Consider the following 115,092-nt stretch of genomic DNA (forward strand, 5'->3'; position numbering starts at 1 on the left):
TAACCGGTTCCGCGTTTGTTGGCGCTTATATGAGTGGTCCAACGAAACGTTACTACAAAGACTTAACCCGTCTGAGTAAAGCATTAGCAGTCAGCGCTGATTTTGCCATGTTAACGTTGGGCGGTGACCTGAAACGCAAAGAAACGATTTCTGCGCGCTTAGGTGATGGACTGGCATACTTGTTTATGGCCTCTGCAGCATTGAAAAAATACGAGGATGATGGGCGTCAAGCGGCAGACTTGGATTATGTTCATTACGCGGTTCAGCATTGTATGCACCACGCGGCAACGTCTTTGAATGAGGCATACCGTAACTTCCCAGCGCGCTGGGCAGGACGCACATTGAAAGCCTTGTTATTCCCAATTGGCAATCATTTCGAGAAACCGTCGGATGAGATTGGGATGAAGATTGCTAAATCCATGATGGTACCGGGCGCGCATCGTGACCGTTTAACTCAGCTCTGTTATATCGGCCCTAAAGACGATGACAAAATCGGACTGATGGAAAATGCCTTTATTGCTATGTATGACATCCAAGACTTAGAAAAGAAATTGTTCAAAGGCGTTAAGGAAGGAAAAGTGGCGAAGAAAGGGCTGCTTGAAGAACGTCTAACACAAGCCTTAGCGGCGGATGTATTAACGCAAGACGAAGTGGATAAGATTAAAGCGGCCGATGCACTGCGCTACAAAGCGATTCAGGTGGACCACTTTAGTCATGATTTGAGTGAGGTGCGCACCCACAGCGTTGCTAAACCCAAGCTAAACAGCGTGGCATAGTAATGAGCTGATAGTGGATTTCTATCCTCTTAAGGCTCCCACAAACATGTGGGAATTAAAATCAAGAAGGGCGCTTTAGCGCTCTTCTTTTGGTTGGAAGCAGGGTCATGTTTTACGCTAAAGTGCTCCAACCACTTACCAAATTAAACAGATTTAACAGAAAAAAGATGCGGTTTGCCTTTGAACCTTTTATCCTACAAGGGATTTTTTGAGGAACTTAATATGATCATCAAACCCCGAATTCGTGGATTTATCTGTACTACTACTCACCCAGTAGGTTGTGAAGCTAACGTAAAAGAACAAATTGCTTATACCAAAGCACAAGGCCCAATTGCGAATGCACCTAAGCGTGTATTGGTTGTGGGTTCTTCAAGTGGTTATGGCCTTTCTTCTCGTATCGCTGCGGCATTTGGTGGTAGTGCGTCAACAATCGGCGTATTTTTCGAGAAACCAGCGACAGAGCGCAAGCCTGGTACGGCGGGTTATTACAACTCGGCAGCATTTGAAAAATTAGCAAAAGAAGAAGGCTTGTATGCGAAAAGCATTAACGGTGATGCCTTCTCTCATGAAGCTAAACAGAAAGTCATTGATTTGATCAAAGAAGACCTTGGTCAGATCGATATGGTGGTTTACTCACTGGCGTCTCCAGTACGTAAATTACCAGACACAGGTGAAGTGATTCGTTCATCGCTAAAACCAATTGGCGAAACGTACACGTCAACGGCGGTTGATACCAACTCTGATACTATTATCGAAGCAAGCATTGAGCCTGCGACAGAAGAAGAAATCGCCGACACGGTAACCGTGATGGGCGGCGAAGATTGGGAACTGTGGGTTAACGCACTTTCTGATGCTGGCGTTCTTGCTGACGGTTGTAAAACCGTGGCTTACTCATACATTGGTACTGAATTGACATGGCCAATCTACTGGGAAGGCGCACTTGGCAAAGCTAAGATGGACTTAGACCGAGCGGCTTCTGAGCTTAACGCTAAACTTGCGGAAACGGGTGGCAGTGCAAACGTAGCGGTACTTAAATCCGTTGTTACACAAGCAAGCTCAGCGATTCCTGTTATGCCACTGTACATTGCGATGGTATTCAAGAAGATGCGTGAAGCTGGCGTTCATGAAGGTTGTATGGAGCAAATCCACCGCATGTTCTCACAACGTCTTTATAAAGAAGATGGCAGCGCGGCAGAAGTCGATGACAAAAACCGTCTTCGTCTTGATGACTGGGAATTGCGTGACGATATTCAACAACACTGTGCAAACCTATGGCCACAGATTACAACAGAGAACCTAAAAGAACTCACGGATTACGTTGAGTACAAAGAAGAGTTCCTGAAGTTATTTGGCTTTGGTATTGAAGGTGTTGACTACGAAGCGGATATCTCTCCACTCGTTGAATTTGACGTTATCGACCTATAAGCACCATCGATGCCTATACCCTAGTCGGGTGTGAGTTTTTTTGGTAAAAAAGACAAGAAGGAAGCCTAGGCTTCCTTCTTTTGTATGCGTCATACTCTTCTACTTCTACTTCTACTTCTACTTCTGTTGTAAATAGCTCTGTTTCGAACAAGGAAATATTCAGCTACCAAAGATCTTGCTATTCCTCATGGACCTTTACGTCAGTCATTCTATTGCCATTTGCGAGTTGAATAATGGCCGTCGCTTCTGAGCTTAGGTTGTTGTCGACCTGATGCAAATGGTCGATTTCAATGACTTCACTTCCAAGGAGAAGATGGCCATCGCGATAGACGTTGGCATGACCGTTTTTGTTGAGTCTGACGTAATAATCGAGTGTGTCCATACTAGCCACCTTTCTGCTTATGAAACTGCTAATGAATCGTTGAATTACAGTACGTAAATCTATCCTAGAAACAAGATATCTAAACGTCGTGATAGTTCCAAACGTGATAATTTAATAGTAGGAAATTATGCGGCTAAATCAACACTGTTCACCTAACCGCTATATAGAAATTAACGAGGTTGATATCTGCTGTATCAGCGATACCGGTATAAACAAACGGTCAGGAGTTGATGATAGTGCCACATTCAACGTGAATTGGATGAAAGTGCGATGTGTCACAAAATTCGATTGTCATTTAAGACTCATTAGTTACAATGTCGCATTGCGTTAGAGAGTGCATCTGTATTTGCATTTAATAACCCAAAACTTTTACCAAATCGTGGCAGTTTTACCTCGAGTAACTTTTTACCTCGAGTAATACTGTTAACCATTAATGCAAGTCTTGCTTGGTGTGCAAGACCACTGTAATAGGATACTACATGCCTGTAATTACTCTTCCTGACGGCAGTCAGCGTCAATTTGATAACCCTGTTTCTACTCTCGATGTTGCCCTTTCTATCGGTCCTGGTCTTGCGAAAGCAACCATCGCTGGTCGTGTAGATGGTGAGCGTGTCGATGCCTGCGATCTTATTGAGAACGATGCAAGCCTAGAAATCATCACAGCGAAAGACCCAGACGGTCTTGAAATCGTTCGTCACTCATGTGCTCACTTATTGGGTCACGCGATTAAGCAGCTGTACCCAGAAGCAAAAATGGCGATTGGTCCTACGATAGACAATGGCTTTTATTACGATATCGATCTAGAAGAATCTCTAACACAAGATGATATAGAGAAGATCGAAAAACGCATGAAAGAGCTGGCGAAAACCAAGTATCAAGTTGTTAAGAAAAAGGTAAGTTGGCAGGAAGCTCGCGATACGTTTGAAAGTCGCAGTGAACCTTACAAGATTGAAATCTTGGATGAGAACGTTGCTAAAGACGACCGTCCAGGCCTATACCACCACGAAGAATACATTGATATGTGTCGTGGTCCTCATGTGCCAAACATGAGCTTCTGTCAGCACTTTAAACTGCTGAACGTAGCGGGTGCATACTGGCGTGGTAACAGTGACAACAAGATGCTTCAGCGTATCTATGGTACTGCCTTCCACGACAAGAAAGCACTCAAAGAACACATGACGCGCTTAGAAGAAGCTGCGAAGCGTGATCACCGTAAAATTGGTAAGCACTTGGATCTTTTCCATATGCAGCAAGAAGCGCCGGGTATGGTCTTCTGGCACCACAACGGTTGGTCTATCTTCCGTGATCTAGAAGTGTTTATCCGTCAAAAACTGACAGAGTACGATTACCAAGAAGTGAAGGGCCCATTAATGATGGACCGCGTGCTTTGGGAACGCTCTGGTCACTGGGATAAGTACGCAGAAGCGATGTTCACGACGTCTTCAGAGAACCGTGAATACGCGATTAAGCCAATGAACTGTCCTGGTCACGTACAGATCTTTAACCAAGGTCTTAAATCGTACCGCGATTTGCCACTACGTATGGCTGAATTTGGTTCTTGTCACCGTAACGAGCCATCAGGCGCGTTGCACGGCATTATGCGTGTTCGTGGCTTTACTCAAGATGATGCTCACGTGTTCTGTACTGAACAACAAGTGCAGGATGAAGTGAAATCTTGTATTGAGATGGTCTACGATACGTACCAAACTTTTGGTTTTGAAAACATCGTAGTAAAACTGTCTACACGCCCTGAAAAACGTGTGGGTTCTGACGAAATGTGGGACCGTGCCGAGTCTGATCTTGAGCTTGCGCTTAAGTCGATGGACATCGCATACGAGATTCAAGAAGGCGAGGGTGCATTTTATGGGCCTAAGATTGAATTTACTTTGCATGATTGTTTGGACCGAGCTTGGCAATGTGGTACAGTGCAGCTCGATTTTGCATTACCAGAGCGTCTAGGTGCCACTTACGTGGGTGAAGATAACGAGCGTCACACGCCAGTTATGATTCACCGAGCGATTTTAGGTTCACTAGAGCGTTTTATTGGCATTCTAATTGAAGAATATGCAGGCTTCTTCCCAACATGGTTAGCTCCTGAGCAAGCTATTGTTATGGGAATTACAGACAAACAGTCTGAATATGTTCAAGAAATTACGAAAAAACTGCAAAAAAGTGGAATTAGAGCCAAAGCGGACTTGAGAAATGAGAAGATTGGCTTTAAAATCCGCGAACATACTTTGAAACGTGTACCGTATATGCTCGTTTGTGGCGACCAAGAAATGGAAGCTGGAGAGATTGCAGTACGTACTCGTAAGGGCAACGATTTAGGCAAGTTTAAAGTGGATGACTTTATCTCATACATCCAAGCCGAAATCGCAAGCCGTAAGCTCAATCTGGAGGAATAACCTATTAAAGGCGGAAGACGTGGCCAACAACCGGCCAAACAAAACCAGCACCGTTTAAACGGTGAGATTCGTGGCGTACGTGAAGTTCGTCTAACAGGTGCAGATGGTGAACCTGTTGGTGTCGTATTGATCCAAGAAGCGCTAGATGCAGCTTTAGAAGCTGGTATGGATCTCGTAGAGATCAGCCCTAACGCCGAGCCACCAGTCTGTCGTGTGATGGACTATGGTAAGTTCCTCTTTGAAAAGAGCAAATCTGCTAAAGAGCAGAAGAAAAAGCAAAAGCAGGTCCAGATCAAGGAAATAAAATTCCGTCCTGGAACTGATATTGGAGACTATCAGGTAAAACTACGCAACCTGACGCGTTTCCTAGAAGACGGCAACAAAGTGAAGGTAACAATTCGCTTCCGTGGCCGAGAAATGGCACACCAAGAGATCGGTGTCGACGTTCTTCATCGTTTGAAAGAAGATACAGTGGAAATTGCTGTTGTTGAATCTTTCCCGACGAGAATCGAAGGCCGCCAGATGATCATGGTGTTAGCCCCTAAGAAGAAGTAATTAGCGGCTTGCAAGTAATTTAACCTTGTCGCCCCTCAGTTTAGAGGGAACGCGGCAGGGTTTCATTCGCCCTGATTACTATGTTTATTAACTCAACAATGCGGAGTTCTTCATCCATGCCAAAGATGAAATCCAACAAAGGTGCAGCTAAGCGTTTCAAGAAAACAGCTGGTGGCATCAAATTTAAGCACGCTGGTAAACGTCACATTCTGACTAAGCGTACTACTAAGAACAAGCGTCAGCTTCGTCCAAATGCAATCCTTCCAAAGTGTGAAGTGGCTGCAGTTGCTCGTATGCTTCCATACGCATAATTCTTTTTAGTTTATTAATCGTTTAGTTTAGGAGAGACATAATGCCTCGCGTAAAACGTGGTGTACAAGCTCGTGCACGTCATAAGAAAGTTCTAAAACAAGCTAAAGGTTACTACGGAGCACGTTCACGTGTTTACCGCGTAGCTTTCCAAGCTGTTACAAAAGCAGGTCAATACGCATACCGTGACCGTCGCAACAAGAAACGTCAATTCCGTCAACTTTGGATTGCACGTATCAACGCGGCTTCTCGTCAAAATGGTCTATCTTACAGCCGTTTCATCAACGGTCTTAAGAAAGCATCTATCGAGATCGATCGTAAGATCCTTGCTGATATCGCTGTATTCGACAAAGCTGCATTTGCAGTTCTAGTTGAAAAAGCGAAAGCTGCACTTTAATTAGTTAGCAGTCTAGATCTTTTATAAAGGAGAGCATTTGCTCTCCTTTTTTATTGCCTATAACAAATGAGAAAGGGGGCTCTTTACCCCGTTCGCTCCGCGATTCACCACATGCGTATAGATTTGCGTTGTTTTGATATCGGTATGACCAAGCTGCTCCTGAACCGTTCGAATATCCGCACCACTTTCAAGCAAGTGAGTCGCAAAAGAGTGCCGTAGGGTGTGGCAACTCACTGGTTTACTGATGCCCGCTTTAGAAACCGCTTGTTTAAGCGCCTTTTGAATACTTGTCTCATTAATATGATGCCGCCGACGTTCCTTTGATACTGGATCGATGGCAAGCCTTATTGAAGGAAACAAAAACTGCCAATTCAGTTCTTTGTTTGAGTTAGGATATTTAGTGGCGAGCGCATTGGGTAATGATACACCTGCGTAGTCGTGTTGCTTGGTATCTTGCCGCCAACATCGTTCGACATTTTGCTGCTGCAGTTTGATAGCAGGGTACAACTCTCTCGCCAATGTCACGATACGATTCTTATTTCCTTTCGCTCGCCATACTCGCAGTGCGCCATATTCAAAATCTATGTCCTGATATCGAAGTCGTAAGCACTCCATTAAACGTAATCCAGAGCCATACATTAGCTGTGTCGGCAGTAAATACACCGGCGCGATATTTTCTAGCACACTGACCACCTCTTTTGTGGTTAGCACCGTAGGCAGTTTCTTGGAGCGATTTGATTTCTTGAATCGCATGTTAACGTCAATTGGCGCATTGATAATGTGTTTGTATAAAAACACTAACGCATTTAGGGCAACGGCCTGGCTACGAGCTGCTAAGTTTCGAGACGTCACTAGGTAGGAGAGAAACGCTTCTACATCTTTGCTCGTGAGTTCACGAGGGTGCTTTTTATCGTGATAAACAATGTATTGCACTATCCAGGTTAAATACGCATCGATCGTCCGTTCCGAATAATGCCTTGAGCGCATAAAGTCACGAATGTAACTCATAAATGGTGATTTCATAGTCATGTCTAGTACTGTTTTTATATACAGTATCGCAGTCTGGGCTTGATATTCGTTTTTAGACGGAATAATTCAGTCTTTTGTGATGAGCAACAAGTTTAATAGTACTTAGCTAACTGATTTTCAAACAATAATGCTCTAACATAGGCAGATTCTATGATAATAGAAGGCGGTAGCGTGCGGCAAGGTACGGAATTAGTCCGTCTATAAAGTGTTATGCAAATAAGGAGTAGTCTTTGGACATTGATTTAATACTAAAATTTGTAGCACCAATCATCACAGCGATTATTGGTATCGTGACGAAAAACTATCTAGATGCAAAGCCTAAACTAATTACTTATATGGTCAGTGCATCTGCTATTCCATTAAAAGATGACGCGAATTCAAGTGTCCACGTTCATAGTATAGTTGTTCGTAATGTAGGCAAAAAATCTGCGAATAACGTTAGAATTGGGCATGCAAATCTACCGAAGAGTTATCTTGTATCTCCACCACTAAACCACAAAGTTGAAAATGACATCCATGGCTGCAGTGAGCTGATAATTCCAACGCTAGTTCCCAATGAGCAAGTAACTATCCAATATCTGTACTATCCACCATTAACTTGGCAACAGATTAATACGTATACTAAATCCGACGAAATCCAAGCAGACTATGTAAATGTGATACCGAGCCCTGAAATTTCAAAGTTGCAACAGTTCTTTATGCTGTTATTTATGTTTATTGGTGCCTCTTCTGTACTATATTGGGCCATCAGCATGTTCATACAATTTGCATAACAAACTGCTTAAGCCGACCTCAAACGCGTGGCATTTTTGCTTTGCAAAGTATATGCCACGGTTTTCGGCAGCTTAGCAGGGCATTATGTTTATAGAGGAAACTATGGAACAGCAGGAATTAGCAGTAATATTAGAAATGATTGCGAAATCTCAGCCGAATCAATGGATTCCTGTGATTTCTGCTCTTGGAGGGGCATTAGTTGGTGGTTTGGTTACGTTTTTCCCCACAAAGTTTCTTGAAGAGCGCAGGTCTAAACAATTTTCAGAGCAAGTGAAAAACTCGATAATTTCGGAGATCTCGGTATTAATACGAGTTATAGAGAATCGGGATTATCTTGAGTCCATTAAAGAGGCTGTAGAGTATCTAAAGAAAAACCCTAATGGTAATTACACTCTATTCGCCGATATTCCTGCTCATTACTCCCATATATATCAAGAGCAGTGTAGACACATTGGAGTGCTGGAGCGAGAAGTAGCGCGAGATATAATAAACTTTTACCAACTGATAGATGCGGTTGTTCAAGATATCAAACCAAATGGAACATTTTCAAACCACCCTAGCCTAGATGGCTATGAAGAGTCCCTAGCCATGTTTCAACTGGCAATGCAAATTGGCAAGAGCTTAGAAAAACGGTAGAAAATACACATAACAAATTGCTCAAGTCGACAGCTAACGCTTGGCATTTTTGGTTTGGTTTAGTCCAGTGATTAAGGTGGCTTTGCTTGAGTGTCGTGGTCGTTAACTGCAACTTAGCAAGGCGTTAGCTTACACTATTAAATGAGGATGTATTATTGATAGAATTGCTTTCGTTGTTGTACTTCCTAGTATCAGGTTCAGCTCTCCTTGGGTATATAAATAGGCGAAAAGAAATATACAAGACGAATTATCAAGTCTATGGGCTAGAACTATATACGGGCTTTACGATAACTTATTATTTTTATCTATATTTTTTGTCAGAGTTTACGAGTGTTGATGGTAGTCCCAAGTTTATAATTGCACCTGCAATATTTACTTTAGTTGTTGTTAGCTACTATTGGACTTTTTTCAAAAAAGAAAGAGATAAGTTAGTCGACTCATTTCCCTTTAAACTGCTATTTGCTCTAGCGGTGGTCCTGTGCAACGCTGCTAGTATATACGCATCTTCTAATGTAATTGAGGTACTCACAAGAACGACTTCTACGGATCTTCAACCATACGTCGATATAGCAAGGTGGGTATATTTTGTTCTAGCTCTTCTACTAATAGTGCAATTCGTGTTGGCCCTATCATTTATCGCATTTGTTTTGTTGCCGTTTATATATAAGGAAGCGAATAATGTTCTAAGCTCGCTATTATTTGTTGTCATATCATCAATATATGTATTGAATCTGGTTAGTTTCAGTATACTTGGAAACTACTCGTTTGATGACAGATTAATAGCCGAAGTCCTACATAGAGCATTTCATAATAACCTAAGTGTAGGTGGCAGAGAAATATGTACTGGAATCGATGCTAATACTAAGTTGGCTTTAATTGGTGACCATCAGGCACTGATAGCAAAAAAAACTGACGTTGGTGTTATTTTTGAAAAGGTTGAATGTGTCCAGTAAGCTAACAAATGCTTCAAGTGGACTCGTAACGCTTGGCGATTTTGGAGCAAGAGGCGGCTTAAGTGTTTACGGGGGGCAATTCAAGTTTGGTGGTGCGTCACGCGCCACTTAAGCAGGCGTTATATCAACTTTTTGAATTCTGGAGATCGTGTGGTAACAACAAGTAGCAATCATAAATATACTCAGTTGAAGTGGATGTATTCTGCACTTAGTGGCCTTTGTGCAGCATATTTTTTGGCTTTATTTAGTGGTTCATCTTCTATCGACGATTCCATATTTCTTCAATTATCGACGCTATTCTTTGCTATCTGTTTACCCACATTTGCGACTTTTGCTTTTGCACATGTTTTCATGTCGGAACTTAATGCAAGCGTGGAAGATTACGATGAGGCGTTAAAAGAAGATTGGGTCAAGAGGGTTACGCTTGGAGGTTTTTGCTGTTTAGTACTCGCATTTACTTGTTTAATTGGGCACTTCTCGGTAAACGCAATGTTAGGCTTTATTTTTGTATCAGCTCTTTGCTTTTATTGTTTTAGTGAGTTTGTGCGTAAGCTAACGTTGATTGTGAATCGGTAGCATTGATATAACAAATTACTCAAGTGGACGCGTAACGTTCGGCGGTTTTGGTTTGAAGTTACGGGAACTTGGTAAAGTTAGATGTAAGCGCCACTTAGTAAGGCGTTAGGTTACCTAATATGTAACTAAGTTTGAGTTGTCTCACAAATTGTATGCACCTGTATTAGCTCATTATTTTTTACATTATGATATTCTGATTTCAGTAATTCAATATCCATAAAATAAGGAAGTTTAAATGAGAAAATTGATTCTCACGATAATCTTAGGTTTTAGTCTCGTAGGTTGTGGTGGTAATGCTGATGGTACTTATGTCGCAATGACTAAAGGCGGTTTTCTAAAACCTTCATTGCCTGTCGTACTAACAATCAAAGGTGATAAGGCTGAGATGAATGTCGCTGACATGGAAAAACTCTCTATGAGTGCTGAATTTAGCGGCGATATATTGTCTTTACACAATGGTAACCCAAAAGATAGTTTGAAATTTCATGTTACTAATGATGGTCAAACACTTCAGTGCAATATATGTGAACAGGTAGGCATGCCTAAAATGTGGGAAAAACAATCATAACCTAACAAAACGTTTAAGACAGATTCCCAACGAATGGCATTTTTCATTCCATCGTTGGGTTTTGTGTTTAAGGTGGTATGGTTAGGTTTAGAGGCTGCGTTGCTCACTACTTAACGGCTACATGGATTCCCCCGGTTGTCAAACATCCGCTAAACTTATGTTGATGGGTTTTGGACTGCCGCTCTACATTCGGCCTACTTATCGACGATTCGCATACGTCGTGGCCCTGATGACTTTGCGCGACTGCGGTGCCTTATTCGTTAGATGACATCTAGTGTGTCCGCCGCATTAACAGGCTCTCCGCAAGTGGTCTTAACCTATCTCCATCATTAGCGTCTGCAATGACCCGGTGGGTTTAACTCTTTATGCTGCTTAGGTTTCTACTTAAGCGGCATAGTTTTCATATTCTGTTTGATTGTGTAAAAGCGACCATATAATTCGCGCATTCTTCGCGGCAAGTGCCACTATCGCTCGGTTCATACCTCTTCGTTCCAGAACGCCTCGACACCACTGACTTAACTTATCTTGCTTGTCACCAAGGTTGGTAATCACGGTCCTTGCGCCGTGGACTAATAGTGTTCGCAAATATTTATCACCGTGTTTGGTTATTCGGCCTAACCGAGGTTTACCTCCTGTGGAATATTGCTTTGGTACTAGTCCTAGCCAAGCTGAAAAATCACGGCTTTTATCAAATTGAGAACCATTGCCTATCGAAGCTAATATCGCAGTAGCGGTTTGCGGTCCAATGCCTCGAACTTTCATCACTCGTTGAACATTAGCGCTGACCTTAGCAAAACAATCAAAGACTTGTTCAGTATCGGCGATACGTTGATTCAATTCACCAACGTGGAAAGCATCGGCTATTACTGTTCTAGCAAGGTGTGGAAGTTCATTTTCTGCGTCTTCGAGCATTAAGGGAACCTGTTTCATCAATGAAGAGCGACCAACGGGAATGATCAACCCGAACTCAGAAAGCAGGGCGCGCATGCGATTCATAAGTGCGGTGCGTTCACGAACCCAATGCTCTTTCATTCTATGTACCGATAAGATAGCTTGTTGCTCGGGGGATTTTACGGGTACAAAGCGAGTAGATGGACGCTGAACAGCTTCGCATATGGCAACAGCATCATTAAGGTCGTTCTTTCCTTTAGTTCGATAAGGAATTACGTATTTAACGGCCATAATACGGGCGTCATGACCCAGTTTATTGAGTGTTCTTGCCCAATAATGTGCACCACCACACGCTTCAACCCCTATACGCATGAGTGGCATATTTGCTATTGTAGTCAGTAGTTTAGAGCGAGTTACTGACTTATGAAGTATGACTTTACCATTTTTGTCTACGGCATGAAGACTAAAGTGGTTTTTAGCTAGGTCGATACCGCAGAAATAAGAATAATCAGACATGGTGCCTCCGGTGCATTTAAGTACCACATAAGTGTGGCAGATCCTCGGTAGGGGGAATCCATGTCATTCGCTAAGCTTCTTTCGGATTTACAGTAAAGGTTAGTATGAAGTACGAAGAGTTAGAAATTCTTGCGCAAGCTATTATAGATTCAAATGATAAACTAATTTACCTAAACTTGTTGATCATATTGGTTGGGATCGTTGCTGTATATTTTGTGGCTATGTTTAAAAAGTCTGGTGAACTGACGGCTCTAAAATTGGCATTTGATGATATTAGAACACAGAATGAAATTATCACTACAGATACAGAAGAAATTAAGCGTCAAATGGAAAAAGGTACAATAGAGTATCAAATCAGGTTGTCCAAGTACCACGAAAGGAAAATTGAATCATTAGATCTAGTGTATAAAGCGTTAGTCTCTATTTACAGGAGTGGGTCAATTATTCTCCTAAAAAATGAAGAACAGCGATTTGAAGCATTTTATACAACAGTACATGATTTTAGAGATACGTTCGAATCCAATAAAATTTGGCTTGACCCAAAAATATGTGAAAGTATAGAACAATTTGCTATTACTATTGACTGTCAAGTTAGGCGATATGAAGGGGCGGTCAATGTAGCCAAACTACCTGGTTTGAGTGAAGCTCATCAAAATAGAAAGTTTGATAAACATCAAGACTTCTATGACTTCTGTGTAAGTGAGTCGAACAACTTAAAAGATCAGCTAGAAAGTGTCTTAAGGGCTTATATATCACCAGAAAGCGAAGCTTAAGATGATTAAAAGGACACACACCAAAAGTATGAAATTAGTTTGATTTTGCCCAATTCGCCGACTCACCAACAATCTCATTAAAAGAGAACTGCTAAGTTATTTAAAACCTTCATAGCGGACCTTATTTTGACAACAGCCAGAAAACTATTAAAAGGACACACACCAAAAGTAAGGTTTCGTGCAGGATAGCTTAGCGTTAGCACACAGATTGAGATTTTCATACAAGGAAGGTTTATATGTCTGATAATGGAACAGAGTTACACTGCAGTAAGTGTAATCAAAAGACAAAGCATCGAAGACTAAGTAGTTCAGAGATTGAAGTCCAAAAAGCCGAAAAAAACAATCCAAAGAATAGAATTCTTCATTTTGTGTTTGGCGTCTTACTTAGTCAAAATAGCTCTAAATCAAACATCTCTTACTTCAAGTGTACTGTTTGTGATTCAGAGTACAGCGATAATGAAAGTATGCCTCATGGCTGCGGTTAAACTCATCGTGCTACTTTGTGCTAACAAACGACTATGGTGTCAATGATTAAGTTTTGGCTGTGTTTTTGATTAAAAGGACACACACCAAAAGTATGAAATTAGTTTGATTTTGCCCAATTCGCCGACTCACCAACAATCCCATTAAAAGAGAACTGCTAAGTTATTTAAAACCTTCATAGCGGATCTCATTTTGACAACAGCCAGAAAACAGCTTATTTCCGTGGATGCAACTTCGTATTACCACTGCGTCTCACGTTGTGTGAGGCGCAGTTTTTTGTGCGGCAATGACCCGCTCACCAACACGAGCTACGAACATCGAAGAGAGTGGATAGAGCGAAAAATTCACGCTCTGACAAAGGTATACTGCATCGATGTTTGCGCCTACGCCATCATGAGTAATCACTATCACCTAGTGCTTCATATCAATAAATACAAAGCGTTAGCATTATCACCGAATGAAGTGGTCGAGCATTGGGGGCGTGCGCATAAATTACCCGTACTCATAGAGCGTTGGCACAATAAGCAACTCACCAATCAAGCAGAGGAAGACAAGTGTCTTGAGCTCATTGAAGTATGGCGAGAAAGGCTGTGGAGCTTAAGTTGGTTCATGAAAGAGCTCAATTACGACATAGCGTGTAGAGCGAATCGAGAAGATAACTGTACAGGACACTTTTGGGAAAGCCGCTTCAAAAGCCAAGCGTTGCTTGATGACAAAGCCCTTGCTGCCGCAATGGCGTATGTCGACTTGAATCCCATTCGAGCTGGTATTGCCGCAACCCCTGAAACATCAGAGTTTACCTCGATAAAAGCCAGAATCGATGCGCTGGGTAAAAATTTAGCAACAGCCCCATGTTTACACCCTTTTATCGGCAATCCGACGAATGAAATGCTAGATGGGATTCCGTTTCGGCTCATCGACTACATTGAGTTAGTAGACTGGACTGCACGTCTATTTCTCGAAGGCAAAGCCAGCATGGATGCCAATCAACCTGCTATTTTGGCGCGTTTAAATTTCACTCAGAAGAGTTGGCTAATGGTATGTACTGGATTAGAAAAAACACGCTCGACAGCGGTTGGTTGTCACGTTCATACAGTTCAAGCTAAGACTGCCTTAAAAAAGAAAAAGATGCACATCTATCAACTAGAGTAAGCACCACTTTCACCGCCGCACCTGCCCATAGGCCAGTGAAAATTCTGGCTACTGTCGTTCGTCCAATTCATAAACGTAAGTAACGCCTTTTAAGAAACAAGACAGCTGCACCAAAATAAATTGAAGAAAGCAAAAGTATGGAGTTAATTGACGCTTTGAACACGGGAGTGCTTTAGATTTCTTTTTAGGTGTGTGTCCATTATAAGGTTGTACTCACAGTTTAAGGCGGCGTCATATTTATTAATCAAATTATGAGGTCGCTCGAAATGTAAATTTTTCAAGTTTGGTACTGTACCTCTAATTTGAAGGGGGGCATATGTGCTATCAAGAAAAGTTGGAACGAACTGATAATCAATTAAAGTCGCTGGGGCTTTCATGTAACACAGATAAGACCATACTTTATCGCTTTTTGCGGAAACAAGGTTTTAAGCTCAAACCTGTATATTACGAGTCGTTTTTTAAAAACGTGGTGTTGAAGTTTACAGAGTTTTTCATTATATATTTCTCAATAACGTATTTGTTTAGTCTTGCTCAAGATGGGGTAAGCGTTATGGTTACATTGGCTAACGCCCTTGGAGTCAGCTCCGTCTTCGCTATTACAATGAGCATTTATTACCTACTTGTGGCTAAGAAAAGTCTGCTTACGGATTGGGAAAGACTATAGAAACCATAAACATAACAAGCGCTTCAAGTTGGTTCGTAACGCTTGGCAGTTTTAGTGTTAATGTTGGCTGTGTGATTACGGTTTAAAATTTGGCTTCAGTGGTGCGTTAGTCACAACTCAAGCAGGCGTTATGAGCCACTACATCGAGGAGAGATAGATGTTAGATAAGGTTAGGGATATCCTAGAACTTAACGATATTCTATTTGATGGTCAAAAAGACGTAATTTACTGTAAGTTTCGTAGCGCTGGTTCTAATGTGAAAATCACGTACGATACATCTAGCAACAGCTATCGGGCATCTGGTAACGAATTTATTCAGACCATCACCGCAGCCTTTTCTTTTGCTTTCGCTTTTGCTGTACCGCATATTGTTGTTGGCGTTGAATGGAATTGGGTAATATCTGCACTATCAATCTTTACGGGCACAACTGCTATCACACAGTTAATTTTCACTCAGTTCAAACTATTAGATCTAAAGCAGCAATTAAGACAGTCTGGCATTTACTTGAGTTGAGCTCTTAACAAATTGTTCAACTGGATTCCAAAACGCTTGGCATTTTTGTAATGGTCAGTATTTGTGGTTAAGGTGGTCATAAATAGTTTGGTGGCAGCATTTACTCACTAATTAACCAGGTGTTAGCCCTACAGGGACAATATGGATATTTACCCAGAAATAGAATTATCTGAACAACAGCATAAAGGTATTGAAGCTCTTAGAAATGACTCGTTCCCTGAGCACAAAGTGCCGCGTTCTTACTTCAAACAGCTACCTCACATGCGTGCTTTAGAGTACGTAGACGACGACCTCATTGGATACTTAGGTATAGATTACAGAGTAATTTCTGTTGGAGGCTCTGCGATTAAAGTTTTAGGAGTAATTGATTTTTGTGTGTCGTCAAACTGTCGAGGCAAAGGCGTCGGGAGCTCAATGCTAAATGAACTTGCAGTATATGCTTCAACCAAAGATGTAGATTTCATAGTTTTAGTCTCAGAATTGGATTTGTTTTACACATCTAACGGTTTCGCTTGTAGCGAATCAAACCATTCTTGGCTCAGGCTTCACGACCATAAAAACTATGGTGTAGCAGAAGAAATGGTAGAAGAGTTCTATTTTAAGGCTGTAGGGACAAAAACGTGGCCTACTGGTGACGTTGATTGGTTGGGTTACATGTTCTAATTGAGAATCGGGCTAACAATTTGTTCAAGCAGACAGCTAACAGCCGGCGATTTTGGTTTGGTTGAGTTTAGTGATTACGGTTGCTTTGTTTGGGTATGGTGGAAGTTAGCTACTTCTTAACAAGGTGTTATGCATAATAGCCTCTTCCTTGAGGCTATTTTCACTCTATAGAGCTCGAATCATAGTGATTTCGTCACCAGAAATGCCGAGGGATTCAAGGAATTTTTGGTGTTCATTAGGCTCTAGTTCTTCAAACTTGTGATGCCACTTGACCATATCGGTTTCAGTGAATCCGGCGGCAACCATGATTTCGACCCAGCGTTCTTTATTCACAATATTTTCCTCTAATAGACTTGGTTCTTGAAGCAACACGACCACAGCCTTTTGTTGTGCTCGTAGATTTTGGATTTCTCTTTCCAGTTCATTGAAATGGTCTTTCAATATCTTGGCTTGAGACTCCCCATTACGGTCTAATAACGAGCGAATACTGGAAACTGATAACCCGTACGAACGATAGGAGGTAATTGCGTCTAATCGTTCAATCTCTTTCTCACCATACCAACGGTAACCGTTCTCAGAGCGGTAAGCCGGTATCAGTAGTTCTTCTTTTTCGTAGTACAGAATAGTGGTACGAGAAACTCCGAACTGTTTTGCAATTTGGGTGACAGTTAGCATATTTGCTCCATTGTTTGACCGAATGTGCATCTTGAACCCTAGCCTTATAGATGGGTCAATAGTTTAATTGTACATTCCTCTGATGTGCACGATATGCATAACAATAAATTTATGATTAAAAGGACACACACCAAAAGTATGAAATTAGTTCGATTTTGTCCAATTCGCCGCCTCACCAACAATTGAGCGCTTGTTTGGTCGTTCATAAGCCCCATTTAATGCGGCGTAAACTTTACTCACGCGAGGTAGTACGATGATAAAAATTAGAGAGTATGTTGAAGCCGATGCTCAGGCACTTTGGGATATACATTTTTACACTATTCGCAATATAAACCTTCGTGATTACAGCCAAGCACAAGTTGAGGCTTGGGCTCCTGAACGTATAGAGTGGTCTATCTGGACGAATAGAATGAATGGTTTGAATCCATTTGTAGCTGAAATTGACGGTATCGTTGTAGGTTATACAGATCTTCAACCTGATGGTTTAATTGACCACTTCTTTTGCCATCATAAGTATCAAGGTATGGGTGTTGGAAAGACATTGATGAATCACGTTCTCGGTGTTGGTAGAGAGCGGGGTATTTCTCGTTTTTACTCAGAAGTTAGTATTACAGCTAAACCATTTTATGAGCACTTTGGGTTTAAAGTGGTTCAGGCTCAAGAAATGGAAGTTCGTGGGCAAAAGCTAAGAAATTTCGTAATGGAAAAGTACAGCTAACAAACGACTATGGCGTCAATAACGAATTTTTAACTGATTTTTCATTTGTAGTCGTACGCTGAATCTGGTCACCTAGTTAGCGGTAATATCATCACCTCATAAGTTTGCAGTTACAGTGAACTCATGCCTAATTGGCCCAAATCAAATTATATGGCCTAGATATTGGTTACAGTTATTGGCTGAGGATCTTTATTTGAGTTCTAGCGCGTCAATGAATGGAGTCGTTTGTGTATGGATCGTTGTGGGAAATGTAAGCAGTTCACAAGAACAAAAGAGAATAGCAAGGATTTATGTGGAGCGTGGGACCAACCAACCACCGCCAATAGGGCTGCCTGTGAGTTTTTTATTCCTTTAAATTTGAATCTATTTACAGGTGATAAAACACAGCATGAACTTTAAATTTCAAGTATAAAAACAGGTTAAGTTAACCGCCAATGCGTGAGGTTGTCAGCTCGTGTAATTGGTGCGTTACTCTGCAACTTTATTAGGTTCTAAGTGTTAGGAGTGAATCGCTAAAAGGGACGCATGAAACAAGAAAATTGTGTAGGAATTAGAGTCGCTGAGCTATCTGAACTGCTGCAGGTTTATTCGCTAATATCATCAAACGATGAATGGACGAGGTTCAATGGCCCTTATTATTCATACCAACATCCAACTTTGGCTGAATTTAAGAAATCGACCTTTGCCAAGCTGCTCAATGGATCGGAGATGCAGTTAATCACTTTTAATGGCAAACCGGTCGGAACAGTAAATTGCTACTGGGAATGCGAGGCGACTCGTTGGCTAGAGGCTGGTGTTGTCCTTTATGACTCAGGCTCTTGGGGGCATGGTATTGCCGCGAAAGCCGTTCCACTTTGGGTTAGTCATTTGTTTGATGTTTATGACGTTGAACGTGTTGGCATGACAACTTGGTCAGGTAATCCCAGAATGATAGCGCTTGCACGTAAGTTAGGCTTTCAGCAAGAAGCACGTTTGCGAAAGGTTCGTTATTATCAGGGGGAGTATTACGATTCGGTTAAATTTGGGGTGTTGCGTGATGAGTGGGTACATCGCAGCTAACAATCGGCATTTGTGGCTGAGTGTAGTGATTACAGTTGCTTTATTTGGGTAGGGTGGTTGCGTTGCTGACTACTACATTGGGCGTTATGAGATTAAATGAGTCTAGGTGTAATGATTGAAATTGAAAAACTAAATGAGTCTCACGTTGAAAGAGTCAAACAGGTGAAGTTGGCTGACGAACAGGTCAAATTTGCAGGTACAGCAGAAGAATTCCTTTCTGACAATAGTGAGTCAAATCATCGATACGTTATCAAAAGTAATGGAGATGTCGTTGGTTTTTTCAAAATAATGCTGAGTTTCTCTTTGGGATTAGACTATTCTTTTTGTCCAAAAAATTCGTTGGTATTAGGCATTTTTGCCATCGGTGTAAATCATCAAGGAAAAGGAATTGGAACAAGAGCTATACAAGCATTATTGCCATATCTAAAGATAAATTATCCAGAATCTGAGTTAGTTTATCTAACTGTGAATTGCAAGAATCCGACCGCTAAAAGGTGTTATCACAAAAGTAATTTTGTTGATACTGGTGAGCTATACCTTGGCGGTGAAGCTGGACCTCAACATATCATGTACTCAAAAATCGCATAGCACGGGCTTCAAATGGAGCAAAAATACTTGGTTGTTTCGATATTTCCACCATTGTAGTCAACTATTTTTGACCGCTTAAGCGAGTGTTAACTACTATTAGATTTCACACTTTAAAAGGTTGGGGGTTCTATGAAAGGTTCAGGTAAATGCTTATGCGGCGCTGTTAAGCTGGAAGTTGAGTATGCTAGCAACGAATTAGCGGCTTGCCACTGTAGTATGTGTAGGAATTGGTCTGGTGGCCCAATGCTAGCGATTGATTGCGCTGATTCAGTTGAAATATCAGGTGAGGAAAATGTTGTTAGATATCAGTCATCAGAATGGGCGGAGAGAGGTTTCTGCGGAAAATGTGGGACACACCTGTTTTACTTTTTAGTGCCAAATAACCAATATCATCTTCCTGTTGGGCTATTGATATCGAATGATAGCTACAAGTTAACCCACCAAATATTCATTGACGAAAAGCCTGAATATTATGAGTTCAAGAATGAAACTCAAAATATGACAGGCGCAGAAGTTTTTGCCCACTTTGAAAGTGGAGAATAAGCCGTTAACAAGTGCTCAAACAGACTCGTACAGTTTGCTTGCGCTTGGCGCATTTTATCAAACTGTACTTACCCGATTAGCAAAGCATTGTGTGCATTTGCTCGTAATAATCATCTGGAACACTCAATTAGATAATCACTCGCATGCATAATGCACAAATGATGCTAAGAGATTTTGGAGTTAGGATGGATCGGGTTGTTGAGTTGTCGTATAACACAGCGAAATGGAAAACGGTGGCTGCCTTTGTTGGTACTTATTCTGTTACTTATTTAGGGATGACGCTGCTATCGCCTGATTATATTGAATTATGGCCTCATGCTCTCATGCTCTCATGTTTTTCTGTGTCCTTTTAGGTTTCTTGGCATTATCGATGTTTAAACGAAATCCTTTAATCCTAAGAGATGGAGATATTTATCTTAAGGGGATAAAAGCGGAACTTAATCTAAAGCAATCTTTGCTAGGCTACCAATACATTCAGGTTACCGCTCTTACGGAAAGAGGCTACCACAGAATCAAAGTTTTTAAGCACCATGTCGTTGCTGATGATTGGTTGTACTTGTCAGGACAATGCACATAAAAGCGTTTCTAGTCGATTCGTACCGCTTGGTTTATTTTAAATGAGTCACACGCTTTGCGAGACCCTCGTTGTCACTAGGATGACGGTCTAATACATTTGCTACGCGATGGTTATTCTTTTACTCTAACTTTCGGAAAATAGGTCACTATATTGTTTGTTGCGACGCATTAATTGGGCCTTATACGTGAAGGGGGAAATATGAGAAATCAGGGAAAACTGTTCTTCTTTTGTGGCAAAATGGGTGCAGGTAAGTCGACGAAATCTAGTGCTGTAGCCGCAGAAAACAATGCGGTTCTAATTTCTGAAGACGACTGGTTATCGGCGCACTATCCTAACCAAATTCAAACCTTTAATGACTACATTAGGGTTTCAAACCTCATTAAGCCTTTCGTAAAAAGTCATGTCCAAAATCTACTGAGCACTGGGACCAACGTGGTGATGGACTTTCCTGCGAATACTGTCAATCAGAGATCTTGGTTTATATCGTTATGCTTGGAAGTTAATAGTGAGCACGAGCTTTGGTATTTAGATTTAAGTGATGAAGAATGTTTATCCCAAATAGCTAAACGTCGGGTTGAACAACCGGAAAGGGCACACTTCGATACTGAAGCCGTTTTCCATCATGTCACTGAGTATTTTGAAGTCCCAACAGACAATGAAAACTTGAGTCTGGTACATGTGGCGAGAAAAGAAAAACAAATGCGGTAAGTACGCGTTATACCGTAATCAGTTGCTCGCTATTTCATAGCCTACGGTAAACATTACCTCGCTTGCGTTTTCAAGCGGCTACAAGTTGGATGGCAGCGTTGATCACTACTTCATGCTACGTTATGTTACCGATGGAATTTGCCGTATATACAGGATAAATATGGTGTTACTTAGAGAAATGCGCCAAGAGGAGTATCCGGCTTATTGTCAGTATTTCATAGACGATTACAGCCAAGAGATAGCGAAAAACTATGGACATTCTTTAGACGTTTCAATTGAATTAGCTAAGAAAGATTTGCACCGCTGCTTTCCCAATGGACTTGAAGGTAATGGCCATTCATTACTCTGTATTGATGCCAAAATCGATGGGGAGTTTACGCTTGTGGGTTACCTCTGGCACTCAATAAACACCGATGATAAATCGACTTTTATCTATGATTTCTTTGTTTCGAGTGAGTATCGAGGTTACGGTTTTGGTACACAATCCATCTCAGTTTTGGAAGGTCAGCTACGAGCTATTGGTATCAATCAAATAAAGCTGAGGGTTGCGTATCATAATGAACGTGCGCTTAAATTATATAAAGAGGTTGGTTTTGAGATTACGGGCTTCAATATGTCCAAGAAAGTCAGTGGGTAGCCTGAGCACACTAAGCCACTTGGGTGATATAGTGGATGTGATCGTTATCCGAGAAAACAATACACTACGTTATAGTTGTTGAGGAAATATGGATATACAGCCGATCACCACTGCAGAGGTTTTACCAATCAGGCACCGAGTCCTTTGGCCCAATAAGTCACCTTCATTTTGTGAAGTAGAAGGCGATGAATACGCTACCCATTATGGTGCGTTTATTGATGGGAAACTCGTTTGTGTCGCCTCCGTCTATCGCAACGCTGATGAGGCGAGACTGCGAAAATTTGCCACGTTGCCTGAATATCAAGGTCAAGGCATTGGAACCAAGGTTATAGAGCGATTAGTTTGCGATTTAAAGCTCGCCACAGTGCGTTACTTTTGGTGTGATGCTCGCACTTCAGCCATTTCATTCTATCAACACTTTGGGCTGTGCATTGAAGGCGATGAATTTCAAAAATCAGGTGTTTCGTATTTTAAAATGTCTGTGTCGTGGGGGTAAAAACCACACATCTAAAACGTGAACATGCTCAGTCACTCGTTTGATCGGTGGTAGCATTACTCATTACTTGACGTGGTGTTATTTTTTTTAAAATAATCCGTTATTTCGTACTGAATTTTTTAGGCTAAAAATGAAACCTACACAAAAACAAGATGAGCAAATATCAGGTATGGTCTTCTCAAAGATTTACCCACTTTATGTGGCTAAAGTGCAAAAGAAAGGCCGCACTACAGAGGAACTTAACGAGGTAATTCGTTGGCTTACTGGTTATAGTGATACCGAACTCAACGCTCACATTGAAGGCTCCGCCACATTCGGAACGTTCTTTTCTGAGGCCACCGTTAATCCAAATTCGAAGTTAATTACTGGCAAGATTTGTGGTTATAAAGTCGAAGAGATTGAAAACCCTATTACGCAACAAGCGAGATACCTTGATAAATTGGTGGATGAGCTTGCTAAAGGGCATAAACTGGAAAAAGTACTACGTGGTCAGTAAAAGAAAAGGAGTGAGAGGGGGTTTGGTCGCTAGCGACCACTTGTCTTAACGCTGTGTTTTAGTCGCCGTAATAATAAGGGTATTCAATAAAGCGCGACCAAGCAAAGGGAGTTCATACATTGGAAATGGATATATTCGTCGTTGACGCATTTACAGATCAACAGTTTAAAGGTAATTCAGCAGCTGTCATACCAGTTAAAACTTGGCCGTCTGATGACTTAATGCAAAGTATTGCGGCAGAAAATAACCTATCAGAGACTGCTTACATCAAAAGTGTGGGTACCAATAGGTACGAAATTCGTTGGTTTTCACCACTGACTGAAATTGATTTTTGTGGTCACGCTACGCTGGCATCGGCCCATGTGCTGTTTAACGAATTCAGTGTTAAACACGACATTGAGTTTATCACCCAAAAAGTGGGCACCTTAACCGTCATTCTTAATGATAACAATGAAATAGAAATGACGTTCCCCAATCAGAATCCACAGGCCGTTGAATCTATACCAAAACAATTGTTGGCTGGTCTTTCTGTGAAGCCCCTTGAGGTTTTAAAAAACAGACAAGCGTACTTTGCCGTATTTCCTAATGAAAGAGACGTTTTAGACGTCACTTATGTATCAGAGCAGCTGAAGCAATTAGCACCTTTAGATATTGTCGTGACGGCTAGACCTCACGAGTATGATTTTGTCTCTCGTTACTTTTGGCCAGCAAATGGTGGTGAAGAAGACCCTGTTACTGGCTCGATTCATTCAGGGTTAGCACCGTATTGGGCAGGCAAATTAGGTAAATCGGACTTACTGGCTTACCAAGCATCCCAAAGGGGCGGTATCCTTAAATGTCGTGTTTCAGAACGAACGGTTGTTGTTTCTGGAAAAGGTGTTTTATATCTCAAAGGTGTGATTAACGTCTAGCGGAAGCCTTTATTCGTTCAGCATGTAAACCCAACGTATTTACGTTTATTAAGGTGTTAACTTAACGCGCCAATGAGAGATTTTATGCAAAAATTGATAGAACAATACACAGGTGTTGATGAAGATGGTCGGTTAACGCGGCAGCTCATTACGAAGATGGAGTTTGATACGACAATGCGAGCATTGGACGACTATCTTTCTCCTGGGATAAAAATTCTAGAACAAGGTGCCGCAACTGGGCGGTATTCTCTCAACTTTGCAAAAATGGGCTGTGACACCACAGCAGTAGAGCTTGTGCCTGAGCAAGTTGATATTTTGAAGCGCAAAGCGGCAGAAAAAGGTTTAGCTCTATCCGTCTACGAAGGAAACGCTTGCAGCGTTCCTTTCGTTGAGACTAGCTCACAAGATGTCTGCGTTATCCTCGGTCCTCTTTATCATTTACAAACCCAAGCGGAGCGAGATTTAGCGATTTCCGAAGCATATCGGGTGTTAAAGACCGATGGGATAATAGCGGTAGCGTATATCTCGCGTTATTTTGTCGCGGGTATGTTTGCCCAACAATCGCCTGAATTAATCACACCCGAAGTATTAAGTACGCTATTAGAATCTGGTCTCGTTCCCAGTCAATTAGCCGATGGTTTTTTTAATGTTGGTTATTTTGCTACACCAGCAGAAATCGAAGATTTGATCGCTGAAGGTGGCTTCGCGAAACTTCGCCATCTCTCTACCGATGGATTTGGACGTTACATTTCGTCCGGTATAAATAATTTCACTTCAGAACAATATGAAACTTGGCTACGCTACCACTTAAAAACGTGTGATGAGCCATCACTGCTGGGGTCAAGCAATCATGGTTTGGTGATAGCCAGAAAAACCCGTTAACTCTCTAATTCAAGGTATTCAGTAATGCGTGAGTCGTTGAGACGCAAAATAATCGAAACATGCCAGAAAAAGCTGGATCAAAAAGGTGACAATGTAGGCGTTTCGTTTTATGCCTTCTTTGCAAATAAAAACGATGACCCTGAGTTGCTGATGGAAGCGGCGACTTGGTGGATCCAGGACAATAAGCTCGACCATTTCGAGAAAGCTTTGAAGGTTAAGGAAATGGTTGAATCTGGACAGTAGTACAGCGTTGAGCGTAGCAGGGTAGGTATCGGACGTTGGCATTATAGCTATATTGCCGAAGTTTCTACGGTTGGCTACAGCATCAAGGGAAGCGGTATTAATTTCACAATATACGGCACTGAAAGAAGTAGGGATGTATGAATTTTGAAGATTTATCAGAACAAGATATTTTAGCGATTGCGAATCCTATCATGGATAACTTAATGGCGGCTTCCACTGATATTGATCATGACAAGCATATTCAAGACTTTACTGATCGAATGAAGCAAATAGTGACTAAAGTTTACTTCCAAGATATTTGTGAAAAATACCAGTCTGAAAAAGGGTATTTTTCACAACGGGAAGTCGTTGCGCTGTTCAAGCGCCAAGACTCTGCCGCCATTGTTTGGAAGCAATCATTTACTAAAGTTAGCGGTGATTTTGTTGCGGAAATGGTTTTGGTTGAAGTGAATGGCAAGTACCTTTGCGATCACGTGATGGTGTTTTAGCTGAGTTAGTTGTCGGCTTTATATCGATTAACCAACAATATATGGATTAACCAATAATCGAAGTCGACAGTGTACTCGACTTCGATTCACGCGCTACCACAGTGACGATAATTTAAATAACAGGCTACAGTTTTAAGCTTTAGCCTTATAAGTAACGATCCTTAAGGATGCCACACATGATGGCAAGCTCTAAGTCGTTGGTGTTGTCTAGGCGCTTAAACTCTTTATTTTGTCCCGCCTTCATACCGACTTTCCACCACCCCCCTTTTTTATCAACATTGTTGTCGTCAATGATGCGAAGGTTAAGAATATTCTTCGTGCCAGTGTTATATTTTCCTGCGAGGTGACAAGCCGTGACTTGAGCGAATTCTTTGCCCACTTCCTCAGCCTTACGATCTTTTGCTGATACGTTCGTTGTTGCGAGTATCGTCACGATTAATAGCATTAATTTCTTCATTGTTATTATGTCCACATATGTTTTGGGCTTTTCCACCGGCTGGTGGGTTTTCTTTTGGTTTTGTTTTATGTGCCGATTACATAGGCACGGTAACACCAGTAAAGTTAAACAAATCATGGTGTTGGGTTTCGCAATTATTGATATTGCCTTCGTTAGTAAACAAGATCTGCGAACGCAACGGCTCTAATACCGTTCCGAGCATCCATTTCCCTTGTTGAAATGTACGTCTTTAATATCATGTCGAAATATTGGGCGCTTTTGCCTGGCTTAATATTGTTAATTTCGATGAAAACGACACCACCAAAAGAGCATGACACCTCAATGTTTTGCTCTGGTATTGGGTACTGGTTCGTTTTCTGAATCTCTGCATCAATTAAGACGCTTACCTCATAAACTTCACGTCCAAGAAGTCGCACGGCCATGCCTACATCGTTTGTTCTTTCCCGTTGCAGGAACCTTGCAATCGAATGATCTGAGATGATTAAACCGGTAACGCCAAACGAGATGCCTCCATTACAATATTGGAACCGGCCAAGTTTGAGCCGGTCGTTATCTACAACGACACTGTATGCAGACATCGCGTTGGAAATGATCGTAGGGGGTTTGACTGTATTGCCGATCACCCGTTGCATGTAAGTGAAGTGGTTCATCAACTTACTCAGTGTTTTTTTAGTTGGTGTTTTAAGCTCATGGTTAGTCAGGCCTAGAGACTTAGGTCTTCGGCTAATTCGATCTGAGTTCTTTCGCTTAAACCCTTTCACCAAAGCCAACGCGTGTGAGTGGTCGATTATCCTTGCGTCACTGCCGCTAAACAAAAAAGGTGTCGCAAGTGACATCGGACTTTGCCTTGTAGTGAAACGTGATGGAATGAAGGTGGAATTGGTTGTAGCGAATACGTTGCTGGCTTGAACATCGAAGCCATGCGTAATACCCGGTGCAACCGCGAACATTGTCTTGAAGCATATCGACCACTTCTTCCAATGATTCGACGCGAACTTTGTTTTCTAGGGCTTGTGGTCGAGAACCTGGACGACGGCCACGAACTTTGGCCAGTACGTACATGCCTGATTTGTCACGAAAGGATGAATACTTGACCTCCGTGCCGTGATAAAGACCGGTGGCGGTAAGGTCAATAACTTCCAAGCTTTCGTCAGTAAGTCTGACTTTTGATGTGATCATGCTTTCTAACCTATTAACGTTTGGTTGCCTTGCATACAACCAATCTTTCTAAGAATCGATTTAATCCCGCTGTTAAGCTTGATAATTCGAACGATGTTTTTACAGAGTGCATTATACTTAAAGTGCACCGCTCTTTAATGTGGATGTTAATATTAATCTGGGTATGGTTGCAACCTATTTTGAAGGGCGGTGCACTTTAAGTTTATTAAGTTCATGTAATTATTAATGAAATAATTATGGGTTAACGGATGGTAGGCTGATGAGCTGTAGATGTAGATGTAGATGTAGATGTAGATGTAGATGTATGACGGTGTTTGATTGAGTATAAGGATAACAAACTAATAACGCTGGCGGCTTATTCGTTAAGTGGTGTTCATTATTAACCTTGTTAATCGTAGGTTTTGATCGCTAAAGAGGCTAGGGGTATTCATGTTGGCAGACAAGAAGGGGAGAAAACCGTCTCATTATTAAGTATGTAAAGCCCCATCGGTTTCATCTAAGTGTGCGACTGCATAGCCAATAGCGGTGTACGTTGTTGTTAGTCGGCGTTCTTCATCGTCGCACTGAATTCTATCTGCGATATCTATGATGCCTTGTCGTGATGGGACGATAGGACCAATTGCGCGAATAGCGCCTCTAAATAATGTATTGCTGTTGATTGCGTAAATCCAAGAATCATAAAATGCTTCGCAGGAGCTAAAATTCAGCGGTTCTATAATGAGGTGTATAATCATTGGCGCAAGCTCTTTGGCCATGTGTTCACGTCTTGGAAAGTGGGCGTTGACTCCTGAACGCGAGATAGATAACCGCTTTGCAATATTGCCAAGTGTTGCGGATTCAAAGCCATCTTCGATCGTGATATCGAGGGCAACATTGACAATACGTTGTCTTGTCTGTGCTGCTTGTTCAGCTGTAGCTTTAGCCATCGAATATCTCTCATTGATTCTATTGAATTGACTGGATTTTAGCGATTAACCTGGTACTTACAAGAGGTAGCTGCGAATAAATCGCTTTAATTGTCTCAAAATAAACATCATTAGTGCCGCAATGTTGAATGTTGTGCTTCCAAATTTCTGTTGTCGTCTCATTTTGGGGTTGTCGATGGGGATGCCTTTGTCTTAGCCAATAATAAAAGCGAGACCTCAACTCGGGGTCGATAGTTGGCTATCAGTGAATGGTTGTACAATAAGGGTGAGAAGACGGTTGATTTTTTATATTAAAGGAAGGTGATGTTGAAAGGTTTATTATCGTTCTAGAAGCAGTAACTATGGTTATTGTAATTGCGAGCTAACTCTCTTTTCTGTGTGTAATTCTATGGTTATCTTTATTTGGATTTACAAGATGGCGTAGAGGCTAAAATGAGCGTTAGAATTTGCAAAGCATGTGGGAATACGACCGAACATAAAGAGTTAATTAAACAAAAGCCATCCAAATATGGCAAAAGTAACAAAGAACAATTTAAGGCTTTCCTTGAGGGTTTTCTCGGTGGAGTCGCAAGTCCGGCTGGTGCTTCTTTAGATCTTATCGACCGATATATCGTTTGTACACAATGCGGACATAAAACGTTAGAAAATCATGGTGAAGAATTCCAATAAACTCATCATTTGATATTAACGACAATAATAGATAACACGCTTAAGCACGTGTATGGGCATGGAGGCACGATGAATATTGGTATTTATATTTATGACGACGCTGAGGTTCTTGATTTTTCTGGCCCTTTCGAGGTGTTTAGCACAGCAAAACGAATGGATGCAGCGCACTGGAATGTGTTTTTGGTGTCTGAGACTTTAGAGCCAGTCTCGGCGCGTGGTGGTTTTAATATCCTGCCTCACTATTCCATCCATAATCATCCGGCTATTGACCTATTAATAGTGGTTGGCGGTGTACATACTGAAGAGATGAAAAAGCCACACATACTAAGCTGGTTGAGCACCGTCGATAAGCGGGCAGAGCGTGTGGTTTCCGTGTGTACGGGGGCGTTTTTACTGGCCAATGCTGGGTTGCTCAATGGCCTAAGTGTCACGACGCATTGGGAAGACATCCCGGATTTAAAACAAGCTTTTCCTGAACTGCTTGTTATTGATGACAAACGCTGGGTGACGTCTGGGAAGTACACGACCTCAGGTGGTATTTCGGCAGGTATTGATATGAGTTTATATTTGGTCTCGGAACTGCGGAGTCAGGATTTTGCGGAGCGGGTGGCGCGTCAAATGGATTACCACTGGCAACCGTGTCAATCATGACCATTCACACACCTGTTATGTCTTGTGCTGTTCCGAGTCTGATTTGAGGGTCGACGTCAGATACTGTGCTTTAGGGTTGTATTACACCCTTGGTTAAGCGACGATTCTGTCATCAAAAAATTGTCGAAATAGGGAATAAAATGAAGCAAAACATTGTCCACATTGCGCTTGTCGTCAAAGACTACGACGAGGCGATAGATTTCTATGTCAACAAACTAAAATTTGAACTGATTGAGGATACGTATCAACCAGAACAAGGCAAGCGTTGGGTTGTGGTGGCGCCGCCAAATTCCAAGGGTGTCACGTTATTGCTCGCTAAGGCCTCTAAACCTGAACAGCACGACTTTATTGGCAATCAAGCGGGTGGACGGGTATTTATTTTCTTAAATACTGATGATTTTTGGCGCGACTATGAACATATGAAGTCCATTGGCATTAACTTCGTCCGCGAGCCAAAGGAGCAAGATTACGGCACTGTGGCGGTGTTTGAGGATTTGTATGGAAACCTTTGGGACCTCCTTCAGCTAAACCCTGAGCATCCAATGGCTAAAAGGTAGCTATTCCATATGGACCGGATCGTAATGAGGTTTCATGTTTTAAGGAGTTAACGTTGTTCGATTTGCTCAAGAAGGTCATTGTGATCAACTTCGTTGCGGCATTGACGGTTTTTCTACTGGATCAGTATGTGCCTTTTTTCTATACAACAAAGGTTATCGACTTTCTGTTTTTTGTTGTGATTGTAATCTGGGTGTTGGCAAAGTTGATGTGGGAAGGGGGGAGAGGGATTAAAACCGTTCGGGTAGACGATTCACAAACGGATAAAGTGTATAAGATGGTGAAAGACCATGACTTTGACCAAGAATTTCAAAGGCATGAACGCCAAAACTATCAAACAGGTTTAGTGTTTTTTATCGCTGGGTTACCAGCTTTCATCACATGCATATTTCTGCAATTTCTATAGGTTTGCAAGCGAATATTCGGGTGTCGGACGCCGCCGTATTATCCAAATTCTTTAATATGGGTGTTGACGATAAGACTCTTTCAATGCCTTGTGGTGTCTTAGTTTCGGCTATTTTGGTAGTGGTCAACTTATGCTCTTTATTAAGAGCGTGAGGCGAAGACAATAGCAACGCAGACAATTGGCAACTTTTAATGCAAGTTCGATAGACCTATAATGATCTTGAATTTTTATCCAGCTTAAGTATTTATGAACAACAATCGAGAAATCATCGCAATGTTGCGTGAGCGCGTGCCATCGTTTGAGTGTACGCCCGGCTGTCACGACTGTTGCGGACCTGTGACGACATCGTCAGAAGAAATGTCTCGCTTACCACGTAAAACCGACGCAGAGCATGATGAAGCACTAAACAACTTCGACTGTGTACACTTGGGACCTAAAGGATGCACTGTATATGATGAGCGCCCTTTGATCTGCAGACTGTTTGGCACCACGCCGAATATGCCGTGTCCAAACGGCTGTCGACCAGAAGAAATGATTGACTCAAAAACTGAGCGTCAAATCCATCACTTCATCAAAAATACTCGTCAAGTACTGGTATAAGGCAGCGGTTAACTGTATTGGGATGACGTTACAAGACAAGTGACAGAGGCCATACAGGATGATTTCAGCGATCGTTGGCTCCAGTTAGGCGTTAAAGGTTAGGTAGTACATGCGTAAAAATGATAAGAAAATCGACAATCGACTGAGAGTGATGTTGACGGAAATTTGTGAGACGGAGCTTGATCGCACTAATGGATTTGCGTGGTTAACGCACACCGCTAATTACTCCAACTTTCCTAGTAGTTTAAAGATTACTTGTGTCTTTGATACGAATGATGAGTTATCTCAGTTTACTTCTAGTCAGAGTGCGAGCGCGTTGACCTCGTTAATTCAAAAAAGATGTGAGGCGTTGGGGATTCAGTTTAGACGTGCCTCTGAGCATATTATTTATGATTCAGAAGAGCGCTGTAATTCTCAACACCAAGGTAACTGGTCAAAGCGATTGAAGAGTCTGTGACATCAGTAGGTATGGTATCAGGCCCCTTGCTTTAGTTTGCTTGGGCATCGTTGATAGACTAGGTTTATGAATGTTAGGTTTGGGTGCTAGGTGCTAGTTAACGGCCAAGACTTAAAACTTGGATGTATGCTGCTGTACTGATTTAATGATGAGGTTAGCCATTTACGTTTGCTTCAGGATATTTAAGGATGAATAAATGAAAAAAATTGTGATGTTACTACTAACCACCGTTTTTCTTAGCGGTTGCGCAGGCGTCGCAACGGTGGGGGCAATTGTGTATTACAAAAGCCAAAATCATGAAGTCGCTTCGGTTGATATTCAAGCTCCAGCAGACAAGGTGTATCAAGTCGCGATTGATACGGTCAGTAACAATCCGGCGGTCTCTATTGTTCAACAAGATGACACAATGCGAATGCTTGATTTACGTCAAAGCGAGAACAGCGGAAGCTTAAAGGTTGCTGCAGTGAGTGCAACGTTGTCGAAGTTAACGATCACCTCTGATATAACGGAAACGGATGGGACGAATCCTTTATCTGGCGTATTGAAAATCTGTGAAGAGTTACAGGTGAAGTGTGAACTAAGCGAGTAGTATTAACGCTGCCTTTGAGAGCTATTGAGGATGACTCACTAAGGCCTAGTGTAGTGTGGTCAATGGAGTGGTTTTGACTGTGCCTATTTAGGGAAGTAATGAGCAACGTTATTCAGCTTATCAAGCAAGATGCCTTGAGGTCTAAAGCACTACACTGTGTTTTTCAGCTTAACCTTCCACAGTGTTATCTATCAGCCGGTTTTGTGAGAAATTTGGTCTGGGACCATTTACACTCAAAACAGCATCCGACAGTATTGAATGACGTTGATGTCATCTATTTCGATCCTAATGAACATACCGCCAACAGATATCAAGCGGCTAACAAACATCAAGAGTATGAAGAGCAACTTCGTTGCATGATGCCAGAGCTCAATTGGCAGGTGAGAAACCAAGCGTTAATGCATGTACGCAATGGTGACATGCCTTATCTCAGTACGGTTGATGCTATGAGTTATTGGCCAGAAAAAGAAACTGCCGTTGGGATCAGGCAGGTTGGGGCGAATAAGTATGAATGTATCTCAGCATTTGGGTTTGATTCACTGTTTAATCTTCAAATAACGCCTAACCCTAAGCGATCAAGAGACGTTTTTGAACAGCGCATCCATACCAAAAACTGGCTAACGATTTGGCCAATGTTACGAGTGGTGGGCGGGCCTGCTGTATCTCATCAGGAAATCTAATCTTTTTTGGGCTTGTTTTGGATTGCCTAAATCAACGACTTCAATCATCTCACACTCGTCACGAACCATTTCATCGATTAAACTCGGATAATGCCGGCAATCTTCGGGTCGATCTAAATAGATACTGCATAGGTACTTGTCTGGCTCTTGAGGAGACGGTTTAGCCGCAACACTGAGGAAAGGACAACGATCCAGTTTCTGGCCAGATTCAGGATCAAACCATATCTCGTTGTTTTTCACGTATTCGAAGATATCGGGATTAAACAATTCCCATAGGTCGATCTCATCTTGATTAGCTGCTAAGTCACCGCCGCCGTATTTGATGCAACATTTACCGCATTGATTACATTCTTTCATCGTTGGCCAATTAGTTGGATGAGCGCTTTTTCATTGTAGCATTGATGTTGCTTGGGCCGTTGATTAGGTTTGTGAGCTTAAAACCATGGGCACCTTGAAAAGGCGGCAAACTCAATGTTTGGACCGTGTGTTCAGGTTGTTTGCTCAATACCGCATCCTCAGAGTGGATTTCTGGCGTGAGACCTTGAGCATTGGGCGTATATTGTCTAAGATACGGCACTTTTGTTTTCTATAGGTCACCAATATGAACGATTCTAAATCTCAACCAACTCTACCGGATCGCTTAGCAGGTAATCCTCGCAGCCCTCACCATGTGGCAGAAATCTTCGAATATGCGATTGGTATTCGACTTAACGGCAAAGAGCGTTTTGATGTAGAAGAGTACTGCATCAGTGAAGGTTGGGTAAAAATCCCTTCACCGAAAGCGCTTGATCGTTGGGGTCAGCCAATGTTAATTACGCTAAAAGGCACAGTAGAAGCTTTTTATAAGTAACGCGTATTGATGAAACAACGCTAGCTTGTCAGTGAACCGTCGCTATCAGGTTAGCGTTATTACGTTGTCATCATGGTCTTCTTGTCCATTGTCTTTTAGCTCTACCTATCTATCTCTCTTTATATATCTATTTCTAACTATCGCTCTATACCCCCGCGGTTAGTGTGCCTCCTCGAAACTTTAAAAGCCTACGTCAAAAGCCATTTTTACCTTGAAGATAAATGTTTACCTCGAAGATAAATGTTTCCCTCGACTATAATTGTCTCTCTCGGCGATAAATATTTACCGCCAAGATAAGTATTTACGGCCAAGAAAAATGCTCACGGCTAAGGTGAACGTTCGCACCTAGGTGATGGTTAACGTCCTAGTTTGATTGCCGCATTTTAAAGAACAGTGTAGCCTTTGCTCTTTGATAATTAATGGATTTACTGGCGACAAGGGTTTATATGCAAGTACATAAATACGACGCCGTAGAATGGCTATCCACGCTCCCCGATACAAGTGTTGATCTCCTCATCACCGACCCACCGTATGAGTCATTGGAAAAGCACCGTAAGATAGGGACAACGACTCGGTTAAAAGTCAGTAAGTCGTCGAGCAATCAGTGGTTTGAGATCTTTGAGAATGAACGCTTTGAGAGTTTACTTGCGCAGATCTATCGCGTTCTTAAGAAAAACGCCCACTTTTACTTATTCTGCGACCAGGAAACCATGTTCCTAATCAAGCCACTGGCCGAGCAAGCGGGGTTTAAATTTTGGAAGCCGATTATTTGGGATAAAGTGAGTATCGGTATGGGGTATCACTATCGTGCTCGCCATGAGTACATTCTTTTCTTTGAAAAAGGGAAACGAAAGCTTAACGACCTCGGTATCCCAGATATTCTGACCCATAAGCGTGTATATCGGGGTTACCCAACCGAAAAGCCAGTCCCTTTGATGGAGACGCTCATCTCTCAAAGTTCGAATGAAAACGAGTTGGTGGTGGATCCCTTTTTTGGCTCAGGGGCGACGCTTATTGCCGCTAACAATCTAAAGCGAAAGGCATATGGGAATGATATTTCCGACTCGGCTCATGCGCATTTTCTTAACCGAGTCGCAATGCAAAATGCTTAGTCATAGGACAAGGGTGAAGTAATGATTCAATGGCCGTGCCTATTAAAACTCGAGGGCGATGATGAGCTGATTTATCTCGCTTCTGAGCCACATTTTTTTATGGAGAGTCGCGATCTTATTTGGAGCGATGATGATGTGGTTGTCGATTCAGTGGGAGCGTGTTTCACGTTGTGCGCATCAAGTTCTGACTCTAGCCCAGATTCTGTTGCGCTTCAAAAGTGCAATCAAACAGTATCGTTGGAAGAGGTGACCCAGCTCATTCAGGCTCATGAGTTTTGTCTTGCAGAGATGTGTCTAACAAAAATTCAGTTTCCATCGATTTTTGCTGCTATCACCTCATTGTCATTTGAGCGCTAAAGCAATAAGAAAGCTCACCGTGCCAGTGGACTCAAAGGCGAGCTCTCTTTTACATTAAATGTGCAGGTACATTAGAAGTGTAGGGTTAGCATTTCAATGAGTTCGTGCTCAGTAGATGGCACCTTAGAGAGTTCAACGCCACAGGATGCGCCACCTTTCAGCATATAAGCTTGAGTGGTGCAATGGTCGTAGTGAAACCACTTTCCGTTGACGCATACATCCGTGTAACATCTGGTGTCTTTTTTTAATTCCATTTTATCTACCTCTCAAGCCTTTGGTTAACATTAACTTAACGTAAAAGCGACATAAGTAAACATGATGTAGATCAATCTAGGTGGTTTTATTCCCCATAAGTAGTATGGGATTATGGTCAAAAATGAGAGCTGAGTCGTCTTATGAGTGTACGCTGGTGATGATATGGCTTAGCAGCCCGTACGTATTGTTAACCCTAGTGCGTATTTTTAATCCGAGCGGGTGTTGTTAATCGCCAGTCCGCTGATGCCCATCGCGTTAATTCGCTATTTAAGGTGCATAGTATATTCATGGCTGCAAATTATGCTCGTGGTTACAAATTAGACAGAGGGAATAAATGAACAACATGATTGATAAATTAGCTTGGGTGTATATTCAAGATGGAAAATTACTAACGGTTCGCTCAAAAGGTAAACATTTGTTTTATCTACCTGGTGGTAAACGTGAACAAGGAGAAACGGACGAGCAAGCCCTGATTCGCGAAATCCAAGAAGAACTCTCGGTGGAATTAACCCCGCAATCGTTAAATTATGCTGGGACGTTTAGTGCCCAAGCGGATGGGAAAGCGAAGGGGGTAACAGTGCAGCTGACCTGTTATTACTCTGACTTTACTGGCGCATTGCAGCCGGCAATGGAAATTGAAGAGTTTCGATATGTTGATATAACGGATAAAGCCATTTGTTCACTGGCGACCATGGTTACGTTGGAGTGGTTGGTCACGAAAGGTCTGATACCAAAAGAACGGCCATAGTCTCTCATTGCCGTCGACAGCGTAGTCGACGGCGATTTTCGCAAGTCCGGTACGTAAAGATTACATCGCCTTGCGTTAACTTTTCGTACTAAAACTATTTAATTTGATCGACAGAGTACTCGAGTTTAGAGAACTCAGCGTGACTCTCTCCATTAGAAAACTGGTTGTAAACCCCAGCTTTATAATAGCTTAGTAGGTGCTTCCAGTATGATATGTCATGGTCTACTTGTTGTTTACCATCAACGTTAATAACGAGTTTTTGATTACCAACGATTACATCAAATGCGGTGTCATTTTCCTCGCTTGCGATCCCTAAATCATAATGCTTGTAAGCATTTTGTGGTTTGCATGCGTCTTTGCCAATGTTGTCGGCGCCTCTCTCTCCCTTACAAATCAGACTATTTGCTTTGATGATGGCCCAGTAATGCCCCATGACACCATTTGCATCTTGTTTCCAAACGACTCGGAGTAGTGGGTGGGGAATACCACCGTCGCCATTGTCATTCATACCTTTGTTGTGTACTTGCAAATACGTGATTTCATTTTGTGTAATATCAGAATCTTTCATCGACTCTTGTGGAGCAACAGGTTTGAAGCTAGCGCTTAGGCGATAAAATGTGTTTGGCAGATCACTGCGAAAATTTTCATGAACTCTAAGCTCTGCTCGGCGATGATCACCAAACATTTTAAATACGAACGCTTCACTTTCTTTATCAACGTAGAAATATTGATTAACTATGTTCGAAAAGTTGCTGTCTTCTGCGACTTGAATCTGATTGCCTTTTTTACCATGAGGCTCGGATATTTGTAATTTAGATACGGCTAGGATTGATTGAAATTGCGAGTACTCGGCAGGGATGCCTCGATTTTCTGATGCATCATTCATGTCTAGCTGCGCGTAAGCATTCCCCGCGATACAAATAGAGCCGATAAGGCCGAGTGTCGTTGATTTCTTAATGGTCATTTCAGTTGTACCCTTGTGTTTTTTCGAGAGTATATGTCAATTGCCATACAATAAGTCAATAATAATATAATCAAGACAAAGCTGATATTTAGCTTGGCTCACAGTCTGACAGTAACCAACATTCTTGCATGAATTATGACTTACCTATTTGCTGGTTTTATGCTTTTCAGAATAGACGAATAAAAATACAAATTAATGTGAACAATAACGAAAGGAGGATCGTAAAAGTAGGGTAGATAGCCATCAAGATGATATATAACTTTGTTTGTGAGGTCTATAAAGTAATGAACAATAAGATTAATCCCAAGAAATTATTGCATAGTAAATGGACTGCATTGAACCCAATCAACCGAGAAAAGCACTTTATGGTGACTGAATTAGAAGTTGAAGAAGGGGTCGTGGTGCACTGCGCCATCGAAGCGGTGATGACGAAAAGGTTAGCTTCGATTGATTGGCGAGAATTGAAAGACAAGGACTCTTGGATGTTGGGTTGGAAGTAAACAGTATGCTGGATTGGGTATGAACAAAATGCTGGGCTTGTATTAGTGATTAATGCGGAACGGTTCGGTTACGGGTCATACTAGTATTGATATATTGGGGAAAGAGGGATAAAGATGAACATTTTTGTTCTAGACGAAAACGTCAGCCGGTGTGCTCGCTATCATTGCGATCAGCATGTCATTAAAATGATTTTAGAAAGTGTACAAATCCTATGTACTGCTTTAAATAAGAAAGGCTTTGAGACGCCGTACAAGTCGACTCACGTTAAACATCCCAGTGTACTGTGGGTTGAGGCTTCTTATGACAACTTCTTGTGGTTGAAATCACTGACCGTTGCACTGAATGATGAGTATCGATTCCGGTACAATAAAGATGTGGACCATAAGTCGATGAGTGTGTTGAGCCAAATATCGGCATTCTCTTTCCCTGCTGTTGGGTTAACCCCTTTTCCTCAAGCGATGCCTGATGCTTACAAGGTGATTGATGATCCCGTACAAGCGTATCGTAATTTTTATTTGGGTGATAAGGCGAGATTTGCAAAGTGGACAAAACGTACGCCACCTCAATGGTTTCTAGGGGAGTGAATATATGCGAATTTGTCGGAGGACAATAACGTTTGTTTGGTTCCAGTAAAGTCTGATAATTTACAGTAAAGATTTATCGGTTTAGCGCTGTATCAAGTTAAGCGGGCAGGTGATCCAGACTATTTTTTTCCCTTTCGATGTTGCTTACCGCTCTTCAAACCATCCAAATTAGGTCGTCATCCTTGTGCAAACGAGGATCTTAATCAGCGTGTGACTGACTTAAATACAAATGAATGACACCAAAATTGGTTCACAATACGACCAGCCCTGATTAATGATGCGCTTGCCGACAGATAACTTGCCCTAACCATTGAATCGTCGGGCCAGTTGTTTGATTAGTAAACCTGCACGCCTACAGTAATCGTTGATTTTAATCTTGTTACCCGCCAATAAGGTTGCGTTATAAGTCTGTCAATTTGGTTGCTTGTTACTACTTACAAGTAACAACAACGTTAGAATCATTGAAAATACATCTGCTCTAGGAGTGACTAACCAAACCTTGCTAGTGTATTGCTGTTGGGTCATTTCGAAATTGCCGTGGGCTTATTCCAGTTTTTGCTTTGAACAGTTTTGAGAAATTTTGTGGGTACTCAAACCCCAACTCATAGGCTATGTGAGTAATGCTGTCGCTGGTATCTAAAATCTGGCTCTTTGCTCGCTCTATTAAAAATAGGTGTATATGCTCTAAAGCTGTCTTTCCGGTTTCTTTTTTTAGTAGATCACTTAAGTAATAAGGGGACAAACCAATCTCTTTACCACAGTACTGAACGGTTGGAATACCTTGCTCAAAAGGCTTATCTCCTTGGTAATATGAATCTAAGAACTGATTAAATCGCCTCATGTAATCGTGATTAAAATCCCCACGCACGATGAATTGGCGATCATAAAATCTTGAACAATATTTCAACAGCAACTCTATGCTAGAGCATATTAACGATTGGGTATGCTTATCCATATTCATTTCAGTTTCATTACCGATACTAGAAGCAATATCAGTGACCATCACACGCTCACGCTCAGATAGATGCAACGCTTCATTATTTTGATATTCGAAGAAGGTAAATTGTGACATTTTACTGCCAAGGTCTGACCTTTTAATCAGTTGAGGATGAAAAGCAATAGTCCAACCTAAGGAGTCTTCTACCGGCTTCGTTGCTTCTATAGTCACTTCCTGCCCTGGAGCAAAAAAGGTCATCGTCCCAATATCAAAGTCATAGGTTGTATGACCATAGCCAACCGTGCAATGAGCAGAATCTTTTAAAGAAATCAGATAGAGATCAAAACAGATTTTGACGGTATCTGTAATTCCTTGCTTAACTTGGGATGGATGGAAAAAGCTCACCTGCGGGTGAGCGGGTGCATCCAGCCCTAATGCAGCATGCAGCTCCGAAATAGTAGTGATATGCAGTGTATTGGTCATTTTTCTACTCTCTAATATTTATCTAATCGAGCTATAGGGCGATAGTTTTCATCGTCTTTTCCAATTCGGCGTAATAAGGGTTCCAAGTTAGACGAGCATGAATACGGTCAGCTTCTTTGTAACCCCATGCTGAAAACCAAGTTTGCTCACCTTGAGTGCACGCTTCTACATCAGAAGTGCTCATACTATTTTCGCAGATTATCTTCTCCCCATACTGTCCATAGTAGCTGTTATCGGGGGCAAATAAAGGGCTCATGTGAGAAGCAGTACTAATTCTAAGGTCATCTCTTTGCATCGAGTAATTTTCTACTTTAGCTGGCAGAGTAAAGTCTCGGTTCTGGCCATACCAAACCAGTTTACTTTTAGAGTGAGTAAAATGACGGTCAAAGTATTTATTTAGAGCATTCGCATCAATCACACTATCAGCCTCTGATATGACTAACAAAACGGGAATATCCAGTTTTTGATCAGCGACTTTTTCGCGGAACACCTTAGCACTTTCTGAGTAGGCTAATGCACTGACAAGAAGGCCAGAGTTATACTTGGCAAGGTTACTCTCCTCAGTGAACCAACCTTCAGTAAAGATTGCTGCTAACGGGGTTAATTTTTCTAGTATTGGTGTTGTCGTTTTAAACCCTGGCGAAAATAACATTAAGCCATTAACGCCCTGTTTTTCTAATGCATGAATAGAAACTAAGTTACCACCCGTGGAGAAACCTCCAAGCCAAACTTCTTCGTATTGTTGTTTTAACTGCTGGGCATAATGATCAATCAATATTTGCCAATCTTGATATTTCACCATTTCCATGTGTCTAGGGTTACTGCCGTGACCTGGCAATAACACAACTTGCACATAGAACCCTTGCTCAGCGAGAGAATCTGAAATATCAGTGAAACTAAAAGGCGAGTCACCAAGACCATGTGCAAGCAAGATCGCTTTATTCGAGTTTGGATCACCCTTTGTGTAAGGTGCGTTCATCGCTAGCTCAGTTGTTTGTTGCTCATGCTCAGTGATAAAAGTTCTATTTTCCTTTAACCACTCTGTTGTCGTTTCCACATATTGGTCAAAAGTCGGCTGCAAGTAGTTGTAGTACTGCTTTGATTCATACAGTGGCTCACGGGAGATATCGTGGCTGGAACAGCCACCGATAATCATGAATAAAGTCGCTAAAAGTAAAGTCAATGAAGACTTAATGATTTTCATCGCTAGGTGATCCTCTGTTGTTCCTAGTTACAACGCATAAAGGAATTCTAAGTGAAACGACCAATCAAAACTTATTCATATCCCAACAAGTTATGAGTCTTGAAATCGCAGGAAAATCACTAAAGCTTTGATTAAATGGAACTTACAAGCCAGTTATAACAATTGTGGAAATGTATAAGTTTATGAAAGGGTGACAGGCTACACTTTGGACATATTTACAGCAGCCTTAAGTATTAGGTTGATACTGAGGGGCTAAATAATGAAGAAGTACATCTTATCCATAGGAGTCTGCATGGTTTCCGCATCAGTTTCATTAGCTAACGACATGAATCAAGAGTTACATCAACTAGAAGATACGGTTCAAGATGTTGAAGGTAATATCTACCGTACTGTCATCATTGGCGATCAAACCTGGCTAGCAGAAGGTCTTAGGAGTACCACATTTCAAGACGGTTCTGCTGTAGGAACCGGGGTTATCCCTAAAGATGAACCAGATAACTTATTGAAATATGGCAGGCTGTACGATTGGCATGATGTTTCTGATCAGCGAAACCTGTGCCCTGTTGGTTGGCGTGTAGCAACCGATGATGATTGGAAGCAATTAGAGCGTAATATAGGCATGTCCGAAGAAGAAATTAACCAAGATGGTTGGCGTGGCGGTAAGCAAAACCTTGGTGTTCAACTCAAAGAATCCCAAAACGATGGCCTATTTAAGAAGTTTGACCCATCAATCGTAAATAAACACCGATTTTTTGCTCGACCTGCCGGAGTGAAGTGGAATGGGTTCTACATCACTCAAGGTGCTTACACTGAATTTTGGACAGCGAGCGCTTCAACTGACCAAAAAGCCATTATTCGAACCCTTGCTTACTCTTGGTGGAATGCACATAAAGGCGAAATCCGCCGAGCTACAAGTACCAAGGATTACATGTTTTCCGTTCGGTGCGTAAAGATATAAGGATAGTTTTCAAAACACATTAACGATTAATTCATGGCCTTGCGCCATTTTGACACTTTTAATTTTTGGTAAATACTATGAGCTATTCTTCCGTTTTAATAACAGGTGCAAACTCCGGACTTGGATTTGAAGCCGCACGACAATTGGCCGAAAAAGCCGGCATTTCGAGAATAATATTAGCATGCCGTGATAAAAGTCGTGCTGAAGAGGCGCTTCGCCAATTAGAAGACTCAACAGGTAAGAAGATTTTTGAGATCTTAATTGTTGATGTTGGAAACGTTGAGTCATGTCGTCAAGCTGCTGACAGCCTTGATACCCCAGTAGATGCAATCATCTTAAACGCTGGAGGTGGTGGAGGAACGATGCCAACTCAGCTCACTAAAGATGGTGTGATGTTTATTTTTGCGATCAATGTTTTAGGACATGTCCATTTTACTAATCACCTGATTAGAAACAATAAACTCTCCTCTGGTGGATCAGTTATGTACGTAGCAAGCTTTGCTGCGAGAGGAGCGCCTGAAGTCGGTGCTAGTCGACCACCCATTAAAGAAGGTTCGATTGAAGAGTGGACAAGCGTGATCAACGGTGAAAAGTTTGCTGAAAACAAAACCTATACGGATATTTATGGCGCTGTGAAACTCATGGGAGCATTATGGACAATGAGTATGGCACGGGAGCATACAGATAAAAGGTTTATTACTGTTGACCCTGGCATGGCACGTGGTACTTCTGGTACGGCGTCACTACCTTGGCATCAAAGATGGATCATGGATTCAGCAATGTGGGTTATGCAGAAGCTTGGTAAGGCACACACTGTGGATGTGGGAGCTAAACGTTACGTTGATGTGCTGTTAAACAGCGATGAATTTAAGACAGGTGCTTGGTGGGGAAGTAAGAAAGGGTTGACAGGTCCACTGGCGAATCAGGTAGACCACTGGCCTGAAATTATAGGTAGCCAATCAGCACAAGACAACGCGAATACCGTCATCAATCAGTTTTTAAAAGAGTAGTGTCATTGTTTTCTTTGGTGTTGACCATGGCGTGAACACCGAAAGTATAAGGCCGAATAAAATCATTTGAATAGCGATCAACTTGATAGAGATTTTTTTGGCCGACATAGCACTATTAATGAGATAAATGAGTTGGTTCTGCTATTTGCCACTTATTAGTTTTTCTATATTAAAGAGACTTGAACATGATTTCTCGGGCTTGAAGCGTAAACCATGATGGGGCAAAGGCGAGTTACAACGCTCGCCAATACGTCTCTGGACAGAACGAGATTAATATTTTGCTGGCAGAGATAAGTGCTTAATTTGAATCACCTATACAAAGTTGTCATTTCGTTTGGGCTGTAGTGTCTAATGAAAGACCGCATAACAATAAATCCGTCGCTTCCACAGCATGCTGATTAATTTGCTCAGCGCTGAAAGTTGATAATCCTAGTAGTGCAGCTGATCGTGGTGCGAGTAACATTCCAATCCACAAGTGAATTTTGGAATCTGGTTGTGGTAAATCATACCGTTCAACAAAAAACTCTCGCAACACACGGTTAGTATTATCCGCCCCTGTCTTCATGAATATATCCACTACTTCAGGAGCTTGAGTCGACTCTGAGATTAATAGTCGCTGGGTGGCAATATGCTCTTTTGATAAATGAAATGTCATAAACTCTTTAGCGAACGCTATCAAAGCATCACGGCTATTTTCTAGGGATAAATGTTGTAGATATTTGTCACTAAAGTTCTCACCAATTTTCTCTAATGTTGCTTGAAACAACTCAAACTTAGATGGGTAGTAACGATAGAGAGTTTGCTTGGTCAATTTCGCCTCGGCCGCAATGGTATCCATGCTAGCAGCGGTATAGCCCTCTGATAAAAAATTCACTTTTGCAGCAACTAATATGGCTTGTTTCTTCTTTTCTCTGTTTTGTTCAATTTTGCTCATTATCTACTCCAAATAATAAAAGCATACTTGCGGGTATGATTTATGTTGACACTCTACCACTATAAAATCATACTATCGAGTATGATTTTATAGTGGTGTACATTTATGAGTCCCAAAACACACTCTTTTTTTCAAGCAAATAATAGTCGAACGGCGGGTTTTACGATTGCAGTGCTCGGCGCTGTATTGATGAGTATTGATCCAATATTTATCCGGTTTTCTGGGGTAAGTGGTTACGACACGGCTTTTCTGTTTGGTCTATTCAGTGCGATATCAATGTCTATTCTACTGAAAGTAAAAGATAAGAGAGGTATTAAACAAGCCGTCAAACAAAGTGGATGGCCATTACTTGTTTCAAGCTTTTTAATGTTAGGTAGTGCTACAGGGTTAGTATTGAGCGTTAAAACCACGTCAATCACTAATACGTTCGTCATTCTTAGTGCATCGCCCGCTATTGCCGCCATTTTAAGTTGGCTATTGCTTCGGGAAAAGACCAATCGTTCAACCATTATCGCAATTATTGCCGTAATGATTGGTATTGGCATTGTGGTCTCGGGTTCATTGGGCTCAGGTCACTTAATCGGAGACCTGCTAGCCATGTTTTCTGTTGTCTGCCTTTCCCTCATGTTTACTTTATTGCGTAAGTATCAAGATGTCAGCAGATTAGCGAGTGTTGCTTTGGGAAGCCTCTTGCTAGCCATTGCCATGTCATTTCTTGCTGAACCAAGCAGTTACAGTGCGAGTACATGGTTGGTCATGGCTGCAATGGGGTTGTTTACCGCGCCATTAGGCAGAGTCATGTCTATGGTGGCTACCCGGTATATCACCGCCGCCGAGGTATCAATGACATTGATGTTAGAAACGGTACTAGCACCAGTGTGGGCGTTCTTAATCTTCGCTGAGACCCCCGCTTTGACAAGCTTGGTAGGTGGCGCTGTTATTCTTGTGGCCATTATCAGCTATACATTTATCACCATCAACAATGAAAATAATTAGGAGTATTTATGACACCGACACTGATCACCATTGGCAACATTCGAACGCCTTATACTTCGATTGATGAGTGCCCGCATAACATTCAATTTGACGGCCCAACTTGCCAAATAGTGCTATCTGACAATTACAAACAGGGGTTAAATGGGTTGGCAGTAGGAGAGTATATTCTTGTGCTTTATTGGTTAGAGGGCGCGCAGCGTGATTTACTGGTTCAAGCTGGAAAAAAAGGCATTAATAAAGGTACCTTTTCGCTGCGAACTCCCCATCGGCCTAATCCGATAGGTGCCGCCGTGCTGCCAATAGAGTCGATTCAAAATGGCATCATTACTGTGAAAGGGCTCGATTGTTTAGACAATACAGCTCTGATTGATATTAAACCTGCAATCTACAGAGAAAACGTAAACTGACTCGTTTGTGGACAGAGACCTTTTAGCTTATCGCTCTTCAAGCCACCTCAATTAGGCCGTCATCTTCGTGCCGACGAGGAGCGTCCAAAGCGTGTGTTTCACTTAAACAGAAATGAATCGCACCGGGGTAGGTTCCCCACGCGCTGATGAAGATCCCCTTTTCCAAGGAGATGACGGGTATTGTAATTTGTGGACACAGGGCTTTTCGCTTATCGCTCTTCAAACCATCTTTATTAGGCTGGCATCCTCGTACAGAAGAGGATCTGCTTAAAGCGTGTGATTCATTTAAATAGAAATGAATCGCACCGGAGTAGGTTCCCCACGCGCTGATGAAGATCCCCTTTTTCAAGGGGATGACGGGTATTGTAATTTGTGGACACAGGGCTTTTAGGTTATCGCTCTTCAAACTAGATCTATTAGGCAGTCATCCTCTTACAGAAGAGGATCTGCCTAAAGCATGTGATTCACTTAAATAGAAATGAATCGCACCGGAGTAGGTTCCCCACGCGCTGATGAAGATCCCCCTTTTTCAAGGGGATGACGGATATTGTAATTTGTGGGCACAGGGCTTTTAGCTTATCATTCTTCAAACCATCTCAATTAGGCCGTCATCCTCGTGCCGATGAGGATCGCCCAAAGCGTGTGATTCACTTAAATAGAAATGAGTTACACCGGAATAGGTTCACCACGTGCTGATGAAGATCCCCTTTTTCAAGGGGATGACGGGTATTGTAATTTGTGGACACAGGGCTTTTAGGTTATCGCTCTTCAAACCATCTTCTTAGGCTTGGTATTCTTGATACACCTAAACATGATCAAGTCTTAGTATTGTCAATGCTGGCTTAAAACGGCATGAAAAATCTACATGTCTGATCGAACTATTCTGTCCTATGATTGGATTGGCGGTTGTAATTATAATCGCAGAGCATTGGTGAATGACCTCTGTTCCCCATTTCGCACTATTTATTGATGATTTATATCGCTACTATTAAAGGCAAGAATGAAGGACATACGTACTTCATGGTTGAATGTTAGTTAGCATAAGACGGGACATAATGAATCTAACCGAGTCGCTGCTCAGCGACATTAAGATGTGCACGACGTGCTCGGCATCATTGCCATTGGGACCGAGGCCGGTTGTTCAAATGGCGAGTGAATCAAGAATTCTTGTAGCAGGGCAGGCACCAGGTAAACGCGTTCATGAAACCGGTGTTCCATTTAATGACCCAAGTGGTGATCGGTTGAGAGAGTGGATGGGGGTGTCAAAAGAGACATTCTATGATCCAAAACAGATGGCTATTGTTCCTATGGGTTTTTGTTACCCCGGAACGGGTAAATCAGGCGATCTCCCACCGAGACCCGAATGTGCTTTAAAGTGGCGAGATCAGGTTTTAGCATCATTACCTAACATTCAGCTAACCCTTGTTATTGGGCAATATGCGATGGCCTTTCACCTTCCCAAGCAAAGTAATACTTTAACTGAGAACGTTCAGCGCTGGGAGGAATATGGACCACATATTATCCCGCTACCTCATCCAAGTCCGAGAAATAATCGCTGGTTAAAGCGTAACCCTTGGTTTGAAGAAACCGTAGTACCCATGTTGAAAAAACGCGTATCTCAAGTGCTTTCTAACTCGTAGCAAATACTAATGTTGTGCTTGTATGCTTGAGAAAAACTGGTGACAGGCTGTTAGGTTCTCGACGATATTGGATGTGCTGGTGGTATACCTGTGCCAATACAGGTTCCCTGTGACATCTATTTTAACTCGCTGAAGTTAAAACAGACTGGCTTTAATACCACCCATAAAAAAACCGCCGTCGGCGGTTTTTTTATGGGTGCAGCGTATTATGCGCAGCACTTTTTATACTTTTTGCCGCTGCCACAAAGACAAGGGTCATTCCGATTTGGCGTTTTTTCAAACGTCGTTGTCTTTGGCTTATTAAGTAGCGTTTCAAGTTCAATGATGTTTTCGTCTTGAGAGGCATCAACCGTAATATTTGCGATGATTTTGTGCTCTGCGAGTTGAGCCTCAATTTCATCTTTGCGTTCTGCTGAGGTAACCACGAGTGAAATTGGAGCTTCTTCTGTGCCTGCTTTCACGTCACGGTTTACGTTGTAACCTGACATTACGTGGCTTTGTCTTGCGTCTATGCGACCTTTAAAAAACATTTTTGACATTGGAGACTCACTTACAAGTGGTGGGGTGACATCGTTAGGGCGGCGATTATACCGAACTATTGCGATTGATAAAGCACTATCGCGAATGATAAAACACATCGCGAATGATAAAGCACTAAACGCACTAAATTTTTAGAGCCTGTTGTTAATCAAGGCAGAGCGACGTGACATGCGCACTTTTAGCGGGCTTTGTTAATGGTGGTTAAGATGATAAAGATAGTTTATATGCGTATCTTGAAACATAAAGAAAGTGATTTAATAACCAGTTACGTTATCTCAATAACGGTGAACATCATCGTTGTAGCGACAATAGGTAGAAAGGTTCAATGTTCGAATCGTAAAGTTTAGGTTATTATGCAGCATCATCATTGATTGCAGAATACTATGAGTATTGAAATACAGAATATCACCGACGAACCAGAAGTGACGTGCTCAAATTGTCATGCTTGTTGCTGTCGTTTAGAAGTGATGATAATTACTGACACCGGCGTTCCTGAAGAGCACATTGCTTATGATAAATGGGGTGGGGAAACCATGCTCCGTTTAGACGATGGATGGTGTTCAGCACTAGATCGCGAAACCTATATGTGCACTATCTATGAAGTTCGACCATGGATATGTAGAGAGTTTGAAATGGCCTCTTACGAATGTAAGGTTGAGCGAGCAGAACAGATGTAACCAAGCTTATATCATGTTGATATGAAGTGAATGAGTACGATCGGCACTCATTCACTTTTCTACTTTTTGGCTAACCTGTTTCAGTGATTCGCAGTGAATACGCGAATAAACTCGTCGCTTCAGCTGACCTTCTCTATTATTAACGTTCGTTTGATGAAGACACCTTATTGTTAGCATGAGGCGCTTACACAAACGCGTTAGAGTACCGCTCTCATAGAAGGCGTTAATCACGCCCATCATACCTTTTAAATTACCCCGTCTCGTCTCTCTAGACTCGCGAGTTCATTAGATGTCACTCTTATAACGACTGTATAATTCTGAAAGTGTTTTCGGTTTCTGATTCGCTGAGTAGTGGTGGTCTTGGTATTCAGTCATGATCGCTCGTCTATGTGCTTCCGCAGATTTCACAAAGTTAGGGTCAGCCATCGCTTGTTTACGCAGTTCATTGATACGCTCTAGTCTTTCTTGCAACATAACAACACCTCATTAAATACTGTATACAATACCAGTATATGTCGATGCTGTATAAATATCCAGTTGTGCGGTGTTGGTGGTGTCTTTATTTCAAGAACGATGACAATTTTAGGCTAGGGTTTTGCACGTATTTGATTGTCATACTGAGGTTATGAGGTCATTAATCGTCAGTGTTGGGCGTGTTTTCTGTCAAATTTTGCCCATGAATGTGAGGATTTATGTGATGAACATCAAATTAACACTATCAATTTATTGGTCATATAATAATCACTTGCCTTGTTTTTTACAAAAATGACTCGATTTATAATTTTTGACCTTCTGACTTAGCAACCTATCTTTATGGGGTTCGCCATTTTATTCACTACATTTAACGTACTGATTATTTGGTATTTTAGCTTCGTTAGATTGAGGAAGACGTTTGATGTCCGGTGCTAAAACTAGTGAGCTTTAGTATTGGCAATTATGATGATCATAATGGGAATCATTTCTTTAAGGGTAAATTGTAACAATTTGTAGCACAATGGCCTTGCATGTATAGTCTCCGGCCAATTGATAAACGATGTTCGTAGCAACATGACAGATGGAGAGCTATAACAATGATCACAAATGATGCAGTAATAATGGGGATGCTTGCCTTAATATTGGGTGGCGTTTTCATTACTGAAAACAGCAATAATCCGTTTTGGAAAAAATTCTACACTTTTGTCCCAGGCCTATTGCTGTGCTATTTCATCCCGTCGTTGCTTAATACCACTGGTTTGATCGATGGTTCAAGTTCTAACCTCTATTTTGTAGCCAGTCGTTACCTGCTGCCAGGTGCATTGGTTCTATTGATTGTGTCGGCTGACCTCAGAAAAATATTCGGTCTCGGTTCGAAGGCAATCATTATGTTTTTGACAGGGACACTCGGTATTATTATCGGCGGTCCAATTGCACTACTTATTATTAACGCGATTAGCCCTGACTTAGTGGCCGGTGATGTATGGCGAGGCCTGACTACGGTTGCCGGTTCGTGGATTGGCGGCGGTGCAAACCAAGCGGCGATGAAAGAAGTCTTCGAAGTCGACGATAAGCTGTTTTCTGCAATGATTACGGTTGATGTTATCTGCGCTAATATCTGGATGGCAATTTTGCTCATCATGGCGGGCCGTCAAAAGAAAGTCGATGCATGGTTGAAAGCCGATACCACTTCTATTGATGAACTCAAAGAAACCGTTGCGCATTATGAGAAAGAGAATGCACGACCGATTACGACAACCGATATGATGAAAGTCGTGGCGATTGCGTTTGGTCTAACGGGTTTGGCTCACTTCTTTGCTGACTTAATTGCACCTTGGATTGAAATCAATGCACCAGAATTAGCGAAATACAGCTTAACATCTGGCTTCTTCTGGTTGATCGTTCTAGTGACAACCTTTGCGTTGATTGCCTCGACCTTTAAAGGTGCTCGCACATTGGAGCACGCCGGTGCTTCTAAAATTGGTTCAGCGTTTATTTACATTCTAGTCGCGACGATTGGTATGCAGATGGATGTGACGGCAATATTGGATAACCCTGGTTACTTCTTTATCGGTATCACTTGGCTAACGATTCATGCTGTGCTGATGATTGTTGTAGCGAAAATGATACGTGCGCCGTTGTTCTTCATGGCAGTGGGTAGTCAAGCCAACGTTGGTGGTGCAGCTTCTGCTCCTGTCGTCGCGGCTGCTTTCCATCCAGCACTTGCACCTGTCGGTATTTTGATGGCTGTACTTGGCTATGCTCTTGGAACGTATGGCGCGTATATTTGCGGCATCATTATGCAAGCAGCAGTCAGCGTAGTGGGATAACTATTTTCTACACTTTGATGTGAAGTAATACTCAGCTTTGCGTGATTTTAAAGGGCAATACCATTGGTATTGCCCTTTTATGATCGTGAAACTAGTGTTTTAGGTCTCAACGAAAAGTGGCAGAATCAATGAGCAATTTGTGATTGATAGTCGTTTGAAGGTTGATTAATTATTCAATTGAGAGAGAATACTTAGCTTATTGCTAGCGCTACCGGTATCCAATTAACCTGTATTGAGTTAACCCGTACTAGATTGCCATGCTCATCAGGATTTATTCACAAGCAGGGAGGCTTATGAAACCGCAAGTTTTACCTAATAACCCTAATTTTTCTTCAGGACCATGTGCTAAACGACCTGGCTATGATATTACTCAGCTTAACTTAGCAACGTTAGGGCGCTCGCATCGCTCCTCAGTTGGCAAGCAGGCGCTTGCCAAATCCATCCAGAAAACCAAATCTGTCCTTGGTATCCCTGATGATTATCGAGTAGGAATTGTCCCAGCTTCCGATACGGGGGCGATGGAAATGGTGATGTGGTCGATGTTAGGTCAAAGGCCAGTCGATGTCTTTCATTGGGAATCGTTTGGGTCAGGTTGGCTCAATGATATTGTAAAACAGCTTAAGCTAACGGACGTTAATTCATACTCCGCCGACTATGGCTTGCTCCCAGATCTATCGCAAGCTAAGGCTGAAAACGATGTGTTGTTTACTTGGAATGGCACGACCTCTGGCGTAAAAGTCCCTAATGGTGATTGGATCTGCGACACTCGCACAGGGCTAACCATATGTGATGCGACTTCCGCTGTATTTGCGATGGACATGCCTTGGGACAAATTAGATGTCACCACGTTTAGTTGGCAAAAAGTGCTTGGAGGCGAGGGCGCTCACGGTGTCATTGTATTGAGCCCTAACGCGGTACAAAGACTTGAGTCATATCAGCCTTCATGGCCGCTACCAAAAATTTTCAGGATGACGCAGGGTGGGAAATTAATTGAGGGTTTATTTAACGGTGCCACCATTAATACACCGTCAATGCTTTGTGTTGCTGACTATCTGGATGCATTAGAGTGGGTCGCCAAAATAGGCGGTGTCGAAGCCACGATTGAGAAATCACAAGCAAACCTTACCGTACTAGCGAACTTTGTTGAGACGCGGCCTTGGATTCATTTCTTGGCAAAGGAATCATCCCAGCGTTCTAATACCAGTGTTTGTTTTACCATTGATGCCAGTGAGGCGCAGACAAAAGCTCTGATAAGTTTATTGGATGCTGAAGGCGCAGCTTACGACGTTGGTGCTTATAAAGATGCACCCGCTGGGCTAAGAATTTGGGCAGGTGCCACCGTTGAGTCTGCGGATTTAGAAGCTTTGCTACCTTGGTTAGATTGGGCTTACCAACAAGTGACTCAAGATAGCTAGCTTAAATAAGTGGGTTGATAGGGATAGGTGACTATCATTAAAAGAGGCCAATCAGTAGATTGGCCTCTTTTGCGTCTAATCAAATAGAACCGTATTTGAGTTGTTTGATGTTTAGCTTAAATTGGATCTCATTATCAAACTACCAATGAACAGGGTTTACTTACTTGTTAGGACGGGTGATTTTTTCTTATCGTAATTTACCTTCATTTTTAAGGCTACATTCACTAAATAGATCAACACCGGCACTTCGATAAGTGGCCCTATTACGCCTGCAAATGCTTGGTCTGAGCTGATTCCAAATACGGCGATTGATACGGCAATAGCCAATTCAAAATTGTTGCCTGTTGCCGTAAACGCGATGGAGGCATTCTTGTCGTATGGAATGCCCATCCTTTTACCAATAAAGAAGCTAATGAAAAACATCGATACGAAATAAATGGTAAGTGGAATCGCGATAAGTACGACATCCATCGGTACTTCGACAATCATTTCACCTTTTAGGCTAAACATTAGCACGATGGTGGCCAGTAACGCGATAAGCGTAATCGGTGATATTTTCGGGATAAATACCGTGTTGTACCAATGCTCACCTTTCTTCGATACTAAGATCTTACGGCTTAAAAAGCCCGCTAAAAATGGGATGCCAAGGTAAATGAGTACGCTGTGGGCAATATCAAGCATGGAGATGTCGACGATCATTCCTTCGTAGCCAAAGACCGGCGGCAGCACACTGATGAACAACCAAGCCATAAAACTGTAGCTGACAATTTGGAATGCACTGTTTAACGCGACTAACGCAGCGCCGTACTCTTTGTTACCGCCACCGATATCATTCCACACCAATACCATGGCAACACAGCGAGCCAAACCAATCAAAATGATACCGACCATGTAACCAGGATGATCACCCAAGAAGACAAGGGCCAACACGAACATCAAAATAGGTCCGACGATCCAGTTCATAATAAGTGACAGTGTAATGGCTTTCTTGTCTTTCACCGTGGCGCCAAGTAAGCGGTAGTCAACTTTTGCCAGTGGCGGATACATCATAAGAATAAGGCCGATAGCCAAAGGGATATTGGTACTTCCAACAGTAACCGCTTCATTCCACTGTTCAATTTGAGGGAATAGAATGCCGAGTAAGACGCCTATTGCCATCGCAGAAAAAATCCACAAGGTAAGGTATCTATCTAAAAAACTCATTTTTGGTTTCATGATACGTTCCGATATCGTTAATCGTCGAATAACGATTTAATTGATTGTAATAAATAATAAGTAACGATTGCACTAGGGACAGCGGTATTAGTTTAAAATGTCTTGGCTCATCGACTCATAGAGGGCAAAGGATTCTCGATTAATGCGGTAACACATTTTAGGGGGAATCGGCTCTGCTGTTATAAACCCAGCAAGTCGTAATATGCGTAAATGTTCCGATACCGTCGATTGAGCCAGCCCAAGTTGTGACACCAGGTCACTATTTAGACACCCACCAGACTTTTCCAGTAGTGACAGTATGCTAATGATTCGAATCCTAGCGGGATGTGATAGTGCTTTGCACATCGCGGCAAACGTGTGTTCGTCCTTTTCCCTTTCAGGAGAGGGCGTGAAATCAGTTTGCAGACTAGGCTGGCAAGTCGAGGTCATAGAAACACTCTAATCGTTAAAAGACGATTGAATGATAGGCCTAAATAATTAGCGGGTCAACACCTGTTTTTGTGTTCAAAATAGCAGCTGGGATTATTCATCGTTAAATAACGATGTAAGGTCTTATTTTTGTTGAAATCGTGGCGTTCGCGATTTGTTCTATTTAAATTTCTCTATTTTAATGCGCGTCGCGTCAGGTTAACTTTGGTGCATGTATGACTAGTGCATAACAAAAAATTATTAAAATAAAAACTAATGATAATTTCACAAAAACGAGCACCACGTTATGATGTGAGCAATTAAGAGAGTAAAGCGCAGAACTGTGCCACACGCTCTTGCTGCGAATGAGTCCACGAGAGGGTGATTTAAATGAAATTTTTACACACTATGTTACGTGTTGCCGACCTAGAAACCTCCATTGAGTTTTATACTCAAGTACTGGGTATGTCTGTCCTCGATAGAACAGACAATAACGATTATCGTTATACCTTAGTGTTTGTGGGTTACCCTGATCAGCCTAACAGCACCACGATTGAATTGACGTTTAATTGGGATACAGATAGCTATGAGATGGGCAACGCATTCGGGCATATCGCCCTCGGTGCGGAAGACATTTACGCGGTATGCGAAAATATCACACAGCTAGGTGGGCGAGTCACACGTGAGCCGGGACCGGTGAAAGGCGGCTCAACACATATTGCTTTCGTCACCGACCCAGATGGGTATCAAATCGAACTAATTCAAGTTAATTAATTTAAGGTATTCATTATGAACAACTCTTTATTCCAATCAGTACAGCTGGGCGCTCTAACGCTTAAGAACCGTATTGTCATGCCTCCGATGACACGTTCTCGTGCGACGCAACCGGGTAATGTTGCCAATGAAATGATGGCTGAATACTATGCGCAGCGCGCGTCAGCAGGTTTGATTGTTGCAGAAGGCACTCAAATTCACCCATTAGGCCAAGGCTATGCATGGACACCAGGTATTTATTCACCTGAACAGATTGCTGGCTGGAAAAAAGTCACCGATGCAGTACATGACAAAGGCGGGGTTATTTTCGCTCAGCTATGGCATGTTGGTCGTGTGACTCATCCTGATAACATTGGTGGCGCGCAGCCTATTTCATCATCAGCACTTAAGGCTGAAAACGTAAAAGTCTTCATTGATAATGGTACGCAAGCCCCAGGGTTTGTTGATGTTGTTGAACCACGTGCAATGACAAAATCTGACATTCTAGAAGTGATCGGCCAATATCGCCAAGCGGCAGTGAATGCGATTGAAGCGGGTTTTGATGGTATTGAACTGCATGCTGCAAACGGATACTTGATCAACCAGTTTATTGACTCAGAAGCCAATAGCCGCACCGATGAATACGGCGGTTCAGTGGAAAACAGATTGCGATTCATGCGTGAAGTGGTTGAAGCTATGAGCGATGCGATTGGCGCAGATCGAGTTGGTGTTCGTCTTGCCCCGTTTACGTCACTCAACGGTACCGTTGATGCTAATCCAGTTGAGACGTACACGGCTGCGGCTAAAATGTTGAACGAACTCAACATCGTTTATCTTCATATCGCAGAAGTGGATTGGGATGATGCACCAGGAACACCTGTGGCGTTTAAGCAAGCGGTCCGTGATGCGTTTAAAGGCGTGTTGATTTATGCTGGGCGTTACAACGCAGAAAAAGCAGAGCAAGCCGTGACTGATGGCATGACTGATCTCGTGGGCTTTGGACGACCATTTGTAGCGAATCCAGATCTGCCTGCTCGTATTAAAAATAACTATCCGCTTGCTGAGCATGATCACAACACCTTGTTTGGTGGCAATGAGAAAGGATTGACGGATTACGCTGAGTATCGTGCGTAACCATTTTCGACATAGACTATGACTCGTCATGAATCGATGTAGTGATAGACTATTTAGATTAAATCGAAAAAAACACGCTCTTTAGCGTGTTTTTTTTCGTCCGTCTACTGAGCCACACAGCCAATCGATTTAACATGTCTTAATGCGAATGTAATATGCTTCATTACGCATAAATTCTTGCAGTTATGAAGCGATATTAATCATCAGCGAAGCAGCATGCCCGAGGAAATAATCGTGTTTAAAACCGGTGATTTACACCAACAAGTAATTTTTTTTATCAAGGAGCCGTTTAACGTCGTATACTACGCGTGATATCACTCTTGTACTGTAGGACTCTCATGTCATTAGACGAACAGAAAAATAACCCTCTTCACGGCCTCAAACTTGAGGAGATGGTGACTGAGCTTGTTGACCATTATGGATGGAGCATTTTAGACGCTGCGATGCGCATGAACTGTTTTCACACCAATCCATCGATCGCAAGTAGCGTAAAATATTTGAAAAAAACAGAATGGGCTCGTGAGAAAGTGGAGATTTTTTACCTTTCTCGTTTTAAGCGCATGCCGAAACCGAGAGAAGACGAGTACGATATCCCACCTCGTATGCGTACGTTTGCTAACGGTATCGAACCTAAAGAGCCGATGAATCTAACGGTTGAATCGATTCATGCATCTCAAGCCAAAGCCGCTTCAACTTATAAAGCGCGGACTTCTGGTGGACGCCACAGAGGACGTTAATCTCTTGGTATAGCGTCCAACCGTCTTTAGGGCCCGCTAAGTGCCTCCTATAGATTGGGATGATTTAGGTGCAAGGAAAGCACCTGGTCTAACTGGTAGGCCTGAATATTTGCTACTCAAAAGAATGGGTGGCGTAGACAACCCTGGCGTATCTTCACCACGGTATTTCACTGCCATCAAAGCTGAAAAATTTTCCCGTGTCCGCCGGCGATAGGGTATCGAGTAATGTCACTAACTGCGTCGCCACATAACTTGTTGTAAAGAGTTTGGCCTTTGGAACATTTCGCTGAAAAGGCGTCGACAACGCTGTATCAGTGGTTCCGGGATGAAAGGAAAGGACACAGCAGTTGGGGTGTTTATATTGCCACTCAATGCTGATCGTCTTAATCGCCATATTTAACGCCGCCTTAGAGCAGCGGTAACTGACCCATCCCCCCAACTGGTTATCCTCAATACTACCAATACGAGCTGACAGAGCGACAAAGTAAGTGGGCGTGCTTGTTCGAAGCCGAGTGGCAAAGTGCTTTGCCAATAACAGGGTAGAGGTGGTATTAAGTTGTATATTTTTTTGGAAAAAATCAGGATCAAATTGGGCGATTGATTTCTCGGGCATGTGTCCTTGTTGATGCAAAAAGCCAACGGCGTTGATGACCATGTCAACGTTTGGGATGGCTCCCGCCAGCGCTTGAACATCTTTTTCTGAAGTCACATCAAGTGAATGCCACATGAGTTTGGGCGATATGACCTCTGGCGACGTCAGTTGAGGCGAATGGTGGCAGTATGTCGCATGAACCGTTGCCGTTTTATTCGTTGCAATAAAGTGTTCAACTAACGCCAATCCAATGCCACCGGAACCACCAATAATGAGGATGTTCATCCTTGTCTCCTGTTTAATGCCTGTCGTTTTGACGAAACAAAATTTACTCACTGTCGATAACGTCTCTGCTTCCTACGTACTTTTGTTCGTTAAGTGGCAAATATTCTTATTATCGATGAGAATAAAAACGTGATTGATTAACCAAGTGCAGCGTTAAAACGGTTAATGAATCCGCATGGAAGCTCAAAGGTGCCAAAATGCAGCTGAACCCAATCGATGGTTCAGCTGCGCTAGAAATGGTTTAGCTACGTTAGTGTCGAAGACCAATAGAGCTTGATTAGTTTAGTTTCCTTTTTCCTCCAACTAACAACATTCGCCATCCTCACGAAAGTGAGGATCTCACAAAGCGCGTAGACAATTGAAAAATTCGATTAAGTTAAGTAAATCGAGTTCGCTACGCGCTGAATGAGATCCCCTTTTTCAAGGGGATGACGGTTAGTTTTATTTGTCGGGCAGTAACATGTCGGAATTTATTCTGCGTTCATGAAAACCGAACGGGCATATTCTTGGACATGAACGGTTTAGTTTCCTTTTTCTCCAACTGACAACATTCGTCATCCTCACGAAAGTGAGGATCTCACAAAGCGCATAGACAATTGAAAAAATTCGATTAGGTTAAGTACATCGAGTTCGCAACGCGCTGAGTGAGATCCCCTTTTTCAAGGGGATGACGGTTAGTTTTATTTGTCGGGGAGTAACATGTCAGAATTTATTCAGCGTTCATGAAAATCGAACGGGCATATTCTTGGACATAAACGGTTTAGTTTCCTTTTTCTCCAACTAACAACATTCGTCATCCTCACGAAAGTGAGGATCTCACAAAGCGCATAGACAATTGAAAAAATTCGATTAGGTTAAGTATATCGAGTTCGCAACGCGCTGAATGAGATCCCCTTTTTCAAGGGGATGACGGTTAGTTTTATTTGTCGGGGAGTAACATGTCGGAATTTATTCTGCGTTCATGAAAACCGAACGGGCATATTCTTGGACATAAACCGTTTAGTTTCCTTTTCCTCCAACTAACAACATTCGTCATCCTCACGAAAGTGAGGATCTCACAAAGCGCGTAGACAATTGAAAAATTCGATTAAGTTAAGTACATCGAGTTCGCAACGCGCTGAATGAGATCCCCTTTTTCAAGGGGATGACGGTTAGTTTTATTTGTGGGAGCAGTAACATGCCAGAATTTATTCTGCGCAGACCAAGACAGGGCTGACTCGTTTGTGGACAGAAATGAGTCAGTCATTTTGCTAAATTAGCTTTTCACGGATTACTTTAGCTATTGCTAAACTTCTAATCGGGTGACCAAATTCACCCAGCCACTACAGAGTGGAACTTTTTATGCTTTCGTACTTGCATATACATGAAGCACTGTGTGCAAGCATGAAATCAATACGGTTCTACTTTGAGTGCTACTTTGGTCATTCATATCACCATCTTTATAAGAATGATGTGCAAAGTAGTTCCTAGAAGCGATGAACTTGAGTGTTTGAGTGAGAAAGTACCGTTGTTCCTTAGACCATTTTTTGCCTATTGAGATTGAATCAATTTTATGGAAAATATCGTCAGGTGTATGTCTCAAGCTAGTAAGAGACCAACAATCTTTCCCTATAACAGCTTCATATACTGCCTTTGATTTTGTATCTGATACATGCGTGGCTAGTAACGTAATGGCTTTCTTTAAATCATCTTCGGATTCTGCGTACTTGTTGAGCAATATGCTTTTTATTAAGATCTCTGTTCTTATTGTCAAGACTAGCAAATTGTCAAGAATTCGCGGCTGAACAAGATGTACATTGCTTTTCGAGTTAAGTGTATCATGCAGATCATGAAAACTTCGAATCCACGGATAGAAACCAGGGAGTAGCTCTAGTTCGTTATACCAAGAGCTTAAATCTTGCTTATCCAGCAACTTATCTATTGATGACAAATAAACTGGGGTATATCGAGAAAAAATTTCTTTAAACTTCAACTCTTCAAAATCTAATACATCTGCCAATTGCGAATGACGCTCTCTCATACGACTACGATATGACCATTTTTCTATAAGTTCACGTTCGTTTTCGCCCAAATAAGTTAGCCATTCAAATAAGAAATATATGTCTTTTCGAAGTAACTCTAATGCTAACTCATAGCAATTCATTCCTTGAACTTTACTTTTATCTTCCCATAAAGAAAAAAGTTCTAACAATAAAGTCATGTCAGATATAAGTTGCTCTTTAGATGAGTGAGTTAGGTTCAAGACAAACAGGGACATTTCAGAGAATGTACTTCCAATTTTACCATCATCAAAAACAAACCTTGTCTTGATAGTTCTGTAGTTAGAAATACGCTTGAACGTTTGAGCGTATTTGGAAACCCAATGAGCGTTGACTTTATTGTATTCTTTTTTGAAGTATTGAGTACCTGAGCACGTATCGAGGTACTTCTCTATAAACATACAATTAGCAATAGTTTCAAATATTACGTAAGAGCGCCAATACGCAAGGTAGTATTCACATGAACGATAAGAACGGCCGTTAGGATGATCTTTTGACTCAGGCTTTAAAGTGGTATCAGTTTTAAACACATTCACGAATATCTCTTTCAAAGAAGTATCATAAGGGTGTATAAAATCAGTTAGTGATTCATCTTGAAAATTTCTTATCAATACATCGTAATATGCAGCATTCTTTGTTTGTGGGTCTACACATTGTTTCCCTCCTAACGTTGGATAATCCTCCCAGTCTAAAAAATACTTATCAGGCAAATTAACACAAAGTTCATAAGCACTAACATCGTTCGAAATTAAGTCTATCAACTTCAAGTTATAGGGAAGACGCTTGATACCAAAATTATTGTTGATATACGAGAAAAACTTGCTGCCACTGCATAGTTGACGATTTTCATTAGTGTTGTGAGCAGAAATGTTAAGGTAGTTTAAATAATACTCACTATCATTATACTTAATACTTCTATACATCTCCTCTCCTTGAAACTCTCGTTTGTTACAAATAGTAGCTTAAAATCAAATGTATAACACTTCATCTTTGCGCTTCTTGATATACAGGGCTAGAGTTATTCGCGTACTAGTCACTAGGTCAATTCTCGTGATACAGACTTGATAACAAACAAAAGCTAGGGATAACTTTTCGTAGGGCAAACTCGCATTAACAGGATGTGAATGAGTAAAAGTACTAACGATAAAAGGGGCAAAGGCGAGTCACGACACTCGCTGAAACATCTCTGGAAAAAGCGCATTAGAATAGAGACACTAAGGCTCCATGTGCGCATTAGCTTCAGGTGCGCAAACACTAAAATCAGCTATAGCACTATCTATAAGACACCTCTATGTATGTCTCAGGTCCCAAAACATTTTCTGTAGATTTCGCTCTGACGGTAATTCTGTTTTTACCTATAGTGAGTTTCCAGTCATGCTCATTAGTGGTTAGGTCTATCCATGCTCCTTCATTTTTTCTAACTTGGTAATTCGAGATATTGGACATGTAACTGTCAAATTCCAAAGCAATCTCCCCCTCAGCTGCAAATCGCCACATATTACTGAGGTATTGCTCGTCTGTGGTTATGTCGAACTTAGCGCAGATACTTTGAAAGCTACCGCTCTTACTTGGCAAAGGCACCAATGAAATCGTTGTTTGATTGAGCAAAGGATACGCCACGGCGGGCTCTTTGGTAAAAACTCGCTTGGTCGTGCCCCCCATTCCCTGAAAGGTAAGGGCTGGTTCGTTAGCCTCCATTAATAAATATAGCTGCTTGCTTGAACCGCCAATCGTAGAGCTAGTTACATGATACCCTAGATATTTGCTGATAAAGTTCCAATAGTTAGTGGTTACGTCATGTCGCTCAATATTATTCAACCGAGCTATTTCTGGGTCTACAACAAAATTAACCTCTGACTCCTTTCCCTGTTTTTTCAAGGAATAAATATCGAAAACGTTTAGTATTTCCTCGTTTCTTACTGCGTAGACGCTAAATTGGGGATCAAAGCACAACCATTTATTCTGCTCATTCGACCACACTTCTATTACTACATGACCTTTGCCAAACCCGCCATACGCAACGTCTACTGCCTGTAAACCAACCGTCCTTGTAGAGTGACCAAATGAAGCAAGGACGTCAGTCATTACTCTGCCATATTCTACGCATCGATATTGCTGCCCATTTGTATGAGCATTTCTCAATATCTCCAAAGAACTTAGCTCTTTATCTGGCTCATTCATACCATCATGCTGCCACTGCATCGAAACCCAGTTCATTACCGAGATAAACAAGCTTGGCTCACTGTCTGTATTAAACTGTGCCATATTGCAGACATACTCTTTAAGGTCCGTGTGAGGCACGGTGGATAAAAGCTGCTTTAAATTATTTTGCGTGGTTTGATAATTATTGGTGTCAATAACTTCAATGCTAAGGAAGTCACTGTGGCTCTTAGTATTTGAGGGGGTTGATGTGGTACTTGTAGTGATATCAATATTAGCCATTTTCCTTCCTTGCCTATACCCTTGTCCATTAAAGAAAGGATTGCGTTATTCAACGATCCCGCAGAGAGGGATGGGTACTTCCTGTAGCCGAACTCATTAGCTTTCGTTATGACATTATGGCTTCAATATACACCTATATCTATCGACACCAACTCGTTTTGGGACAGAAGCGTGTTGCCTAATCCGCCACTCCTGAGCTGACATTACTCAAAACAGATCAATCTTCATTGTCCGCCGATAGTTAGCAAGAGGATTAGGCATGGATATCATGAGCCTGATAGACACGAAGCTGGTGCGTTCTTTGTGGTATCATCCGCTCTAATTTCATGCCTTAATTTTTACGAACTCAACAGAACAAAGCTTATTTGTTGCGGACGTTAATGACCGATGATGCTAATTGCCGATGACCTCAAGTAATCTCAATACCAATAAGTTTATTCCATTCTCAGTGAATATCAGTGACTACGCATTGCCGTCATCATTCACCTTCCCGTATTACTACACACCGCATCCCTTAGCCACGATTGCCATGGACGAGTTGCAAGCTTACCTCGAAAAGCAAACGGAATGGCCGCATGACTTTAACCAAATGGGAAAAATGTTCGCGGTGCTGGTGGTGAAAAATAGCCAAGGCGATATCGGTTATCTAGCATCGTTTTGTGATGAACCTAACCAAAGTACTCCAGAGAAACACCCTGAATTTTTTGTTGATGCAATTGCTAACCTATGCCAAACCGATGATCTCAATGATGAGGTTACGTCACTTGGGGCCGAGATTGCACAACATAAAAACGCGTCAGGTTACTTGCAGTTGCAGCATACGGTGAGGGAGAAACATCTTGAATCTGAGCAGCAGATTGCTGATCTGCAACAGCGTAATGCAAAGGCAAAATCCACGCGAAAGCAAGCTCGACGGGATATGGAAAGCAAACTGGGTGTGTCTATTAATGAGGCGCAATTACAGGATTTTATCAGCGATCTCGGTGCACAAAGTAGTCGAGAGAAAAGAGCGCTTAAAGCACTAAAACAGCAATGGCAAGTTGAGCTAATGACCCTCAATGATGCATTGAAAGCCGAGCAATCTGTCATTGATGATATGGAAACACAATGGGCGAAACTCAATGAGCAATTAACGATTGAATCACAGAAATCTTGCTTGTTTTTGAATCAAGCGGGGGTAGAGAAGAGTCTGTATGACCTCTTTAACTATCAAAGCCAAAGCCAAAGCCAAGATCAAGAGCAACGACCTATTTCCGGCTCAGTACGGGCCACTAGCTCAGCATCTAATACTAATTCGATACCTGCTATTAGCTCAACACACGTTATGAACTCAACACCCATTGCCAACTCTAGCGAGCAAAACTTGCCTAAATTACTGCAAGCGGCATTCTCGCAACAGCTCACGCCAATCGCGTTAGGCGAGTTTTGGTGGGGTGCCTCACCTTATGCGCAAATACGTCAGCATAAGAACTTATATCCGGTTTGCCAAAGTAAGTGTTTTGAAATCCTTGAGCATATGCTTGAGGGGATCTCGACGGATCCGAGTCCGTTAGAGCAGACGCCTTCATATAACAAAGTGTTAGACATTGTTTATGAGGATGACACCTTAGTGGTGGTGAACAAACCCGCCGAATTCTTGTCTGTGTCCGGTAAATACATCAGTGATTCTGTCCAGGCTCGTATGCAGGCAAGATACCCAAATGCCACCGGCCCTTTGATTGTACATCGACTAGATATGTCGACGTCAGGGTTGCTCGTTCTCACTTTGACGGCTGAAGCGAATAAGCATGTGCAAAAACAATTTATTGAACGCTCGGTTGAAAAGCGATATACCGCCTTGCTAGAAGGGGTCATACAACAACAATCTGGGGTGATTACTTTACCAATGTGTGGCGATTTAACCGATAGGCCAAGGCAAATGGTGTGTCATGAACAAGGAAGAGGGGCGGAGACGACGTATCAGGTCGTCAGTACCAAAAATCATCGTACCAAAATACATCTCTTCCCTAAGACGGGACGCACACACCAACTGCGCGTACATTGTGCTCATCAAGCTGGGCTTAATACGCCCATCGTTGGAGATGATCTGTATGGGTTTAAAGACAATCGGTTACACCTTCATGCCGGGTATCTTAAGTTTGTTCACCCGGTATCCAGAGAAACGATGGAATTCGAAGTAGCGTCTGACTTTTAACTGATTGAGGTGAATAAAACCACCATTCATACCCATTGTTTGCAAGGCGGTAAACTGCGCCAAACAAACTAACAAAGCCATACGCTACAACACTAGAAAAGCTCTTATAGGCCTCAATCGTAGAGCTTGTAAGAGCCTTCAATCGCGTGGATCAAGTCAACGATGAGGGTGTTGTACGGAGTAGGAACGCCGTAGATCTTTGCTTGTTCAACAATGGCACCATTGATGGCATCAATCTCCATTTTTACTTGGTTCTGTCGGTCCTGATACATCGATGAGTAACCATGCTTAGCGGATTCGCAGAGTGATTTCACCATATTCAGTGCTTCTCTACGGTCAAAGTAAGTACCGTCGGCTTCTGCGACTTCTATCGCTTCATAAACCAGTCGCTTGGCAAAGTCCCACGCGTACTGGTTTTTTACCATGTAACCAATTGGAGTTTGGGTGATGGCAGTAAAGGTATTCACTGAGAGGTTAACTAACAACTTACTCCATATGATCCGTTGAATATCTCTTGAAATCTCGAGTTCAATGTCGGCATCACTTAGGGCGTTGTTGACAATATTGAGTATGTCGTTGGCTTGGTGGTTGCTACCAATGGTGGTGATCCCTGCGGCGGAATGGTGCACATGCCCATGACCAAGGTTAACCGCATTGTGGCAACTGGTACCAATGATGATGTTTTCCTTGGTCACGTACTGCTCTAGCTTTTTATCGTTTCCTGCGCCATTTTGCAATGACAGCACAATGGTATCAGGCCGAAATAAAGCTTTGTTTTGTTGAAGAGCTTGCTCGGTATACATCGATTTTACAAACAGGAGCACGATATCAAATGCGTCACAGCACTGTCCTGACATCACGCCTCTCACATTGGGGAACGTCATTGTTTCATGGTCGGTATGGTCAATTTTTATTCCAGATTTTTCGATAGCGTCTATTTGTTGTCTATCGATATCAACCATACAGATGTCATGATACCTACTCAGATAAGCGCCATATAGGCAACCCATGGCTCCTGCTCCAATAATGGCTATCTTCATGCCCAATCCTCTCGTGTTTTTCTGTAATGAAGCATTTTTTGTACCAAAGACAGTGGCTGTCTCAATGAGCGAATACGTTAGGTTTGTATCTGTTATCGAGGTGACGGCCTATCGCCGTCGTAGTCTGCTTGTCCGAAGTTAAAGGGCTGATTTTTAAATTTTTATAGCTAAGGTAAGTTAGCTTTTGGATGTACGGCAGGCAGTCGAAGGGTCGTAGAGTTAGTGCAATGCGCACCAAATCAGGGAATACCGGTAAGGAAGTAATTGATGAGGATGGCGCTCTCGTTTTGGGGTGATCTTGTCACTCAGCCCTTTTTTATAGCTTTGACCGTAAGCTAACTGGGAAAGCTTAAGTTAACCATATCGGTAGCTTTGACCAAAGTTTAGAAACGCAGAGAGGGTTTGCGTTTAGTCACTGCGGCATAAGCACACTAAGTGATTTCTGTAATGTTGATATTCGATGTGCTGGTATCAATCAAGAAGTTCCACTCTTTATTGAATGCTTCTACAAAAACCGCATATTGGTTAGGAAACCCTTTCAGTGGTGCTGATTTTAGGTTATCAATGTAAGCTGCAGGCACTGAATATTGGTGCTCCATGTACCGTTTTACTTCAATCATGTGGGTAATTTGCATCATTTTTCTCTCTAGTTAATCTAAAAGTGGGGGAGATCGCCAGTTTCGCTATGACTCTCTCGCACTAAGCTTATTAAAGCTCCTTTAACCGTGAGAATAACGGAGGTATATGAATGTTTTATGTACGAACTACCTATATAAATAATCATTCCTCATTATTTACGCTCTTCGATAACGTCAGGCTGCCGCTCATCAGTATCACTGCTACTGACTTATCTCGCCTGTGTATGCCTTAACGTTCATATAGTTCGAATTAAATTACATCAGCGCACAAGATAAATAAACGTCGCTAAGCCGCCGCTATCATTTATAAAAATGAGTTCAACAAAAGCGTGAGAGTCACTTAACATTTAGCAGGGATGAATTCGCCAATGTAATATCTTTTAAATCAGGGGTTTAATTGCGAGTAAAAGACAGAAACATTGAGATGCAGCTTTTTAGGTAGGTATCACGTTCCGTTTTGGTTTGTTTGAGGTCTTCACCTAGATATTTCCAGTACACCGGTTTGCCATGAAACATAAGGAGTAATTGAGCTGCGCTTTCTTGAGCCGAGATATCCAGTTTTATCTCGCCGGTGTTGTGTTTGTTCTGTAAGTAGTCGCCCAGCACGTCTGTCGATTGCTGAGGACCAAATCGTAAGTAGGTAGCTGCAAATTCTGGGTGATTATCAATATTACTGACTGCATTGCGGAAGGTATGAATCGCCCCAGGGTTCAACAGAGTTTCTTGTAAGCCCTGAGCAAATTGTAATAATGCCTCGTCCATAGGTTTAGTCAAATCTAACATACCTTCATCAGCTTGAAATTCTAAGCATTTGGTTTCCATGCAAATTTCAAACAATATGTCTTTCGTTTTAAAGTGAGAGTAAACCGTTTGCTTAGATACATCAGCTAACTTAGCGATGCTCTCCATATTCGCCGCGTAGCCGTGTTCACCAAACAATGTCGTCGCGGCTTCGAGGATTCTTTGGCGCTTTAGTTCACTGGCACTGCTCATGGCTGACTCTAACCTATACTTTGTTCGGGCTGCAAGAATATCAATATCAAACTGGACAGTCCAGTCTTGTTCGTGTCTAATATGCATAAATGAAACTGGACTGCCCAGTTTGATTGTAAACAAAGCGTTTCAAAAATTGATGGAGAAGGATGTTCTATGCAGTATCAAAAACTTTATGCTTTATGCTTCGCGTTTTCTGCGACGCTTTTTTTATCGGCGTGTTCGGAAGCAGATAAAGTTAAAGAACATCCGCATACTTTGCTGACGGTGCAAACTCAGCCAGTGATAGAACACGACAGCTATTCGGTTGCTCGTGAATATGTTGGGACCATCCACTCCACTCAACGAGCAAATCTCGGCTTTGAATTATCAGGTAAGGTGTCTGACATTCGAGTCGACGTCGGTCAAACGGTCACGAAAGGCCAAGAGTTGGTGACCCTTGATACTAAGTTGCTTGCTTCTGAGTTGAAAGAACTGCAAGCCCAGCTTGATGAGGTGAAAGCCCAGCAAAAGCTAACTCAAGCCAACTTAAAGCGTCAGTTTGCGTTGAAGAAAAAAGGCTTCAGCTCTGATTCAGAAATAGATACGTTAATCAGTCAAAAAGAGGCATTGGCAGCCAACCTATTACGCATCCAATCAGCCGTAGAAACCAATCGGCTAAAATTACAAAAATCGACCATTCGCGCCCCGTATGACGGCATTATTAGCAAGCGATTTGTTTCTTTGGGCGATGTTGTCGCGGTCGGGTCATCCACTTTTTCTCTTCTCTCTACCTCAGGAAAAGAAGCCATCATTGGCGTGAATAGCCAAGATTTGGACGATATCCAAGCTCAACATGACTATGTTATTCGCGTAAGAAACCAAGAATATACCGCGCACTTAATCTCCAAAGCATCCAATATTGACGCAAGTTCGCGAAGCATAGGTTTACGTTTTTTATTGGAAGACAATAATGCGGTGTTAGATGGCGAGTTAGCTTACCTTACGTTTGAAAAACACTACCCTGAGAAAGGCTTCTGGCTTCCAACTACGGCGTTGATCGACGGTATTAGAGGTACTTGGAATATCTATTCTCTCAATTCGGTCGAAGGCGAAAACAGAGTAGAACGCCAAGTGATCAGCGTTTTATTTGCCAATAACAAATCGGTATATGTGAAGGGTGAACTCAATAATGGCGATCATGTTGTTACGACAGGGTTGCACAAAGTCGTGCCCGGTCAGTCTGTGCTAATCGCGAAGTAGGAGGTAGGATGAAATACGCATCGATACTTTCAAATACGCGCCTTATGGTGCTGGTTATCGCGTTCTTAATTGTGAGTGGTTTGTCTGCCTTTAATACGTTACCTCGTGCAGAAGACCCGATTATTTCTAATCGCAACGCGACCATCACAACCGTATTTCCTGGTGCGAGTGCAGTGCGAGTCGAATCGTTAGTCACTGAGGTCATTGAAAACAAGCTCCGTCAAGTCAATGAGATTAACTTGATCACATCGACCTCCCGTCTTGGCATCGCCGTTATTGGTGTTGAATTACAAGATGAGATTACTGACCCTGAGCCCATTTGGTCAAAAATTCGTGACAAACTTTCCGACGTCGAACGGGATCTACCCATTGATGCACTTTCACCCGAATTAGATAGCGATCATACTTATGCATTTACCACCATTTTATCGCTTGGTTGCCAAGGTGAGGGTGAAGCCGATTTATTGAAGTTAGGCCGTTATGGCAAAGAACTCGCGACACGTTTAAGGACATTACCTGGTACCGAGTTTGTTGACCAATACGGGCTACCTGATGAAGAAATTGTGGTTAATTTTGATATTAACGACACCGCTACGTTAGGCTTGTCTGCGCAGCAAATTGCGGCGGCGTTAGAGGGCGCTGATGCGAAAAATTCTGCAGGTGAACTACTCAACTCATCGACGCGTTTTGGCTTGGAGCTGTCTTCTAATTTAGACTCCATTGAACGTGTAAGAAACGTGCCAATCTCAATCGATAAAAACGGCCACACGGTGCGTGTGGGCGATGTGGCCAGTGTACAACGAGCCGCTAAAGCGCCCTATGATGAATTAGCCTTGGTGGATGGTAAACCTGGTGTCATTGTGGGTGCTCGGATGCAATCAACATTGCGTGTGGATAAATGGACGCCTGCGGCGATGAAATTAGTGGATGATTTCCGTCTTGAATTACCCAGTAATATTAAATTAAATGTGGTGTATAGCCAGCAAGGTTACACCGAGCAGCGCTTGCTAGAACTGGGCGATAGCTTGCTGATTGGTTTTTGCTTGGTGTTATTTGTACTGCTGTTCACGCTAGGAATTCGTGCTGCCATCATTATCGCCTTGGCATTGCCATTGACCATGCTGTTGACCTTGTCTTTAATGAAATACTTTGCCATTCCAATTAACCAAATGTCCTTGACGGGTTTCATCGTGGCGCTTGGAATTATGGTGGATAATGCCGTTGTGATGGTGGATACCATCCAAAGCTACCGGTTAAAGGGGATGCAAAAACTGGAATCAGCCATGGTGGCTATTCAGCACCTTTGGGTTCCATTGCTTGGCTCAACCTTGACGACGGTATTTGCCTTCGCGCCCATCTTTTTAATGCAAGGTGCGACAGGGGAGTTTGTTGGTGCTATTGCGTTAACGGTGTCTTTCTCGCTGGTTGGGTCCTATGTTATTTCGCATACGGTCATCGCGGCGTTGTCATGTGCTTATTTACCTAGTCAACAATCATCTGGTAGTTGGTATCAAACGGGAATTCGCATTCCCGCGATGAGTGTATGGTTTGCAAAATCTGTGGCACTTGCGATTCGTCACCCTCTACTGGCGATTGGTCTTGCATTAGTGCTACCGTTAACTGGCTATTGGAGTATGTCGCAACTGACTGAGCAGTTTTTCCCTGCATCTGACCGTGATATGTTCGAGATCCAAGTCTATATGCCACCACAAGCGAGCATTTATGCCACAAAAGCGACGACGGAGCAGATTCATCAGTTTATCCTTGAAGATGCCGCCGTTGAGCAAGTGCAGTGGTTGATTGGTGCTTCATTCCCATCATTTTACTACAACCTCGTTGCTGCTCAGCAAAAAGCCCCTTACTTCTCGCAAGCGATGGTGAAAACCACGGATTTTGAAGAAGCGAATCGTTTGATCCCACAACTGCAATCGCAGTTGGACGAACGCTTTCCTCAAGCTCAGATTTTGGTTAGAAAATTGGAACAAGGCCCTCCATTTAATGCGCCTATCGAATTACGAGTCTACGGTCATAACCTAGATACACTGAAAACGATCGGTGAAGATGTACGCCTGATTTTGTCAAAAATTCCATCGGTGACGCATACTCGTGAAAGTTTGTCTTCGGGCATTCCGCAATTTGTCGTTGACGTCGATGAGGAAGCGATACAAATGAACGGAATGAACCTCAATCAATTTTCGGGTTTATTGCAGTCAACCTTAGTGGGCCGAGAGAGTGGTAGCATTATTGAGGGCACAGAGTCGATTCCAGTAAGAGTTCGTGTGCGCGATGAAGAACGTGAAAGTTATAACGATTTGAATAACCTACGTTTTCCAGCATCAGCTTCAAACTCGAGTGGTAATAACGTTGGGGTGTCGGTTCTTGACTTGTCTACATTAGAGTTATCCCCAAGCACGGGCAGTATTACTCGTCGAAATGGTATTCGTGTGAATACGATTGAAGGCTATATAGACGCTGATGTACTCCCGCAAATGGTACTCGATGAGTTTAAAGAAGCGTTAGAAAGCTATTCGTTCCCCGCCGGCTATCGTGTGGAGTTTGGGGGAGAAGCGGCAGAGCGTGATGAGTCTGTTGCCAAATTAGTCGGTAATATATCGGTTGTCGTGGTATTGATGATTTTAGTGGTGGTGTTGTCGTTTAATTCATTCCGGTTAAGTGGGATCATCTTCGCAGTGGCTGGCTTAGCGGCAGGACTGGGCATCTTGTCGGTATGGGTATTTGGCTATCCATTTGGTTTTACCGTGATCATTGCGATGCTCGGTGTAATTGGTCTAGCGATCAATGCTGCTATTGTTATTTTGGCAGAACTGAGAGCAAGCAAAAAAGCCAGTGAGGGTGATCAAGACGCTGTTTTAGAAGCCGTGATGAGTTGTACTCGACACATCACATCTACGACCATCACGACCATCGGTGGCTTTATGCCACTGATATTAGCCGGTGGTGGATTTTGGCCTCCGTTTGCTGTGGCGATTGCTGGTGGTACCGCGTTGACGACAATTTTGTCGTTCTATTTTGTTCCACCAATGTTTATGTTGGTGACTAAAATGCCAGTACGCATCGCAGCGGTAAGCAACCGTTAAGTCCAGTATTTATTTCTGAGTTTAAAAAGCCATCATTAAGTTGTTTATTGATGGCTTTTTCTATGCCACGCCTTTGCTCTGCTCTTGATTCCATTCGATAGAATTATCTTGCTCTGTTTACCGCAACGCACTTTCATCGTGGTAACAACACTTCCTCAATACAAAGCTTGACACGAAAAAAACGTGCTAATGATTATTTAATGAAAATACCTCACCATCGCAATATTTAATTATATTTACAATATAAACAGTGGCTTAGTTAGTGTTTCTCGACGATGATTTTTGTTGGGAAGTATTATTGTTGATGATGGATCTTTGACATTGGATTGAATAAATGTAATTTTATTTTTAATTGAACGTTCAATTAAAAAACATTTGAGTAACAAGTATGCCAAAGGTAGGAATGCCAGAGATTCGTCGCCCACAACTAGTAGAGGCGACCATGGCGGTGATTGATGAGGTTGGATTGTCGGGCGCGAGTGTTGCCCTAATCAGTCGAAAAGCAGGGGTGTCCGCTGGGATTATTAACCATTATTTTGGCGGAAAGCATGGTTTGCTTGAAGAAACCATGCGTTCGGTATTGCGTCAGCTATCGGCTACGTCGATTAAGCACCTTCGTGCTGTTGAAGGGCAAGACGTCACTGCACGAGTTAAAGCCATTGTGGCGGCAAATTTCGATGGCTATCAGGTCGAGAGTAAAGTCACCAAAACATGGCTGGCATTCTGGGCTCAGTCGATGCACGACAAAGATTTATATCGATTACAGCGCGTAAATGAGCGCCGATTATTGTCACACCTTCGTCGCGAACTAAAACAGGTGTTACCTGAAGCGCAAGCAAAGTTTGTCGCGCAAGGCATTGCCGCATTAATTGACGGGATCTGGTTAAGAGGCGCATTGAATCCCGACGGGATTTGCGCCCAAAAAGCACAGCTCATTATCGCAGATTACCTCGATAAACAGCTTCCATCTACTTCGGCGTCATCGAAGTAAGTGACCCTATTATGCACGACCCAATATCAAGGACGTTGACAACAATGAAGTCTCTCTACATCCACGGCCAAGCCGTTAACTCCTCATCAAACGAAACCTTTTTTACGCTAAACCCAGCCAATGGTGAAAGGATCGCTGAAGTCGATCAGGCGAGTATGAACGATGTTGACCGAGCGGTTGAATCAGCACAAAAAGGATTCAAAGTGTGGTCGGCAATGAGTGGTATAGAACGCGGACGTATTTTGATGCGAGCCGTTGCCTTGTTGCGGGAGCGCAATGATGAATTGGCACTGCTCGAAGTTCAAGACACGGGTAAGCCGATTCAAGAAGCCATTGAGGTGGACATTGTAACGGGCGCGAATGTGGTTGAGTACTACGCTGGACTTGCCGCAACAATACAAGGTCAGCAGCAAGACTTAGGTCATGGTCAGTTTTTCTATACTCGACGCGAGCCATTAGGGGTGTGTGCGGGCATTGGAGCGTGGAACTATCCGATTCAAATCGCCATGTGGAAATCGGCGCCTGCTCTAGCCGCAGGTAATGCGATGGTGTTTAAGCCGTCAGAAGAAACCCCGTTGTCGGTATTGAAACTGGCAGAAATTTATACAGAAGCCGGTGTGCCCGATGGCGTTTTCAATGTGGTTCAAGGGGATTACCGCGTTGGACAAATGCTTTCTCGTCACCCTCATATAGCGAAGGTGTCGTTTACAGGCGAGTCAGGCACTGGCAAAAAAGTCATGGCTGACGCAGCCGGCACGCTAAAAGAGGTCACGATGGAGTTGGGTGGTAAATCACCACTCATTGTGTTTGATGATGCTGAGTTAAATAACGCGGTATCTGCCGCGATGATGGCAAACTTCTATACACAAGGAGAAGTGTGTACTAACGGTACACGCGTTTTCGTTCATGACAGTATCTATGACGCATTTATCGAGCAACTAACACGGCGTACAAGCAAGTTGGTTGTTGGCGATCCGTCTGATATGTCGACCCAGGTAGGGGCGTTGATCTCAGCTGACCATTTAGAAAAAGTCATGGGCTTTATTGAAGCGGGCAAAGCGTCAGGCGCACGCCTCATTTGTGGTGGCCAACGTGAAGTGAACAATGGGCTCGATAAGGGCTACTTTGTTCAGCCGACTATTTTTGCCGACTGTACGGATGAGATGCCACAAGTCAAAGACGAAATTTTTGGTCCGGTTATGTCTGTGCTGCGCTTTTCTGACGAAGACGAGGTCATTCGTCGCGCCAATGATACTCAGTATGGGCTGGCAGCCGGTTTGTTTACGCAGAACTTGTCTCGCGCTCACCGAGTGATAGCCCAGATCGAAGCGGGGATTTGTTGGGTAAATACTTGGGGTGGCTCGCCTGCCGAAATGCCCGTTGGCGGTTATAAACAATCAGGTATTGGGCGAGAGAACGGCTTAGAAACACTGAATCATTATACCCAAAATAAGAGTGTCATGATTGAACTTGGCGATCTTGAGTGTCCTTATGAGTAATTGAACGGTGCTCATTATGGTGCACGACAATAAGGTAAGGCAGTCTTGTGAATGGATTCAAAGGAAAATGAAATGAACACAAAGTACGACTACATCGTTGTTGGCGCAGGGTCAGCAGGTTGTGTATTGGCTGATAGATTAAGTGCGTCGGGCGATTACTCCGTGTTACTACTCGAGGCGGGCGGCAGTGACAAAAGCATTTTTATCCAGATGCCCACGGCGCTGTCTTACCCGATGAATAGCGAAAAGTACGCGTGGCAGTTTGAAACTCTGCCCGAGTCAGGTCTTGATGATCGTCAGCTGCATTGCCCTCGTGGCCGCGTGCTAGGCGGCAGTTCCTCCATTAACGGCATGGTGTATGTTCGTGGCCATGCTTGTGACTACGATGAATGGGTAGAGCAGGGCGCAGCGGGATGGAGTTACCAAGATTGTTTGCCTTATTTTCGTCGAGCGGAGTCTTGGGCGGGCGGTGAAGACACCTATCGTGGCGGTGATGGCCCTGTTGCGACTTGTAACGGTAATAACATGACACTGAATCCGCTTTATCATGCGTTTATCGATGCTGGCCAGCAAGCAGGCTACCCCAAAACTGTTGATTATAATGGCTATCAACAAGAAGGGTTTGGGCCAATGCATATGACGGTGGATAAAGGTGTTCGGGCATCGACGTCAAATGCATACCTTCGTCGTGCTAAGAAACGAAGCAATGTTACGGTGAAAACAGGTGTGGTAACACGCCGCGTTATTATTGAAAACAAGCGCGCGATAGGGGTTGAGTTTGATAGTAACGGTCAAACGCAGTCGGTTTATGTGAATAAAGAAGTGGTGCTATCCGCCGGTTCAGTGGGCTCGGTACAATTGCTGCAGCTGTCAGGTATCGGACCTAAAGCCGTATTAGAAAACGCCGGCATTGAGGTTAACGTCGACTTGCCAGGTGTGGGCGAAAATCTACAAGATCATCTAGAGATCTATTTCCAATATGCGTGTCATCAACCTATCACGTTGAACAGTAAACTTGGCTTGGTTAGCAAGGGATTAATTGGCACGCGTTGGGTTTTACTTAAAGATGGGTTAGGTGCGACGAATCACTTTGAATCTTGCGCCTTTATTCGCTCGCGAGCGGGGCTAAAATGGCCGAATCTGCAGTATCATTTTTTGCCAGCTGCGATGCGATACGATGGGCAAGCCGCATTTGCAGGCCACGGTTTTCAGGTGCATGTTGGGCCAAACAAACCCCAGAGTCGGGGTCGCATATGGTTGACGTCAAACGATCCTTATCAAAAGCCGAATATCGAATTTAACTACATCAGCACTGAGCAAGACAAACAAGATTGGCGAGATTGTATCCGCTTGACCCGTGAAATTTTGGCGCAACCTGCCATGGATAGCTATCGTGGTGAAGAGATCCAGCCGGGCAGTGATATCACCAGTAACGATGCGATTGATGCGTGGGTCCGCCAAAATGTCGAAAGTGCTTATCATCCCTCATGCAGCTGCAAAATGGGCGCGGATACTGATCCAATGGCGGTGTTAAATCAGGATTGCCAAGTGAGAGGTATCAACGCGTTGCGTGTGGTCGATTCTTCGGTCTTCCCAACCATTCCCAATGGTAACTTAAACGCGCCAACGATCATGGTAGCTGAGAAAATGGCGGACGTTATATTAAATCAATCGCCTCTTACCCCGACAGACGCGCCGGTATGGATTGCGCCCAGTTGGGATACAGAGCAGCGCCAAGGTAGGGCAGAAAGAGCAACATTCCCCTGACAAAACCCAGCGAACAATAAAAGCCTCAGTTAAGTAGCGAACCCATAACGCACGTCCAAATAACCGATTCTCTATTCACAGAGACTCGGTGAACTGAGCGACAGTTAAGTGAAGAGAAAGACAAACTCAAGAGAATATTTCATAGGACAGGTTAACGCTTGTCCTACGGGTTGCGACAACCCAAAAAAGGCGGAAGTAATCGACGACCGCCACACAATATTAGTCGCACAATACAAAGGGAAAAGGAAAGTCATGATGACGAACAACACGAATAAGCCTCACGCGAGTAAACGCACCACCATTCGACATACATTGCTAGGCAGCAGTGCACTATTACTGAGTTTATCTGCGTCCTCTGTGTACGCGAACCAGTGCGACACTGTTCGCTTTTCAGATGTCGGTTGGACCGATATCACTGCGACAACCGCTGTCACAACGCAAGTATTACAGGGACTCGGCTATAAGACCTCCACGCAACTGCTTTCAGTGCCTGTGACCTATTCATCAATGGCAAACAAAGACATCGATGTCTTTCTGGGTAACTGGATGCCAACGATGGAAGCCGATATTGCCAAATACCACCAAGATGGTTCGGTGGAAACCGTGCGCGCGAATTTAGAAGGCGCGAAATACACGCTTGCGGTACCTAAATATGTCTACGACGCAGGTGTGACAAGCTTTGCTGACCTAGCCAAATTTGACGATAGGTTTCGTGGTCGTATCTACGGGATTGAACCCGGTAATGACGGTAACCGTCTGATCCAAGACATGATCGATAACAATGCATTCGACCTCAAAGACTTCAATCTTGTTGAGTCCAGTGAAGCGGGCATGATGTCGCAAGTTAAGCGCGCGGTTAAGCGTGAACAATGGATCGCCTTCCTTGGTTGGGCGCCTCACCCAATGAACAGTAATTTTGACATGGTTTATCTGGATGGGGGGGATGACTACTTTGGACCAAATTATGGTGGTGCGAGCGTTTACACCAACGTTCGTAAAGATTACCTAAGTACTTGTTCGAATGTGGGGCAGTTACTGCAAAACCTTAGCTTTAGTTTGGAAATGGAAAACCAACTGATGGGCAACATACTTAACGATAACACTAAGCCAGATGCAGCGGCCAAAGCATGGCTCAAAGCGAATCCTGACGTGCTAACAAAGTGGCTGAATAAAGTGACGGCTCGTGATGGCAGCAACGCAGCCGAGGCTGTTAAATCGTATTTAGAGATCTAAACCACGCACTGACTTTGCTCTGCTGGTGTCTGTTCTGGTTGAACGACGGCAGTAGAGCGTACAAACATTGAAGACCATTAAGGAGTAACAATGGACTTTATTACAAATCACAAAATCCCTCTCGGCGATTGGATGGCCACTTTTGTTGATTGGCTAACTTACAATGCAGCGGGCTTTTTTGACTCACTGTCGTATAGCTTAGAATCGATGATCATGATGTTGGTTGACCTATTTAAATGGTTCCCGCCTTCTGTGCCTATCGTCATGACCGCTTTATTGGCTTGGTTTTTACGTCGTAGCCTTTCACTGGTCATTTTTGTGGTTGCAGCTTTGCTGCTGATCATGAATTTAGGCTATTGGGAAGAGATGCTAGAAACCTTTGTGTTGGTATTGAGCGCGACCATGATTTCGGTGTTAGTCGGGGTGCCAGTTGGGATCGTGGCGGCGCACAAGCCATGGCTTTACACCATATTGCGCCCGATTTTAGATTTGATGCAGACCATCCCGACTTTTGTTTACCTCATTCCTACGCTGGTTTTATTTGGCTTAGGGGTCGTACCAGGGCTTATCTCTACCATTATTTTTGCTATTGCTGCTCCAATCCGTTTGACCTACTTGGGCATCAGTCGTGTCCCAGAAGAGTTGGTCGAGGCCGGTAAAGCATTCGGTGCCAGTCGAATGAAACTGTTGTTCAATGTTGAACTTCCAGCCGCAATGCCAAACATCATGGCAGGGGTGACGCAATGTATTATGTTGTCGTTATCGATGGTGGTCATCTCTGCTCTCGTGGGTGCAGATGGGTTGGGTAAACCTGTCGTTCGAGCACTGAATACTGTGAATGTCTCGCAAGGTTTTGAGGCCGGATTAGCGATCGTTCTTGTGGCTATCATTCTTGACCGCCTGTGCAAAACCCCTGCAACCCAAAACAGAGAGAGCTAATCATGAGCGCAATTAGTATTCGTCATCTAGACGTTGTGTTTGGTCGTCAGGTGGAAGCGTCGTTTTCGATGCTCGATGATGGTAAAAGCCGTCAGGATATCATTGATGCGACGGGTGATATCGTTGGTGTTCATGATGTGAGTCTTGACATTCAACGCGGTGAAATTTGTGTATTAATGGGGCTGTCTGGTTCCGGTAAATCAAGCTTGCTCCGCGCAATTAATGGACTCAACACCGTCAGTCGTGGCTCATTGAAGATAGAAGACGAGGGGCAAACGATTGACCTTGGGAATTGCGATGCTGGCCAGTTACGCCATCTGCGCACTAACCGCATTTCGATGGTATTCCAGAAATTTGCTTTAATGCCTTGGCTCTCTGTACTTGATAACGCAGCATTTGGTTTGAAGATGCAAGGTATAGGCAAGACGGAGCGCCGGCGTCGTGCAGAAGAGCGTTTGGAAATGGTGGGTTTGGCGGAATGGAAAGACAGTTTTCCGCATGAGTTATCAGGCGGCATGCAGCAACGAGTCGGCCTTGCTCGCGCTTTCACAATGGATAGCGATATCTTATTAATGGATGAGCCTTTCTCGGCACTCGACCCGTTGATTCGCAGCCAACTCCAAGACGAGTTGTTGGCGTTGCAGCAAAAGCTCAATAAAACCATTGTCTTTGTAAGTCACGATTTAGATGAAGCGCTCAAATTAGGCAATAACATTGCCATTATGGAGTCGGGACGATTAATTCAACATGGTAAGCCTGAAGACATTGTCCTTAATCCAAATACAGAATATGTCGCAGAGTTTGTCGCTCACACCAATCCACTAAACGTCTTATGTGGTCGTTCGTTAATGACCGAGGCTGATACGTTGTCATCTGAAAATGGTCAGCTTGTTTTAAATCAGCACGAGCAAACCTATATTGGAACGAATGACGCAGGGCAAGTGACGTCGGTAACGCGTCAGGGTAAGTCGTTACCTTTGCAGCAATGGCAAGAAGGGGATTGCTTTGAAACGTTGCAACAAGATAATCAGGTGATTACCAGCCCCGATGTTTCGATGCGCGAGGGTTTAGAAATCCGGTATCGCACAGGACAGCCTGTTTTGCTCGCAGAAGATGGAGAATTGGTTGGAGTATTGGCTGATAATGATTTTTACCATGCCTTGCTTGGTAAGCATTTTACCCCGCCTATAACCGCTTGATGAGCCTGGCGGCGAAGAGGCTACTGTGCTCTTTGCCGCAGCTCATACTGATGGTTTGATGAATAGAATCAGCTTTAGTCTTGGGCTCAAACAGAAGTCGGGCTATTAGACTATGGCACTGTCTACTCCCGCTTCTATTGAGAGTGTTTTCTTGACGGTGTCGGGAATAATACTCCAATGGATACCTTCTAAAGCACCAGCGATGGAATATAAAAGTGTCGCTCCAGGGTGTTTTTGCTGTTGTTGGCATATCGCACGATAAGCATCAACCGGCCCGGTCTGGCGCAGTTCTTCTATTGAGGTTATCCCCGCTTTTCTGAGCATTCGTTCTGTTTTGTACTGCATGTTAGGCAAATCTTTGATTCGGGTAGGGGTCGCCTTAATTCGCTGTTGCTCCACGGCTGCATCCCATATATCACCGCATAGAGTAGCGATGTGAAGTGTATGACATGCGAGGTCACTCGGGATCTCGTAATAGTTAGTTAAACCGGGATAATTTCTTGTTAAAGAATGCCAGTTAGATTCATAGGGTTTGTAATCAAGCGCTTCAAATGACTGCTTATAGTGGCTATTGACTGCCCTGACATAGAGCTTGTCGCCCTTAATTAGTGCAAACATAATACCTTGTGAAAGGATGCCTTTCCCGCCAAAAACCGACCGAATAGTCAGAGTTTCCAGTGTAGTGTGCTTGTTTAGGGTATCTACAAAGAATTCTAATTGCATGTTCATCTCCTTGAACGCTTCTAAGAGCCGCTGTTGTGCAGTATCAATAGTATCTCTGAACTAGATTGCATTTATTATTCCAACTTTTCGAATGACAGTGGAATTTCTTATGGTGATAAGATTTATATCGGTGAGAGCCATGATACGAAGCGTTTCAAACCGAGCGAAAACGTAGCGTGGTTAGATAAATTGCTACACAGTAAGCAGGGGAGTGATAGAATGATTGTCGATTTCATTTACCTGATTATACAAGGCAGTACCATGAACCCGATTCTTGCTATCCTAAAAGAAAACAATATCAGCGACGCTCAAATTGGCGAACTGTTTCAAACGTTAACTGAGAACCCACTTGCTGCAATGGCTACAATTGGACAACTTGGACTTCCTCAAGAGCAGTTACAGCAGTTGATGGGACAGGTTATGCAAAACCCAACACTGATTAAAGAAGCAGTGGAAGAGCTAGGGCTCGATTTCTCGAAAGTTGAAGCAGCTAAAGCTCAGCTTGATAAATAAGCTCAGTTAATTCGCTATATATTTGAATAAAAGCCGTATTGTCATTAAACCATTGATGACAATGCGGCTTTTTATCAAGTTGGAGTTCGAATGATAAGCGGAACTCTATCTAATGTGTGAACCACATATGTTGTCCAGCAATGATGATGTGGGTCATTGATACAATTCGATCTCATTCGCCGTCATTTGATATGACGTCGAGATGTTTGTTTCACCATCAGATAGTTGAACACTGCGGTTTGAGGCTTCAGATTGCAGGGTGCCTTCAATCCAAATAGGGGTATATAAACCCTCAAACTCGAATCCTTTAGGGTAGTGAACCAGCACGATTTGGTTGGCGGGTGGCGGTGGTGTATGGATACACGCTCCGGCTGTTGGTACCAGTAAGAATTGAGTGACAATGTTATTGTCAAACTCCAAGGGCACGATATAGCCAGGAAGTCTGCCATCCTGACCAATGAGCGCTTCGTTAATGGACTGTAAAGCCTCCGCGTGTTGCGTCACCATGTCTTCTCGCTGCTTAATCAGCGTGAGAATATCAATATTATCTCCGCTAAAACGCATGAGAGCATCGATGTAGCTTTTGCTATCCTTATCGCTAGCGTCCGCTTGTTGATACTCCATTATGGTCATCAAGTTGTAGCGCTGCTCAGGCGAAAAAGAAAAAAAGGGGTCGACGAACTGTTTCGCGCTTTCTGGCAGCAAGGTGTTCCAATCCCATATTTCTTTTGCCTTTAAGGGCGCACTACCAATTAAAGCGCATAACAATATAAGTATCTTGAACACGTTTATTCCTTACTAAGCGACGTTGGGACGATGTTGATAACATTTTTTACGCTACCTTGTATCGTATTCGAGTTGGTGCGGCCTATAAGGGCGCTTTGCGCGGTATGTTATAGCCGATGAGCAGTCTGGATCAAGCATCAAGGATCCAAGTTCAGCATTAAGCGTACAATAGAAAGGCATTAGGAAACCAAGAGGCGCATTATGCAGCAACTAACCATTTTTTTTGACGGCACGTGCCCACTGTGTAAGCGCGAGATGGGCTCTCTAACAAAGCACGATCGCCACAATCGAATTCGCACGGTCGACATCTACAGTGACGCGTTCAAAGATTTCCCACATATCGATGCTCAAGCGGCAAATACGATCTTGCATGCGCTCGACCAAGACAACCAGCTTTTCCTTGGGTTAGATGCCACTCATCGGGCTTGGAGTATGGTTGGGAGAGGCTGGATTTATGCACCGCTTCGTTGGCGCGTAATCAAGCCAATAGCCGATAAGTGCTACCTTTATTTTGCTCGAAATCGTTATCGCATTTCTTTTTGGCTTACTGGCAGGTCTCGTTGTGATAATGATGTGTGCTCCCGTTAGTTGAGGTAGGAGCGTGGGTAAATAAAAAATGTGACATAAACTGTGGCAGTATTTTTCTCCTTTCATAGCGCTGCAAGAGTCAGACCTGTATATTAATGGCCACTGTTCGTGAGGCATTATTCGTCTTCAGCTATTTAATTTAAAGAGATCACATTGGAATTATTAAACATTGACTGTTTAGGCAAGTCACTTCGCCTTGAAGGTTCTATGGCGGGTTGGCAACAGCTGTTTTGGGGTGATGACGTTGTTTCGGTCATCCAAGCTTCGACAGAATATGATGGGATCAAAGAACACCAATTTGAACTCTCGACTCAACCGTCAGCAGAGCTTCAAAGCTCTGACGGCACTGCGCAGTCGGTCGCGGCTCAAACTATCACGGTACGACTCGTGACCGATTTAAAATGGCAGCCATTTCATATTCGCTATCAATTGTTTGTCAATGATAAGCAGATAAACGATGGGGCTCGAAACAGCAAAGATATAGAACAACAAACCCCGGTTACGCCAATCAAAAAGCAAAATAAACTCAGTGTTATTGGGCTGGCTTCCTTAGGTTTTAAGTTACTAAAAAGCGCTAAGGTAATAAAAGTGGTGCTGATGGGGGCCAGTGTTGCGGCGTATTCTTGGCTGTTTTCATTCCAGTTTGCGTTGGCGCTGATTGCTTGCTTAGTTTTCCATGAATATGGTCATATCCGCGCTATGAAGTACTTCGGAATGAAAACCAAAGGGATCTACTTAATCCCTTTCATGGGAGGTCTGGCGCTCAGTGACGAACGAATCAATACTCGCTGGCAAGATGTCGTGATTTCAATCATGGGGCCGACGTTTGGTTTATTGATGTCCCTCGTGTCTCTTGTCGCTTATTGGATTACTGGCTCAGACTTTTTTGCGGGCTTAGCGGCCTTTAATGCCTTATTGAATCTCTTTAATCTGCTGCCAATTTTGCCTCTCGATGGTGGGCATATTCTGAAAAGTATCAGCTTTTCGATGAATTCATTGGTTGGGTTGATATTGTGCATTGGCGGTGCCGCATTTGGCGTTTATTTGAGTTACACCTTAAACTTGACACTGCTTGGTCTAATGCTGTTAATTGGTAGTGTGGAAATTGCATTTGAATGGCGCGCTCGTCATCACAGTCATTTACTGCCATTGGACAAGTCGGGGCAAATTGTTTCGACGGTTTGGTATGTGATGACCGTTGCCAGCTTGGTTGGCATTATTTGGTATTTAGCCGGCACTGGCAATGACATGTTGGGTCTTCCGTTATTGATCTTACAAAGCTAGACGTTTGATATTACGTTAGTATTTATCTCATCAATCCCCCATTGACTCGACTAGAGTCAGTGGGGGCTCGCCACTCTTTCCCCATGCTTAACTCGTCTCACCTGCCTCCTAATTAACATTATCTTAATTGTTTTTTTACATCATCGTTATCACGAGTGGTAATGAGAGTGTGATCTAGGTAGAATACGCCCTCAAAAAAATGACAAGTCTAGCAAGTGAGCACCTTCGAAATGAGCAGAAAAATTGAGTTATTGGCCCCAGGCGGCGATGTAGAAGCTATCAAAGCAGCAATTGTTGCCGGAGCCAACGCGGTTTATTGTGGATTAGATACCTTTAATGCTCGTAACCGAGCGTCTAACTTGTCACTTGATGAGCTGAATGGCGTCATTCGCCTTGCTCATGAGTACGGCTGTGAGGTTTTCCTGACACTGAACGTGGTACTTCTAGAATATGAAATTAAGACCATCGTTAAGCTGCTTAACCAATTAGTGAATACCAAATTAGATGGCATTATTGTTCAAGACTTAGGTTTGTTTGACTTAGTGAAGAAGCATTTCCCATCACTCGATATTCATGCCTCGACTCAGCTAACTACGCACAATGAAGGTCAGATTAAATTCTTATCTAAGATTGGTGCCACTCGCGTGAACTTGTCCCGTGAGCTTAATCTTCCAGAGATTAAAATGTTGACGGAAGTCGCGCACGACCATGATGTTTTAACAGAAGTTTTTGTCCACGGTGCGTTGTGTATCGCGTTCTCTGGCCAATGCTACTCAAGCTCAGTCAGCGTGGGTAACTCGGGTAACCGTGGTCGTTGTAGCCAAGCCTGTCGTGACGAATATGAAATCACAAATGCCGGCAACAAATACCCGTTGAACTTGAAAGACAACTCGGCTTATTACGACCTTCCGGAACTGGTGGATGCCAAGGTAGATTCTTTAAAAGTGGAAGGCCGCATCAAAGGCGCACACTATGTTTATACCGTGGTGGATACATGGCGTAAGCAGATTGATAGCTTTGTTGAAAAAGGGCTACTGATCGAAGATGACTCTAACCTGCATAAAGTTTTCAACCGTGATTTTACGAACTCTTTCTTGAAGGGCAACCTGACCAAAGATATGTTCATTGATAACCCACGTGATTACAGCTCAACCTATGCCGTTGAAAAAGCAACCGAAAAGAAAGGGGCTATTTCAGTGGTGCAGATCCAAGAAGTGAATCAAGAACTGCATGTCGAGAAAAACGCACTGGGTAAAGAGATGCGTGAAAAAATTGAGTTCTTAGACATTCGCAAGACGCCGGTTACCTTGTCATTTAGCGCAAAACTTGGTCAACCTTTAACGGTTACCGTCACGTCAGACAAAGACAGTTTCGTCGTCATGTCTAAGTCGATTCTTTCTGCCGCGGGCGAAAAATCGATTACTCAAGAGTTTTTACAAAAACGTTTTAAATCTTTGAAGAGTGCTGTTCATACCATTGAGCAGTATGATTTCTCTGAACTCGATGCTGATTTATCTATCCCGTTTAAAGAGGCTTCGGTTATTAAAGATGAGATTGACTTCATTTTTAACGGCTCTGTAGACGTCATTAAACATGTTGATGTTCCAGCCCTAGAAAAACATGCCAAAGTTAACGAGAAGCCAGCGTTATCAATGTTGATTGCTGACGAAAGTGATCTTCACCTATGTGACGTGACAGACGCCGATGTCTACTTCAAATTACCAGAAAGCTTCAAAAAGCGTTGTAACAAGTACATCGATATCCTAGCCGCTAACCCGCGTCTTATTCCGTGGTTCCCAGCCGTGTTGATTGGTAAAGACTACGACGAAGCGGTTCGTGTGTTAGAAGAAGTGAAGCCGGCGCGCATTGTCACTAACAATACCGGTATTGCATACAAAGCTTACGAAATGGGGATTGAGTGGGTAGCGGGTCCGTTTATGAATACCACCAACTCTCATGCGTTGATTACGCTAAAAGAAGAGTTGAATTGTTCCGGTGCGTTCATTTCTAATGAAATCAACCACGGGCAGATTCGCAACATTTCGCGTCCAGAAAACTTCAAATTGTTCTACAGCATTTATCACCCTATTTTGATGATGACGAGCAGACAGTGTTTCTTCCAGCGTACCGTGGGTTGTAACAAACCGTCAATTGAAGCGGGTTGTATGCTTAAATGTGAAAAAGCGACGACGATTACTAATGTTAAAGGTATCTCTTTCGCTGTTGATAAGCAGAAGGGTGGCTACCCAAGCATCTATAACCATGAGCAATTCTTAAACTACGATATTGTTAATGACTTGTCTGGATTGTTTGACGAGTTCTTTATCGACCTGACTAACATTGGTGCAGGTTCAAAAGAGCAACAAGATAAAGTTGAACTGATCAAACACTTTGAAGGCTTGCTGAATGGGGTTGAGGGTTCTCAACAACAATTGGATAGCTTAGTCGAGGTCAGAACGAACGCTCAATACGTTCAAGGCCTGTAACTTCTAAGTCCAATACCGTCGCTCGTGTGTTCAAGGGCGACAGTAAGTGTGAGTCAGTATATTTAACATCGGCCGATTTTTAAACGTACTGACTGAAAAGCCACTTATGCCTTCGCGGATAAGTGGCTTTTTTTATGGTTCAACTCGCATCGATGCGAGGGTTAGCGCGCCATGTGTTTAAACTGTAATTCAACAAGTCGCTGATATAAATCGCAGCTCTTCAAGAGCGAGGTGTGGTCACCAACGTCAATCAATTTTCCGTGTTCAAGCACCGCAATGTTGTCGGCATGCTGAATGGTAGAAAGTCGATGAGCAATGATGATGGTGGTTCGGCCTCTCATTAGCTCTTCTAACGCCTGTTGTACATGATGTTCACTTTCGCTATCGAGTGCGCTGGTGGCCTCATCAAGCAGCAGTATGTTGGGATCTTTTAGAATGGCGCGCGCGATGGCAATCCGTTGTCGCTGACCGCCGGATAATCTCACCCCCCGTTCACCTAGAAAGCTCTGATACCCCTCAGGGAGCTTCATAATAAACTCATGAGCGTGAGCCTTTTTTGCAGCGTCAATGACTTGTTCATCACTGGCTTGTGGGTTGCCATAACGAATGTTATGAAAGACATCATTGCTGAACAAGGCAGGTTGTTGTGGGACCAAAGCCATCTGCTTACGCAGTTCATGGGGATCAAACTGACGAATATCGACACCACCTAGCGTTACTTTCCCTGATTGAGGGTCATAAAATCGCTGCAACAGTTCAAATAATGTTGTCTTGCCTGCACCAGAAGGGCCAACAAGGGCGAGTACTTTGCCTTCTTGTGCGGTTAAGCTGAGGTGCTGTGTCGCTGCTTGGTCTGGGCGGGAAGGGTAGTGGAACGTCACCTCATCAAATTGAACTTCCGCTGATAATCCTTGAGTTGAAATGGCCTGCTGAGGAGGCGCAACAATGTGGCTTTCAACCTGAAGGATCTCAATTAGCCGTTCAGTGGCTCCTGCCGCGCGTTGCAATTCACCTAATACCTCAGAGATGGTGGCCAGTGATGAGGCAACCATGATGGCGTAAAAGACAAAAGCCCCAAGATCACCCGCAGACATAGTACCGTTGATGACATCACTGCCTCCTACCCATAACATCCCAGAGATTGCACTGAACACGATGACAATCACGCCAGAGATCAAAATCGCTCGCTGCTTTACGCGTTGACGACCAATCTCGTAGGCTTTTTCAACTTCCTTGGCGAATGAATCGCGTTCTTGTGCTTCATGGCTGTAACTCTGTACGGTCTTAATGTGCTCAATGGCTTCTCCTGCGTAGCTGCCAACGTCCGCCATCGAATCTTGGCTTTGACGAGATAACGCCCTAACACGACGCCCGTACATTAAAATGGGTATCAAGATAAATGGAACCGAAGCCAATACAATGAGTGTCAGTTTGATATTAGTGGCAAACAGCATGATGATGGCGCCAATACACATAAGCGCACTGCGCATTGCCATGGAAAATGAAGAACCAATAATGCTTTGTAGCAAGGTTGTATCGGTGGTGATACGCGACATAATATCGCCGCTACCGTTGGTTTCGAAATAACTAGGATGCAGCGTTATCACGTGATTGAACACAGCAAGGCGAATATCGGCGCTGACACGTTCTCCTACCGATGAGACCAAATAAAAACGAAAGAAAGTACCAATGGATATGAGTACCGTAACAACGAGAATAAAGGTGATGGCGCTGCCCAGATCTTGTAGCGATTGTTGCGAGAACCCCTCATCAATGAGAAGCCTAATACCATGGCCTACTGACAAGGTCAGAGAGGCAGTCAAAATCAATGCGACCAGCGCAGTGACGACTTTCCATTTATAAGGGCGAACGAAGGCCATTAGTTCAAATAAGATACCGAGATTTTTACTTTTCTTCTCTATCGACGTCCCTTGTGCTGGCTGTTCTTTTCTTGGCGGTACTGATGCGTCTGACGTAGGATTGGGTTGCATAAAAACGCCTTTAATGGGTTCATGTTAACTAACACGACAGAATTTTAGCTGACGCACGCTTAACTCGCTAATATAAATCGAGTTATTGATTATTAAGCTATTGGGGTAAGTGGACTTAATCACAACCTTTTGGTGCACAGAAAAGATTGAGCTTTGTCTTTTCAAATGAATGTCAGTTATATTGACGTATAGCCTACCAATATTCATTATTATGCTTCCAATCGATTCTTCACCACCTATTCTTTACTCTTTGCAGCATTGCCCGTATGCCATGCGTGCTCGAATCGCGATATTTAAGTCGCAGCGAGATGTGTTGATACGAGCCATTAAACTCAACAACAAACCAGAAGAGATGTTATCTGCTTCACCAAAGGGAAGTGTACCGGTGTTAGTGGTGAATCAACATGGTGCTAGCGAAGGTGGAGTCATTGGCAAAAGTCCTATGGTGATAGAAGAAAGTCTTGAGGTGATGATTTGGGCGCTGGCGAAAAATGACCCACAAGATTTGATACATAATGAGCAGCAAGGTGCGTTGCCAACGATGGTTAGGGAGATCAGTCAGTTTGAACATGCCTTTGTCCCTGCAATGGAAGCGTACAGTTGTGCGAAGCGTTACCATGACGATAACCTGAAAGAATGTCGAGAGGCATGCGAGGCCTACTTAGCTAAGTTAGAACAACGCTTAAACAGGCATACTTTTTTATTTTCGGATCGTGAAAGTTTACTTGATATTGCCATTATGCCTTTTATTCGTAAATTTGCGCGCATAGAGCGACAGTGGTATTTACAAAGCCCTTACCCAAAGCTTCGTGCTTGGTTAGACGGTTATCTGCAAAGTCGAATGTTTTCTAAAGTGATGGCTAACCATGAACTGTGGCTTGATACAAAAACGAATGTCTTCTTTGGGAATGAATAGTGAGACTGAACCAGACGTCAATATACCAGTATACACTAAGCTGTGATGCGACATATTAACGTTAACGCTAAATATATCGCATCACAGCTAACGAATACTGCACTTTTACGCCATGGCTTTTAACTAAGCTTAAAAAATGTGAGTTGTTTCTTAAGGTCTTTGGCGGCGGTTACCATTTCTTGTGTTTGAGAAGCGAGAAGCTCACTAGATTCGCTTATTTGAGACGCAGAAAGGTGAATAGTTGAGACGTTTTCGCTCATGTCATTGGATACGACGCCTTGTTGTTCTGCCGCCGCCGCAATTTGCACCACCATACTGCTCGCTTTGTTGAGTTCCTCAACCATATTTTTGAAGATAGCTTCAGTTTTCTGGATGCCGTCAACAGTATCCGTTATGCTCCGATTGTTTGCATTTATAACCGAGACTGCATCACTTGTGTTGCTATTCAGCTCATTAATGGTTTGCTGAACTTGGTTCGTTGATGCTTGGGTTCGACTTGCTAAATTCCGCACTTCATCCGCTACGACAGCAAATCCTCGACCTTTTTCACCCGCTCTAGCGGCTTCTATGGCAGCGTTAAGTGCTAAGAGGTTTGTTTGCTCCGACACCTCTTGAATGACTTGGACTACCTCACCAATGCTATCTACCCCTTGTTTTAATGCATGCATTAAAGCGGTGGTTTCATTGATAGAAGCTGAGATAGAAGAGACATCACATACCGTTGATTGCATGCTTTTACTGCCTATTTGAGCTTGTTGTGTTGCATGGCCTGTCATTTCAGCGCTTGTCTCGGCATTGGTTGCCACATCATTAATGGTCGCTGACATTTCGTTCATTGCGACTGACAGGTGTTCCAATTGTTTATTTTGCGAAGCGATACTATGTGCGGTTTCTTCGCTACTTGATGCGATATTACTTGATAACAAACCGGCTTTGTTAGCCGTAGTTTTTGCGGTTAATAACGTATCTCTTATCGTCGATTGCATTTGGTCTAACTCAACACTGAGTTGTCCTATTTCATCACCTCGATGTTGTTTTATATTGCGAGTGAGATCACCCTCTGCAATGGTTTTGAGATTTTTCAGCAGAACGTCTATAGGCCGAATTACACTATTACTAATGAAAAAACTCGCCACAAATAATAGACTAACCGCAATTAATGTCGTGAGCGATTGCTTTAGTATATTGGTCAAAAATGCAGATTCAATATCTGAAACGAATAAGCCTGAGCCAACAATCCAATCCCAGTTTTCTATATAACTAACATATGATATTTTGTCTAACAGTTCGCCTTCAGGAGACTTCCAAGTATAATCGAGAAACCCCGATTGTTTTGTTCGTGCTATCTGAGACATTTCTTGCCAATGATATTTGCCCGCACCGTCTTGCACTTGACTCATGTCATTACCGACATTGTTAGGCCTTAATGGATGTAACACTAAGTTGTTGTTTGAATCCGTAATCCAAAAATAATTACTGCCTTCGTAACGAAGGTCACCCAGTGCACTGAGCGCTAGAGCTTTGGCTTCTGATTCTGAAATATCTTGATGATTCTGAAAGTGTTTAACTAAAGAAAGTGCCGTCTCTACTTGATGTTGGAGTTTTTCCTCGCGTTCATTAAGTTGTTGCTCTTTTTGGACAAATAGATTGAAAAGCCCAATAGTCAATATGAGTGCAGCACAGCAAAAAACTAAGAGTTGTAACTTCAATTTTATAGATAAGTTTTTTAATGACACGAGATATACCGAAATTTATTCAATTAAAAATTGAGCTTATTAGAATAAACAGTGATAGCAATATCATTCTCATGATTGCTTGTTATAATCATATATCTACCGTTTTCTTCTCACTATAAAATCACTTTGTTGAAAAAAAGACCGTCGTTGGGTGTTTTCCCATGTGGTTGGTAGGCGTGGAGGTTATTTTTTAATACGTTCTTTAATTAAGATTCCTAAACGATTTATGGCACTGACAATAGTCGTAGACATTTCATGTGAAGCATTTAATCGAAAACAGTGATCGAACTGTTTATTGGTTGCAAACATTTCGCCTGGCGCAATGCTGATATGCTCTAACAGAGCCGTCTTGTAAAGCTCGGTTGCATTGACGTAATTGGGCAGAACGACCCAAATGAAATAGCCTCCAGTCGAGTAATAAGCATGAGCGCCTTCAGGCAAGGCTGCTTGCAATAACTGCCACGTTTGGAATTTTCGTTGCTCTAGTTTTCGTCGCAATAGGCGCAAATGACTTTCGTAATGTCGAGTTGATAGATAATTCGCGAGGGTCAGTTGGACAGGTGCACTGGTCGATAAGGTGCTCATCAGTTGAAGCTTTTGAATTTTTAATGCTTGGCTCCCTGCGGCGACCCAACCGATACGAAAGCCTGCGACGAGTGATTTGGAGAATGATGAACAGTGGAGCGTCATGCTTTGAGTATCAAAGGCTTTGGCTGGTAACGGCTTATCACCGCCATAATATAACTCGCTATAAACGTCGTCTTCGATTAAATAGACGCCGTGGTGTGTAAGGAGTTCAATTAGCTTCTTTTTTTTCTCATTCGATAATGTAAACCCTAACGGGTTTTGGAACGTCGTCATCAACCAACACGCTTTAACGGGATGGGTTTTCAATGCATGCTCCAATGAATCGAGGTCAATGCCGTCTTTGGGGTGAGTATTGACAAAGAGCGCGCGTAAATTGAGACGCTCCAACGATTGTAGTGCGCCATAAAAGGTCGGAGATTCAACAATGACCCAGTCACCGGATTTTGTCACAGACTGCAGGCTTAAGTTCAAGGCTTCTAATGCACCGGCAGTAATAACAATCTCGTCAGGGTTAATGTTCATCCCTTGGAGGGCATATCGCTTTGCTATGGTTTGTCGCAAGATTTCATTGCCTGGAGGAAGGTTATCTAAAGCATAGGAGGTGGGCATAGTACGGGCGGCGTGCATTAAGGATTTATTTACCTGACGGTGTGGATAAAGGTTAGGATCAGGGTAAGCAAAACCAAAATTGATGACGTCACTATTACGGCTAGCTTGTAAAATATCAAACACAAAATCGTTGATATCAACACTCTCTGACGCTTGAATACTCCTTTGAATGCTTGGTATGGGTACATCTTGAATTTGGGGAGCAACAACATACCCAGAGCGTGAGTGTGATACAACCCATCCCTGACTTTCTAGTAATTGATAAGCATTCATCACGGTCATTAGGCTCAGCCCGGATAACTCAGTTTGTTTTCGTAGAGAAGGCAGTTTACTGCCTATTTCCCAAACATTGTTTCTGATCTGGCGTTTGATTTGCTCAGCAAGCTCAATATATTTAGCCAATGGGACCTCTATACGGGCACATAAATCGATATTATAGCTTGAACTATCTAGCTGTTATATCTAAAAAATGGAAATCTGTATCTATTATAGTTTGATGATTCACTGTTATTATTGCCCGTGTAGAGAAGCGATCTTAACAACGATGCAACTAAGATTCATGTTGGGTCTGTCGTGATGAGTATGTGCAGTAAGTGGAGGTCAAGAGGTGTCACGGATACTTGATTTCATTAATAATGTTCGAGTCAAACTCAGTAGGGAATAAGCTAATGACGAGTGTAAACAAACAGCTAAAACTATTTGGTATCGCAGGCGTGATCGCCATATTGAACATTGGCGCGCACCTGTTGGGTGCGAAGATGTTCATTGATTTACCAATGGCTGAAATAACGATGGCGTTGATTCCTGTTGTCATGATTGTTTTGTGCATTGTAGGCTTCAAAATGGCTGATAAAGAGTGATCAAATGTGTGTTTGAACACAATCTTGGTAGATTAAAAACTCTGACTGATGGGTTTCGCCGTATTCGAAGACGTGAATGGGAAACTGCTCTTGGGTTAAGGTTAGGCGGGATTTGCTGGCAGAATGCACAGTGTGTTGGATGGTAGAACCGGTTGCTGTGACAATGACAATGGTAAATTGTCGCTCTGTAGTTCTGAAGTCAACAATGTTAGAAGATGGCTCCATTTGGCAGGTGACGGAGAGGCGAGGTAAAGGCTCGTTAGCGCTTGGGGCGGCGTAAACGATGTTGGAGTTGATGAGAATAAGAGCGGCAGGGAGTGCCGCTCTGAAGATACGCATACTATAAACCACGTATTAGTCTTGATTGATGTAAACAGTAGAACCGTTGCTTCGTGTGACTTGTACGCTAGCAAGATCATTATGATTTTGGATAGTTGTCACAGTGTTTCCGCCAGTACTAAATAAACTAACCTCAGCGATGGAGTCGCTTTGAGTTTGGCTGATATAAACGGTGTCGCCCCAAGAGTCATATAGATCAACGTCAGCTTGGTTATCGGCGTCGTTTGCGCCATTACCTTGGGATATTAAGACTGAAGAATCGTACGCCCAATCAGTCTCTACATTTGCTTCGTTGTTCACACCTGTTTGCGTGATGGAGATTTGATTACGGTGCGAATTTTCCATATCAATATCTGCATCGTTACTATCGCCAACTTGGGTAATTGAAGCGGTATTTCTATCAGACCTCGCCATGTCAATATACGCTTCGTTTGTATCACCGGTTTGTGAAATTGAAGTAGAATTTAGATCAGAGGAGCCTACGATTTCTATATCAGATTCGTTGTTGTTGCCGATCTGGTTAGACCATACAGTGTTACCATCCGATTTGTCATCAACATCAATGTTGGCTTCATTATCATCGCCAGTTTGTAACGCAGAAATTGTGTTTCTATCAGAACGCGCCGTTACTTCGACACTGATGTCATTTCGGTCTCCATCTTGATAGATGTAAGATGACCCACCGTCAGCACCCTTATAGAAAACGTCAACTTCATTGTCACCCGCTACGCCGGACGTGATTTGTTGCACGCTAACACGAACATTATTTGCACGGTCTAATTCAACGTCCGCGTCGTTATCCCATACGTTTGCTGCTTGTGCATTAAACGATAAAGCGACGACAATTGCTGTAGCTAAAGTTAATTTTTTCATGATAGATTTCCTTATTGTCCTTTCCGACACTATTTATCCCATTTTTTGGGTTATTATTTTCCTTGGGTTAGCGAAATATTCGCTGATAGACCATTGTTGATGATGAGTAGCTCACCTCCGTTTTGTGTAAATGACAGCGTATTCTCGACCTGAGCCGTATTCTTCACGTAAGCGATGTTGCCGCAGTCGTTTTGTGTAAGTTCAATATCTGACTCATCGGTACCTGTTTGAACGATAAATGCAGCGTTATAGCTGCCGTCTTGTACAATAGTGGCCGTCTTGTCGCTGCCGAGTTGTGTTGTTGCTGCGATATTGACTGTTCCATGTTGGCTAATGTCACTGGTATTATTACTACCGTGTTGAATGACATAGGCCTTATTTTTTATCCCGGCTTGTTTTATCGTTGCGATATTAGGTTCAATGACGCCAGTGTCATTAATTTGATCCACAACCACGGTCCCTAGAATGGACTCTTCTAGTATCACGGTCGCTTGATTTTGATAATTATGATTGGCCGAATGGGTAACCGTTGAAAAAAAGATAACCGTCAACATAAGCCCAATCGTCGATCTGGTTTTCATCGTATACCTCAGGTTGTTAGGTTTATATTATTATCGACCTTTGCTAGTGGGAATATCTATAAACTATATTGAGTTTTTAAATACGATTACATCAGCCATAGTTTACAGATATATCGTGCTTGTAAACTATTTTATGATTATGAAATGCAGAGTTGATGTAAATCAAAAATTAATGCTTTACACCATGAGTTAACAAGGTAATTGTTTATTATTGTCATGTGATGATAAGGAGCAAAATATGTCGTTTAACTGGGTGTTTTTATTATCAGTTTTTTTTATTTTACTTCCTATCTCAGGAGGCGCTAAAAGTGAAGGGGCTTCTAACGACACAAGTATAAAAATTGAAAAGGAACTTAGTGATGAAAAACGATACGCCACATCGTATAAAAAATTCAATGAAATAAACGGCGTCATTGTTGATCAAACGATGACGCGATTTGGAGAAGATTTTTATAAACCATTTTCGCAATTGATGAATGCTCGATTTGAAAACCTAGAAGTTAACTTGACGGTAAAAGAACGTCCAACCGCTCTGTCCGGTAGCATTATTTCGGTAATTCATAGAAATACAGTGATATTTAGAACCGCCATCACGCCAGGTAGGAAAAAAACAGAGTTAGAAGCCCAAAGGGCCGTAAGTGTGGTGAGTAGACATATCGATAAATGGGAAATTAACGAACGCTTCATGGATAGGTTTGATATAGCTCGTGATGAATTCTAAGGAAGGAAGATATGAAAGGCAAGCTTGCAACCATTGTAGGGATATGCGCATTGAGTCTGAGTATTCATGCTACGGGTTCTGAATTACTTTATGAGCCTGTAAACCCCAGTTTTGGTGGTGATCCGCTAAACACTACCCATTTGTGGAATCATGCTAACGCGATTAATGACTATGAAGATCCTGATAGTGAACTGTATAGCTATGAGGAAGAAAGTGCCTTAGACAATCTAGCCTCAAGTTTAGAGTCACGACTCATTAGCCAACTGTTGGCCGACATTGGTAATGGCAACACCGGGCAACTTGAAACGGATGACTACTTTTTAAATGTCGTGGACAACAACGGAACGTTGACGGTACAGATTGTCGACAAAATATCCGGTGAATCATCTGAAATCATGGTCAGTGGGTTAAACCCAGATTGAGGCAAATATGATGAAAAATATATTAATAGTATGTCTGTCGTGTTTAATGATGGCTTGCAGTAACGGATTATCGATGCCCGACATTGAAGACCAACCTCAGCTCATGCAAAGAAGCTCAACGTACACTGATTTGGTTAACTTACCCGTTCCTCAGGGGCGAATATTAGTGTCCGTGTACGACTTCCGTGACCAAACTGGGCAATATCGTGTGTATCCCGCAAGCAGTTTTTCTACGGCGGTTCCTCAGGGTGGCACAGCGTTGTTAACAACGGCTTTATTAGATTCTAAGTGGTTTATTCCTCTAGAGCGTGAAGGACTACAAAATCTTTTGACAGAAAGAAAGATTATTCGAGCGGCTCAAGACAAAGGCACTCAATTGGCGAATCACAAGAAGCATCTACCCTCACTGAATTCTGCTAATATCATGATTGAAGGCGGAATTGTTGCTTATGATTGGAATATAAAAACGGGTGGTGTAGGCGCTAAGTATCTTGGTATTAGTGCAGCAGGCGAATACCGAGCAGACCAAGTTACGGTTAATTTACGCGCAGTTGATGTGCGCACAGGAAGAATTTTATCGAGTGTGACGATTAGCAAGACCATCTTTAGTCATGAGTTGTCGATGGGGGCTTTTCGGTTTATTGACTATCAAGAGTTGCTAGAAGCAGAGCTAGGTTACAGTAACAATGAGCCGGTTAATATTGCACTTATGTCAGCCATCGATGCTGCGGTCATCCATCTGGTGCTTGATGGTGTATCAAAAGGATTATGGAAACCAAGTGATGTTGCTAGTCTTAAAGCAAACCCTGTCGTAGCCAAATATACCAATCAAACTCGTGAAATATTGTAGTGTTACTTCAATATAAAGTGAGTACTATAAATATAACATCCGATGTAAGCCTCTATAATCAAGAGGGCTTTATTTGAAAATGACAATTGAACTCAAAAGAAGATTAAGCGATATTGGCTTGCTCTTCTTTTGGGTTTAATTGTGACCAGTTTACTTAAAGTCGCCCTCAACAGCATCGCTAAACGGTTTTTTCGGGAGCTTCGTAATCAACGTTCTCACCAAGCCACAGCATAGCTTGTACTCGGTTTTTAACATTGATTTTTTTAAAGATATGGTGCAAGTGCGTTTTTATCGTATTTTCGCTTACAAAAAGATATTCGGATATTTCAAAGTTTGATTTTCCTTGTGCAACGAACGACATAATTTGTTGTTCTCGCGTGGTCAAAATTTGAAATGAACGAATACCTTTCACTTTGTAGTCTTTACGATACAACGTAATAAGTTGTTGTGATAATTCTCGAGTGAACCACATTTCGCCAGATATTATTTTGTCGATGCCTTTAAATAGAGTATCTATTGAATCGGATTGATAGAAAATACCACTTAATGAACGCCACGCGATCAGGTCTTTAGGTTTTACTTCAGGTGGGCAATTAATGATAATTTCGGGCTTTTGTTTTGTATTAGTGTCTGCGATTTTCTTTGAAGTTTCCGGGTGACGAATCATTTCATCATGATCAATGATGATGATGTCGACACTGTGCTCTGATTCGTTACCGTTAAATTTATTGTAGAGTGAAATAGGAGATAAGTGAATTAGCTTGATGTCGGAATTTTCAGTCAATAAATTCTTCAATGATGTTGATTGGATGTTTCTTTGAGTATAGAAAACGCCATGAAATCGATTGCTTTTCATATTTATTCCTTTAAATATAATACTCGTTTGTTTCATCATAGTGTAAACGATGTGATATATCTAAAATACTATGTTTATATGTTAAAAAGATTTCATATAATTATTGATAATCTAATTGGTTATATAAAATACATATATTTAACATTTATAAGTGTTGGATTTGGTTATTAAATGGATATTTATGTCGTTTTTTGATTTTCTATGTTGATGATTTCCTGTTGCTTTACTTAAGAATAAGGCAGAGTATACAAATGACAGGCGAACTTTGTTTTTGTATGGGATCATGGCAATCGCAGATGTGAGCGATTGCCAATTTGTTTTAGGTCATAAAATATATGGGATGCTAGATGAAGTAGGCATTAAAGTTCATTACACTTATCACGTATAATGAACTTTAATGTTATTTCCGTCTCTTCTATTACATCGACTTTTTTATCTTCAAGCCTATGAAAGTAAAGCCAATGCCCTCTATTAGCAACGATATACCAACAAAAGTACCTAACAAAGTCGTCGAGAAAGCTGGGTCATCCAGCAGCATGAAGAAGTAACTGCCAATTAAAACGGATAGAACACCGCTGAGTATAATCACGTTGCTGCTAGGTAAACTACGATTGCTCAAGCCAAACAAGATACGAGTTAGGCCGTTCAATATCATCACGATAACAATCAACATGGTAATGGTGACTAGCCCTGCTAGTGGCTTAAATACAATGAATAATCCGCCTACTAGATAGAGTAGGGCGCTCAGTACATACCAGAGTTTTTCGTTCCATGTATGAATGGAGAAGGCATGATAAGCTTGCGCAATACCACTGAAAAGTAACACCACACCAACGACGGTTGAGATGGTGACCCCAGCAAAAATGGGCAAACTGACCGCTCCAACGCCGGCTAGCGCAATGACAACGCCAACGACGACAAAATATTTCCAACCTTTGGATAAAAAATTAGATTGCAAAGAAGAATGACTGTTATCCATCCGATACCTCTTAGTTAGGAATGTATTCCTACCTAGTCTAGTGTAAGAAAAACGTTTGACACATTTCTCTACGTCAACATGGCTAAGGATTTTTTGCGCTGATTTACTTGGCGCAGATTTCCTTGGCGCTTAGTGACTTGGCTGCCTAGTTGCTCAATTCTTTTGTCATCTAGTCGCTACAGAATATGTAACAGGCAGCACATTAATCTATTCTGTTGTCAGTATTATAATATCAATATTAAAAAACCACGTGTCCAATCGCGGCTTGTTTCATGGAGCGGCATGAAAAATAGTAGCGTGACATGAAAGTAACAGAGGAAGAAAAATGAAATACAGACGTATGGGGAACACTGGCTTACAACTCAGTGAAGTGGCGCTAGGATCTTGGGTGACGTTCAATAAGCAAGTAGATTTATCCGCAGCAAAAGAAATTATGCAAAAGGCATACGATGCAGGCATCAATTTTTTTGATAATGCTGAAGGGTACGAAAGCGGCGAGAGTGAGCGCTTGATGGGACAAGCAATTGCAGAGCTTGGGTGGAGCCGAGATAGCTTTATCGTCTCTAGTAAAGTCTTTTGGGGCGGGGATAAACCAACACAACGAGGATTGAGTAGAAAGCATGTGTTTGATGCGTGCCACGCCGCGTTAAAGCGCTTGCAAGTTGACTATCTAGATTTGTACTTTTGTCATCGCCCAGATGTTGATACACCCATTGCGGAAACCGTACGAGCGATGCATGACCTAGTCAGCCAAGGCAAGGTGATGTATTGGGGAACATCTGAATGGAGCGCACAACAAATCACGGAAGCTTGGGGGATTGCAAAAGCGGAAAACCTCATTGGTCCTTCAATGGAACAACCACAGTATAACCTGTTAGTTAGAGATAAAGTGGAAGCCGATTATCGCCCACTATATGGGTTAATGGGTCTTGGAACCACAGTATGGTCACCGTTAGCGAGTGGACTTTTGACCGGGAAATACCTTGATGGTGTACCGGAAGATAGCCGACTCAATCTACCGGGCTATGAATGGCTCCGAGATGTTTTGGTGGGTGAAGACAACAAGCTAGATCAGATTAGACGTTTGAATGCGTTGGCGGAATCTCTGGGTACGCCGTTACATTACCTGGCATTAAATTGGTGTTTAGCGAATGAAAATGTCAGTTCAGTGATACTGGGTGTGTCACGTTTGTCGCAGTTAGAAGATAACTTGGAAGCGATAGCGCACCGCGATTTGGTCACACCAGAGGTCATGGCTAAGATTGATGCCATCCTTGACAATAAACCGGCTGGGCTAGAGCGCTTTTAATCGATAAGCAAACGGTCCGCTGCAGATGTAACCAGTGTTGCTCTCGGTGGACAATAAAGTTTGAGCTCAAATGTGCCTTTTCAAGTTATTCATAGTCATTAAAAAGATGAAGCTTGACCATTTGGGAGGTACATTGCTTCCAGCAGGCTACGGAAGTAACATTAAGGGTTGTTTAAACCCCCATAGGGGTAATTCCCATTCTAATGGTTAATATCTAAGATTATGTGGGTGAACTGAAAGAAAGCATGGTTCTTATAGGAACTGTGTTTTCTTTGCTGATTAGGATCGGACAGGGGCGATATTGGTAAACTCATTTCTGCCCCATTGTGTTTTACATTGGATGCTCTGCACGACATTGAGTTTGGTATTTAACTTACTTTTCCTCATGACAAAAACTCTAGTTATACGACTAAATTTGTTCATCCAGTTCAAGCGAAAAAAACGAGTGATTAACTCCGGTTTACATCTCGTCTATTTCGTTTTGTAGGTTTTCTAGCTGGTCTAGAATCAACAAGAACTTCTCACCGAACGGCGTCACTTGGTACTCAACTCTAGGTGGCAGTTCGTTGAACATTTGCTTCTCTAAGATCCCGAACTCTATATTTCGCTTCAAGCATTCATTCAATACCTTGGTCGATAACCCTTCGACCGAGCGCACCATTTCACCGGGGCGATTAATGCCATTTGCCAGCAATTGATAAACCGTTAGCGACCATTTGCAGCCGTAGATGGTTTCTACCATGCGAGCAGAGCGATCTGGTGCTGATTTTCTTGAAAAAAAGTTTTCCTGATTTTTCATAAAGATGTACCAATAAGTACCTACCTAACCGATTTGTACCTACTATTCATAATGTTAGCTCAAAGTCTAAGATTACCACGTTCACATGACTTAGGAGATAACAAAATGAACTTCACTAAAAATGGTATTGCAGTCGTAATCGGTGGCACAAGTGGTATGGGCTTTGAAACAGCGAAGCAGTTAGTCGCTCAAAACATCCATGTGTTGGTGGTCGGAAACAACCCTGCTAAGTTAGATAAAGCGATGTCAGAACTGCAATTGCTCGGTCACGCTTCAGGCTGGCAAGCTAATCTTTATGATGATTCAAGTGTGTCTCGCCTTATCAAACGCCTTGAGTCGTTAGATGAAGGTGTTGGTTACCTTGTTAATGCTGCAGGTTACTTCAACCCTAAAGCGTTTATCGAACACCAAGAAGCAGATTACGATCAATACATGCAGCTCAACAAATCGACCTTCTTCATCACTCAAGCGATAAGCAAATTGATGATAAAAAACGGCGGCGGCAATGTGGTTAACGTTGGCTCTATGTGGGGGAAGCAAGCTATCAAAGCAACGCCATCTTCTGCTTATTCAATGGCGAAGGCTGGCCTACATTCGTTAACACAACACATGGCAATGGAATTAGCCGAGCATAGCATTCGTGTGAATGCGGTTTCTCCGGCTGTGGTTAAAACACCGATTTACGAATCTTTCATTAAACCAGAAGAAGTGGACAAGGCGCTAGAAGGCTTCAACGCATTCCATCCAATTGGCCGAGTAGGTCAACCGAAAGATATCGCTAATAGTATCTCTTTCTTACTGTCAGACAGTGCAGATTGGGTAACAGGGGCAATCTGGGATGTTGATGGCGGTGTGATCGCTGGCCGCAATTAATTAGGATTCTTTTTAGGTGCTTGCTGCGTGGGCGAAATAGCAGCGAGATGCCTCCTTGATGAGTATTCGCGTAGAATAGAAACTAGAAAGACAACAATAATAATTAAAACGATAACAAAAGTAAGGTTGCTATTATGTTCAACATGGATTTTTCCAAGAGACTGGTTATAGAAACCGAGACATTAGATTGGATCGCGAGCCCTGCAAAAGGGGTATGGCGCAAGCCGCTAGAAAGAGAAGATAAAGAGTTAGGTCACACAACCAGTGTCGTGAAGTACGATTGTGAATCTTCGTTTTCTGAGCACCCACACCCACAAGGCGAAGAGATCTTCGTGTTAGACGGTGTATTCTCTGATGAAACAGGAGACTTCCCTGCAGGCACTTATATCCGTAATCCCCCGGGCAGTGCGCATTCTCCATCAAGTAAGGACGGTTGCACGATCTTGGTTAAGTTAAACCAGTTTGATGCGAGGGACTTAACCCAAGTTCGCATCAACACTCTAGAAACAGACTGGCTTCTGGGTATCGGCGGTTTACAAGTGATGCCACTGCATGAATTCGAACACGAGCATGTCGCCCTAGTCAAGTGGCCCGTTGGCGAACGTTTTCAACCGCACCGCCATTTTGGTGGTGAAGAGATATTTGTATTATCTGGAACCTTTAAAGATGAACATGGCGAGTACCCGAAACACACATGGATACGCAGCCCTCACATGAGCGAGCATTTTCCTTATGTAGAAGAAGAGACTGTCATTTTGGTGAAAACAGGGCACCTTCCATTTGGTTAGCCTGTGTTGAAGCTTAAACCGCATTTATTCATCACCCTGGCGGTAGCTAGGAAGGTATAGGGGGTAAAAAAGGAACGTGTTATTTTTACGCCCATAGCCTTGATAAAGGCATTAACGAAGACAAAGCCTTCAATTATTTAGTCTGGACTTTATGTGAATGCATTTACATTGTGTGTTTGTGGGGTAAAAACTGCTCTGTTCTAGTTAGACCGGGCGCCAAGTTAAGCAACTCTCCATACTTGTAGTTATTCATTATTTCCTAATTTTGGAAAGCCGCTAGCAAGTTTGTCCAAAGGCGTGCCAGTTCAGTTTTCATCAGCGCAAAATAAATCCCGGCATGTGACTGCCTCTACAAATAAAAACTAACCGTCATCCCCTTGAAAAAGGGGATCTCATTCAGCGCGTTGCGAACCTATTCGTGTGTTATTCATTTCTATTTAAGTAAGTCACATGCTGATGAAGATCCTCGTTTGCACGAGGATGACGGCCTAATTGGGATGGGTAGAAGAGCAATAAGCTGAGAGCTTTATGTCCAAAAATGAGTTTCAGTATATGGAGGAATAATATGATTTCGTAAACGCTGTGAATAGATTCCTGCCTGCGCAGGAATGACCATACTTTTGACTTTTGACTTTTGACTTTTGACTTTTGACTTTTGACTTTTGACTTTTGTACTTGCGGGAAGTAACACCGAAAGGTGCAAAAATGAGGTAGACCAGAGTTTTTTAGCCCCTCCACTGGCGTTAAATGGGTCAAACTTTATTTCTGCGTTCAAACTATATTGCTTTCTGACAATAGCTGGCTAACTCATTATTTTAAAAATAGACAGAGGTTGCTGACTCTTCTCTATTTTCTATCCATTCAGTTTATCCTGCGTTTCATTTTATGTGTGGCCATAACGTAAAGCGCGGCGTTGACTATGCGATATTTAAATTAAACTCAGTAAGCTAGCTGTATCGTCGTAGATCGGGTTATTTTTGTTATGCATCCTTTGGTCGCTATTCATTTTCATAATGTATCTTTGTTTTCGGGTACCATTTATTTTTGGTAAGTGTACACTTATCAAATCTACATCGAATATGGATTCTTCGTGAAAGCTAATTCAGATCAAGCACGCCACTGTTGCGGCAGAGGAGGCTCAAGACCTGGCAGCGGTCGTAAACCAGGCGTGAAAACTCGTCCGGTCCGTTTGCCAGAATGGTTACTTGAGGCGCTCGAACAAATAGATGATCCTCGCCACTGCATTATTAAAGCGTGCGTTGAGCAGTACGGAATTGAACCACCACATAAGAAAGAGTCGAATGAATAAAACACAGTTTTTCGCCCATTATCTGCGCATGAATCGTAAATCGTACCTACTGGCGATTGTGTTCATTTTTCTCGTCAACTGGCTGCAGGTCGAAATCCCACGCTACATTCAATTGGCGATCGATCTGATTGAGGATGCGTCAAGCCTTGGTCATCAACAATTGCAAACCTATGTTGGTATTGTCGTCGCGATGTCAGTGCTGATGGTTGGGGTGCGAATTTTGTCGCGAATTTATGCCCTTAATCCAGGCCGAATAACGGAGGCGGCGTTAAAAAACACGCTTTTACAGAAACTAAATCGCCTTCCAAGCAGCTTTCATACTCGATTTGCATCGGGGCGACTGATCTCTATCATCAACAACGATCTCGCCGGCATCCGACTCATGTTTGGCGTTGGTTTTTTACAGTTTTTTAATGTCTTGCTCGCGTTGTCACTGACCCCCTTGTATATGTGGCGAATCTCGCCTGAGCTCACGCTTTACTCTGTGATTCCAATATCCATTGCGTTTGTTATTTTTCGCATAGGCTTTAAACGTATGAAAGTGTTCCATTTAGAACACATGCAACGCTTACAAAACTTATCAGCTCAACTAATGAGCTACTTATCTGGTATTGACTTAATTAAGAGTCAGCAGATGTCACCTTGGGTCAGGGCTGAGATCGAAAAGCTAAACCAACAACTCCTGCGTTGCCGAATGCAAATCACGCGCATCCAAGTCTTCTTTATGCCGGTTCTTGATTACGCCAACGATTTAATGAAGATCTTAATCCTAGGGTTGGGTGGGTATATGTTGATGAACCAAGAGCTGACACTTGGCGAGATCACAGCACTTTTAACATATTCGGTGTTACTGGCGATGCCATTGATGCAACTTGGCCGAATTGCCACCATTTATCAGCGAGGCATGGTGGGTATCCAAAGTGTTCAAACCATTTTGAATGCCGAAGTCCCAGAGCAAGATAAGACCGAATTGTCGTCACCCAACGTGCAACAAATGAAAGGAAAAACCTTTTCAGTTCGTCATTTGAGTTATCGATATCCGGGTGAAGACAGACTAATTCTGGATAACATTAGTTTTGACATTCCAGCCGGCAAAAAAGTCGGCGTTTTAGGAGGGATTGGGGCCGGTAAAACGACGCTCGTTAATTGCTTGAATCACCACTTAGATGTGCCTGAAGAGACTATTTTTCTTGGAGACCGGGATGTGACCACTTTTTCGCGAAATGATTTACGCCGCTACATCAAAACGGTGACTCAAGACCCCTATTTATTTTCGGCGAGCATAGAAGAGAACATCCGTTTTGGTAGCGCTAACCCGGATGTTGCAAAGCAACAAGTCGATGATGTGCTTCGATTAAGTCAATTTGCAGATGATGTGGCTCACTTTGAAAGTGGCGACCAAACCTTAGTTGGTGAAAAAGGAGTGATGTTGTCAGGAGGTCAAAAGCAACGGTTGAGTATCGCACGTGCGTTGCTTGAACCCGCAGATCTGATCATTATGGACAACGTCTTATCCGCTGTGGATTACGAAACCGAGCGTAAAATTTTAGAAGGGCTCTTTGAACGATTAGAAAATCAGTCGGTGCTGGTGGTCTCACATCGTGTCAATGCACTTGAGTACATGGATGAGATCATTGTATTGAATGAAGGCCAAATTATAGCCAAAGGTGATCATGCTACATTGCTGTCCACATGCTCATATTATTATGAAACGTGGCAACTTCAACAAAATGAAACGGAGACAACAGCATGTTAAAGGGGGTTGACGTTAAATATCTAAAGCACTTCTTTAAATTTGCTAAGAAGTACAAACGCACAGCGACACTTGGTATAGCCATGCTGCCGCTGACTGTCGTAACCAGCCTTCTTTTCCCCTGGCTTATTATTCAAGTGATTGACGTTCATTTGAGTCAGGGTGATATGGAAGGATTGATGCGTAATATTGTTTATTTGATTCTTGTTCTGATTGCCAGTTATGTCGTCGATACTACCTACTCATACAACTTGCGAAAAACAGGGCAATACACGATTACTGACATGCGTTCAGTCCTGTTTGAGAGAGTGCTTAAACTCCCTCGTCGTTATTTCGATAACACCCCAACAGGTGTGACGTTGTCTCGATTAACGAGTGATTTGGAGACGATTGGTGAATCGTTTGTGCAATCAATAGTTGGCCTAGTGAAAGACACGATAAACACGATTGCGCTCCTTGTCATGATGCTTTTTATTGATTGGCAATTGACGCTCATTGTTTTGGTTGTCATGCCTCCAGTCATGTATTTGACCGTTTATGTGCGTAATCGTCTTCGAGCGATGCACAAGATTACTCGCTCTGCTTTGGCACGAGGTATCGGGTTTCTGCAAGAAGTGTTGCTTGGTATGAATACGGTTCAGATGTATCGAGCAGAAGAGCAAGTTGAGAAAAAGTACAAAGGGTACACAGATGAGTTCTTAACCGCCCAAAAGAAGATTAACAAGTATGATGCCGTTTTATTTTCGTTTATTTCTGGGATAACGTCGGTCACGATTGCGTTGATGATTTGGTATGGCTCAGAGCAAGTGATTGCAGGCACGTTAACGCTTGGCGTACTCATTGCGTTTATTAATACGTTAGAAAAGGTATTTGTGCCTATTCGAGATTTCACCTCGCAGATTGCTTCTATTCAAAGTTCATTTGCAGCGTTTGACCATATCGAAGAGCTATTCATCGAACCAACGGAAGAAGAGGGGCGTAATCTACTGCCAAGTCATCAGGTCGAAAACCAGCTTAAGCAATTTGATCGCTTAGAGTTTAAGAACGTGAGTTTTCGTTATAAACCCGATTCGCCTTATGTGCTTAAAAACGTGTCGTTTGTGTTAGAGAAGGGACATCAGATTGCCTTGGTTGGTTCGACCGGATCGGGTAAATCAACAATCATGCGTTTGATTTCAAAAACCTACCAAGACTATGAAGGAAGCATTTTACTTAACGGTATTGAGTTGTCTGACATATCTTATGAAAACTCCACCCATTTATTCTCAATGATGATGCAAGATGTCCATCTATTCGCAGAGACCATCCAGTTTAATATCGCTCTAGGGAAAACGGGGATCTCGCGCCAGCAAGTGGAGCAAGCTGCTCGTTATGTTTATGCCGATAAGTTTATTAACCAGCTGCCAGAAACATACGATTTTGTTTTGGATAAAAATGGTTCTAACCTTTCGGTGGGACAGACACAATTGATTTCATTTGCACGTGCTGTGGCACAAGGCGGGCAAGTCATGATGCTAGACGAAGCAACGAGCTCGGTGGATTCAATCACGGAAGATTTAATTCAAAAAGCGATGCAGCGTTTGTTTAAAGAAAAGACCGTGATCGCTATTGCCCATCGTCTCAGTACCGTTCGGCATTCTGATAAGATTCTAGTGTTAGAAAGGGGACAGATTGTAGAGCAAGGCAGCCATCAAGAGCTGGTGTCTCATGATGGTATTTATGCCGGTTTATTGAATGAATCAATAGCGCAGCCAACTGGGCTGAATGGTGTGGCGTCATTGTAGGGATACTATCAATCTAGGCGTCGAGTTCGACACGCTTCGTTCAACGTGTTGTTCATGTTTTAAATGACAACTCGATTGATTTGCTCGTTGTGCATAACGGATTGGCTTAGAGCATGTTTATTCGACATGTTGAAATGTAAGGAAGAACACTAATGATTTTTGATGTATCTAGGTTAGAGAATCAAGCAAAATACCGTTTGTTAAATGGCGGTGTGACGCCACGTCCAATCGCTTGGGTGAGTACACGTTCGAACGATAACATAGATAACTTGGCCCCTTATTCGTTTTTTACCGTCGCCAGTTGTAACCCACCTGTGTTGATGTATACCCAAATTACGCAACGCAGTGGTATTGACAAAGATACGTTGCAAAATTTACTGCAAACCGGAGAGTGCGTGGTTAATATCGTTAACCATGAATTAGTCGAGAAAATGAATCGCACCTGTGCGAGTCTAGATAGCCAAGAAAGTGAATTCGATTTTGCTGGTATTGAAAGTTGTCCTAGTCATCACGTTTCCCCGTTATCGGTCATGCAATCGCCGATTCGATACGAATGTACATTAAGAGACGTCATTGAAGTGAGTACGCAACCCACGGGCGGGAAAGTCATTATGTTGGATGTTAAACATATTTATGTTCGTGATGACTTATACAGTGGAGGGCAGATTGATCAGGCTCTGCTTGATTCTATTGGCAAAATGGGCGGAGATGCTTTTGCCACTACCTCTGAGCAAATTAATTTAACTCGACCTTGATTATATTCCGGCCGTCGAGGGCAGAGGGATTAATCGAATAGCGGAGAAGGTTTAAACATAGGCGTCATCGCGCCGTGTTCATATCTGGTTTTCTATACCGGCTTGTCAGTGTTTCTTAAAGTAACGAGTGTGTTTTCAAGTTCGATATTAGTGGATGTTTTTGATTTATCTTGTAATAAGCGAAAGCGTATATGATATCCACACTTTTATATTGCAGCGTAAAAAGGTAAGTTTAGGTTGAAGCCGAAAGGTACCTAAGGCAATGATTGTCTTTTGTTTGTCCCGGAGAAAGCATGTCTACACCTCTCAATGATTGTATTGTCCCCATGTATCCTACGATTCAAGCTCTTGATGTTAATGGATTAGAGGCAGGAGAACATAAATTTTGGTTTGCAGTGGCTACCGACGCCATTGGTCATCCACAATTATTACCGGTCCGTGTCTTCAAAGGTCAACATCCGGGAAAACGAATTATGATTACCGCCGGTATTCATGGTGATGAACAAAACGGAATTTTGACGGCTCAGCAATTAGCGCGAGAATTGATGGGTCGTATAAATGCAGGTGTTGTGACAATTGTTCCCACCGTCAACTTGTCAGGTATTGTACGTCATAGTCGAGACTTTCATTCTGCCGCACCTGATAGTTCTACGTCTAACTTAAATCGCGTGTTCCCTGGTGATCCTGACGGTGACGACGCCCATAGGTTCGCGCACAGTTTGTGGCAGAATTTGTTAAACCCCAATGCTGATTTAGCTATAGACCTGCATTCACAAACATCTGGTGCGGCGTACCCACTTTATGTATTTGCAGACTACCGGCTCGATGACTCTATTCGCATGGCTCGATTGATTGACCCGGATGTGATTTTAAATGACCCAGGCGATCCAGGGATCTTAGAGACCGCCTATAATCGGTCCGGTATTCCTTCTATTACCATCGAGGTCGGTATTGGACGCTATTCTGACCACGTTATGGTAAGCCGAGCAGTGAACGGCGTTTTAAACGTGTTTCGTGCTTACGAAATGATTGATGGTGATGTACAACCTCAAACGGTGAAGTGTACGGAAGGGAATCAAATCGTCAGTATTCGGGCTAATCAAGGTGGTTTCGTGATTAGTCATGTGGCACTTCTTGAAGACGTCACAATAGGACAAAAAGTGGCCACGCAATACAACAGTTTTGGCGACGAAATTGAACATTATTATTCGCCATCTAAAGGTGTAGTGATTAGCCACAATGTTGAGTCAGTTCGAGCGCCAGGATCGTTAGTGGTGAGGTTGATTAGATAAAGGTGTGCCTCCTCATATTTGGCGGCGAAAGTGAAGCATCGTCTCGATGTTCGTAAAGAGTTTGAGTACATAATACATGTACTCAAATCAACACATTGCCAATCTGTTATTAATGAACCCCGTCAGTCGAGAAATAATATCAAATACTATTTAAGGTTCTTTCTTATTGCCCTAGGCTAGCTTGAACCTAGTCTTAGCTAAGTTCCATATTTAATGGAATGGCTCGTTACTCGGAGCTATAGATACATGGCGTTTAATGAGGAGGCGATGTAAATAAATACTTAATTCATTACTATTTAAAAATAGTTGTTTACACGTTATAAACATGATTTCTTTTCTATTATGCTTTTATATTTCACCATTGAATTTTTGATATTATCGTTTGTTTTTATAGTTGGTGTGTTTATGGCTATGGTGATATTTCCTATACCAATTGAACTAATGAACACATATCACTATCACTGAGTTTTGGTCATTTTTGGCACATGGTCGGCGATTCTCCTGCATGCTTCACAATTTCAGTGGCGTTTGGCTCTTTTTTTTGCCTATGTTGATGTATGTACTACATTAAAGTTAATTGTTTCAAATGGATGAGAATCATGAAAAATAGTCGCTTTGTTATAACCTTGAGTTTTGGGCTCATATCACTACCGGCTAGTTCGGCTGTGATTTTAGTCCCTGGTTTAAGTGATGGGAATTTGGCCTTATCAGGAGCCGGAGGTGCTGCGATCGCTGATAATGCGACTACTGCTTATACAAACCCAGCAGGTATGGCAGTGCTAGGTAAAGATGCCATCAGCGGATCGATAGGTGTCATGGCCTACGACAATGATTATTACTCGGGTTCAGGTGCCGGAGATGCACCGAATTCTGGTAGTGTGATGCCTTACGGTAATGTATTTATCGTCAAGCAACTTCATGAAAAAATTGCAGTGGGTTTGTCTCTCACGGCACCAGGTGGGGCTTCATTAGATTATGGAACGGACTGGGAAGGTAAAGCTCAGCTTAATGATGTAAGTCTAACGTCTATTCAGATAAATCCCTCTTTTTCATATCAAATATCGCCTAAATTGTCTGCCGGGCTTGGTATTGCTATTGAATATATGACAGTAGAAGAAAATGTATTTAATAAGCGAATTAATATTAAAGCTGATGATTGGAATGCAGGATTCAACTTTGGCTTTCTCTATAGCCTGACTGAAGACGATAGAGTAGGCCTTGCGTATCGCTCTGAGATCAAGCATGACCTAAGTGGAGATTACTCGTTAAATGGTGGGCAGTCTGGAACTGTTGACTTGAATATGCCTAATGCCGCTCAACTTGATGTATCCGGCTTTCACAAACTGACCAATTCGTTTGATTTTGTGTGGAATGTAGGGATGGAGTTCTGGGGAGATTATGATATTACGTATGTTTCTGTAGAGTCTGGGATACCTAAGGGCGTTTACAATCGAGACTTTGATAACGTTTATACGGTTTCGCTAGGTGGACGCTATCACTTTAACGATAAGTACCGATTAGATTTTGGTTCTAGTTATGCGACTAATCCTCAGTCTGATGATACAAAGATATATCCGGACTTGCCTGTGAATGATATTTTTAATGTTGGTATTGGTTTGAATTATCAAATTATGCCAACGCTAGCGATAAACTTTGCTTACCAATATAACGACTATGGGACGAGGAACATCGACCAAAGTCGCAGTGTAGTGGGCGTACAAGGTAAATATGAACAAAATAATCAATTATTTGCAGTTCAGCTAGATTACGATTATTAACGACCATAGCGATACTGTTAACGCTAAGCGGACGCCATAAATTTTATTTTGGATTATGCTTTACTTGGTATCTTACTAATTTAATTTATGGCCTAATCGTAGTACATGGTATTCCTTTTGAAGTTGCGGTAAAGCACAATCCCCCCCATCGATATATAAGTCCAGCAAGTTTTTGTCGTTGATCAAGAACTATTAACCAATGTTATTTTGTTTGTAGGCGATGGTGCGAAATTGGCAGTAGTAACATTAATGTTGCTTTTAGATTCGATGGAGATCTTTATTTGTGATTAGAAACAGTTTTTTATGCTTTCAGTCTTACGATTATGCAAGGTGTTTTACACACGAAAGTTCTTTAATGTGAAATATTTAATCATAGTTGTCGATAGCTTAAGGTATCAGTGATTAATGGCTGTTCTTGACCGACCTAAATGCTGGGTAGATACACTCGTTCATGCATCCTCGGCTATACAAGCTCATTACCTTGGTTATAAATATAGCTTGTAATCCAAATACTACTTGCACGATAGGTTGCAAACGACTCAGTTTTATCGGTCTTGGAGTTACTACGTAGTTGAGTCGCTAAACCAAGCGATTACACAGGTACTTGAGCATTTGTTTTTAATGGTGTCGATCGTACAACATTATCTTCTGCATAGTTGATACCTAAACATGTCGATAGAATTGGGGTTCAATATCAGTACTGCATGATGAATTATCTAAACTAAATATGTGGGTCATCGAGTCAGGTAGTCAAGTGGGCCGCATAATAATTGATACTCTTAACCACTATATTCTTAGTCACTATACTTAAATCATTATCTTTTTAGTCACGACTGTCCTTGTCGTGACTAAGAAAACATGACCGGCACCGCTAGACTAGATTAGGCTTGGAAGGGTTAGGGGTGGCATCTTTATTTAACAAACCTTCAAGTAAATGCCGTAGAGCGTCTAATGAGGTTGGTTTTTCCAAACGTCCATCCATTATCTTGTTAATCATGTCTAACTCACTCGCTCCTGATTCACCCGATAGCGCAATGATGGGTGTGTGGGGCGAGTAGGCTTTGATTAGTTGGCTGGCATCAAATCCATTCATTACAGGCATTTGTACATCCATTAAGATTAAGTCGACATGATTCGACTTAAATATGTCTACCGCTTTTTCGCCATTGTTTGCTTGCAAACTGTTAACGCCAAGCTGATTTAAGTACATCTGAACAAGCGTGCGTTGCACTTCCTTATCGTCGACGATCAGCACGGTCAGTCCTTGGCTGTTTATGGATTCCTGAAGGTTCAGTGATGTGTTGGGCTCTTGGTGTGGCTCGGTATCCGGCTGGTTTTTTTTCCAATCAGTGAAGTAAGGCGTACGAAGTGTTTCTGCTTTTGGTGCATTAGGAACAATAGGGAAATACAAATGAAATTCGGTAAATTCACCGAGTGTCGATTTACATTCAACCCTGCCACCAAATGAACGCATCACACGCTGGCAATAACCTAACCCTAAACCGCTACCTCCGCTTTTTTGGTAAGAATAAAAGTCGTCGAAGATTTTATGAGTAATGGCGTCGTCAATACCCGGACCAGAGTCTCGGAATATTAACACGTTCTCGTACGCGCCTGTTGTGGTGCTTATTTCGATTTGACTGTTTGGATAGGAGTCAAAATAATAAATAGCATTACGTATCAGGTTGAATATGACAAAGTTGAACAAAGTTTCATTCAGGTTAGCAACAAAGTCCGCATGTTGCGGTAACCGTATTCTCTCGATAATTAGGTCATTTTCAAAGCCATAGTGGCTGACCGCTTGATCGACTGCTTTGTGAATGGAGGTCATAGTAATAGGACTTTGCTCAGATGAACTATCACTGACTTCTCGTAAGATGATGTCAATCAATTGTCGTCCACGTTGAATGGCGGCTTGACCGTTTTCAATATCAAGTTTGAGCTGCTTCGTGGGAGCGTTATGGTCAATATGTTGTTTCAACACCTCAAAATGCAGTTGTACTTGAGCGAGTGGGTTACGCATTTCATGAGCAATAGAGTTTGCGAGTGCGCGGCTTTGACGAATGCGCCTGTCTGCTTCAATAGTACTTTGTACGCGAGTTAACAAAGTCTGTAGCGCGGAGATCTCTTCATTAGAGAACATTTGATTGTTGATTTTGTGCGATGAAACTAATAAATGCGTGACAGATTGTCCCTGACCGAATAGTGGCATGACCAGCGCGGTGTTATTTGAGCTCATCTTTTCATAAAGTGCTTTGATTGAGCGCTTAGTGCGCAATTTATCATTCAGTATTTCAGTCAGCTCATCAAAAACTAATACGGAGTTGTTTGAGGAAAGGTAGTCTTCGTAGAAGGCTTCATTATAGTTGCTATTGACGAGGCGCAGGTTGTCGTTTGGAATGTGTAATAGCCTGCTTAATTGCTCCATTGCGTCATCAATTGATAGCTTGAAATCATCTTCTAACGCAAGGATCTGCTGTACGGGTGTTTTCTTATTCCTGTAAATTAAGAAAGAAGCGTAGCGACTCATACGTTTATAAAGTAAATGCCAGGTTACGCCAATAAGGGCGCAGATAGGGATAGCAATCAGCCATTGGTTACTATCGGTTAGCGGGATGAATATGGCACCAAAAGGTACGACCAAAATTGCGCACACTAACAGCATATTAACGCCGAGGTAAGCGAGGTACTTCACACTGTAGAAACGGGATGTTAATAAGGCATAACCCACGAACAACATCTCACTGATGGATAACGCTGGTGGTAACCAAGTCAATGAGAAGTCGCCCATGAAATAGGTCATACCGAGATGGATGGTGGCAGTAGAAAGCATGAACACCAAGATACCCGCAATCATATAGTTGGTTCTGGCTAACGTGAGTTTGCTGCTGTTTGATCGCATTGCTACCAGGTTTATCAACGTTAAGACAACAAAGCTCACCAATCCAATAAAGAAATATGACGTGTGCGGGCCAAACTCAATGACAAACTGACTTGGACCAGTAATGTCGACGTGTTCGACCGTAAGGCCTGGATGAAAGTTGATATAGAGTGAGTAGACCGTTAGGGTGACCAAAATGACTTGTTGCCAGCGGTGGACTTTACCATTACGCAATTGTGCTGCCAGTTGACAAGAAAAGTAATAGGCGAAAGCAAACGCAAAAAAAGACGCGAGATTGGCAAATTTAGCGGCAAACATAGCAGCAGAAGCACCAAACATCGGCAATAAATCAGTATGGAAGTACGCGTTGCTGCTAATCCAAGCCACAATACAGACTGAATAGGCGATGTAAGTTACATGGTGTGTCCCCAACATGACTTCGTTCTGTTGTTTGAGCCGATAGCAATAATAGAGTAGCCAAATGACCACTACGGCTACTGTCATAAGAAGCACAATCGCTTTCGCGTAAATAAGCGCTTCTAGGTTGATATCAAACATGTTCACCCTTTGCTAGCAAGATACGCTTTCTGCTGCCACGAACCGCGTGCTTATAGCTGCGAAAATCCGTGTCACAGAAGGCTTTGGTCATCATTTCGAAATTCCAGAATCCACGATAGGTTTTTATACCATCGTTGTTTAGATCGCAATATCCAGAGTGGAAATATGCTGTTTGATCAATGGCCTGATAGAAGTTGAGCATGAACGGTTGCTCGATAATAGTGAAGCCAATTTTGTATCCTACTTGATGTAATACGCTCATGAGTTCTTTTTGAGCAAGATAGAGGAAATAAAGCTTTTGCTGAGTATTACCACTGACTGTTAGACGCAACACCTCACATACCGCCTTTTTATCTGACAATTGTAACTGGAATTGGTCATCAAATTCTGGGAGAGAGTAACATTTTGATAAGGTAGATGGTTTGAAAATGGCACAGTTCGTTAGCTGAGTGTCACCGTGAGGTGGTAAGCAGTAATGCCATTGCTCATTACTAAACTGTGCATCATAACTTAACCAAGCTGCCTTCGATGACCAGTCTTGAACGAGCGCAGAAGCGACGAGTGTGGGGAATACTTCGTCGGTAGGATGCTTTAGTAAAATAAAGTGTTTCCCCGTTTGTGAAAGTGACAACAAAGGCAGCATTTCGTACCACTTTTCACCCTGTATGAAGAGCTCAAGGTTGCTTAAAGCGATAGCGTCTTTAATTGGCATTGCTTGCGGATGACTGGGTGTCTTGACCACAAGAGGGGCATTTTCAATTTGTTCAATCAAAGCGCCATAGTACGCACTATCTTTTAGAGGGAGCACCACAGAAGAAGGGGAGTTGGCACCCAAAGGGAATTGTTTCTTGATCACGGCAATCTCGCACGCACACCAAAAATCTAACCAATGCATATAGCATTGACTCGCGACTTCTTCGAATAAAGCGCTATCTTCCGACAATGTATTTGGATACTGATGAATGAGGTCGCGATAGTCCAATAATTCAAATAGCATGGAGAGGCTCTTGTTTCTATGCGACGGAAATAGCGACAATAATTGGCTTCTACGGTAGTCAGTGACGGTTTGGAAAAGAGTCGTGCGTTCTTGTGGAAGATAATGACTAATAATGAGGTCAATTAGCGTTTCCTGTTTTTCTTCGATCGGCAGATGACGAGTCGTTAGTAAGCGTAGAGACGACATTAATTCCATTAAGTTAACACAGCCTAGGTTGATTGTATTCTAAGAGGTCGACATCAATGACTAAGATATGAGCTGGAGAATAGCCACTTAATCTAAACAATAGCAAAGTCATATGCACTGACGACGTTAAAACAAAGTTGCATAATTGTGCGCAAGTCTACTACTTGTGATTATCCTTCACAACTGACTTTGCCAAGCTTAAGTTAGTTCATTGATTACTAATATATAAACGGTTGCTGTGACAATTTTAAACGTAGTTTGTGCCTATGATATGCCGTTAAGCAATACGTTGCTGCCATTCATTTAAGGCCTCTGACAACCCCAATATCGGGTGTGTTTTTGTTGCTTTCGAAGTAAACCACAATCCTACTGTCTTGGTGGTATTTTGGCGTGTCGTTGGAACACGAATCATAAAACCGTCATCGAATTCGATCAGTCATCAGTCTGTCGTATTTGTGTCGTCAAAATGCAATTAATCGAAGTCGCGTCCTCTTTATTGGTTTTGCCAATACTAGCTTTCCGGCAATACGATTTGCCAATCGGCTAACCAGTACCTCGATCTCTTGAACTTTCCGACACGCGCTATTTCATGCGGTAACAAAGCACTAAAACGTCATTGTTAGTGAAGCGCACTATTTCCATTGCTAGTCAGGTCTGATTCACACGTCCTTTTCTCTGTCTTAGAGAACATAAAACGATAATTAGCAAAACCACTTGTTATGTTATAACATAACAAGTGGTTTTGCTTGATCAACTTATCGATTGTGTTTTAAGTACGTTGATTAGCTTAACTATGGAGTGAATTGCTCACCAATTACGATGGAATCGGGGTTAATTTGGATTCCATTGTAATTGGTGGATAACTTGTTAAGCGGGGTGCAAGGGCAACTCGATACCACGAGACCTAAGATTACTAGGTGTCAGTTTGTTTTACTTAAGAGAAAAACATGAATCAGAAAAAAATCTCTGTCACCGTGCTGTCTGGGTTTCTTGGGGCAGGAAAGACGACCATTATTAGCCATATTCTTAATAATCGCCAAGGCAAGCGTGTCGCCGTTATTGTTAATGATATGAGTGAAATCAATATTGATTCTATGACAGTAAAAAATGACGTCTTGCTGGAACACAAAGAAGAAAAGTTAATCGAAATGAGCAACGGCTGCATTTGTTGTACTTTGCGTGAAGATCTGCTTATTGAGGTGAGTCAGTTAGCGAGAGAGGGGCGCTTCGATAATCTGCTGATTGAATCAACAGGGATTGCGGAACCATTGCCTGTGGCTGAAACGTTTACCTTTGCTGACAGTGATGGTGTGTCGCTCTCTGATGTCGTAACACTAGATACCATGGTCACCGTTGTCGATGCCGTTAATTTTTTACGCGATTAC

The 115,092-nt window shown here is 42.6% G+C and carries 119 protein-coding genes (2 of these 119 only partly in view); 80 read left to right on the top strand and 39 right to left on the bottom strand.

From position 1 onward, the window contains the following. Together ACE1OE_RS10625 and fabV are read left to right on the top strand one after the other, a co-directional pair. Positions 1-776: the 3' end of an acyl-CoA dehydrogenase gene (locus ACE1OE_RS10625; protein ID WP_102471580.1), read on the top strand. Its footprint begins 1,507 nt before the window's first position; only the last 776 of its 2,283 coding nucleotides appear in the window; its start codon lies beyond the left edge, outside the window; the stop codon is at positions 774-776. Between the two features lie 222 nt (positions 777-998). Then, positions 999-2,201, top strand: a complete 1,203-nt coding sequence (gene fabV, locus ACE1OE_RS10630; RefSeq protein WP_102471581.1) for an enoyl-ACP reductase FabV — start codon at positions 999-1,001, stop codon at positions 2,199-2,201. A 178-nt stretch (positions 2,202-2,379) separates the two neighbouring features. On the opposite strand, the gene ACE1OE_RS10635 is transcribed toward fabV, so the two are convergent. Beyond that, positions 2,380-2,583 carry a hypothetical protein gene (locus ACE1OE_RS10635; protein WP_102471582.1) on the bottom strand — a complete coding sequence of 68 codons (204 nt, stop codon included), beginning with the start codon at positions 2,581-2,583 and terminating at the stop codon, positions 2,380-2,382. A gap of 479 nt (positions 2,584-3,062) precedes the next feature. Here ACE1OE_RS10635 and thrS point away from each other — a divergent pair, with 479 nt between their 5' ends. From thrS to rplT, 4 genes are all read left to right on the top strand, one after another. After that, entirely contained in the window at positions 3,063-4,988 is a 1,926-nt protein-coding gene (gene thrS, locus ACE1OE_RS10640) for a threonine--tRNA ligase (RefSeq protein ID WP_449211005.1), read from the top strand. 3 nt (positions 4,989-4,991) lie between these two features. After that, positions 4,992-5,543, top strand: a complete 552-nt coding sequence (gene infC, locus ACE1OE_RS10645; protein ID WP_102471584.1) for a translation initiation factor IF-3 — start codon at positions 4,992-4,994, stop codon at positions 5,541-5,543. Between the two features lie 116 nt (positions 5,544-5,659). Then, positions 5,660-5,854, top strand: a complete 195-nt coding sequence (gene rpmI / locus ACE1OE_RS10650) for a 50S ribosomal protein L35 (protein WP_102471585.1) — start codon at positions 5,660-5,662, stop codon at positions 5,852-5,854. 41 nt (positions 5,855-5,895) lie between these two features. Then, positions 5,896-6,249: a 50S ribosomal protein L20 gene (gene rplT / locus ACE1OE_RS10655; protein ID WP_004401084.1), complete on the top strand. Its 354-nt coding sequence runs from the start codon at positions 5,896-5,898 to the stop codon at positions 6,247-6,249. A gap of 57 nt (positions 6,250-6,306) precedes the next feature. On the opposite strand, the gene ACE1OE_RS10660 is transcribed toward rplT, so the two are convergent. Then, entirely contained in the window at positions 6,307-7,272 is a 966-nt protein-coding gene (locus ACE1OE_RS10660; protein WP_449211102.1) for an integron integrase, read from the bottom strand. 236 nt (positions 7,273-7,508) lie between these two features. Between ACE1OE_RS10660 and ACE1OE_RS10665 the strand changes: the two genes are divergently transcribed. The 4 genes from ACE1OE_RS10665 (at position 7,509) to ACE1OE_RS10680 (ending at position 10,785) form a co-directional block, all read left to right on the top strand. After that, positions 7,509-8,051, top strand: a complete 543-nt coding sequence (locus ACE1OE_RS10665; RefSeq protein ID WP_449211006.1) for a hypothetical protein — start codon at positions 7,509-7,511, stop codon at positions 8,049-8,051. 103 nt (positions 8,052-8,154) lie between these two features. Next, complete coding sequence (locus ACE1OE_RS10670; RefSeq protein WP_449211007.1) at positions 8,155-8,688, top strand: hypothetical protein; 534 nt, start codon at positions 8,155-8,157, stop codon at positions 8,686-8,688. Positions 8,689-9,791: 1,103 nt separating this feature from the next. After that, positions 9,792-10,217 carry a hypothetical protein gene (locus ACE1OE_RS10675; protein WP_449211008.1) on the top strand — a complete coding sequence of 142 codons (426 nt, stop codon included), beginning with the start codon at positions 9,792-9,794 and terminating at the stop codon, positions 10,215-10,217. A gap of 235 nt (positions 10,218-10,452) precedes the next feature. Further along, entirely contained in the window at positions 10,453-10,785 is a 333-nt protein-coding gene (locus ACE1OE_RS10680) for a hypothetical protein (protein ID WP_449211009.1), read from the top strand. A 384-nt stretch (positions 10,786-11,169) separates the two neighbouring features. Here the strand turns inward: ACE1OE_RS10680 and ACE1OE_RS10685 are convergent, their stop codons facing one another. Next, positions 11,170-12,192, bottom strand: a complete 1,023-nt coding sequence (locus tag ACE1OE_RS10685) for an IS110 family transposase (RefSeq protein WP_449211010.1) — start codon at positions 12,190-12,192, stop codon at positions 11,170-11,172. A gap of 104 nt (positions 12,193-12,296) precedes the next feature. Between ACE1OE_RS10685 and ACE1OE_RS10690 the strand changes: the two genes are divergently transcribed. The 5 genes from ACE1OE_RS10690 (at position 12,297) to ACE1OE_RS10710 (ending at position 16,441) form a co-directional block, all read left to right on the top strand. Next, positions 12,297-12,965 carry a hypothetical protein gene (locus ACE1OE_RS10690; protein ID WP_449211011.1) on the top strand — a complete coding sequence of 223 codons (669 nt, stop codon included), beginning with the start codon at positions 12,297-12,299 and terminating at the stop codon, positions 12,963-12,965. 675 nt (positions 12,966-13,640) lie between these two features. Beyond that, positions 13,641-14,600 (top strand): transposase, encoded by a 960-nt coding sequence (locus tag ACE1OE_RS10695; protein ID WP_449211012.1) that lies wholly within the window; start codon positions 13,641-13,643, stop codon positions 14,598-14,600. Positions 14,601-14,916: 316 nt separating this feature from the next. Then, positions 14,917-15,264 (top strand): DUF6404 family protein, encoded by a 348-nt coding sequence (locus ACE1OE_RS10700; protein ID WP_449211013.1) that lies wholly within the window; start codon positions 14,917-14,919, stop codon positions 15,262-15,264. Between the two features lie 157 nt (positions 15,265-15,421). Beyond that, positions 15,422-15,778: a hypothetical protein gene (locus ACE1OE_RS10705; protein ID WP_102469214.1), complete on the top strand. Its 357-nt coding sequence runs from the start codon at positions 15,422-15,424 to the stop codon at positions 15,776-15,778. A gap of 141 nt (positions 15,779-15,919) precedes the next feature. Continuing rightward, positions 15,920-16,441 carry a GNAT family N-acetyltransferase gene (locus ACE1OE_RS10710; protein ID WP_449211014.1) on the top strand — a complete coding sequence of 174 codons (522 nt, stop codon included), beginning with the start codon at positions 15,920-15,922 and terminating at the stop codon, positions 16,439-16,441. A gap of 165 nt (positions 16,442-16,606) precedes the next feature. On the opposite strand, the gene ACE1OE_RS10715 is transcribed toward ACE1OE_RS10710, so the two are convergent. Then, entirely contained in the window at positions 16,607-17,116 is a 510-nt protein-coding gene (locus tag ACE1OE_RS10715) for a MerR family transcriptional regulator (protein ID WP_449211015.1), read from the bottom strand. 253 nt (positions 17,117-17,369) lie between these two features. Between ACE1OE_RS10715 and ACE1OE_RS10720 the strand changes: the two genes are divergently transcribed. From ACE1OE_RS10720 to ACE1OE_RS10775, 12 genes are all read left to right on the top strand, one after another. After that, positions 17,370-17,834 (top strand): N-acetyltransferase family protein, encoded by a 465-nt coding sequence (locus ACE1OE_RS10720; RefSeq protein WP_449211016.1) that lies wholly within the window; start codon positions 17,370-17,372, stop codon positions 17,832-17,834. A gap of 525 nt (positions 17,835-18,359) precedes the next feature. Further along, positions 18,360-18,893: a GNAT family N-acetyltransferase gene (locus ACE1OE_RS10725; protein WP_372060718.1), complete on the top strand. Its 534-nt coding sequence runs from the start codon at positions 18,360-18,362 to the stop codon at positions 18,891-18,893. A gap of 111 nt (positions 18,894-19,004) precedes the next feature. Further along, positions 19,005-19,481 (top strand): GNAT family N-acetyltransferase, encoded by a 477-nt coding sequence (locus ACE1OE_RS10730; protein ID WP_449211103.1) that lies wholly within the window; start codon positions 19,005-19,007, stop codon positions 19,479-19,481. A gap of 129 nt (positions 19,482-19,610) precedes the next feature. Then, positions 19,611-20,024, top strand: a complete 414-nt coding sequence (locus tag ACE1OE_RS10735; RefSeq protein ID WP_449211017.1) for a GFA family protein — start codon at positions 19,611-19,613, stop codon at positions 20,022-20,024. A gap of 775 nt (positions 20,025-20,799) precedes the next feature. Beyond that, entirely contained in the window at positions 20,800-21,309 is a 510-nt protein-coding gene (locus ACE1OE_RS10740; RefSeq protein WP_449211018.1) for an AAA family ATPase, read from the top strand. A gap of 160 nt (positions 21,310-21,469) precedes the next feature. Next, the gene (locus tag ACE1OE_RS10745; protein WP_449211019.1) at positions 21,470-21,946 is read left to right on the top strand and encodes a GNAT family N-acetyltransferase; all 477 of its coding nucleotides are present in this window, start codon (positions 21,470-21,472) and stop codon (positions 21,944-21,946) included. 88 nt (positions 21,947-22,034) lie between these two features. Next, complete coding sequence (locus tag ACE1OE_RS10750) at positions 22,035-22,442, top strand: GNAT family N-acetyltransferase (protein WP_449211020.1); 408 nt, start codon at positions 22,035-22,037, stop codon at positions 22,440-22,442. A gap of 130 nt (positions 22,443-22,572) precedes the next feature. Further along, entirely contained in the window at positions 22,573-22,938 is a 366-nt protein-coding gene (locus ACE1OE_RS10755) for a DUF2200 domain-containing protein (protein WP_449211021.1), read from the top strand. Positions 22,939-23,057: 119 nt separating this feature from the next. Then, entirely contained in the window at positions 23,058-23,849 is a 792-nt protein-coding gene (locus ACE1OE_RS10760) for a PhzF family phenazine biosynthesis protein (RefSeq protein WP_449211022.1), read from the top strand. 84 nt (positions 23,850-23,933) lie between these two features. Continuing rightward, on the top strand, positions 23,934-24,731 hold the full coding sequence (locus ACE1OE_RS10765) for a class I SAM-dependent methyltransferase (protein ID WP_449211023.1): 798 nt from the start codon (positions 23,934-23,936) through the stop codon (positions 24,729-24,731). A 24-nt stretch (positions 24,732-24,755) separates the two neighbouring features. Then, complete coding sequence (locus ACE1OE_RS10770) at positions 24,756-24,974, top strand: DUF6500 family protein (protein ID WP_449211024.1); 219 nt, start codon at positions 24,756-24,758, stop codon at positions 24,972-24,974. 137 nt (positions 24,975-25,111) lie between these two features. Further along, positions 25,112-25,462, top strand: a complete 351-nt coding sequence (locus ACE1OE_RS10775; protein ID WP_449211025.1) for a hypothetical protein — start codon at positions 25,112-25,114, stop codon at positions 25,460-25,462. Positions 25,463-25,607: 145 nt separating this feature from the next. On the opposite strand, the gene ACE1OE_RS10780 is transcribed toward ACE1OE_RS10775, so the two are convergent. From ACE1OE_RS10780 to ACE1OE_RS10795, 4 genes are all read right to left on the bottom strand, one after another. After that, on the bottom strand, positions 25,608-25,919 hold the full coding sequence (locus ACE1OE_RS10780; RefSeq protein ID WP_133148226.1) for a hypothetical protein: 312 nt from the start codon (positions 25,917-25,919) through the stop codon (positions 25,608-25,610). Between the two features lie 152 nt (positions 25,920-26,071). Next, positions 26,072-26,755 carry a hypothetical protein gene (locus tag ACE1OE_RS10785; RefSeq protein ID WP_102469198.1) on the bottom strand — a complete coding sequence of 228 codons (684 nt, stop codon included), beginning with the start codon at positions 26,753-26,755 and terminating at the stop codon, positions 26,072-26,074. Beyond that, the gene (locus tag ACE1OE_RS10790) at positions 26,727-27,098 is read right to left on the bottom strand and encodes a hypothetical protein (protein ID WP_449211026.1); all 372 of its coding nucleotides are present in this window, start codon (positions 27,096-27,098) and stop codon (positions 26,727-26,729) included. The genes ACE1OE_RS10785 and ACE1OE_RS10790 overlap by 29 nt, the downstream gene beginning before the upstream one ends. Before the next feature lie 467 nt (positions 27,099-27,565). Next, the gene (locus tag ACE1OE_RS10795) at positions 27,566-28,024 is read right to left on the bottom strand and encodes a TetR/AcrR family transcriptional regulator (protein WP_449211027.1); all 459 of its coding nucleotides are present in this window, start codon (positions 28,022-28,024) and stop codon (positions 27,566-27,568) included. A 432-nt stretch (positions 28,025-28,456) separates the two neighbouring features. Between ACE1OE_RS10795 and ACE1OE_RS10800 the strand changes: the two genes are divergently transcribed. From ACE1OE_RS10800 to ACE1OE_RS10835, 8 genes are all read left to right on the top strand, one after another. Beyond that, a complete protein-coding gene (locus ACE1OE_RS10800; protein ID WP_449211104.1) occupies positions 28,457-28,693 on the top strand; it encodes a hypothetical protein in 237 nt (78 codons plus the stop codon). 69 nt (positions 28,694-28,762) lie between these two features. Further along, positions 28,763-29,344 (top strand): DJ-1/PfpI family protein, encoded by a 582-nt coding sequence (locus tag ACE1OE_RS10805; RefSeq protein WP_449211028.1) that lies wholly within the window; start codon positions 28,763-28,765, stop codon positions 29,342-29,344. A 140-nt stretch (positions 29,345-29,484) separates the two neighbouring features. Continuing rightward, on the top strand, positions 29,485-29,901 hold the full coding sequence (locus tag ACE1OE_RS10810; RefSeq protein WP_449211029.1) for a VOC family protein: 417 nt from the start codon (positions 29,485-29,487) through the stop codon (positions 29,899-29,901). A gap of 53 nt (positions 29,902-29,954) precedes the next feature. After that, positions 29,955-30,305: a hypothetical protein gene (locus tag ACE1OE_RS10815; protein WP_449211030.1), complete on the top strand. Its 351-nt coding sequence runs from the start codon at positions 29,955-29,957 to the stop codon at positions 30,303-30,305. A gap of 246 nt (positions 30,306-30,551) precedes the next feature. Further along, the gene (locus ACE1OE_RS10820) at positions 30,552-30,905 is read left to right on the top strand and encodes a YkgJ family cysteine cluster protein (protein WP_102469192.1); all 354 of its coding nucleotides are present in this window, start codon (positions 30,552-30,554) and stop codon (positions 30,903-30,905) included. 109 nt (positions 30,906-31,014) lie between these two features. After that, positions 31,015-31,362, top strand: coding sequence for a Fis family transcriptional regulator (locus tag ACE1OE_RS10825; RefSeq protein WP_449211031.1), 348 nt, complete (start codon positions 31,015-31,017; stop codon positions 31,360-31,362). Positions 31,363-31,558: 196 nt separating this feature from the next. Continuing rightward, positions 31,559-31,951 carry a DUF3568 domain-containing protein gene (locus ACE1OE_RS10830; protein ID WP_449211032.1) on the top strand — a complete coding sequence of 131 codons (393 nt, stop codon included), beginning with the start codon at positions 31,559-31,561 and terminating at the stop codon, positions 31,949-31,951. A gap of 98 nt (positions 31,952-32,049) precedes the next feature. Continuing rightward, a complete protein-coding gene (locus ACE1OE_RS10835; RefSeq protein ID WP_449211033.1) occupies positions 32,050-32,631 on the top strand; it encodes a nucleotidyltransferase family protein in 582 nt (193 codons plus the stop codon). On the opposite strand, the gene ACE1OE_RS10840 is transcribed toward ACE1OE_RS10835, so the two are convergent. Both ACE1OE_RS10840 and ACE1OE_RS10845 read right to left on the bottom strand, forming a co-directional pair. Then, complete coding sequence (locus ACE1OE_RS10840; protein WP_102469188.1) at positions 32,587-32,988, bottom strand: YkgJ family cysteine cluster protein; 402 nt, start codon at positions 32,986-32,988, stop codon at positions 32,587-32,589. The genes ACE1OE_RS10835 and ACE1OE_RS10840 overlap by 45 nt on opposite strands. Positions 32,989-32,998: 10 nt before the next feature. After that, the gene (locus ACE1OE_RS10845; protein WP_449211034.1) at positions 32,999-33,208 is read right to left on the bottom strand and encodes a hypothetical protein; all 210 of its coding nucleotides are present in this window, start codon (positions 33,206-33,208) and stop codon (positions 32,999-33,001) included. 24 nt (positions 33,209-33,232) lie between these two features. Between ACE1OE_RS10845 and ACE1OE_RS10850 the strand changes: the two genes are divergently transcribed. The 3 genes from ACE1OE_RS10850 (at position 33,233) to ACE1OE_RS10860 (ending at position 34,950) form a co-directional block, all read left to right on the top strand. Continuing rightward, positions 33,233-33,481, top strand: a complete 249-nt coding sequence (locus ACE1OE_RS10850; RefSeq protein WP_102469186.1) for a DUF3297 family protein — start codon at positions 33,233-33,235, stop codon at positions 33,479-33,481. A 446-nt stretch (positions 33,482-33,927) separates the two neighbouring features. Beyond that, positions 33,928-34,593 carry a DNA-methyltransferase gene (locus ACE1OE_RS10855; RefSeq protein WP_449211035.1) on the top strand — a complete coding sequence of 222 codons (666 nt, stop codon included), beginning with the start codon at positions 33,928-33,930 and terminating at the stop codon, positions 34,591-34,593. A 21-nt stretch (positions 34,594-34,614) separates the two neighbouring features. After that, positions 34,615-34,950 carry a DUF4144 family protein gene (locus ACE1OE_RS10860; RefSeq protein ID WP_449211036.1) on the top strand — a complete coding sequence of 112 codons (336 nt, stop codon included), beginning with the start codon at positions 34,615-34,617 and terminating at the stop codon, positions 34,948-34,950. A 71-nt stretch (positions 34,951-35,021) separates the two neighbouring features. Here the strand turns inward: ACE1OE_RS10860 and ACE1OE_RS10865 are convergent, their stop codons facing one another. Next, positions 35,022-35,204, bottom strand: a complete 183-nt coding sequence (locus ACE1OE_RS10865; RefSeq protein ID WP_102469184.1) for a hypothetical protein — start codon at positions 35,202-35,204, stop codon at positions 35,022-35,024. Between the two features lie 335 nt (positions 35,205-35,539). Here ACE1OE_RS10865 and ACE1OE_RS10870 point away from each other — a divergent pair, with 335 nt between their 5' ends. Beyond that, positions 35,540-35,953: an NUDIX hydrolase gene (locus tag ACE1OE_RS10870; protein ID WP_102469183.1), complete on the top strand. Its 414-nt coding sequence runs from the start codon at positions 35,540-35,542 to the stop codon at positions 35,951-35,953. Positions 35,954-36,047: 94 nt separating this feature from the next. Here ACE1OE_RS10870 and ACE1OE_RS10875 read toward each other — a convergent pair whose 3' ends face one another. Next, positions 36,048-36,917 (bottom strand): polysaccharide lyase family 7 protein, encoded by an 870-nt coding sequence (locus ACE1OE_RS10875; protein WP_449211037.1) that lies wholly within the window; start codon positions 36,915-36,917, stop codon positions 36,048-36,050. Positions 36,918-37,201: 284 nt separating this feature from the next. On the opposite strand from ACE1OE_RS10875, the gene ACE1OE_RS10880 reads away from it, so the two are divergent. Both ACE1OE_RS10880 and ACE1OE_RS10885 read left to right on the top strand, forming a co-directional pair. Beyond that, positions 37,202-37,417, top strand: a complete 216-nt coding sequence (locus tag ACE1OE_RS10880; RefSeq protein WP_449211038.1) for a TIGR02450 family Trp-rich protein — start codon at positions 37,202-37,204, stop codon at positions 37,415-37,417. A gap of 114 nt (positions 37,418-37,531) precedes the next feature. Next, complete coding sequence (locus tag ACE1OE_RS10885; protein ID WP_102469181.1) at positions 37,532-38,002, top strand: pyrimidine dimer DNA glycosylase/endonuclease V; 471 nt, start codon at positions 37,532-37,534, stop codon at positions 38,000-38,002. A gap of 502 nt (positions 38,003-38,504) precedes the next feature. Here the strand turns inward: ACE1OE_RS10885 and ACE1OE_RS10890 are convergent. After that, complete coding sequence (locus ACE1OE_RS10890; RefSeq protein WP_449211039.1) at positions 38,505-39,422, bottom strand: helix-turn-helix domain-containing protein; 918 nt, start codon at positions 39,420-39,422, stop codon at positions 38,505-38,507. A gap of 31 nt (positions 39,423-39,453) precedes the next feature. After that, a complete protein-coding gene (locus tag ACE1OE_RS10895) occupies positions 39,454-40,626 on the bottom strand; it encodes an alpha/beta hydrolase (RefSeq protein ID WP_372061997.1) in 1,173 nt (390 codons plus the stop codon). Positions 40,627-40,918: 292 nt separating this feature from the next. On the opposite strand from ACE1OE_RS10895, the gene ACE1OE_RS10900 reads away from it, so the two are divergent. After that, complete coding sequence (locus tag ACE1OE_RS10900; RefSeq protein WP_449211040.1) at positions 40,919-41,584, top strand: fibrobacter succinogenes major paralogous domain-containing protein; 666 nt, start codon at positions 40,919-40,921, stop codon at positions 41,582-41,584. A 77-nt stretch (positions 41,585-41,661) separates the two neighbouring features. Then, positions 41,662-42,594, top strand: a complete 933-nt coding sequence (locus ACE1OE_RS10905) for an SDR family NAD(P)-dependent oxidoreductase (protein ID WP_449211041.1) — start codon at positions 41,662-41,664, stop codon at positions 42,592-42,594. A 325-nt stretch (positions 42,595-42,919) separates the two neighbouring features. On the opposite strand, the gene ACE1OE_RS10910 is transcribed toward ACE1OE_RS10905, so the two are convergent. Next, a complete protein-coding gene (locus tag ACE1OE_RS10910) occupies positions 42,920-43,528 on the bottom strand; it encodes a TetR/AcrR family transcriptional regulator (protein WP_449211042.1) in 609 nt (202 codons plus the stop codon). Between the two features lie 105 nt (positions 43,529-43,633). On the opposite strand from ACE1OE_RS10910, the gene ACE1OE_RS10915 reads away from it, so the two are divergent. The 3 genes from ACE1OE_RS10915 to ACE1OE_RS10925 all read left to right on the top strand — a co-directional run bounded on the left by ACE1OE_RS10915 (position 43,634) and on the right by ACE1OE_RS10925 (position 46,571). Then, entirely contained in the window at positions 43,634-44,524 is an 891-nt protein-coding gene (locus ACE1OE_RS10915; protein WP_449211043.1) for a DMT family transporter, read from the top strand. 8 nt (positions 44,525-44,532) lie between these two features. Then, positions 44,533-44,931: an SAM-dependent methyltransferase gene (locus ACE1OE_RS10920; protein WP_449211044.1), complete on the top strand. Its 399-nt coding sequence runs from the start codon at positions 44,533-44,535 to the stop codon at positions 44,929-44,931. A gap of 1,055 nt (positions 44,932-45,986) precedes the next feature. Continuing rightward, a complete protein-coding gene (locus tag ACE1OE_RS10925) occupies positions 45,987-46,571 on the top strand; it encodes a uracil-DNA glycosylase family protein (protein WP_449211045.1) in 585 nt (194 codons plus the stop codon). A 206-nt stretch (positions 46,572-46,777) separates the two neighbouring features. Here ACE1OE_RS10925 and ACE1OE_RS10930 read toward each other — a convergent pair whose 3' ends face one another. Next, positions 46,778-47,110 carry a PBPRA1643 family SWIM/SEC-C metal-binding motif protein gene (locus tag ACE1OE_RS10930; RefSeq protein WP_102469179.1) on the bottom strand — a complete coding sequence of 111 codons (333 nt, stop codon included), beginning with the start codon at positions 47,108-47,110 and terminating at the stop codon, positions 46,778-46,780. 384 nt (positions 47,111-47,494) lie between these two features. Here ACE1OE_RS10930 and ACE1OE_RS10935 point away from each other — a divergent pair, with 384 nt between their 5' ends. Continuing rightward, positions 47,495-47,788 (top strand): YkgJ family cysteine cluster protein, encoded by a 294-nt coding sequence (locus ACE1OE_RS10935; protein ID WP_449211046.1) that lies wholly within the window; start codon positions 47,495-47,497, stop codon positions 47,786-47,788. Between the two features lie 285 nt (positions 47,789-48,073). Here ACE1OE_RS10935 and ACE1OE_RS10940 read toward each other — a convergent pair whose 3' ends face one another. After that, positions 48,074-48,262 carry a hypothetical protein gene (locus ACE1OE_RS10940; protein ID WP_102469177.1) on the bottom strand — a complete coding sequence of 63 codons (189 nt, stop codon included), beginning with the start codon at positions 48,260-48,262 and terminating at the stop codon, positions 48,074-48,076. Positions 48,263-48,858: 596 nt separating this feature from the next. On the opposite strand from ACE1OE_RS10940, the gene ACE1OE_RS10945 reads away from it, so the two are divergent. Both ACE1OE_RS10945 and ACE1OE_RS10950 read left to right on the top strand, forming a co-directional pair. Beyond that, the gene (locus ACE1OE_RS10945; protein ID WP_102469176.1) at positions 48,859-50,091 is read left to right on the top strand and encodes a DUF819 family protein; all 1,233 of its coding nucleotides are present in this window, start codon (positions 48,859-48,861) and stop codon (positions 50,089-50,091) included. A 293-nt stretch (positions 50,092-50,384) separates the two neighbouring features. Next, positions 50,385-51,506 carry a phosphoserine transaminase gene (locus ACE1OE_RS10950; RefSeq protein WP_449211047.1) on the top strand — a complete coding sequence of 374 codons (1,122 nt, stop codon included), beginning with the start codon at positions 50,385-50,387 and terminating at the stop codon, positions 51,504-51,506. A 156-nt stretch (positions 51,507-51,662) separates the two neighbouring features. Here the strand turns inward: ACE1OE_RS10950 and arsB are convergent, their stop codons facing one another. Together arsB and ACE1OE_RS10960 are read right to left on the bottom strand one after the other, a co-directional pair. Next, the gene (arsB, locus tag ACE1OE_RS10955) at positions 51,663-52,721 is read right to left on the bottom strand and encodes an ACR3 family arsenite efflux transporter (RefSeq protein ID WP_102469174.1); all 1,059 of its coding nucleotides are present in this window, start codon (positions 52,719-52,721) and stop codon (positions 51,663-51,665) included. 87 nt (positions 52,722-52,808) lie between these two features. Then, positions 52,809-53,150 carry an ArsR/SmtB family transcription factor gene (locus ACE1OE_RS10960; RefSeq protein ID WP_102469173.1) on the bottom strand — a complete coding sequence of 114 codons (342 nt, stop codon included), beginning with the start codon at positions 53,148-53,150 and terminating at the stop codon, positions 52,809-52,811. Positions 53,151-53,519: 369 nt separating this feature from the next. On the opposite strand from ACE1OE_RS10960, the gene gloA reads away from it, so the two are divergent. The 3 genes from gloA (at position 53,520) to ACE1OE_RS10975 (ending at position 55,753) form a co-directional block, all read left to right on the top strand. Then, complete coding sequence (gloA, locus tag ACE1OE_RS10965; RefSeq protein ID WP_372062648.1) at positions 53,520-53,903, top strand: lactoylglutathione lyase; 384 nt, start codon at positions 53,520-53,522, stop codon at positions 53,901-53,903. 15 nt (positions 53,904-53,918) lie between these two features. Further along, positions 53,919-55,016 carry an alkene reductase gene (locus tag ACE1OE_RS10970; protein ID WP_449211048.1) on the top strand — a complete coding sequence of 366 codons (1,098 nt, stop codon included), beginning with the start codon at positions 53,919-53,921 and terminating at the stop codon, positions 55,014-55,016. A gap of 338 nt (positions 55,017-55,354) precedes the next feature. Then, positions 55,355-55,753 carry a VF530 family protein gene (locus ACE1OE_RS10975; protein WP_102469170.1) on the top strand — a complete coding sequence of 133 codons (399 nt, stop codon included), beginning with the start codon at positions 55,355-55,357 and terminating at the stop codon, positions 55,751-55,753. A gap of 154 nt (positions 55,754-55,907) precedes the next feature. On the opposite strand, the gene ACE1OE_RS10980 is transcribed toward ACE1OE_RS10975, so the two are convergent. From ACE1OE_RS10980 to ACE1OE_RS10990, 3 genes are all read right to left on the bottom strand, one after another. Then, positions 55,908-56,630, bottom strand: coding sequence for an SDR family NAD(P)-dependent oxidoreductase (locus tag ACE1OE_RS10980; protein ID WP_449211049.1), 723 nt, complete (start codon positions 56,628-56,630; stop codon positions 55,908-55,910). 1,339 nt (positions 56,631-57,969) lie between these two features. Further along, positions 57,970-59,592, bottom strand: coding sequence for a hypothetical protein (locus ACE1OE_RS10985; RefSeq protein WP_102277835.1), 1,623 nt, complete (start codon positions 59,590-59,592; stop codon positions 57,970-57,972). Positions 59,593-59,941: 349 nt separating this feature from the next. Further along, entirely contained in the window at positions 59,942-61,111 is a 1,170-nt protein-coding gene (locus ACE1OE_RS10990; RefSeq protein ID WP_449211050.1) for a hypothetical protein, read from the bottom strand. 403 nt (positions 61,112-61,514) lie between these two features. Between ACE1OE_RS10990 and ACE1OE_RS10995 the strand changes: the two genes are divergently transcribed. Then, complete coding sequence (locus tag ACE1OE_RS10995) at positions 61,515-63,305, top strand: pseudouridine synthase (RefSeq protein ID WP_449211051.1); 1,791 nt, start codon at positions 61,515-61,517, stop codon at positions 63,303-63,305. A 113-nt stretch (positions 63,306-63,418) separates the two neighbouring features. Here ACE1OE_RS10995 and ACE1OE_RS11000 read toward each other — a convergent pair whose 3' ends face one another. The 3 genes from ACE1OE_RS11000 to ACE1OE_RS11010 form a co-directional block, all read right to left on the bottom strand. Continuing rightward, positions 63,419-64,345, bottom strand: coding sequence for a ketopantoate reductase family protein (locus ACE1OE_RS11000; RefSeq protein WP_449211052.1), 927 nt, complete (start codon positions 64,343-64,345; stop codon positions 63,419-63,421). A 431-nt stretch (positions 64,346-64,776) separates the two neighbouring features. Beyond that, positions 64,777-64,983, bottom strand: coding sequence for a hypothetical protein (locus ACE1OE_RS11005; protein ID WP_133148225.1), 207 nt, complete (start codon positions 64,981-64,983; stop codon positions 64,777-64,779). Positions 64,984-65,376: 393 nt separating this feature from the next. Continuing rightward, positions 65,377-66,063 (bottom strand): TetR/AcrR family transcriptional regulator, encoded by a 687-nt coding sequence (locus ACE1OE_RS11010; RefSeq protein ID WP_372062638.1) that lies wholly within the window; start codon positions 66,061-66,063, stop codon positions 65,377-65,379. A 69-nt stretch (positions 66,064-66,132) separates the two neighbouring features. Here ACE1OE_RS11010 and ACE1OE_RS11015 point away from each other — a divergent pair, with 69 nt between their 5' ends. The 8 genes from ACE1OE_RS11015 (at position 66,133) to choV (ending at position 77,944) form a co-directional block, all read left to right on the top strand. Continuing rightward, complete coding sequence (locus ACE1OE_RS11015; protein WP_449211053.1) at positions 66,133-67,218, top strand: efflux RND transporter periplasmic adaptor subunit; 1,086 nt, start codon at positions 66,133-66,135, stop codon at positions 67,216-67,218. An 8-nt stretch (positions 67,219-67,226) separates the two neighbouring features. Further along, entirely contained in the window at positions 67,227-70,316 is a 3,090-nt protein-coding gene (locus tag ACE1OE_RS11020; protein WP_449211054.1) for an efflux RND transporter permease subunit, read from the top strand. A gap of 388 nt (positions 70,317-70,704) precedes the next feature. Next, entirely contained in the window at positions 70,705-71,307 is a 603-nt protein-coding gene (gene betI / locus ACE1OE_RS11025; RefSeq protein WP_102469161.1) for a transcriptional regulator BetI, read from the top strand. 44 nt (positions 71,308-71,351) lie between these two features. Next, a complete protein-coding gene (gene betB / locus ACE1OE_RS11030) occupies positions 71,352-72,806 on the top strand; it encodes a betaine-aldehyde dehydrogenase (RefSeq protein WP_449211055.1) in 1,455 nt (484 codons plus the stop codon). Positions 72,807-72,878: 72 nt separating this feature from the next. After that, positions 72,879-74,573, top strand: coding sequence for a choline dehydrogenase (gene betA, locus ACE1OE_RS11035; RefSeq protein ID WP_449211056.1), 1,695 nt, complete (start codon positions 72,879-72,881; stop codon positions 74,571-74,573). Between the two features lie 252 nt (positions 74,574-74,825). Further along, a complete protein-coding gene (locus tag ACE1OE_RS11040; RefSeq protein WP_449211057.1) occupies positions 74,826-75,806 on the top strand; it encodes a choline ABC transporter substrate-binding protein in 981 nt (326 codons plus the stop codon). Positions 75,807-75,896: 90 nt separating this feature from the next. Beyond that, the gene (gene choW, locus ACE1OE_RS11045) at positions 75,897-76,745 is read left to right on the top strand and encodes a choline ABC transporter permease subunit (protein ID WP_449211058.1); all 849 of its coding nucleotides are present in this window, start codon (positions 75,897-75,899) and stop codon (positions 76,743-76,745) included. Positions 76,746-76,747: 2 nt separating this feature from the next. Next, the gene (gene choV, locus ACE1OE_RS11050) at positions 76,748-77,944 is read left to right on the top strand and encodes a choline ABC transporter ATP-binding protein (RefSeq protein ID WP_102469156.1); all 1,197 of its coding nucleotides are present in this window, start codon (positions 76,748-76,750) and stop codon (positions 77,942-77,944) included. A gap of 105 nt (positions 77,945-78,049) precedes the next feature. On the opposite strand, the gene ACE1OE_RS11055 is transcribed toward choV, so the two are convergent. Next, the gene (locus ACE1OE_RS11055) at positions 78,050-78,667 is read right to left on the bottom strand and encodes a TfoX/Sxy family DNA transformation protein (RefSeq protein ID WP_449211059.1); all 618 of its coding nucleotides are present in this window, start codon (positions 78,665-78,667) and stop codon (positions 78,050-78,052) included. 261 nt (positions 78,668-78,928) lie between these two features. Here ACE1OE_RS11055 and ACE1OE_RS11060 point away from each other — a divergent pair, with 261 nt between their 5' ends. Continuing rightward, positions 78,929-79,180 (top strand): DUF2999 family protein, encoded by a 252-nt coding sequence (locus tag ACE1OE_RS11060; protein WP_449211105.1) that lies wholly within the window; start codon positions 78,929-78,931, stop codon positions 79,178-79,180. Between the two features lie 153 nt (positions 79,181-79,333). Here ACE1OE_RS11060 and ACE1OE_RS11065 read toward each other — a convergent pair whose 3' ends face one another. After that, entirely contained in the window at positions 79,334-79,966 is a 633-nt protein-coding gene (locus ACE1OE_RS11065; RefSeq protein ID WP_449211060.1) for a DUF3299 domain-containing protein, read from the bottom strand. 201 nt (positions 79,967-80,167) lie between these two features. Here ACE1OE_RS11065 and ACE1OE_RS11070 point away from each other — a divergent pair, with 201 nt between their 5' ends. The 3 genes from ACE1OE_RS11070 to ACE1OE_RS11080 all read left to right on the top strand — a co-directional run bounded on the left by ACE1OE_RS11070 (position 80,168) and on the right by ACE1OE_RS11080 (position 84,324). Then, positions 80,168-80,554, top strand: coding sequence for a thiol-disulfide oxidoreductase DCC family protein (locus tag ACE1OE_RS11070; RefSeq protein WP_449211061.1), 387 nt, complete (start codon positions 80,168-80,170; stop codon positions 80,552-80,554). Between the two features lie 153 nt (positions 80,555-80,707). Beyond that, positions 80,708-81,838 carry a site-2 protease family protein gene (locus tag ACE1OE_RS11075; protein WP_372062625.1) on the top strand — a complete coding sequence of 377 codons (1,131 nt, stop codon included), beginning with the start codon at positions 80,708-80,710 and terminating at the stop codon, positions 81,836-81,838. Between the two features lie 230 nt (positions 81,839-82,068). After that, positions 82,069-84,324, top strand: a complete 2,256-nt coding sequence (locus ACE1OE_RS11080) for a peptidase U32 family protein (protein ID WP_449211062.1) — start codon at positions 82,069-82,071, stop codon at positions 84,322-84,324. 161 nt (positions 84,325-84,485) lie between these two features. Here ACE1OE_RS11080 and ACE1OE_RS11085 read toward each other — a convergent pair whose 3' ends face one another. After that, entirely contained in the window at positions 84,486-86,315 is a 1,830-nt protein-coding gene (locus ACE1OE_RS11085) for an ABC transporter ATP-binding protein/permease (protein WP_449211063.1), read from the bottom strand. 211 nt (positions 86,316-86,526) lie between these two features. On the opposite strand from ACE1OE_RS11085, the gene ACE1OE_RS11090 reads away from it, so the two are divergent. Continuing rightward, complete coding sequence (locus ACE1OE_RS11090) at positions 86,527-87,231, top strand: glutathione S-transferase (protein WP_449211064.1); 705 nt, start codon at positions 86,527-86,529, stop codon at positions 87,229-87,231. Positions 87,232-87,350: 119 nt separating this feature from the next. On the opposite strand, the gene ACE1OE_RS11095 is transcribed toward ACE1OE_RS11090, so the two are convergent. Continuing rightward, a complete protein-coding gene (locus tag ACE1OE_RS11095; protein ID WP_408063641.1) occupies positions 87,351-88,901 on the bottom strand; it encodes a methyl-accepting chemotaxis protein in 1,551 nt (516 codons plus the stop codon). Positions 88,902-89,150: 249 nt separating this feature from the next. Next, positions 89,151-90,566 (bottom strand): aminotransferase-like domain-containing protein, encoded by a 1,416-nt coding sequence (locus ACE1OE_RS11100; RefSeq protein WP_449211065.1) that lies wholly within the window; start codon positions 90,564-90,566, stop codon positions 89,151-89,153. 266 nt (positions 90,567-90,832) lie between these two features. Between ACE1OE_RS11100 and ACE1OE_RS11105 the strand changes: the two genes are divergently transcribed. Beyond that, positions 90,833-91,024, top strand: a complete 192-nt coding sequence (locus ACE1OE_RS11105) for a hypothetical protein (protein ID WP_102469144.1) — start codon at positions 90,833-90,835, stop codon at positions 91,022-91,024. On the opposite strand, the gene ACE1OE_RS11110 is transcribed toward ACE1OE_RS11105, so the two are convergent. From ACE1OE_RS11110 to ACE1OE_RS11120, 3 genes are read right to left on the bottom strand one after another with little or no spacing between them, the layout of a single operon-like run. Next, on the bottom strand, positions 91,025-91,363 hold the full coding sequence (locus tag ACE1OE_RS11110) for a hypothetical protein (RefSeq protein ID WP_449211066.1): 339 nt from the start codon (positions 91,361-91,363) through the stop codon (positions 91,025-91,027). 15 nt (positions 91,364-91,378) lie between these two features. Then, the gene (locus ACE1OE_RS11115; protein ID WP_449211067.1) at positions 91,379-92,236 is read right to left on the bottom strand and encodes a hypothetical protein; all 858 of its coding nucleotides are present in this window, start codon (positions 92,234-92,236) and stop codon (positions 91,379-91,381) included. Positions 92,237-92,289: 53 nt separating this feature from the next. Further along, a complete protein-coding gene (locus ACE1OE_RS11120; RefSeq protein ID WP_449211068.1) occupies positions 92,290-92,817 on the bottom strand; it encodes a hypothetical protein in 528 nt (175 codons plus the stop codon). A 238-nt stretch (positions 92,818-93,055) separates the two neighbouring features. Here ACE1OE_RS11120 and ACE1OE_RS11125 point away from each other — a divergent pair, with 238 nt between their 5' ends. Genes ACE1OE_RS11125 through ACE1OE_RS11135 form a run of 3 tightly spaced genes read left to right on the top strand, consistent with a single transcriptional unit; the run spans position 93,056 to position 94,810 of the window. Beyond that, complete coding sequence (locus tag ACE1OE_RS11125; protein WP_449211069.1) at positions 93,056-93,538, top strand: CsgE family curli-type amyloid fiber assembly protein; 483 nt, start codon at positions 93,056-93,058, stop codon at positions 93,536-93,538. A gap of 11 nt (positions 93,539-93,549) precedes the next feature. Then, positions 93,550-93,960: a curli assembly protein CsgF gene (locus ACE1OE_RS11130; RefSeq protein ID WP_102469139.1), complete on the top strand. Its 411-nt coding sequence runs from the start codon at positions 93,550-93,552 to the stop codon at positions 93,958-93,960. A gap of 10 nt (positions 93,961-93,970) precedes the next feature. Further along, positions 93,971-94,810, top strand: a complete 840-nt coding sequence (locus ACE1OE_RS11135) for a CsgG/HfaB family protein (RefSeq protein WP_449211106.1) — start codon at positions 93,971-93,973, stop codon at positions 94,808-94,810. A 178-nt stretch (positions 94,811-94,988) separates the two neighbouring features. Here the strand turns inward: ACE1OE_RS11135 and ACE1OE_RS11140 are convergent, their stop codons facing one another. Beyond that, positions 94,989-95,666 (bottom strand): LuxR C-terminal-related transcriptional regulator, encoded by a 678-nt coding sequence (locus ACE1OE_RS11140; protein ID WP_449211070.1) that lies wholly within the window; start codon positions 95,664-95,666, stop codon positions 94,989-94,991. Between the two features lie 418 nt (positions 95,667-96,084). Further along, positions 96,085-96,645: an HdeD family acid-resistance protein gene (locus tag ACE1OE_RS11145; RefSeq protein WP_449211071.1), complete on the bottom strand. Its 561-nt coding sequence runs from the start codon at positions 96,643-96,645 to the stop codon at positions 96,085-96,087. A 325-nt stretch (positions 96,646-96,970) separates the two neighbouring features. Between ACE1OE_RS11145 and ACE1OE_RS11150 the strand changes: the two genes are divergently transcribed. After that, positions 96,971-97,954: a potassium channel beta subunit family protein gene (locus tag ACE1OE_RS11150; RefSeq protein ID WP_449211072.1), complete on the top strand. Its 984-nt coding sequence runs from the start codon at positions 96,971-96,973 to the stop codon at positions 97,952-97,954. 460 nt (positions 97,955-98,414) lie between these two features. Here ACE1OE_RS11150 and ACE1OE_RS11155 read toward each other — a convergent pair whose 3' ends face one another. Then, positions 98,415-98,753, bottom strand: a complete 339-nt coding sequence (locus tag ACE1OE_RS11155; protein ID WP_102469135.1) for a winged helix-turn-helix transcriptional regulator — start codon at positions 98,751-98,753, stop codon at positions 98,415-98,417. A 105-nt stretch (positions 98,754-98,858) separates the two neighbouring features. Between ACE1OE_RS11155 and ACE1OE_RS11160 the strand changes: the two genes are divergently transcribed. From ACE1OE_RS11160 to ACE1OE_RS11195, 8 genes are all read left to right on the top strand, one after another. Beyond that, positions 98,859-99,626, top strand: coding sequence for an SDR family NAD(P)-dependent oxidoreductase (locus ACE1OE_RS11160; protein WP_449211073.1), 768 nt, complete (start codon positions 98,859-98,861; stop codon positions 99,624-99,626). 134 nt (positions 99,627-99,760) lie between these two features. Further along, positions 99,761-100,414, top strand: coding sequence for a cupin domain-containing protein (locus tag ACE1OE_RS11165; RefSeq protein WP_449211074.1), 654 nt, complete (start codon positions 99,761-99,763; stop codon positions 100,412-100,414). A 1,090-nt stretch (positions 100,415-101,504) separates the two neighbouring features. Then, positions 101,505-101,723 carry a hypothetical protein gene (locus tag ACE1OE_RS11170; RefSeq protein ID WP_102469133.1) on the top strand — a complete coding sequence of 73 codons (219 nt, stop codon included), beginning with the start codon at positions 101,505-101,507 and terminating at the stop codon, positions 101,721-101,723. After that, positions 101,716-103,479: an ABC transporter ATP-binding protein gene (locus ACE1OE_RS11175; RefSeq protein ID WP_449211075.1), complete on the top strand. Its 1,764-nt coding sequence runs from the start codon at positions 101,716-101,718 to the stop codon at positions 103,477-103,479. Before ACE1OE_RS11170 ends, ACE1OE_RS11175 begins: the two co-directional genes overlap by 8 nt. Continuing rightward, on the top strand, positions 103,473-105,260 hold the full coding sequence (locus ACE1OE_RS11180) for an ABC transporter ATP-binding protein (RefSeq protein WP_449211076.1): 1,788 nt from the start codon (positions 103,473-103,475) through the stop codon (positions 105,258-105,260). Before ACE1OE_RS11175 ends, ACE1OE_RS11180 begins: the two co-directional genes overlap by 7 nt. Positions 105,261-105,412: 152 nt before the next feature. After that, entirely contained in the window at positions 105,413-106,015 is a 603-nt protein-coding gene (locus tag ACE1OE_RS11185; protein WP_449211077.1) for a flavin reductase family protein, read from the top strand. A gap of 293 nt (positions 106,016-106,308) precedes the next feature. Continuing rightward, positions 106,309-107,307, top strand: a complete 999-nt coding sequence (locus ACE1OE_RS11190) for a succinylglutamate desuccinylase/aspartoacylase family protein (RefSeq protein WP_449211078.1) — start codon at positions 106,309-106,311, stop codon at positions 107,305-107,307. Positions 107,308-107,906: 599 nt separating this feature from the next. Beyond that, positions 107,907-109,085, top strand: coding sequence for an OmpP1/FadL family transporter (locus tag ACE1OE_RS11195; protein ID WP_449211079.1), 1,179 nt, complete (start codon positions 107,907-107,909; stop codon positions 109,083-109,085). Positions 109,086-109,956: 871 nt separating this feature from the next. Here ACE1OE_RS11195 and luxN read toward each other — a convergent pair. From luxN to ACE1OE_RS11210, 3 genes are all read right to left on the bottom strand, one after another. Beyond that, entirely contained in the window at positions 109,957-112,524 is a 2,568-nt protein-coding gene (gene luxN / locus ACE1OE_RS11200) for a quorum-sensing autoinducer 1 sensor kinase/phosphatase LuxN (RefSeq protein ID WP_449211080.1), read from the bottom strand. Beyond that, positions 112,517-113,716: an acyl-homoserine-lactone synthase gene (locus ACE1OE_RS11205; RefSeq protein WP_449211081.1), complete on the bottom strand. Its 1,200-nt coding sequence runs from the start codon at positions 113,714-113,716 to the stop codon at positions 112,517-112,519. The genes luxN and ACE1OE_RS11205 overlap by 8 nt, the downstream gene beginning before the upstream one ends. A 268-nt stretch (positions 113,717-113,984) precedes the next feature. After that, positions 113,985-114,119 carry a hypothetical protein gene (locus ACE1OE_RS11210; RefSeq protein WP_449211082.1) on the bottom strand — a complete coding sequence of 45 codons (135 nt, stop codon included), beginning with the start codon at positions 114,117-114,119 and terminating at the stop codon, positions 113,985-113,987. Between the two features lie 535 nt (positions 114,120-114,654). Here ACE1OE_RS11210 and zigA point away from each other — a divergent pair. Beyond that, a protein-coding gene (gene zigA / locus ACE1OE_RS11215; RefSeq protein ID WP_449211083.1) for a zinc metallochaperone GTPase ZigA crosses the window boundary here: on the top strand, positions 114,655-115,092 show its start. Its footprint extends 768 nt past the window's final position; the window shows 438 of its 1,206 coding nt (coding positions 1-438); its start codon is at positions 114,655-114,657; its stop codon lies off the right edge, out of view.

The sequence above is a fragment of the Vibrio sp. E150_011 genome (genome assembly GCF_053544015.1).

Excerpts from the sequence above, each read along its gene's own strand:
- ACE1OE_RS10810 (WP_449211029.1), top strand. The coding sequence starts at position 29,485 with ATGAAGCAAAACATTGTCCACATTGCGCTTGTCGTCAAAGACTACGAC.
- ACE1OE_RS10925 (WP_449211045.1), top strand. The coding sequence starts at position 45,987 with ATGAATCTAACCGAGTCGCTGCTCAGCGACATTAAGATGTGCACGACG.
- ACE1OE_RS10905 (WP_449211041.1), top strand. The coding sequence starts at position 41,662 with ATGAGCTATTCTTCCGTTTTAATAACAGGTGCAAACTCCGGACTTGGA.
- betB (WP_449211055.1), top strand. The coding sequence starts at position 71,352 with ATGAAGTCTCTCTACATCCACGGCCAAGCCGTTAACTCCTCATCAAAC.
- betI (WP_102469161.1), top strand. The coding sequence starts at position 70,705 with ATGCCAAAGGTAGGAATGCCAGAGATTCGTCGCCCACAACTAGTAGAG.
- ACE1OE_RS10840 (WP_102469188.1), bottom strand. The coding sequence starts at position 32,988 with ATGAAAGAATGTAATCAATGCGGTAAATGTTGCATCAAATACGGCGGC.
- ACE1OE_RS10805 (WP_449211028.1), top strand. The coding sequence starts at position 28,763 with ATGAATATTGGTATTTATATTTATGACGACGCTGAGGTTCTTGATTTT.
- ACE1OE_RS10730 (WP_449211103.1), top strand. The coding sequence starts at position 19,005 with ATGATTGAAATTGAAAAACTAAATGAGTCTCACGTTGAAAGAGTCAAA.
- ACE1OE_RS11185 (WP_449211077.1), top strand. The coding sequence starts at position 105,413 with ATGATTTTTGATGTATCTAGGTTAGAGAATCAAGCAAAATACCGTTTG.
- ACE1OE_RS10940 (WP_102469177.1), bottom strand. The coding sequence starts at position 48,262 with ATGTTGCAAGAAAGACTAGAGCGTATCAATGAACTGCGTAAACAAGCG.
- ACE1OE_RS11180 (WP_449211076.1), top strand. The coding sequence starts at position 103,473 with ATGTTAAAGGGGGTTGACGTTAAATATCTAAAGCACTTCTTTAAATTT.
- ACE1OE_RS11135 (WP_449211106.1), top strand. The coding sequence starts at position 93,971 with ATGAAAAATATATTAATAGTATGTCTGTCGTGTTTAATGATGGCTTGC.
- ACE1OE_RS10750 (WP_449211020.1), top strand. The coding sequence starts at position 22,035 with ATGGATATACAGCCGATCACCACTGCAGAGGTTTTACCAATCAGGCAC.
- ACE1OE_RS10975 (WP_102469170.1), top strand. The coding sequence starts at position 55,355 with ATGTCATTAGACGAACAGAAAAATAACCCTCTTCACGGCCTCAAACTT.
- ACE1OE_RS11195 (WP_449211079.1), top strand. The coding sequence starts at position 107,907 with ATGAAAAATAGTCGCTTTGTTATAACCTTGAGTTTTGGGCTCATATCA.
- ACE1OE_RS10920 (WP_449211044.1), top strand. The coding sequence starts at position 44,533 with ATGACACCGACACTGATCACCATTGGCAACATTCGAACGCCTTATACT.
- thrS (WP_449211005.1), top strand. The coding sequence starts at position 3,063 with ATGCCTGTAATTACTCTTCCTGACGGCAGTCAGCGTCAATTTGATAAC.
- ACE1OE_RS10785 (WP_102469198.1), bottom strand. The coding sequence starts at position 26,755 with ATGTCACTTGCGACACCTTTTTTGTTTAGCGGCAGTGACGCAAGGATA.
- ACE1OE_RS10720 (WP_449211016.1), top strand. The coding sequence starts at position 17,370 with ATGATAAAAATTAGAGAGTATGTTGAAGCCGATGCTCAGGCACTTTGG.
- ACE1OE_RS11175 (WP_449211075.1), top strand. The coding sequence starts at position 101,716 with ATGAATAAAACACAGTTTTTCGCCCATTATCTGCGCATGAATCGTAAA.
- ACE1OE_RS10710 (WP_449211014.1), top strand. The coding sequence starts at position 15,920 with ATGGATATTTACCCAGAAATAGAATTATCTGAACAACAGCATAAAGGT.
- ACE1OE_RS11115 (WP_449211067.1), bottom strand. The coding sequence starts at position 92,236 with ATGAAAAAATTAACTTTAGCTACAGCAATTGTCGTCGCTTTATCGTTT.
- ACE1OE_RS11125 (WP_449211069.1), top strand. The coding sequence starts at position 93,056 with ATGTCGTTTAACTGGGTGTTTTTATTATCAGTTTTTTTTATTTTACTT.
- ACE1OE_RS11120 (WP_449211068.1), bottom strand. The coding sequence starts at position 92,817 with ATGAAAACCAGATCGACGATTGGGCTTATGTTGACGGTTATCTTTTTT.
- ACE1OE_RS10970 (WP_449211048.1), top strand. The coding sequence starts at position 53,919 with ATGAACAACTCTTTATTCCAATCAGTACAGCTGGGCGCTCTAACGCTT.
- ACE1OE_RS10790 (WP_449211026.1), bottom strand. The coding sequence starts at position 27,098 with ATGATCACATCAAAAGTCAGACTTACTGACGAAAGCTTGGAAGTTATT.
- ACE1OE_RS11020 (WP_449211054.1), top strand. The coding sequence starts at position 67,227 with ATGAAATACGCATCGATACTTTCAAATACGCGCCTTATGGTGCTGGTT.
- ACE1OE_RS10685 (WP_449211010.1), bottom strand. The coding sequence starts at position 12,192 with ATGTCTGATTATTCTTATTTCTGCGGTATCGACCTAGCTAAAAACCAC.
- ACE1OE_RS10700 (WP_449211013.1), top strand. The coding sequence starts at position 14,917 with ATGTGCTATCAAGAAAAGTTGGAACGAACTGATAATCAATTAAAGTCG.
- ACE1OE_RS10990 (WP_449211050.1), bottom strand. The coding sequence starts at position 61,111 with ATGGCTAATATTGATATCACTACAAGTACCACATCAACCCCCTCAAAT.
- ACE1OE_RS11000 (WP_449211052.1), bottom strand. The coding sequence starts at position 64,345 with ATGAAGATAGCCATTATTGGAGCAGGAGCCATGGGTTGCCTATATGGC.
- ACE1OE_RS10775 (WP_449211025.1), top strand. The coding sequence starts at position 25,112 with ATGAATTTTGAAGATTTATCAGAACAAGATATTTTAGCGATTGCGAAT.
- ACE1OE_RS11080 (WP_449211062.1), top strand. The coding sequence starts at position 82,069 with ATGAGCAGAAAAATTGAGTTATTGGCCCCAGGCGGCGATGTAGAAGCT.
- ACE1OE_RS10830 (WP_449211032.1), top strand. The coding sequence starts at position 31,559 with ATGAAAAAAATTGTGATGTTACTACTAACCACCGTTTTTCTTAGCGGT.
- ACE1OE_RS10875 (WP_449211037.1), bottom strand. The coding sequence starts at position 36,917 with ATGACCATTAAGAAATCAACGACACTCGGCCTTATCGGCTCTATTTGT.
- ACE1OE_RS10705 (WP_102469214.1), top strand. The coding sequence starts at position 15,422 with ATGTTAGATAAGGTTAGGGATATCCTAGAACTTAACGATATTCTATTT.
- choV (WP_102469156.1), top strand. The coding sequence starts at position 76,748 with ATGAGCGCAATTAGTATTCGTCATCTAGACGTTGTGTTTGGTCGTCAG.
- ACE1OE_RS10865 (WP_102469184.1), bottom strand. The coding sequence starts at position 35,204 with ATGGAATTAAAAAAAGACACCAGATGTTACACGGATGTATGCGTCAAC.
- rpmI (WP_102471585.1), top strand. The coding sequence starts at position 5,660 with ATGCCAAAGATGAAATCCAACAAAGGTGCAGCTAAGCGTTTCAAGAAA.
- ACE1OE_RS10930 (WP_102469179.1), bottom strand. The coding sequence starts at position 47,110 with ATGTCAAAAATGTTTTTTAAAGGTCGCATAGACGCAAGACAAAGCCAC.
- ACE1OE_RS10850 (WP_102469186.1), top strand. The coding sequence starts at position 33,233 with ATGAACGATTCTAAATCTCAACCAACTCTACCGGATCGCTTAGCAGGT.
- ACE1OE_RS11165 (WP_449211074.1), top strand. The coding sequence starts at position 99,761 with ATGTTCAACATGGATTTTTCCAAGAGACTGGTTATAGAAACCGAGACA.
- ACE1OE_RS11140 (WP_449211070.1), bottom strand. The coding sequence starts at position 95,666 with ATGAAAAGCAATCGATTTCATGGCGTTTTCTATACTCAAAGAAACATC.
- ACE1OE_RS11145 (WP_449211071.1), bottom strand. The coding sequence starts at position 96,645 with ATGGATAACAGTCATTCTTCTTTGCAATCTAATTTTTTATCCAAAGGT.
- ACE1OE_RS10895 (WP_372061997.1), bottom strand. The coding sequence starts at position 40,626 with ATGAAAATCATTAAGTCTTCATTGACTTTACTTTTAGCGACTTTATTC.
- ACE1OE_RS10795 (WP_449211027.1), bottom strand. The coding sequence starts at position 28,024 with ATGGCTAAAGCTACAGCTGAACAAGCAGCACAGACAAGACAACGTATT.
- arsB (WP_102469174.1), bottom strand. The coding sequence starts at position 52,721 with ATGAAACCAAAAATGAGTTTTTTAGATAGATACCTTACCTTGTGGATT.
- gloA (WP_372062648.1), top strand. The coding sequence starts at position 53,520 with ATGAAATTTTTACACACTATGTTACGTGTTGCCGACCTAGAAACCTCC.
- luxN (WP_449211080.1), bottom strand. The coding sequence starts at position 112,524 with ATGTTTGATATCAACCTAGAAGCGCTTATTTACGCGAAAGCGATTGTG.
- choW (WP_449211058.1), top strand. The coding sequence starts at position 75,897 with ATGGACTTTATTACAAATCACAAAATCCCTCTCGGCGATTGGATGGCC.
- ACE1OE_RS10780 (WP_133148226.1), bottom strand. The coding sequence starts at position 25,919 with ATGAAGAAATTAATGCTATTAATCGTGACGATACTCGCAACAACGAAC.
- ACE1OE_RS10995 (WP_449211051.1), top strand. The coding sequence starts at position 61,515 with ATGACCTCAAGTAATCTCAATACCAATAAGTTTATTCCATTCTCAGTG.
- ACE1OE_RS11010 (WP_372062638.1), bottom strand. The coding sequence starts at position 66,063 with ATGCATATTAGACACGAACAAGACTGGACTGTCCAGTTTGATATTGAT.
- betA (WP_449211056.1), top strand. The coding sequence starts at position 72,879 with ATGAACACAAAGTACGACTACATCGTTGTTGGCGCAGGGTCAGCAGGT.
- ACE1OE_RS10680 (WP_449211009.1), top strand. The coding sequence starts at position 10,453 with ATGAGAAAATTGATTCTCACGATAATCTTAGGTTTTAGTCTCGTAGGT.
- ACE1OE_RS11110 (WP_449211066.1), bottom strand. The coding sequence starts at position 91,363 with ATGCGTATCTTCAGAGCGGCACTCCCTGCCGCTCTTATTCTCATCAAC.
- ACE1OE_RS11015 (WP_449211053.1), top strand. The coding sequence starts at position 66,133 with ATGCAGTATCAAAAACTTTATGCTTTATGCTTCGCGTTTTCTGCGACG.
- ACE1OE_RS10880 (WP_449211038.1), top strand. The coding sequence starts at position 37,202 with ATGAACAATAAGATTAATCCCAAGAAATTATTGCATAGTAAATGGACT.
- ACE1OE_RS10740 (WP_449211018.1), top strand. The coding sequence starts at position 20,800 with ATGAGAAATCAGGGAAAACTGTTCTTCTTTTGTGGCAAAATGGGTGCA.
- ACE1OE_RS10945 (WP_102469176.1), top strand. The coding sequence starts at position 48,859 with ATGATCACAAATGATGCAGTAATAATGGGGATGCTTGCCTTAATATTG.
- ACE1OE_RS11160 (WP_449211073.1), top strand. The coding sequence starts at position 98,859 with ATGAACTTCACTAAAAATGGTATTGCAGTCGTAATCGGTGGCACAAGT.
- ACE1OE_RS10980 (WP_449211049.1), bottom strand. The coding sequence starts at position 56,630 with ATGAACATCCTCATTATTGGTGGTTCCGGTGGCATTGGATTGGCGTTA.
- ACE1OE_RS10770 (WP_449211024.1), top strand. The coding sequence starts at position 24,756 with ATGCGTGAGTCGTTGAGACGCAAAATAATCGAAACATGCCAGAAAAAG.
- ACE1OE_RS10985 (WP_102277835.1), bottom strand. The coding sequence starts at position 59,592 with ATGTATAGAAGTATTAAGTATAATGATAGTGAGTATTATTTAAACTAC.
- ACE1OE_RS10745 (WP_449211019.1), top strand. The coding sequence starts at position 21,470 with ATGGTGTTACTTAGAGAAATGCGCCAAGAGGAGTATCCGGCTTATTGT.
- ACE1OE_RS11005 (WP_133148225.1), bottom strand. The coding sequence starts at position 64,983 with ATGATGCAAATTACCCACATGATTGAAGTAAAACGGTACATGGAGCAC.
- ACE1OE_RS10915 (WP_449211043.1), top strand. The coding sequence starts at position 43,634 with ATGAGTCCCAAAACACACTCTTTTTTTCAAGCAAATAATAGTCGAACG.
- ACE1OE_RS10800 (WP_449211104.1), top strand. The coding sequence starts at position 28,457 with ATGAGCGTTAGAATTTGCAAAGCATGTGGGAATACGACCGAACATAAA.
- ACE1OE_RS10635 (WP_102471582.1), bottom strand. The coding sequence starts at position 2,583 with ATGGACACACTCGATTATTACGTCAGACTCAACAAAAACGGTCATGCC.
- ACE1OE_RS10735 (WP_449211017.1), top strand. The coding sequence starts at position 19,611 with ATGAAAGGTTCAGGTAAATGCTTATGCGGCGCTGTTAAGCTGGAAGTT.
- ACE1OE_RS10855 (WP_449211035.1), top strand. The coding sequence starts at position 33,928 with ATGCAAGTACATAAATACGACGCCGTAGAATGGCTATCCACGCTCCCC.
- ACE1OE_RS10950 (WP_449211047.1), top strand. The coding sequence starts at position 50,385 with ATGAAACCGCAAGTTTTACCTAATAACCCTAATTTTTCTTCAGGACCA.
- fabV (WP_102471581.1), top strand. The coding sequence starts at position 999 with ATGATCATCAAACCCCGAATTCGTGGATTTATCTGTACTACTACTCAC.
- ACE1OE_RS11070 (WP_449211061.1), top strand. The coding sequence starts at position 80,168 with ATGCAGCAACTAACCATTTTTTTTGACGGCACGTGCCCACTGTGTAAG.
- ACE1OE_RS10690 (WP_449211011.1), top strand. The coding sequence starts at position 12,297 with ATGAAGTACGAAGAGTTAGAAATTCTTGCGCAAGCTATTATAGATTCA.
- ACE1OE_RS11155 (WP_102469135.1), bottom strand. The coding sequence starts at position 98,753 with ATGAAAAATCAGGAAAACTTTTTTTCAAGAAAATCAGCACCAGATCGC.
- ACE1OE_RS11090 (WP_449211064.1), top strand. The coding sequence starts at position 86,527 with ATGCTTCCAATCGATTCTTCACCACCTATTCTTTACTCTTTGCAGCAT.
- ACE1OE_RS10765 (WP_449211023.1), top strand. The coding sequence starts at position 23,934 with ATGCAAAAATTGATAGAACAATACACAGGTGTTGATGAAGATGGTCGG.
- ACE1OE_RS11205 (WP_449211081.1), bottom strand. The coding sequence starts at position 113,716 with ATGGAATTAATGTCGTCTCTACGCTTACTAACGACTCGTCATCTGCCG.
- ACE1OE_RS11055 (WP_449211059.1), bottom strand. The coding sequence starts at position 78,667 with ATGCAATTAGAATTCTTTGTAGATACCCTAAACAAGCACACTACACTG.
- ACE1OE_RS10900 (WP_449211040.1), top strand. The coding sequence starts at position 40,919 with ATGGTTTCCGCATCAGTTTCATTAGCTAACGACATGAATCAAGAGTTA.
- ACE1OE_RS10960 (WP_102469173.1), bottom strand. The coding sequence starts at position 53,150 with ATGACCTCGACTTGCCAGCCTAGTCTGCAAACTGATTTCACGCCCTCT.
- ACE1OE_RS10890 (WP_449211039.1), bottom strand. The coding sequence starts at position 39,422 with ATGACCAATACACTGCATATCACTACTATTTCGGAGCTGCATGCTGCA.
- ACE1OE_RS10755 (WP_449211021.1), top strand. The coding sequence starts at position 22,573 with ATGAAACCTACACAAAAACAAGATGAGCAAATATCAGGTATGGTCTTC.
- ACE1OE_RS10860 (WP_449211036.1), top strand. The coding sequence starts at position 34,615 with ATGATTCAATGGCCGTGCCTATTAAAACTCGAGGGCGATGATGAGCTG.
- ACE1OE_RS10885 (WP_102469181.1), top strand. The coding sequence starts at position 37,532 with ATGAACATTTTTGTTCTAGACGAAAACGTCAGCCGGTGTGCTCGCTAT.
- ACE1OE_RS10725 (WP_372060718.1), top strand. The coding sequence starts at position 18,360 with ATGAAACAAGAAAATTGTGTAGGAATTAGAGTCGCTGAGCTATCTGAA.
- ACE1OE_RS11210 (WP_449211082.1), bottom strand. The coding sequence starts at position 114,119 with ATGATTCGTGTTCCAACGACACGCCAAAATACCACCAAGACAGTAGGA.
- ACE1OE_RS10870 (WP_102469183.1), top strand. The coding sequence starts at position 35,540 with ATGAACAACATGATTGATAAATTAGCTTGGGTGTATATTCAAGATGGA.
- rplT (WP_004401084.1), top strand. The coding sequence starts at position 5,896 with ATGCCTCGCGTAAAACGTGGTGTACAAGCTCGTGCACGTCATAAGAAA.
- ACE1OE_RS11060 (WP_449211105.1), top strand. The coding sequence starts at position 78,929 with ATGAACCCGATTCTTGCTATCCTAAAAGAAAACAATATCAGCGACGCT.
- ACE1OE_RS11040 (WP_449211057.1), top strand. The coding sequence starts at position 74,826 with ATGATGACGAACAACACGAATAAGCCTCACGCGAGTAAACGCACCACC.
- ACE1OE_RS10670 (WP_449211007.1), top strand. The coding sequence starts at position 8,155 with ATGGAACAGCAGGAATTAGCAGTAATATTAGAAATGATTGCGAAATCT.
- ACE1OE_RS11085 (WP_449211063.1), bottom strand. The coding sequence starts at position 86,315 with ATGCAACCCAATCCTACGTCAGACGCATCAGTACCGCCAAGAAAAGAA.
- ACE1OE_RS10825 (WP_449211031.1), top strand. The coding sequence starts at position 31,015 with ATGCGTAAAAATGATAAGAAAATCGACAATCGACTGAGAGTGATGTTG.
- ACE1OE_RS11130 (WP_102469139.1), top strand. The coding sequence starts at position 93,550 with ATGAAAGGCAAGCTTGCAACCATTGTAGGGATATGCGCATTGAGTCTG.
- ACE1OE_RS11150 (WP_449211072.1), top strand. The coding sequence starts at position 96,971 with ATGAAATACAGACGTATGGGGAACACTGGCTTACAACTCAGTGAAGTG.
- ACE1OE_RS10820 (WP_102469192.1), top strand. The coding sequence starts at position 30,552 with ATGAACAACAATCGAGAAATCATCGCAATGTTGCGTGAGCGCGTGCCA.
- ACE1OE_RS11105 (WP_102469144.1), top strand. The coding sequence starts at position 90,833 with ATGACGAGTGTAAACAAACAGCTAAAACTATTTGGTATCGCAGGCGTG.
- ACE1OE_RS10935 (WP_449211046.1), top strand. The coding sequence starts at position 47,495 with ATGAGTATTGAAATACAGAATATCACCGACGAACCAGAAGTGACGTGC.
- ACE1OE_RS10715 (WP_449211015.1), bottom strand. The coding sequence starts at position 17,116 with ATGCTAACTGTCACCCAAATTGCAAAACAGTTCGGAGTTTCTCGTACC.
- ACE1OE_RS10835 (WP_449211033.1), top strand. The coding sequence starts at position 32,050 with ATGAGCAACGTTATTCAGCTTATCAAGCAAGATGCCTTGAGGTCTAAA.
- ACE1OE_RS10660 (WP_449211102.1), bottom strand. The coding sequence starts at position 7,272 with ATGAAATCACCATTTATGAGTTACATTCGTGACTTTATGCGCTCAAGG.
- ACE1OE_RS10910 (WP_449211042.1), bottom strand. The coding sequence starts at position 43,528 with ATGAGCAAAATTGAACAAAACAGAGAAAAGAAGAAACAAGCCATATTA.
- ACE1OE_RS11190 (WP_449211078.1), top strand. The coding sequence starts at position 106,309 with ATGTCTACACCTCTCAATGATTGTATTGTCCCCATGTATCCTACGATT.